Raw genomic sequence first — 114,984 nt, 5'->3', positions numbered from 1 at the left:
CCACGAGGATCCACTTCATGTCCTCGGGGCGGACGTTGTGGTAGTAGCGCGCGGCGTAGCGGGCCATGTCCTCCAGTTCGGCGAGCGCCTCCACGCCCGCGTAGCCGCCGCCGACGAAGACGAAGGTGAGGGCGGCGTCGCGGATCGCGGGGTCGCGGGTGGAGGAGGCGATGTCCATCTGCTCGATGACGTGGTTGCGCAGACCGATGGCCTCTTCGACGGTCTTGAAGCCGATGCCGTACTCGGCGAGGCCGGGGACGGGCAGCGTGCGGGAGACGGAGCCGGGGGCCAGCACCAGTTCGTCGTAGCCGAGGAGTTCGGCCGGTTTTCCCTCCTCGGCGGTGGCAAGGGTGGTGACGGCCGCGGTGCGCACCGCGTGGTCGATGGACGTGACCTCGCCGACGACGACATGGCACCGGTCCAGGACGCGCCGCAGCGGTACGACGACATGGCGGGGCGAGATCGAACCCGCGGCCGCTTCGGGAAGGAACGGCTGGTACGTCATGTAGGGGTCCGGGGTGACGACGGTGATCTCGGCCTCACCCCGCCTCAGCTCGCTCTTCAGCCTCCGCTGGAGCCGCAGTGCCGTGTACATCCCGACGTAGCCGCCGCCGACAACCAGAATGCGCGCACAGTCCTTCACCATCCCATGACGCACCCGGCGCAGTTGTTTGTCCACAGCCCCGGCAATTTGTGTGACCGGCGGCCGGGTGTGCGCGGGGCCGGCCGTGCCGCCGGAGCGGGACGAAACGGGGCAGGTCAGCGAGGGTGGGCGAGGATACGTGAAGGTGATCAAAGGGGATGTAGCGGACCCGTACTCCGATCGGGGGGCGCAGTGTGCGGAACCTGCCCCTTCTGAATTGACTTCCTCTCAACTATGTTCGTGTGTCTACGGGGTGTAGGGAATGTGGTCGAACGGGTTCCGCGACGGGCGGACCCGGTCGAGAACGACGTCAGTTCCACGCACTTCGCGACAGAGGCGGGGAGTCTCCGGGGGGAGACGTCATTACCGGGGGAAATACATGCATGTTCAGGACACGCATTGGTCATCCGCAGCCGCGCTCGCACCGGGCGGCGTGGCGATGAACGCGGCGGTGGGCAACGGGCGCGCGGACGGGTCGCGTACGGCTCCGCTGCGGGTGGACGCACAGCGCAATCTGGAGCACGTGCTGCGTGCGGCGCGTGAGGTGTTCGGCGAGCTGGGGTACGGCGCGCCGATGGAGGACGTGGCGCGGCGCGCCCGCGTGGGTGTCGGCACGGTGTACCGGCGCTTTCCCAGCAAGGACGTCCTGGTCCGGCGCATAGCCGAGGAGGAGACCGCGCGGCTGACCGAGCAGGCGCGGGCCGCGCTCGGGCAGGAGGACGAGCCGTGGTCGGCGCTGTCCCGGTTCCTGCGGACGTCCGTGGCGTCGGGGGCGGGGCGGCTGCTGCCGCCGCAGGTGCTGCGGGTCGGCTCCGCACCGGGCTCCGCCGCTGCGGCCGGGCCGGGTGCGCCGGTGGGCGCCGCCGAAGAGGCCCGGGTGCCCCAGCAGCGGGTGCAGCCGGGGGGCGGGGAGCTCCGGCTGGTGCCGGAGTCCGGCCAGGACGCCGAGGACAGCGGGGTCGGGGCGCTGCTCGACGTGGTCGGGCAGCTGGTGGAACGGGCCCGGGCGGCCGGTGAGCTGCGGGCGGACGTGTCGGTGGGGGACGTGCTGCTGGTGATCGCCACAGCGGCGCCGTCCCTGCCGGATGCCGCGCAGCAGGCGGCGGCGTCGGCGCGGCTGCTGGACATCCTGCTGGACGGGCTGCGGTCGCGTCCCGCGTAGCGGCCCCGCCGAGCGGGAGCGGGCAGGAGGGCGGACGGACCCGTGGTCCTCGGGCCGCGGGTCCGTCGTCGTTGGTTTGTCGCTGCTCCCCCACGTGTCCGGCTGCGCGCCAGGAGCCGTACGACCCCCATCACGCCGGAGCCGCGGATCGCACGCCTCTCAGCGGTGCGGTTCACCCGTTCGAGGAGCAGGCGAAAGTCTGTGGCGACCGCAGTCCTCGGATGAGTGGATGCCGTGAACATCGGGGCCTTGGCCGGAAGTCGCTGTGGCACCCTGTGCCGGTGATGGATCGGGCTGGTCGGGGGTCGGGGGCTTTCCGCGATGGGCGTTGACGGGTGGGACGAGTCACGCGGTGACGACGCGGAGGCCGCCGGGCCGGCGGGGCCGCAGGTGCCGAACCAGGGCGGACCGCCGGTTTCCGCGGGGCGCGGCGAGCCCAACGTGCCCGCCCAGCGTGAGGGCAGCGTGCTGCCGCCGCCCCGGGAGACGCCGCCCGACGACGGCGAGCTGATCGAGCGGATGCGCGGCGGCGACGACTCCGCGTACGAGGAGCTGTACCGGCGGCACGCGGAAGCCGTACGGCGCTATGCGCGCACCTGCTGCCGGGACGGGCACACCGCCGACGACCTGACGGCGGAGGTCTTCGCGCGGATGCTGCAGGCGGTGCGCGGGGGCTCCGGGCCCAGGCACGCCGTCCGTGCCTATCTGCTGACCTCCGTACGGCGCGTCGCCGCGCACTGGACGAAGTCCGCCCGGCGCGAGCAGCTCGTCGACGACTTCGCCGTCTTCGCCCAGCAGGCCACGCGCGTCCCCGAGGCGCCCGACGACAGCGCGTCCATGGGTTCCTTCGGAGCGGGTCTCGACCTGGGCGCCGATGTGCGGGCGATGCACGAGGCGGAGCAGTCCCTGGCCATGCAGGCTTTTCGCTCGCTGCCCGAGCGCTGGCAGGCCGTGCTGTGGCACACCGAAGTCGAGGACGAGTCCCCGAGCGAGGTGGCCGTCCTGTTCGGGCTGGACGCCAACGGCACGCGCGTGCTGGCGAGCCGCGCCCGCGAGGGGCTGAAGCAGGCCTATCTCCAGGCCCATGTCAGCGCCTCCCTCGCCGGTGACGAGGAGTGCGCCCGCTACGCCGACCAGCTCGGCAGCTACGCCCGCCGCAAACTGCGCGTCCGAGCGGAACGGGGCCTGCGCAAGCACCTCGAGGAGTGCGCCAAGTGCCGGCTCGCGGCCGCGCAGATCGAAGAGGTCGCCGGCGGTATCCCCGGCGTCGTCCCGGTCGCGGTCATCGGCTGGTTCGGGGCCGCCGGGTACGCCAAGGCGCTCGGGATCGTCGCGGGCAGCGCCGGGGCCGGTGCGGCGGGTGCGGCCGCGGCGGCCGGCGGGTCGTCCGGCGGGGCCGGTGGCACGGGCGGCGCCGCGGCGTCGGAGGGGCTCGGCGCCCCGGTGAAGGCGGGGATCGCTGCCGGTGTGGTCGCGGTGGCCGCCGCCGCGGTGGCGCTGGCCCTGGTGAACGACAGCCACCCACCGGCGAAGGAGGCCGCCAAGCCGGCCCCGTCCGCGCCCGTCGTACAGCCCCCGGCACCGACGCCGGCCCCGTCGGCGAAGAAGCCCTCGCCCCGGCCGGTGGTGCTCGCCCCGAAGCCGTCTCCCACCCCGTCTCCCACCCCGACGCCCACACCCACACCGAAGCCCACTCCCCGGCCCAGGCCGGCGCCCACCCCGACGCCGACGCCGACGCCCCCGGCGAGTCCCACGCCGACGCCCACTGCCCCTCCGGCGCCCACCGTGTACCAGGTCAGCGCCCTCGACTACGACGTCGCAGGCGACGGCACCAAGCCCGAGATCCGGCTCGGCGAGAGCAGCTGGGTGTGGCAGCGCTACGGCCTGTCGATCGACGGCAAGCAGTACGCGCACGGGGTGACCGTGCGCGGCGAGTCCTCCGTCACCATCGCCCTCAACCGCCAGTGCACCGCGTACGACGCACTGGCCGGCGTGGACGACATGACGCTCGGCCTGGGCAAGGTCTCCTTCTCCGTCTACGCCGACGGGGTGCGGCTGTGGCAGTCCGGCATGGTCAAGGGAAACGACCCTGCCGTGCCCGTCCATGTGAACCTGACCGGGCGCAGGACCGTACGGCTCGTGGTGCGGCCGCACAGCAACCTCTTCGACCGGGCGGCCCTCGCGGACTGGGCGGAGTCCCGGTTCACCTGCCGGTAGGCCCCCGCCGGCGTCACCGGCCGTGTCCGGCGGGGGCCGCCGCCGCGCCGATGTCGCGCAGCACACCGGCCACGTCGAGGCAGGCGCCCCGGGCGAGCTCGGCCTCGTACCGCTCGGGGGGCAGGGCCGCGCGGGCGTCGGCCTGCACCCGGGCGGCCTGGCCGGCCTCCGGCTCGGGGCGCGGGTTGCCCTCCCGCCAGTGGTCCGCGGCGGCGAACAGCCGTACCGCAGCGGCCAGATCGCCGCACCGGGCCCGCAGCCCGGCCGCGGTGTCCACCAGCACCGCCGTGATGACCTCGGAGCACCGCCGGTCCACGGCCTCGCGCAGCGCCTCGGCGAGGATCGGCAGCCCGTGCGCGGGACCCGACTCCTCGGCGGCGAGCAGCGCCTCGACGGTGCGCAGGGCCGCCTCGAACTGCGGAGGCGGGGTGCCGCCGCTCGCCACCGCACGGGTCTCCTCGTACAGCTCCCGGGCGCGGGCGGTCTGCCCGAAGTGCAGGGCGATGTGGGCGCGCATCAGCAGCACGAAGGCGCGCGACTCCGGCACCGCGTACCGGTCGGCGGCCTCGCCAGCCTCGTCCAGCGCGGCCAGCGCGGCCTCGGCGTCGCCGGAGCGGTAGGCGATCTCGGCGAGCCGCGCCTTCAGGAACGGCGACTCGGCGTGGGCCCCCACCTCGTAGGCGAGGCGCAGCGCCTCCTCGTACTCGGCGCGGGCCTCGGTGTACCTGCCGCGTGCCATGGCCGCCTCGCCGGCCGCGCTGCACACCTGGGCCCGCATCCAGCGGTCCCCGACACGCCGGCTGAGGGTGCGCAGCTCGGCCAGGTCCTCGTCCACGCCGCGCAGGTTGCCAGGGGAGTCGACGACCACATGGGTGCGGTACATCAGGGAGACGCCGATCTCCCAGTCGCCGCCGTGGGCGCGGCAGTTGGCGACGGCCGCGGCCATGTCCGGTCCGAGGTCCGCCGCGCCGCCCAGGTAGTAGGCGGTCAGCGGCCAGACGATGCCCGGGAGCCGGGCGGCCTGGGGGCCGCCGCGCTCGTAGGCGGCGCGGACGCGCGCCAGGTACCGCGGGGCGCGCGGGTCGGCCGCGAGCTGGTCGGCGCCCGACTCCGAGGTCAGGAACAGGTAGAGCATCCGCAGGTCCATCCGCAGCTCACGCAGCGGATGCCCGGCCTCGCCGTCGGGCTTGGCGAGGAAGGCGCCGACCGGGTCGGCCGACTCGACCAGGGACATGAGATCGCCCTGCGCGTCCGAGGCGTCGGGGACGTCCGAGGCCGCGAGGGTGTCCAGGGCCACGCCCAGGCGCAGGACCAGGTGGACCAGGGCGACCGCCTCCCGGCGGTGGTTGCGCAGCCACCAGAACCAGCCCATCGCCAGGGCGATCGCGCCCGCCTCCGGCTCGTCGCCGGCCCGCACCGAGCGGTCCAGGGCCGCCCGGATGTTGTCCAGCTCGGTCTCTAGGCGGGAGATCCACGGCAGTTGGTCGGCCGACCTGAGCCGCGGGTCGGCCTCCTCCACCAGCGCCCGCACCCACGCGCGGTGCCGGCGCTCGGCCGCCGCGCGCAGTCCGGGAACCTCGGCCGCGCGCTCGGTGGCGTACTCGTGGATGGTCTCCAGCATGCGGTAGCGCATGCCGCCGGAGCCGTCGGGGCCGCAGGGCGCGGCCACGACGAGGGACTTGTCCACCAGGGCGCCGATCAGGTCGGCCGCCGGTCCGGTGCAGACGGCCTCGGCGGCGGCGAGGTCCCAGCCGCCGGCGAACACGGACACCTCGCGCAGTACCGTGCGCTCGCGCTCGTCCAGCAGGTCCCAGGACCAGTCGACGACCGCGCGCAGGGTCTGCTGGCGGGGCAGGACCGTGCGGCTTCCGGAGGTGAGCAGGCGGAAGCGGTCGTCGAGCCGGTCGGCGATCTGCCGCGGGGTCAGCAGCCTGAGCCGGGCGGCGGCCAGCTCGATGGCGAGCGGCAACCCGTCCAGGCGGCGGCAGATCTCCGCCACGGCCGCGGTGTCGGCGAGCACCGCATCGGCGTCGGGACGGACGGCCTTCGCGCGCTCGGCGAACAGCCGGTGCGCCTGCTCCGGGACCAGGGGCTCGACCGGGCGCACCGACTCACCGGGGACGCCCAGGGGTTCACGGCTGGTCGCGAGGATCGTGAGCCCGGGGCAGTGGGTGAGGAGGGTCTCGGCGAGGGCGGCCGCCGCGCCGATGACGTGTTCGCAGTTGTCAAGGATCAGGAGCCGGCTGCGCGGGGCGCAGTACTCGATCAGCAGGGCGACGGGGTCGGCCTGCGGGGCCGCCAGCTCGTTGGTCAGCAGCACGGTCTCGCGCAGACCGAGGGCGCTGACCACCGCGCCGGGCACCGCCTCGGGATGGTCGAGCGGGGCCAGCTCGACCATCCACGCCTGGGGAAGCCCTGCGGCGGCCTCCTCGGCGAGGCGGGTCTTCCCCGAGCCGCCCGGTCCGGTGAGCGTGACCAGGCGGGCCCTGTGCAGATCGGAACGAATGGCTTCGAGTTCCGGTTCCCGCCCGACGAAGGAGGTCAGCCGGGGGCGGAGATTGCCGGTGCGCTCCGGCGGCCGGGCGGGTGCGGGCCGCGCCGCCGAGGGCGCCGGGGTCTGCTGCTTGAGCAACGACGCGTGCAGGCCCCTGAGTTCCGGGCCGGGGTCGGCGCCGAGGGTGCCGGCGAGGGTGCGGCGGACCGACTCGTACGCGGTGAGGGCGTCGGCGGGGCGGCCGGTGTCGCACAGGGCGCGGATGAGGAGCGCGTGCAGGGGCTCGTCCAGCGGGTGGGCCGCGGTGAGTTCCGTCAGCTCCGGTACGACGTCGCGGGCGCGGCCCAGGTCGAGGGCGGCGGCGGCGCGGGCACGGGCGGCCTCCAGGCGCAGGGCCTCCGGGCGGGCGGCGGCGGTGCGGTCGGGGAGGTCGGCGAGGGCGGGGCCGTGCCAGAGGGCGAGGGCCTCGGTGAAGGCGCGGTGGGCGGTGGCGGGGTCGGCTGCGGCGAGGGCCTGGGTGCCGGAGTGGACGAGGCGCTCGAAGACGTACAGGTCGACGTCGTCCGCGGTCGCCTCCAGGCGGTAGCCGCCCGGGGCCGAGGTGACGGCGTGGCGGCCGAGGGTGCGGCGCAGCCGGCCGACGAGGGCCTGGAGGGCGGCGGGGGCGTCCTGGGGCGGCTCGTCCGGCCAGATCTCGTCGATCAGGGTGCCGGCGGCGGTGGGGCGGCCGGGGCGGAGGGCCAGGGCGGTGAGCAGCGTGCGCAGGCGTGGGCCGCCGACCGGCAGGGGGGCGCCCCGCTCGTCCGCCGCTTGGGCCACGCCCAGGATCCGGTACCGCACCCGGCCATTGTCCCGGCGGGCCGGGAGTGGGGCGACGGGGTTTCACCGAGCGGCGCTGGATGATGCCCGGTGCTGGACCGGGCCGGTAGGGCCGCTGCTCGCTGAGAGACGCCCCTGAGGGGCGCGGGGAACTGCACGACCGGCCACGGCGGACCCGCACCCGGCGACGGACGGACAGCCCGACGGCGTAACCCTCTTACGCGCCGGAGGCCAGCGCTCCCCTCCTCGGCTGGATCCCGGAGGGCACCGCACGCGCGCGTGCCGGTGTCCCCGTCCAGCAGGTGCCCCGGCGGGCCAGCAGGCGGTGGAGCCAGAGTTCCAGGGAGACGAGGTCGGCGAGGCCGTCGAGGGGCAGGGGCTCGCCGTCGGCCGCCGAGCGCAGCGCCTTGCGGACGACGCGCGCCTCCACCAGGCCGGCGTCGGCCAGCAGCGGGCTGGCGAACAGGTCCTGGAGCGGTTCGGCGGCGACGCGCAGTCCTGCGCGGGCGGCCGCCGCCGAGGAGGCGTGGGAGGGGGCGCCCCAGCCGGGCGGCAGGCCGGTGACGCCGGCGCCGTCCAGGACCGTACGGAGGATCGAGGCGCGGGCGCCGGGCTGGACGCGCAGGGCCTCCGGGAGGGCGCGGCAGGCGCGGACGACCTGGTTGTCGAGGAACGGCGCGTGCAGGCGCTGGGAGCGGATCTCGGCGGCCTGTTCGAGGACGCGCAGGTCGGCGGCGTGGCGGGCGAGGGCGGCACGCGCGCGGTACTCGCCGGGACGCTGGACGCCGGTCGCCGAGCGGTCCGCCTCCCCCTGCAGCAGAACCGATACTTCGGCCAGTGCCTCGCCCGTCAGCCAGCGGGCGGCCGGTCCCGGTCTGGCCCAGCTCAGCGCGGCGAGGGAGGCGCCGACCGCTCCTCCCGGCTCGTCGAAGCGGCGCCGCATCAGCCGCTCGGCCAGCCCCTCCAGGCCGGCGCGGTAGGGGGTGCGGGCGAGCCGGCGGGCGGCGCCGTACACGCGCGCGGGGACCATCACCGAGCCGTCGGCCTTGGCGAGCGCGGCGACCGGGCGGACCAGATGGCGCCGTTTGCGGTCCATCAGGAGGTCGGCCAGGCGCGCGGGGTGGGCGTCCAGGACCTGCCGGGCGCCGTGGCCGGTGAAGTGGTCGGCGCTGCCGGCGGCGAGCCGGGCGCGGTGCCGTGCGGCGGTGACCAGCGAGGGCCCGGGTTCGTCGGTGAGCGGGCCGTCGAGCTCGGCGTACGGCAGGGTCTCCTCGGCGCCGGTGACGACGACGTGGTGCAGGCGCGGGCCCGCGGCGAGGGCGCCGGCGCGCTCCAGTTCCGCCTCCCGGCCGCCGACGGCCAGGTCGTTGAAGGTCACGGCGAGGAGCCGCTCGCCGGCACCGGTGCCGTGGCCGAGGAGCGTGCCGGGTCTGCCGGGCAGCCCGGCGGCGAGCAGCGCGAGCGTGCCGGAGGCGGGGCCGCCGGAGAGGTCGGCGCCGATGCCGGGCACGGGCATCCCGCGCCGGGCCCGCCGCTCGGCCGGGCCCATGCCGGGCACCGGCCCGGGGTCGAGGTCGGGCACGTGCCGGGGCGCCGACAGACGCGCGCGCACCGCCTCCACGAGGGCGTCCCGTACGGCGTCCACGGCGCTGTCGGGGTCGGCGGGGGGCGCGGCCACGGCGAGGGAGGCGACGGGCTCGTACCCGGCGATCTCGCGCGAGCCCGCGCGCAGCACCAGCGCGTGCCCCGGCGGGACGCGCCGTACGCCCTCGTACGGGGTGGTGTCGCGCAGCGCGGCCGGTACGTCCGGGGCGGCGAGCAGGGCGGCCAGGTGGCCGAAGTCGAGGTTGGCCTCGATGAGGTCGGCCAGGGGCAGCGCGGCGGTGGCGTAGGCGGTGCCGCCTGCCCAGGGGGTGTGGAACACCGGGCGGGCGCCCGCGAGATCGCCGCAGACGGTGATGCGGCGACCGACCTTGACGACGGCCGTGTAGCTGCCCGGCCAGGTGGTCAGATGGCGCAGGGCGCCGCCGCGCGCGGTGAACAGGCCGCGGCGCAGCTCGTCGTCGGAGGCGCCGCAGATGCCGAGGACGGCGATGCGGTTGTCCGCGTCGGCCTTGACCACGCGCACCTCGTCCGGGCGCCAGTCGCCGACGGCCCACAGCGGGTCGGGGTCGCCCCACAGCAGCTGGGAGCCGACCGGGTGCAGGGTCTCGCCGTCGTAGCCGGTGGCGCCCGCGGAGCCGACTCCGGCGAAGCTCGCGGCGGTGCTGCTCCAACCCACCAACCACCGCATCGACGCCTCCACAGCCTGTGGACAACACTGCACCGCATGAACCGGACCCCCATGCTGCCACGAAGGGAGCGCTGTGGAGGGTCGGCGGCACCGGCTTCGATCGAGGGAACTGCGGGGTGGGAGCCCGGCCGACACGACGCGAATGCGCCCCCTGTACGCTCCCCCAAAACGCCCTTCGCGCCCCGAAGTTGCATGGTCGGAGCGGATGTTCACTGCGACAGGCAGGGGCGATTTTCAGCCAAATCTGCTGAACCAAAAGGAAGATGAGCACGCTCCGTACAGGCCCTCGGGGCGTGCGGCGGCGCGGACACGCGCACAGTCCGGGAGGCGGGCATCGCCTCCCGGACCGGTCCGCCACCCGCGGGGATGAAGGTGGCGGTGTCCCCCAGCCCACTGGATCCAGTACAGCGGGCCGACCCACGCAGGACCCATGGAACCGCTCCCGAGATGGCCGGAGAAGAGCGCACGGACGGGCGCACGGCCACACGCACCGGGGCACGCGGCGAACGGCCGTGCACGGTGCGTACAGGACCGCACTTCCGTACGGACCACAATCCCGCCATCCGGAACAATGCCCCTTAACGCTTGGGATGCGGCGAACTACGCTGGGTTTACGAATGCCGCATGGTTATGCCAGCGCGGCAGCCGTCTGTGTCGAGGGGTGGCGCATGTCCAGGGAGCAACGCGGGCCGAACGAAAAACTCGGCGCCGTTCTCGCCCTCGCGGGAATCAGCAACGCCGGACTCGCGCGGCGCGTCAACGACCTTGGCGCCCAACGCGGTCTGACTCTTCGCTACGACAAGACCTCGGTGGCGCGCTGGGTGTCGAAGGGGATGGTGCCGCAGGGAGCGGCGCCACACCTCATCGCGGCCGCCATCGCCCAGAAGCTCGGCCGCCCGGTGCCGCTCCACGAGATCGGCCTGGCGGACGCGGATCCCGCGCCCGAAGTGGGCCTCGCCTTCCCCAGAGACGTCGGCCAGGCGGTGAAGTCGGCGACGGAGCTGTACCGCCTCGACCTCGCGGGCCGCCGGGCCGGCTCCGGCGGCATCTGGCAGTCGCTCGCCGGATCGTTCGCGGTGAGCGCGTACGCAACGCCCGCCTCACGCTGGCTGATAACCCCCGCCGACAGCTCGGTCGCGCGGGAGGCCGGCTCCGCCGACGGCTCCGGCGCACCGATCAAAGTCGGCCACAGCGATGTGCAGAAGCTGCGGGAGGCCGCCGAGGACGCCCGGCGCTGGGACTCCAAGTACGGCGGCGGCGACTGGCGTTCGTCGATGGTGCCGGAGTGCCTGCGGGTGGAGGCGGCGCCGCTGCTGCTCGGCTCCTACTCCGACGAGGTGGGCCGCGCGCTCTTCGGGGCCTCCGCCGAACTGACCCGGCTCGCCGGGTGGATGGCCTTCGACACCGGGCAGCAGGAGGCGGCGCAGCGGTACTACATCCAGGCGCTGCGGCTCGCGCGCGCGGCGGCGGACGTTCCGCTGGGCGGCTATGTGCTGGCCTCCATGTCGCTGCAGGCGACCTATCGCGGCTTCGGCGACGAGGGGGTCGACCTGGCGCAGGCCGCGCTCGAGCGCAACCGCGGGCTGGCCACCGCGCGGACGATGAGTTTCTTCCGGCTGGTGGAGGCGCGGGCACACGCGCGTGCGGGCGACGCACAGGCCGCCGGGGCCGCGCTGAAGGCGGCGGAGGGATGGCTGGAGCGGTCACGCGAGGGGGACAACGACCCGTCCTGGCTTGGTTTTTATGGCTATGACCGGTTCGCGGCGGACGCGGCCGAGTGCTACCGCGATCTGAAGGCGCCCCGTCAGGTGCGGCGGTTCACGGAACAGGCGCTGTCGAAGCCGACCGAGGAGTTCGTGCGGTCGCACGGGCTGCGCCTGGTGGTCTCGGCGGTGGCCGAGCTGGAGTCCGGGAATCTGGACGCCGCCTGCGAGCAGGGGGTGCGGGCCGTGGAGGTGGCCGGGCGGATCTCCTCGGCCCGGACGACGGAGTACGTGAAGGACCTGCTGCACCGCCTGGAGCCGTACGGGGACGAGCCGAGGGTGGTGGAGCTGCGGGAGCGGGCCCGGCCGCTGCTCATGGCCCCGGCCTGACGGCCACCGGCATGACAAGCCTCACCGCCCGCGTTTGAAGGCGTTGTCAGTGGCGCAGTGCACTATCGAGGTGGGAGGTGGTGCAGGTGCCGGTCGGGGCGTACGACTGTGACGTGCTCGTGGTCGGTGGGGGGATCGTCGGGCTGTCCACGGCGTATGCGATCACCCGGGCCGCGCCGGGCACGGCGGTCACCGTGCTGGAGAAGGAGCCGGGCCCGGCCCGGCACCAGACGGGGCGCAACAGCGGCGTGATCCACAGCGGGATCTACTACCGCCCGGGCTCGCTCAAGGCGCGGTACGCGGTGCGGGGCGCCGCCGAGATGGTGAAGTTCTGTGCCGAGTACGGCATCGCGCACGCCGTCACCGGCAAGCTGATCGTCGCCACCGAGCGCGAGGAGCTGCCCCGGCTGCACGCGCTCGTGCAGCGCGGCAGGGAGAACGGCATCCCGGTCCGCGAGCTGGGCCCCGCGCAGATCGGGGAGTACGAACCCGAGGTCCGCGGCCTCGCCGCCATACACGTCGGCACCACGGGCGTGTGCGACTTCGCCGGAGTGGCCCGCCAGCTGGCGCGGGCCTCCGGCGCCGAGATCCGCTACGGCTCCCGGGTGGTCCGGATCGACCGCCGCCCGGAGCGCGGCGTGGCCGTCCTCACCGCGGGCGGAGACGTCGTCCGGGCCCGGGTGCTGGTCAACTGCGCCGGCCTGCACTGCGACGAGGTGGCCCGGCTGACCGGGGACGAGCCAGGGGTGCGGATCGTGCCGTTCCGCGGGGAGTACTACGAGCTGGCGCGGCCGGAGCTGGTGCGCGGGCTGGTCTATCCGGTGCCGGACCCGGCCTTCCCCTTCCTCGGGGTCCATCTGACCCGGGGCATCGACGGCGGCGTGCACATCGGGCCCAACGCGGTGCCGGCCCTGGCCCGTGAGGGGTACGGCTGGGGGGTCGTACGCCCCCGGGAGCTGGCCGGGACCCTGGCCTGGCCCGGGTCGTGGGCGATCGCCCGGCGGCACTGGAGATACGGCGCGGGTGAGCTGCACCGCTCGCTGTCCAAGGGGGCGTTCCTCCAGGCGGTGCGCCGGCTGCTGCCCGCGGTCGGGGCGGACGACCTGGTGCGGGCCCCCGCCGGGGTGCGGGCCCAGGCGGTGCTGCGGGACGGCACGCTGGTCGACGACTTCCTCATCCGCGAGGGAGCGCGGGCCGTCCACGTGCTCAACGCGCCGTCCCCGGCCGCCACCGCCTCCCTGCCGATCGGGCGGGAGATCGGGCGCCGGGTGCTGGACATGCTCGGGACGGCGTCCGCGTAGTGCCCCGTAAAATCGGAAGCACTGTGTCTGACTCCCTGAACGCGCCCGAAGCCCCCACGCCCGCCCCCCGCACCGCCGGCGTGCCCGTCCGGCACACCCGGGCCAAGGGCGAGCCCCGGTTCCCGGACGGTCCCAAGGCCGATCCCGCCGGGTCGCACTTCGAGCGGCGGATCCGCAGCTTCCAGCCGCGGCGCAGCCGGGTGACCGCCGGGCAGGCGGACGCGCTGCAGCGGCTGTGGCCGAAGTGGGGCCTGGACATCGACGGGCAGCGGGTCATCGACCTGGCCGCGCTGTTCGGCAACGAACGACCGGTCGTGCTGGAGATCGGGTTCGGGATGGGCGAGGCCACCGCGCAGATGGCCGCCGCCGACCCGGACACCAACATCCTCGCCGTCGACGTCCACACCCCGGGCCAGGGCAACCTGCTGGCGCTCGCCGACCGAGGCGGCCTGTCCAACGTACGCGTGGCCAACGGGGACGCGATCATCCTGCTCAGGGAGATGCTCGTCCCCGACGCCCTCGACGGGCTGCGGGTGTACTTCCCGGACCCCTGGCCCAAGAAGCGGCACCACAAGCGGCGGCTCATCCAGCCCGCGTTCCTCGACCTCGCCGCGGCCCGGCTCAGGCCCGGCGCGATCGTGCACTGCGCGACCGACTGGGAGCCGTACGCCGAGCAGATGCTCGAGGTGCTCACCGCGCACCCCGGCTTCGAGAACACGCAGGCGGACGGCGGTTTCGCGCCGCGCCCCGGGTTCCGGCCGCTGACCCGTTTCGAGGGCCAGGGTCTTGAGAAGGGACACGTGGTGAACGATCTGCTCTTCCGCCGCGTACCGCACCGGGACGGCGGTCCCCGCGACCGGCAGGACCGCGATCAGTCCGGTCAGCGGGGCTGACAAAAACTCCAGCCCTTCGTCCCGCCACCGTTAGGGTCGATGCCGTGGCCACCAGTCCTTGCTTCCCGACCTATCCCCCGGGCCCGCACGGCCCCGTGCTGCGCCATCCGCACTGGTGGCAGCGCCCGTGGGTGCGGTACGGGGCGCTGATCACCCTGCTGGCCATGTCCGGTCTGGTCATCCTGGCGCTGGTGCGCCGGCAGACCGGCACCGAGGGGTTCCTGGTCGGGCTCGGCCTAGCCGTGCTGCCCGTGCCCTGGCTGCTGGCCGCCTTCCGGTGGCTGGACCGGGTGGAGCCGGGCCCCTGGCGGAACCTGGTGTTCGCCTTCGCCTGGGGAGCGTGCGCGGCGGCGCTGATAGCCATCGTCGCCAACAGCTTCGCGACGAAGTGGATAGCCACCGCCACCGCCGATCCGGCCGGTGCCGACACCCTGGGCGCCACCGTGATAGCGCCCATCGTGGAGGAGTCCGCCAAGGCCGCCGCCGTGCTGCTGGTCTTCCTCTTCCGCAGACGGGACTTCACCGGGATCGTCGACGGGGTGGTGATAGCGGGCATCACCGCCACCGGGTTCGCGTTCACCGAGAACATCCTCTACCTGGGCACGGCCTTCGGGGCCGACCAGGTCAGCGGCGGCAGCGGCATCGCCTCCGTCACCGCCGCCACCTTCTTCGTGCGCATCGTGATGTCGCCGTTCGCGCACCCGCTGTTCACCACCCTCACCGGCCTCGGCTTCGGCGTCTCGGCGCTCTCCGCCGAGCGGCAGCGGGCCCGGCGGGTGCTGCTGCCGCTCGGCGGTCTGCTGCTGGCGATGAGCATGCACGCCTTCTGGAACGGCTCCTCCACCTTCGGCGAGTTCGGGTTCTTCGCCGTCTACGGCGGATTCATGGTGCCCGTGTTCGCGCTGCTGACCTGGCTCGCGATCTTCACGCGGCAGCGGGAGCTGCGCACCGTGCGGGAGGAGCTGCCGGCGTATGTGCTGGCCGGGTGGCTGGGGCCGGCCGAGCCGTTCGCGCTCGGGTCGATGCGGGCGCGGCGCACGGCCCGGGACTACGCCCGGCACCACGGCGGCCGGCCGGCGGCGCAGGCCGTGGCCCGGTACGAGGCGTACGCCACCTCCCTCGCGTTCCTGCGGCACCGGGGGCGCCGCGGCAAGGCCGGGGCCGACTTCGTCGTACGGGAGCGGGAGCTGCTGGACGAGCTGTGGAAGCGGCGGGAGGCGGCCCGGCCGGCACTGGAGTACGCGGCCCGCGTGGCCCCGCAGCCGCGTCCGGTGCACACACCGCCGGCCCCCACGCCGTACTGGCCGGCCTACGGCGGTCCGGTGGCGCCCTACTCCGCCTACAACCCGTACCGGACGTAGCGGGCGGGCGCGGGGCCTCGGCCCCTCCCCCACTGCCGCGAGTGCTGAGCGCCGTCGCGGCGCGAACGGCGCTCAGCGGCGGTGAGGGATCAGGCGGACGCCTCCGTCAGCTGGGCCAGCTCCTTCTCCGTCAGCCGCAGGCCGACCACGCCGAGCAGGGCCGGGAGCTGCTCCACCGTGCGGGCCGAGGCGATCGGGGCGGTGACGGTGGGCTGGGCGGCGAGCCAGGCGAGGGCGACCGTGGCGACGGGGGCGTCGTGGGCGGCGGCGACCTCGTCCAGGGCCGCCAGCACCTTCTGGCCGCGCTCGGAGTCGGCGTACTCCCGGGCCCGGCCGGCGCGGGCGCTGTCGACCTTGGTGCCGGGGCGGTACTTGCCGGTCAGGAAGCCCGCGGCGAGGGAGAAGTACGGCACCGCGGCCAGGCCCTCCTCGGCGACCAGGTCCTGCAGCGGGCCCTCGTAGGTGTCGCGGGAGACCAGGTTGTAGTGGGGCTGGAGGGCGACGTACCGGGCCAGGCCTTCGCGGTCGGAGAAGTCCAGCGAGGCCTTCAGGCGCTCGGGGCTGATGTTGGAGGCGGCGATGTGCCGGACCTTGCCGGCCCGGACCAGCTCGTCGAGCGCGCCGATGATCTCCTCGACGGGGGTCTCGGGCTTGTCGAAGTGGGTGTAGTACAGGTCGATGTAGTCGGTGTCCAGGCGGCGCAGGGAGGCGTCGGCGGCGGCCTTGATGTTGGCGGCGGACAGCCCCTGGTACTCGGGGTGCTGGCTGACCTTGGTGGCGACGACGACGCGGTCGCGGTTGCCGCGGGACTTGATCCATTTGCCGAGGACCGTCTCGGACTCGCCGCCCTTGTGGCCCTCGATCCAGGCCGTGTAGGAGTCGGCGGTGTCGATGAAGTTGCCGCCGGCCTCCGCGTAGGCGTCGAGGACGGCGAAGGAGGTCGCCTCGTCCGCGGTCCAGCCGAAGACGTTGCCGCCCAGGCAGAGCGGGAAGACCTCGAGGCCGGAGGAACCGAGTGTGCGCAGAGAAGTCATGCTCCAAGTCAACGCCGGCGGCGGATGATCGCATTCCGCCGCCGGCGCGGGAATCCCGCGGAAAGAGCGGTGCGGCTCAGGGGTTGAGGCCCTTGTCGCGCAGCCAGGGCGCCGGGTCTATGGCGGTGGCCTGCCCGTTCGGGTGGACCTCCAGGTGCAGGTGCGGACCGGTGACGTTGCCGGTGGCGCCGACGCGGCCGATGACCTGGCCGGTGGAGACCTTCTGGCCGACGGAGACGTTGATCGAGGACTGGTGGCAGAACCACAGCTCGGTGCCGTCGTCCAGGGTCAGGACGGTGCGGTAGCCGTAGGCGCCGGCCCAGCCGGCCTCGGTGACCGTGCCGCTGTGGACGGCCTTGATGAGGGTGCCGGTGGGGGCGGCGAAGTCGAGACCGGTGTGGTAGCCGGACGACCACATCGCGCCGGGCTGCCCGAAGGTGCCGGTGATCGTGTACGACACGACCGGCAGCGTGTACTCCTTGGCCAGCTCCGCCAGCCGCTTGGCCTCGGCGGCCTTCTTGGCGTCGGCCTCCGCCTTGTCCTTGGCGGCGGCGGCCTTGGCGGCGGCCTCCTTCTCCGCCTTGGCGGCCGCGTCGGCGGTCTGCTTCTCGGCGGCGGCGAGCGCGGCGGCGGTGGCCTTGCTGTCGGCCTGGCCCCGCTGCTGCTCGGCCTGGGCCATGATCCGGTTGCGCAGCGCCTCGCCCGCGTTGCCGCTCTCGGCGCTGTCGGTGGTGGTGCCGACCTTGCTGAGCCCGGCGGCGGTGGCCTCGGGCGTGTGGGAGGAGCCGCCGAAGATGTGCTCGACGGAGTCCAGGTCCGGCAGGGAGATGGAGACCGGCGGCTTGCCGGTGTTGGCGCTGGCCATGCCGCCCGCGCCGACCGCGGCCATCACACCGACGCCGAGGACGGTGGAGCTGCGCGCGAAGCCGCCGCGCTGCTTGGCGACGCGGTGCCGGCCGCGGACCGGGGCGACGGAGTCCTCGGTGGGGTTCCACTCCTCCCAGGGGCCCTCCTCGGCGCGGTAGGCGCCGTAGCCGAAGGTCTCCGGCTCGGCCTGCTGGGGGATGAAGGGGGCTTCTGGGGCGGGCCGGTTGGACGCCACTCGGGCGTGCTCCTTTCCTTCCTCCGCCTACCGGGTTAGCTGACGGGTTCGGAGCAGGAAGGTCTCCTACGCGCGTATACCGGTCGTGGACTCTGCGAGTTCACGACGGCATCCGCGTGATTCACCCCAAGGTGGTGGTTCCCCGGTTCCCTCGCGGGATTCGGCGCGTGCGCACGGAGCCGCCTCTTGTGACGGCTGGGACGACCGCGCTGCGTTATCGAACGTTAATAGACCTGACAGTCACTTTCCAAGCCGTTCGGCTTGATCATTAAGGTTTCCGGCGGGGGACTTACCAGCCAAGAGTGCGGCAAAAACGGGCGAGTTGACCGGCGTACAGCAGCGTCGGCGTTTATGATGGCGTCTCAGATGTTATGCGCACGGCGCTCGCCCGCTCACTCTTGGTGAGGACCGGCCGGGAGCGGCGTCGGGCGGCCTTCGGACTGGTGTATGCTGGAGTCACAACGACGCGGGGTGGAGCAGCTCGGTAGCTCGCTGGGCTCATAACCCAGAGGTCGCAGGTTCAAATCCTGTCCCCGCTACTGAAGGCCCAGGGCCCGGAAACCAGCTGGTTTCCGGGCCCTGGGTGTTTACCCCAGCAGGTGGGCGTTCGGCGTCTTGGCGAGGTCCTCCAGCTCCGGCAGGACGACCACCTGCGCGCCCCCGGCGGCCAGGACCCCGGTCCCGTCGGCCCCCGGCACGAAGGTGTCCGGCTCCCGCCACGCCGTGACCACCCGCCGTACTCCCGCGCGAAGGATCAGCTCGGCGCAGGGCTCGGGCCGCGAGGCGCGCCGGGCGCAGGGCTCCAGGCTGCTGTAGACCGTGGCGCCGGCCAGGCGCGGGTCGGCCGGATCGATCTTCGCCAGCGCGGCCTCCTCGGCGTGGACCACCGCGTCGCCGCCCTCCCGCGAATGGCCGCGGGCCAGCTCCGTGCCGTCGGCGCCGACCACCACCGCGCCGACGCTGAACGCCGTCTTCGAGGGCGGGCACAGTGCGGCCAGCTCGCAGGCGGTACGCAGCCAGTGCCGGTCGGCGGCGGTGGGCAGCGGGCCGCTGCCGGGGGCCGTCGGCTCGTACCGCATGAGGACCACGTCCTCGATACGGCGGGTCTCGGTGAGCCGCAGCCGGCCGGCCTGGTAGCCGCCCGGCCCGAAGAGGCGGGGCGCGGCCGGGTCGCCGACGAACAGCGGCGCGAGGACCAGCTGCAGCTCGTCGGCGAGGCCCTGGCGCAGCAGCTGGGTGTGGACCGTGCCACCGCCCTCGACCATCAGCCGCCGCACCCCGCGCACGTCGTGCAGATGCGACAGCAGCGCCCGCCAGTCGAGGCCGGGGCCGAGCGGGACGACGTCGGCCACGCCGCCGACCCGGCCGACGGCCCGCTCGGCCCCCTCGTCGGTGGTGTAGACGAGCTTGTCGCCGCCGGTGTGCCAGAACCGCGCGCCGGGGTCGAGGTCGCCGGTGGCGGTGACGGTCACCTTCAGCGGATACTCCGGCCGGCCCGCCCGGAGCCGGGCCGCGCGCCGCTCGGCGGAGTTGACCAGCAGCCTCGGGTTGTCGGCGCGGATCGTGCCGGCGCCGACGAGGATGGCGTCGACGGAGGCCCGCACCGCGTCGACCCGGTCGAAGTCGGCCGGGCTGGACAGCAGCAGCCGGTCGGGACCGGTGTCGTCCAGGTAGCCGTCGAGGGAGACGGCGGCGGACAGCAGCACGTACGGGTACGACATCGGCGCGGTCTCCCTGGGGGCGGCGTGCTTGGTTCAAGTTTGAAACAAACTTACACTGGCGGCATGACGACCCGCTGGCTCAGCCCCGAGGAGCAGCGCGCCTGGCGCGCGTACCTGGCCGCGACGCACCTCCTGGAGGACGCGATCGACCGACAGCTCCAGCAGGACGCCGGCATGCCCCACCTGTTCTACTCCGTGCTGGCCAACCTCTCCGACGCGCCCGACCGGCGGCTGCGCATGACCGACCTCGCCGAGACGCTGAAGATCACGCGCAGCAGGCTGACCTACGCGGTGAGCCGGCTCGAGCGGGACGGGCTGGTGCGCCGGGAGGACTGCCGCTGGGACAAGCGCAGCAGCATCGCCGTCCTGACGGACGAGGGCATGGCCGTACTGGAACGTACGGCGCCCGGGCACGTCGAGACGGTGCGCGCCACCCTCTTCGACCGGCTCACGCCGGAGCAGGTGGGGCAGCTGGAGGAGATCTGCACCGGGATCGCGCGCGGCCTCCAGGGTGAGGGCGCCGCGCCCCGGGCGGAGGACGTGCCCTGGCGGCGCCGATCGTCCTGTTCCGGCCCGGGTTCCGCGACCGGTTCCCCGGCCGGCGGAAACTGATTGCTTTAAGTTTTAAGCATGCGGTAGGGTCCCCGCGTATCGCTGCTTCAAATCTGAAGCAAGCAGCCTACGGAGGGATCCGCATGCCCGACACTCCCGCCGCCACGCAGCGCGCCCGCGTCCGGGTGCCGCTGCGCTTCCACGACGGCTACGGCGTCGACGCCGAGCTCGTCACCTTCCACGGCCTGGCCGACGGGCAGGAGCACGTCGCCGTCGTCCTCGGCGACCCGGCGCCGGGCACGGTCCCGCTGGTGCGGCTGCACTCCGAGTGCCTGACCGGCGACGTCTTCGGCTCGGCCCGCTGCGACTGCGGACCCCAGCTGCGCGAGGCGGTGGAGCGCATCGCCGGCCGCGGCGGCGTCCTGCTCTACCTGCGCCAGGAGGGCCGCGGCATCGGCCTCTACAACAAGCTCGACGCGTACGCCCTCCAGGACCAGGGCCTCGACACCTACGAGGCGAACGCCGCGCTCGGCCTGCCGGAGGACGCCCGCGACTACACGGCCGCCGCGCAGATGCTGGCCGCCCTCGGCATCGGCGAACTGGACCTGCTGTCCAACAACCCCGACAAGGCCGGCCAGCTGCGCACCCTGGGCGTCACCGTCCGGGACCGCATCCCGACCGGCGTCTTCACCACGCCCCACAACGTCCGCTACCTCCGCGCGAAGGTCCTCCAGACCCACCACACGCTCCCGCTGACGGAGCTGGGGGTGGGGTGAGCCCGGCAGGGTTCACGCGGGACGCCCGGTGACGTGCCGCGAGCACCGGCGAGCGACCCGGGCGGGACCGGGCGGCGCGCCCGGCGGGACGCCGCGAGCACCGGCGAGTGACCTGAGCGGCGCGCCCGGCGGGACGCCGCGAGCACCGGCAGGCCGGTTACGGGCATCCGGCTCGGCCTGCCCGCGGCCGCGCATGGTCTGCCGGCAGCGCCTCTCGCCTTCACAGCCCGCCCGCGGGCGCTCACGATCGGCCCGCGGGAGCTCACAGTCGGAGTCGGCCCGCGGCATCTCAAGGTCCCCCCGCGGCCCCTCACGCTCGGCCCGCGGCATCTCACCGTCTCCCCGCGCCCCCTCACGCTCGGCCCGCGGTATCTCACGGTCCCCCCGTGCCGCCCCTCACGCTCGGCCCGCGGTATCTCACGGTCCCCCCGTGCCGCCCCTCACGCTCGGCCCGCGGCATCTCACGTCTCCCCGCGACGTCTCACCGTCTGCCCGCGGCATCTCACCTGCGTGGTATCTCGCGGCCCACCCGCCCCCCTCACGCCTTGCCCCCGTCCCTCACCCCGCTCGCCGGCGTCCCGGGAGGGCCAGGGCGGGCAGGGCTGACAGGGCCAGCAGGGTGGCGGCGACCGTGTAGGCCGTGCGGAAGCCGGACGGGTGCGGGCCCGCCGCGGCCAGGACCACCGACAGCACGGCCGTGCCGACGGAGGCGCCCAGCTGGGAGTTGATGCTCAGCGCGGTGCTCGCGGCGGGCAGCCGGTCCTGGGGCAGGCCACGGCTCGCGGTGGTCATCGTCGGCATCAGCACCGTGCCGACGCCGATCCCCATCACCATGGCCGACCCGGCCATCCGCCAGGGCGCGACCCCGGGCACCCCCGCCTGCCAGGCCAGCAGCGCCATGCCGAGGGCGGCCACCGCGACACCGGCCGGGATGAGCCGGCGGGGCGCCACGCGGTCGATCCACCGCGCCGCGACCTGCATGGTCGTACCGACGACGAGACCCGTCGGCGCGCCCAGCAGGCCGGCCGCCGTGGCGCTCAGGCCGCGCTGCTGCTGCCAGTACAGCGGGCCGAGCAGCATCGAGCCGAAGTAGCCGCAGGTGAACAGGGCGAGCGTGGCTGCGCCGGCGGCGAAGGTACGGTCGCGCAGCAGACGCAGGTCCAGCAGCGGGGCGGGGACGGTGAGCGCCCGGCGCACGAAGCCCGCCGCGAGGGCCGCGCCGGTGAGCGCCGGGACGAGGGCACCGGGCGTGGCGAAGTCACCGCGTTCGCCGCCCCGGGCGAGGCCGTACAGGAGCAGGGCGAGTCCGGGGGAGAGCATCAGCAGGCCGGGGATGTCCAGGCGGGCGGGTGGATTCCCGGAGGACCGCACCGAGGTCCCGCGGGGAGCGCTCACGGCGGTTGCGGGCGCCGGCGGGTGCGCCGGCAGCAGGAGCGCGGCGAGCGCCAGGGCCACGGCGCCCACGGGCAGGTTGACCAGGAAGATCCAGTGCCAGGAGGCGGTGTCGACCAGCCAGCCGCCGAGCACCGGACCGGCGACCGGCCCGACGAGGACGGGCAGCCCGCCCACGGCCATCGCGCGGCCGAGCCGGGACCTGTCGGCGGCGCCCATCACCATCGCCATCCCGACCGGTTGCAGCAGCCCGCCGCCGAGCCCCTGCACCGCGCGGAAGACGATGAGGCTGCCCGCGTCCCAGGCGCACGCGGCGAGCAGGGAGCCGAGGGTGAAGAGCGTGAGCGCGGTCAGATAGGTGCGCTTGGCGCCGAACCGGGCCATGGCCCAGGCCGCGGTCGGGATGACGGCGGCCAGCGCGAGCGTGTACGCCGTGGTGGTCCACTGGATGGTCGCCAGCGAGGCGCCGAAGGACTGCGAGAGCCGGCGCAGCGCCACGTTGACGATCGTCATGTCGAGCACCGCCATCACCGTGCCGATGACGGTGACGGCCAGGGTGCGGTTCAGGACCGTGGCCGGATCCGGGCCCGGGCGGGCCGGCGCCTCGGCCGGCGTGGACATGCGCATCTCCATCGCCTCTCCCCCCGCCCCGCCGTCAGCCCGCGTACGGGCGCTCGGCCCGCGCGGCCCGCAACGCCCGCCCCCACCAGCCGAGTTGGCCGAGCATGCCCTTGGCGGCACCGGCGCACACGGCCGCGTCCCGGGGGCTGCCGTCCTCGCCGAGGCCGGACCAGGGGCCGTGCAGGCTGACGGAGTCCCGGACGGTCGTCGCGTGCAGTTCGGCGAAGACCAGCCGGAGTTGCTCGACCGCGCGCAGACCGCCGCCGAGCCCGCCGTACGAGACGAAGCCGACCGGCTTGGCCCGCCACTCGGCGTGGTGCCAGTCGATGAAGTTCTTCAGGGACGCCGGGAAGCTGTGGTTGTACTCGGGCGTGACGACGACGAACGCGTCGGCGGCGGCGAGCCGCGGCGAGACCTCCCGCAGCGCGGCCACGGCCTCGGGGCTCGGCGTGCCGCCCCATTCGGGCAGCACCAGCGGCAGTTCGGTCCCGGCGAGGTCGATGACGTCGAGGTCGAGGCCGGTGTCGCCGGCGGCGGTGGCGAGGAACCAGTCGGCGACGGCCCGGCCCTGCCGGCCCTCCCTGACACTGCCCACGATGACGGCGACGCGCAGCGGGGCTTCGGCGGCGGCAGCGGCCGATACGGCGTTCTCGCTGGTGACAGACACAGGTGTCCCCCTTCGTCGTGGTGGGGCGGCCGTCCGGTGCGCCCCTCGCCCAGCAAAGTACAACGCTCGTTGTAAAAAGTGCAACGCTCGTTGTAAGTCGGTAGGGTGACCGATCGAAGGACCAGGCAGGGAGGCGGGGCGTGGGCGAGACGAACGAGGCCCGGACGGCGCGGGCGCGCGGCGAGGTCTCACCGCGCAGGCTGGAGAAGCAGATGGCGATCGCGAGCGCGTCCTGCACGGTCTTCGGCCGCGAGGGCTACGCCCGCGCCTCGGTCGACGCGCTGGCCGCCGAGGCCGGCGTCTCCACGCGCACCCTCTACAACCACTTCCCCGGCGGCAAGGCACAGCTCTTCCAGACCGTGGTGACGTGGACGTCCAGCGAGGTCCGGGACGCCCAACTCGCCTGCCTGCGCTCGGTGCTGCATCCCGAGCGGCCGCCGCGCGCCGAGGACCTGGAGCGCGATCTGGTGGCCCTGGCCCGCGGGTTCGCGGGGCTCATGACGGACTATCCGAGCCACTTCGCCCTCGTCCGGCACATCCACGCCGAGGCCGACCACGTGCCGCCCGAGGTCCTCAAGGCGTGGTACGCGGCGGGCCCCGAGCCGGTCGGCCGGGCCGTCGCCGAGGCGATGGCCCGCCTCGAGGACGCCGGACTGCTCGACACGCACGGCGACGCGGCCATGACCGCCGCCCACTTCATGGCCCTGACGACCCACACCATCGTCCAGTTCACCCACTACGGCGTCGTACCGCTCCCCCGGTCGGAGACGGACCGCCTGATCACGACCGGGGTGGCGGCGTTCCTGCGGGCCTACGGGCGCCGGCCCGCCCTCTGACCGGTATCTGCCCGGCGGACGCGGCGGCCGGCGGGCTGGTCTGTCCGGCCTGGGCCGGGAGGGGCCCCCATCGCCCCGGCTCACCCGCGCCGCTGAGGCGCCGTCACTGTCCCGGGACCGGGTCCGCCGCACGGGCCGGAGGCGCTGTGGCCTCGGCTCCCGTCCCTGCGGCCGCCGTCTCCGTGGCCTTCGCGGTTCCCCGTTCCCGGTCCGCCACCGACCGCCCCCACGCCGTGCCGGCGAGCACCAGGACCGCGCCGAGCAGGCCGGGCCAGCCGGGCCGGTCCCCGGCGACGGCGATGCCGACCGCCGCCGCCCACACCGGCTCCGTGCCGAGCAGCAGGCTCACCCGGGACGGGGAGGTACGGCGCACCGCCCACATCTGCACGAAGAACGCGAACAGGGTGCAGAACGCGGACAGGTAGAGCAGCCCGAGCCAGTCCCCGGCGCCGAAGCCGGCCGCGGCCGCCCGGGGCGAGGCACCGGTGCCCGGCAGCGCCACCAGCACGGCGAACACGACGACCGCCCCGCCCAGCTGAACGGTGGTCAGCGACAGCGCGTCCGCTCCGCGTACCGACTCCATGCGGGACATGGCCAGGACATGCACGGTACGGGCGACGGCGGCCCCCAGCATCAGCAGGTCGCCGCCGGTCGGGGCGCTGAAACCGGCGCCCTGGGTCAGCAGCGCCACGCCGAGCACCGACAGCCCGGCGGCCGCCAGGAAGGAGCCCGGCAGCCCGGTGCCGCGCACCCGGCTCTCGGCCAGCGGGGTGAACACCATGGTGAGGCTGATGATCAGCCCGGCGTTGGTCGCCGAGGTGTGCACCACGCCGTACGTCTCCAGCAGGAAGATCCCCGCGAGGATCAGCCCCAGCAGCCCGGCGCCGCGCAGCTGCACGGCGCTCAGGCCGCGCAGCCGCCGCCAGCCCGCGGCCACCAGCACCGGCAGCACCACGGCGAACCGCAGCACCAGCACGGCCGGCACGGTCCGTTCCGTGGTGACGCCCTTGGCGGCCAGATAGCTGGAACCCCACACCGCCGCGACCAGCAGGACGGGAAGATCGGTCAGCCGGCCGCTGCGGGCCGCGGTGACGGTCATGGGCACTCCTCTGCGGAACCGGGGACGACGGTGCGAGGTGACCGCGTCGGGGCGCCGGCCCTCGGGAGCGGCGGATCCGCTCGGTGCCGCCGTTGAGCGCATCGCCCGCACTCGGGCCCGGACACGAGTCAGCGCCCGAGCCGGCCGAAGCCGACCCGAGCGCTGCGTGGCAGGTCGGAGGGGGTGACCCCTCCCCCGCGGCCGTAGGCCCTGTGGGACTCGAACCCACAACCAATGGATTAAAAGTCCACTGCTCTGCCAATTGAGCTAAGGGCCCGGGCGATGTTGCCTGTCCGAGCATAGCCGGACGAGGCCGCGTCTCCGATCGGGTATCGGTGACGCGGCCGCGTCGGGAGGGGACCAAGGCTCCGGATGGTCACTTTTCGACCAGGTTCGGGGCGGGGGCCCGGTCGGCGGTGAGGAACCAGTGGCGGGCCGAGGCCAGCCACCAGGTCGCGGCGAAGCCGAGGACGACCAGGACGGCGACGGGGGCGTAGTTGAAGGTCTCCCAGGTGACCGGGGAGACCTGGGGGAGCATGAAGAGGATCGTGATGACGGCCACCCACGTCACCGAGACGACCCCGATCAGGCCCGACCAGCGGCCCAGGTGCCACGGCCCGCGCTCGAAGGCGGCGCCCTTGCGGACCCGCAGGAAGGTCGGGACGACGTACGCGATGTAGAGGCCGATGACGGCGATCGACGTCACGGCGGCGTACGCCGTCGAGTTGATCAGGTACGGAAGACCGAGGGCCAGGGCGGCGAGCGCGGCCAGCCAGACCGCCGCCACCGGGGTGCGGGTGCGCGGGCTGACCGTGTGCCAGACGCGGGAGAAGGGCAGCGCGCCGTCGCGGGAAAAGGCGTAGATCATGCGGCTGTTGGCGGTCACCGACGCCATGCCGCAGAACAGCTGGGCGCCGATCACGACCAGGAGCAGCAGCTTGCCCGAGGTCGCTCCCAGCGCGTCCAGGAGGATCTGGGCCGGGGGTGCGCCGGTCGGCGAGGCCAGTTCCTTGTCGTACGACTGGATGGCGAACGTGAAGCCCAGCAGCAGCACGAACCCGGCGATCCACGACGTCCAGATGGAGCGGACGATGCCCTTCGGGCCCGCCGTGGACGCGTCGTGGGTCTCCTCGGTCATGTGGGCGGAGGCGTCGTAGCCGGTGAAGGTGTACTGGGCCATCAGCAGGCCGAGGAGGACGACGTAGGCGCCGCTGTGCCAGCCCGTCTCGTTGACGAACCTGGTGAACACGAACGCCGCCGACTGGTGGCGGTCGGGGACGAGGGCCAGCGCGCCGACGATCACCGCCACGCCGAGCACGTGCCACCACACGCTCACGTCGTTGAGGAACGCGACGATCCGGACGCCGAAGGTGTTCAGCAGGCCGTGCAGGACCAGGATCGCCGCGAAGAGGAGCACCGTGCGACCCGGGGTCACCTCGAAGCCGAACTGCAGGTTCAGGTACGCGCCGAGGAAGGAGGCCGCGCCGAAGTCGATGCCGGCGGTCACCGCGACCTGGCCCAGCACGTTGAACCAGCCGGTGAACCAGGCCCAGGCCGCCGCCGAGCGCGGGGGCGCCAGGCGGTGGGCCCAGAAGTACAGGCCCGCCGAGGTGGGGTACGCCGAGCAGATCTCGGCCATCGACAGCCCGACGAACAGGGTCATCAGGCCGACCGCCACCCAGCCCCAGGTGATCACGGCCGGGCCGCCGGTGGTCATGCCGAAGAGGTAGAGGGTGAGACAGCCGGACAGCACCGAGATGATCGTGAAGGAGACGGCGTAGTTCGAGAACGCCGACATCCGGCGGGCGAGGACCTGGGTGTAGCCGAGCTGGGCCAGCCGTTCCTCGTCCGACAGGCCACTCACTCGCGCGTCATCATCTGTCATGCCCCCAGCAATTCCCCCGCCGGTGGCGTGACATGCGTCACCCCGGTGGCGAAAAAGGGCCCGTACGACCGGAGTCGTACGGGCCCTTGCCGGGTCACTCGGAGGTCACTCGGCGTCAGCCGTTGCGCTTCCAGCGCGGCTTGTCCTCGCGGCGGCCGAAGGAGCCGCCGCCCCGGTGGTCGTCACGGCGGCCGTAGGGGCGCTCGTGGCCGCCGGTGGGGCTGCCCCCGTTCGACGGACGGCGGGAGTGCGGGAGGAAGCCCGGGCGGTCGTCGCGGCGGTCGCGGTTGAACGGCCGGTCGCTGCCCCGGTGACCACCGCGCTCGTCCCGGCGGAAGCCGCCGCGCTCGCCACGGTCACGGTCGAAGGAACGGCCACCACGGTCGTCCCGCCGGTCACGGTCGAACGGACGGCGCTCTTCCCGGCGCTCGAAGCCGCGGTCGCCCCGGTCCTCACGGCGCTCGAAGCCACGGCCACCGCGGTCGTCACGGCGGTCGCGGTCGAACGGACGGCGGTCGTCCCGGCGGTCGCCCCGGTCGTCCCGGCGCTCGAAGCCACGGCCGCCACGGTCGTCACGGCGCTCGAAGCCGCCGCGCTCGCCACGGTCACGGTCGAAGGAACGGCCACCACGGTCGTCCCGGCGGTCACGGTCGAACGGGCGACGGTCGTCACGGCGCTCGAAGCCGCGGCCACCGCGCTCGTCGCGACGGTCACCCCGGTCCTCACGACGCTCGAACCCCCGCTCACCGCGCTCGCCGCGGTCACGGTCGAAGCCGCGCCGCTCCCGGCGCTCGTACGGCGCCGAAGCCGCCGGACGCTCCTCGCGCGCGGTCTCCCGCTCGGCCGCCTGCTCGGCGACCGCCAGCTCCTCGGCGGCCGTCGCCTGCGCCTCGGCCACCGCGGCCTCCGGGTCCTCGCCGCGCTCGCGGGCGACCCGGGCGACCAGCCGGTCGGCCTCCTCGCGCAGTTCGGCGGCACGGCGCTGGGCGCGCTCCAGCTGCTTGGCGAGCTGGGCGACCTCGCGCTCGGCCTGCTGGGCGGCGTTGGCGGCGGACTCGGCCTGGACCTCGGTCATGGAGCGGGCGCCGGTGATCTCGGCGACCTCCGGGTCGAAGGCGGCGCCGCCCTGGATGATGTGGCGGGCCGCGTCGACGCCGGCGTCCTCCATCAGGCGGAAGATCTGGCGCCGCTGGTGCGGCAGGGACAGCGAGACGACGGTGCCGGTGCGGCCCGCACGGGCGGTACGGCCGGCGCGGTGCAGGTAGTCCTTGTGGTCGCCGGCCGGGTCCACGTTCAGGACCAGGTCGATGCCGTCGACGTGGATGCCGCGGGCGGCGACGTCGGTGGCGACCAGGACGTTGACGTACCCGTCCTTGAAGTCGGCCAGGGTGCGGGTGCGGGCGCCCTGGGTCATGCCGCCGTGCAGCGCGTCGGCCTTCACGCCGGCCTCGCGCAGCTGCTCGGCGACGCGGTCGGCGCCCAGCTGGGTGCGGACGAAGATGATCGTGCGGCCCTTGCGGGAGGCGATCGCGGCGGTGACCGGCGCCTTGTCCTTGGGCTTCACGATGAGGATGTGGTGCGACATGGTCGTCACCGCGCCCTGGGCCGCGTCCACCTCGTGCGAGACCGGCTCGTTCAGGTAGCGGTCGACCAGGGTCTTGATCTCGTTCTCCATGGTGGCGGAGAAGAGCATGCGCTGGCCGTCGGCCGGGACCTGGTCGAGCAGCTCGGTGACCTCGGGCAGGAAGCCCAGGTCGGACATCTGGTCGGCCTCGTCGAGCACGGCGATCTGCACGTCCTCGAGCGAGCAGGCGCCGCGGTTGATGATGTCGCGCAGCCGGCCCGGGGTGGCGACGAGGATGTCGACGCCGCGCTCCAGGGCGTAGATCTGGTTGCCCATGGAGGTGCCGCCGCAGACGACCTTCATCTTCAGGCCGACGACGTCGCCGTACGGCTGGAGGGCGTCGGCGACCTGCATGGCCAGCTCGCGGGTCGGGGTGAGGATGACGGCGCGGGGCCGCTTCTTCTCGGTGCGGCCGCCGGCCAGCAGGGCCAGGGTCGGCAGACCGAAGGAGAGGGTCTTGCCGGAGCCGGTGCGGCCGCGGCCGAGGATGTCCTTGCCGGCCAGGGCGTCCGGGATGGTCGCGGCCTGGATCGGGAAGGGGGTGGTCACCCCGTTCTGCGCGAGCTTGCGCACGACGCCCTCGGGCAGGCCGAGGTCGGCGAAGGTGATCTGGGGGGTCTGGTTCTGGGGGGTGTCAGCGGCCTCGGGGGCCTCGGTGATCTCGGTCGTCGCGTCGGCGAGGTCGCCCTCGAACTCGGCGAACTCGTTCTCGGACACGACGAACTGATCAGTACTGGACACGGACATGCGAATGCGAAACCTTCCGGAGTCTCTTCGGCACGCGCCCGTCAACTCCGTGATTCGCTCACGACCGCCTCAATGCGGTCCGCCACGGCAAAGGAGAGTACGCGCCACACGGCGCGCTCTGCGTTGGCGCCGGGCAAATGGGATCAAACGATCTACCACCATACGCACTCCCCACCCCTGAACGCAAACCGCTGTCGTCCCCGCAGGTCAGCTCCGGTCCCCGACACCGTTCCCCGCGCTCACACCGCCGCCCCCGCCGCGGGTTCCGGCGCCGGTTCGCGCTGGACGAGCTGCGAACCCGGCCCCTCGTGCGCCGACGAGGACGGCTCGGCCGACGGCGGCGCGGACGTCACCGGTGGCGGGGTCGAGGCCGGCGGCGCGGGCGGGGCGGAGGTGACCGGCGGGGGCGGCGGCGCCTTGGTCGGCGCGGGGTCGCCGGGCCGGACGGTCGTGCCCGGCTTCGCCGGTGCCGCGGGGTCGCTCTTCTCGCCGGACGGGGTGGCCGAGGGCGAGGCCGAGTCCTCGTCCCGCTTCGCCTTGCCGCCGTGCCCGTGCTTGTCGTCGCCCGCCTTGCCCGGGTGCCCGCCGAAGCCGCCGGCGCCTTCCACCGGGCCGCCGTCGGGCGCCTCGCCGCCGTGCCGGCCGGCCGAGTGCGCGGGCCTGGCCCGGCCCGCGTCGTCACCCACGTTCACACAGCCGGCGGCCGCGGCGAGGGTCAGCGCCGTGACGGTGAGCCGGACGGGTACGGACAAGGGGCGCACGGCGGCCACCTCCGGAGGCGAGAGGAGAAGTCAACCTCCCCAACTCCCGCCGCCCGCAAGAGGACACGCGCCGCGCCGTATCGGGCTCATCCGTAGCCGAGGGTGTGCAGCCGGGCGTCGTCGATGCCGAAGTGGTGGGCGATCTCGTGCACGACCGTCACCTCGGTCTCCGCGACGACGTCCTCCCTGCTGTCGCACATCCGCAGCGTCGGCCCGCGATAGATGGTGATCCGGTCCGGCAGCACCCCCGCGTACCACTCGCCCCGGTCGGTCAGGGGCGTGCCCTCGTACAGTCCGAGCAGCTCGGGATCGTCGGCGGGCGGTTCGTCCTCCACGAACACCGCCACGTTGTCCATGAGCCGTGTCAGCTCCGGCGGGATCCGGTCGAGCGCCTCGGCGACCAGTTCCTCGAACTCCTCGCGCGTCATCTCCAGCACATGGTCATTGTCCGGTACGAGGGGCCGTACGAGACCGGTGCGGCACCGCATATCCGCCCCCGCACCCGGGCATACGGCACCAATGGTCCGCGTCCCCGTCGCAGTGTTCCGCAGGATGACGACCCGGCTGCGCCACCTCACGGCGATCCGCCTGCTCCCCGCCCTCCGCCGCGCCCACCGCCCCCACCGCGCCCGCCCGCTCCCCGCCCTGGAGCTCGCCGCGCGTCCCCACCCGTGGCTGCGCGCCCTCGGGCTGACGGTCGTCGTCCTGGTCGGCGCCTGGCTTGGGCTGCTGATCGTCGGGAACGTACGGGCCCCGGTCGGTCCCATGAACACGACGATGGCGCTGCGCCCGTCCCTGACCGGCGGCACGAAGATCAACGTCTCCCCGCTGGGCGCGCTCAGCCTGGACACCCATGTGGCGCCCGTCCGCCTGGACGTGAACGTGGACCAGCTCGACCCGCTGCGCTCCCAGGCCCTGGTCGACCACCCTGAGCGGATCTCCGGCCTCCAGGACGAGATCGCCCAGGACGTCGAGCACGGCACGCTGGACCTGGCGGTGCGCTCCTGTGCCGCGGTGGTCGTCGGAGCCACCGCCCTGGGCCTCGCCGTCTACCGCAGGCCCCGCCCGGCCCTGGCCGCCGGCGGCCTGGCGCTGACCCTGCTGGCCGCGTCGGGGGCGAGCGCGTACGCCACCTGGAACCCGAAGTCGGTACTGGAGCCGAGGTTCTCCGGGCTGCTCAGCTCGGCGCCGGCGGTGGTCGGCAACGCGCGCAGCATCGTCACCGAGTTCGACGTCTACCAGAAGGAGCTGGCCCGCCTGGTGACGAACGTGACGAAGCTCTACGACGTCACCTCCACGCTCCCGGCCTACCAGCCGGACCCCTCCACCATCCGGGTCCTGCACGTGTCCGACATCCACCTCAACCCGGCGAGCTGGAAGATCATCGCCTCGCTGGTGGAGCAGTACAAGGTGAACGTGATCGTCGACTCCGGCGACACGATGGACCACGGCACGGCGGCGGAGAACGGCTTCCTGGACCCGATCCGGAACCTGGGCGCGCCGTACGTATGGGTGCGGGGCAATCACGACTCCCGGACCACCCAGCGCTATCTGGAGCGGATGAAGAACGTGCACGTCCTGGACGACGGCCGGGCGGAAACCGTCGCCGGCCTGCGGTTCGCGGGAATCGGCGACCCCCAGTTCACCCCGGACCGCTCGGTGGCGCCCGGCGGGAACGCGGCCGAGCAGCTGGCGGGCGACCGGCTGGCCAGCGCCCTGCGCGACCAGCGGGCGGCCGGCACCCCGGTCGACGTCGCGATCGCCCACGAGCCGTCCGCGGCCCGTGAGACGGACGGCGAGGTGCCGCTGGTGCTGTGCGGCCATCTGCACCACGAAGGGGACGAGATGCTGCGGTACGGCACCCGGCTGCGCATGGAGGGCTCCACGGGCGGCAGCGGGCTGCGGGCGGTGGAGCACCAGTACCCGGCTCCCGTCGAGGCCTCGATCCTCTACTTCGACCGCGACAGCCACCGTCTGCAGGCCTGGGACGCGATCAAACTGGGCGGGCTCGGAGAGACGACGGCCGAGGTCAGCCGCCATCTGGCGGACGAGAGCCGCCCGAAGGCCGGATCGTCCCCGGGCACCCCGTCCCCCTCCTCCCCCACGTCGCCGACCCCCTCGCCGTAAACCGTTTTGGCGATACTCCCCGCCATCCCATATGCTTCTCACGTCCCCGACGCGCTGATGAAGCGCCCAGGCGGGCCGATAGCCCTCATCGTCTAGCGGCCTAGGACGCCGCCCTTTCAAGGCGGTAGCACGGGTTCGAATCCCGTTGGGGGCACGCAATACCGTGTGCGACACTGTTGCATGCACGCTTGGTCCTGTGGAGCAGTTTGGAGTGCTCGCCACCCTGTCAAGGTGGAGGCCGCGGGTTCAAATCCCGTCAGGACCGCTGGTGTTTCACGTGAAACACCATGGCTGGGTAGCTCAGTTGGTACGAGCGTCCGCCTGAAAAGCGGAAGGTCGCCGGTTCGACCCCGGCCCCAGCCACAGCCAGAAGGTCCCGTTCAGCGAACGGGGCCTTCGTCGTACAGCAGGGGTCACGCTGGCCTGTGGGGGGATCCGTGACAGACGACTTCCGGGGTTTCGACATCGCTCGGCGTGGTTACGACCGGGCCCAGGTGGACGCCTATCTGGCGTGCCTGTCCGCGGGCACGGCACCGCAGGCGCCACCTTCTTTCGACATCGTCCGGCGCGGGTATGACCGTGCTCAGGTGGACGCACGGGTCGCGCAGCTGCTGAACGGGGGTAGCGGGAGATGAGCCAGGACCAGGCCAGAGCGGTGTCGGACACCGACGTGGAGAAGACGCGGGCGCGGTACGGGCTGCTCGCCGTCATCGTCAGCAATCTCGCGATCGCCGGTGTCGCGGTCTTCGGTGTGTGGCGGCTCGACGGGGACAAGTCGGTGATCGTCGGCATCCTGACCGCCGCGTTCACCGCCGTGAGCAGCATGACGACCGCCTATCTGGGCATCAAGGCCGTCGCCAACACGGCGAAGTCGATCGGCCTCAGGGACGCGGCGGCCTCTCGCCCCACCGGCCCGGCCCCGTCCGCGGCGCCCGCTCAGCACACCGGCCCGGCCCCCTCCGCGGCGCCCGCTCAGCGCGCCGGCTCCTAGGACGGCGCGGGCGGGTCCTCCGGGCGGCCGCCGGGGTGACGGTGCCGCCAGGTCAGGAACACCGCGCAGGAGACGACCGTCCAGCCCGCCAGCACCAGGAAGGGAAAGGCGTGCTGGTAGCCGCGGAAGTACACGGCGGTGTGCTGGGCGTTCACCGAGGCGCCGGGCGGCAGCCAGCGGCCGATGGTGCCGAGCACGGACGGCAGCAGCGGCCAGGAGACCGCGCCGCCGGACGACGGGTTGCCGAGCAGCACCATCAGCGCCCAGGTCGGCAGCATCGCCCAGCGCCCGACCAGGGTGTTGAACATCGTGAACACCATGCCCGCCGTGAGCATCGTCAGGGCGAGGATCGCCCACGACTCCACGAACGGCAGCTTCAGCGCCCCCAGCCACCAGTCGACCACCGCGGCGATCGTGAACCCGCCGAGCAGGGCGTAGGCGACGATGTAGGCGATGCGCTCCAGCGGGTTCAGCGCCCGGGCGTGCACGCTGAGCTGGATGGCGCCGACGAAGCCGACGATCCCGGCGGCGAGCGAGATGTAGAAGATCGCGAGACCTCTCGGGTCGCCCCGCTGCAGTGGCTTGAGGTCGTGGACCAGCACGGTGGTGCGGGTGGCCTTGCCCACCTTCGCCCCGGCCTCCGCGAGCACCTGCGCGACCGTCGCGCCGGACGCGCCGGAGACGTCCAGGACGATCGACCGGCCGCCGGCGGGGGCCTCGACGACCGCGAACACCTTCTGCTGGTCCACCGCGCGGACGGCGTCCCGCCTGCTGTCGTACGGGTGCAGCTTCAGGGAGGCGTCCAGGGCCTGCTCCATGCCCCCGATGAAGCGCCGGGCCGCCGGCGCGTCGTAGGCGCCGGTCACCGCCGCGGGGATGCTGTGCGGGGTCGGGTTGGCCATGGCGTAGGTGTACGAGCCCGCGAAGAGGCCCGCCGCGGCGGCGATGAGCAGGAGCAGGACCGTCGCGGGGAGGAAGGGGGACCGTGTGAAGGCCGTCCAGCGCGAATCGGACATAACGGCTACTTTGGCAGCTCGGCAGGCGACTGGCGCTCCGAGTCAAATGGTTCGCGTGTTTTTCGGCCGGGGTGAGATCCTGGACCGCGTATGTCTACGCACCCAGCCCCCGCTCTCGGCACCCTCGCCCCCCGTCTGACCGAGCTGTCGCTGCGCGACGCGCACCGGCTCGGCCGGCGGCTCGAGGGCGCGCGCAAGATCCGTAAGCCGGAGGCCCGCGCCGCCGTCCTCGCCGAGATCGAGGCGGAGGTCGGCAAGGCCGAGGCCCGCATGGCCGAGCGGCGCTCCCGCGTGCCCGCCGTCGGGTACCCGGAGCAGCTGCCGGTCAGCCAGAAGAAGGAAGCGATCGCGGCCGCCATCCGCGATCACCAGGTCGTCATCGTCGCCGGTGAGACCGGCTCCGGCAAGACCACGCAGATCCCGAAGATCTGCCTGGAGCTGGGCCGCGGCGTGCGCGGCATGATCGGGCACACCCAGCCCCGGCGCATCGCCGCCCGCACCGTCGCCGAGCGCGTGGCGGATGAGCTGAAGACGCCCCTCGGCGAGGCCGTCGGCTGGAAGGTGCGGTTCACCGACCAGGTGAACCCGGACGCCACCTTCATCAAGCTGATGACGGACGGCATCCTGCTCGCCGAGATCCAGACCGACCGCGAGCTGCGCGCCTACGACACGATCATCATCGACGAGGCCCACGAGCGGTCCCTCAACATCGACTTCCTGCTCGGCTACCTGGCCCAGCTGCTGCCGAAGCGGCCGGACCTGAAGGTCGTCATCACCTCGGCGACCATCGACCCCGAGCGGTTCTCCCGGCACTTCGGCGACGCCCCGATCATCGAGGTCAGCGGCCGGACCTACCCGGTGGAGGTGCGCTACCGGCCGCTGCTGGAGGAGGACTCCGAGGACGCCGACCGCGACCAGATCACCGCGATCTGCGACGCCGTCGAGGAGCTCCAGGCCGAGGGCCCCGGCGACATCCTCGTCTTCCTCTCCGGCGAGCGGGAGATCCGCGACACCGCGGACGCCCTGGAGAAGAAGAAGTACCGGTTCACCGAGGTGCTGCCCCTGTACGCCCGGCTCTCGCACGCCGAGCAGCACCGGGTGTTCCAGCCGCACACCGGGCGCAGGATCGTGCTGGCCACGAACGTCGCCGAGACGTCCCTCACGGTGCCCGGCATCAAGTACGTCATCGACCCCGGCTTCGCCCGGATCAGCCGCTACAGCCACCGCACCAAGGTCCAGCGGCTGCCCATCGAGCCGGTCTCGCAGGCCAGCGCCAACCAGCGCAAGGGCCGCTGCGGCCGTACGAGCGACGGCATCTGCATCCGGCTGTACTCCGAGGAGGACTTCCTCGCCCGCCCGGAGTTCACGGACGCCGAGATCCTGCGCACGAACCTGGCCTCCGTCATCCTGCAGATGACCGCGGCCGGCCTCGGCGACATCGAGAAGTTCCCCTTCATCGACCCACCGGACCACCGCAACATCCGCGACGGCGTGCAGCTCCTCCAGGAACTGGGCGCGCTGGACCCGGCGCAGAAGGACCCGCGCAAGCGCCTCACCGAGACCGGCCGCAAGCTGGCCCAGCTGCCCGTCGACCCGCGTCTGGCCCGGATGGTCCTGGAGGCCGACAAGAACGGCTGCGTCCGCGAGGTCATGGTCATCGCGGCGGCCCTGTCCATCCAGGACCCGCGCGAGCGCCCGGCCGACAAGCAGACCCAGGCCGACCAGCAGCACGCCCGCTTCAAGGACGAGACCAGCGACTTCCTCGCCTACCTCAATCTGTGGCGGTACATCCGCGAGCAGCAGAAGGAGCGGGGATCCAGCTCGTTCCGCCGGATGTGCAAGCAGGAGTACCTGAACTTCCTGCGCATTCGCGAATGGCAGGACATCTACACCCAGCTGCGCACGGTCGCCAAGCAGATGGGCATCCACCTCAACGAGGACGACGCCCCGGCCGACCGCATCCACACCTCCCTCCTCGCCGGCCTCCTGTCCCACATCGGGATGAAGGACGTACGCGACGGCAACAAGAACGAGTACCTGGGCGCCCGCAACGCCAAGTTCGCGATCTTCCCGGGTTCCGCGCTGTTCAAGAAGCAGCCGAAGTTCGTGATGTCGGCCGAGCTGGTGGAGACGAGCCGGCTCTGGGCGCGGGTCAACGCCAGGATCGAGCCGGAGTGGGTCGAGCCGCTCGCCGGACACCTGCTGAAGCGGACGTACAGCGAGCCGCACTGGGAGAAGGACCAGGCGGCCGTGATGGCGTACGAGAAGGTCACGCTGTACGGCGTCCCGATCGTCGCCCAGCGCAAGGTGAACTACGGCCGGATCGACCCCGAGGTCAGCCGGGAGCTGTTCATCCGCAACGCGCTGGTCGAGGGCGACTGGCGTACGCACCACAAGTTCTTCGCCGACAACCGCAGGCTGCTCAGCGAGGTCGAGGAGCTGGAGCACCGTGCCCGGCGCCGGGACATCGTGGTGGACGACGAGACGCTGTTCGACTTCTACGACCAGCGGGTGCCCGAACACGTCGTGTCCGGCGCGCACTTCGACTCCTGGTGGAAGCACAAGCGGCACGAGCAGCCGGACTTCCTGGACTTCGAGCGGGAGATGCTCATCCGGGAGTCGGCGGAGGCGGTCACCAAGGCCGACTATCCGGACACCTGGCGGCAGGGCAACCTGAAGTTCAAGGTCACCTACCAGTTCGAGCCGGGCGCGGACGCCGACGGCGTGACCGTCCACATCCCGCTCCAGGTGCTCAACCAGGTCACGGACGAGGGCTTCGACTGGCAGATCCCGGGCCTGCGCGAGGAGGTCGTCACGGAGCTGATCCGCACCCTCCCCAAGCCGATCCGCCGCAACTACGTCCCCGCGCCGAACTACGCAAAGGCGTTCCTGGAGAAGGCGGTGCCCCTCCAGGAGCCGCTGACGGTGACGATGGCCCGCGAGCTGAAGCGGATGGTCGGCGTGCCGTTCGAGGCCGACGACTTCGACTGGTCGAAGGTCCCCGACCACCTGAAGATCACCTTCCGGATCGTCGACGAGCGGCGCCGGAAGCTGGCCGAGGACAAGGACCTGGAGGCGCTGAAGCTGCGCCTGAAGCCGAAGGCGCGCAAGGCCCTCTCCCAGGCAGCGGCGGCGACCGCCGAACGCCGGGGCGGCGAGTCCCTGGAGCGCGCGGGCCTGACCGACTGGACGATCGGCCCGCTCACCCGCGTCTTCGAGACCCGCCGCGCCGGCCAGCCGGTCAAGGCCTACCCCGCCCTGGTCGACGACGGCGACACGGTCTCGGTCCGGCTCTTCGACACGGAGGCCGAGCAGGCCGAGGCCATGTGGAAGGGCACCCGGCGGCTGATCCTGCGCAACATCCCGGTGAACCCGGCGAAGTTCGCGTCCGAGAAGCTGACGAACGCCCAGAAGCTGGCGCTCTCCGCGAACCCGCACGGCTCGATCCAGGCCCTCTTCGACGACTGCGCGACGGCGGCGGCCGACAAGCTGATCGCGGACTTCGGGGAGCCGGCGTGGGACGAGGAGTCGTACCGCAAGCTGTACGACAGGGTGCGCGCGGAGATCGTCGACGCGACGGTCCGTACGGTCGCCCAGGTGCAGCAGGTGCTGGCCGCATGGCAGGCCTGTGAGCGCCGCCTGAAGGCCGTGAAGAGCCCGGCGCTGCTGGCGAACCTGACGGACGTCCGCAAGCAGCTGGACGCCCTGGTGAAGCCGGGGTTCGTCACGTGGGCGGGCATACGGAGGCTTCCCGACCTCATGCGCTACCTGGTGGCCGCGGACCGACGTCTGCAGCAGATGCCGACGAACGTCCAGCGGGACACCACGCGCATGGAGAAGGTCCACGAGATGCAGGACGAGTACGCCTGGCTCCTGGAACAGCTCCCCCAGGGCCGTCCGGTGCCGCAGCAGGTCCTGGACATCCGCTGGATGATCGAGGAGCTGAGGGTCAGTTACTTCGCCCACGCCCTCGGCACCGCGTACCCCGTCTCCGACAAGCGGATCGTGAAGGCGATCGACGCGGCGGCGCCGTGACCGCACACGCACAGGGAGTGAGTTCGACCAGGCGGCCCCACCTCCTGTAGAGTCTCTTCTCGCAGCGCAGTGCACAATCAAAGCGCCGCGAAACCTGGTCCTGTGGAGCAGTTTGGAGTGCTCGCCACCCTGTCAAGGTGGAGGCCGCGGGTTCAAATCCCGTCAGGACCGCAGAAATGGCTGAGGCCCGCATCCATCACGGATGCGGGCCTCACTCGTTTACCCACCCCGCTGCCGACCCGGAGGCCGCGCCCGCGGCGAAGCCGCAGTCGAACACAGCAAATCCCGTCAGGACCGCAGAGATGGCTGAGGCCCCTATCCACCACGGATGCCGGCCTCAATCGCATGCCCCCACCATGCCGCCGACCCGGAGGCCGCGCCCGCGGCGAAGCCGCCACCGAACACAGCAAATCCCGTCAAGACCACAGAGACCACCGAGGCCCGCACCCACCACGGATGCCGGCCTCAATCGCATGCCCCCACCATGCCGCCGACCCGGAGGCCGCGCCCGCGGCGAAGCCGCCACCGAACACAGCAAATCCCGTCAAGACCACAGAGACCACCGAGGCCCGCACCCACCACGGATGCCGGCCTCAGCCTCATGCCCCCACCACCCCGCCGACCCGGAAGCCGCGCGAGCGGACGCAGCGGGACCGCAGAGAGCAGGGTGCGCGGCCGTCAAGGGTGCCTGTAGCGCGCCACCAGCCCTCGGCGTCCCGGCACGGCGCTCCCCTGGCGTGGAGCCCTGCGGAACCCGGCCTGCGAAGCCGCCCTTCGCCTCCGTCGCAGGCGCTCGGCACCTTGACGGCGTCACATTCCGTCGGTACCCAGAAGACAGGGCCCGTTCCCCTGTGCGGTCCGCGGAGGTGGGGTATGGCGGCATCGGTCAGGCACGAGACGCGGGCGCTGCTCAGGGCGCATCTGTCGGCCGCGTCGTCCTACCGGCATCTCACCCGCCACTGTCCCATCTGCCATCACCTCCTGCGGCTGGCGATGGACGCCGGCTCGCGGGTCCCCGAGGCGAGCGACGAGGAAGCCGAGGACGAGCGTCCCCGCAGCGCGTGATCCCGTCTCGGCCCCAACACCCTTGCGAGCGTGGGACGCTGACACGGCACCGCTCCTCTAGCGCACTCATGCCGTCGGCAACAACAGCCGAGCCATGTGACGGGAGTCACCGCATGAGTTTCTGAAACGGCGGTACTTACCCGGCTCCTACAACGGGTCAATTTAATATGTGCAATTGCACCGCTCTCACGGCTGCCGCACAGCCGTTCCGACACCCCTGCCCAGACTCCGACAAGGCCGCGCACAAGCAGGCCACCCGCACCCGGACAGGCGCACAAAAAAGATCGCGCTGGACCCGGCGGAGTCCAGCGCGATCGACGACGCACCCTGTGTCGCTGCCTACAACGTTCTCTTCGGCTTGGGCGAGGGCCCTGTTGGGGCAGGTCCCGCGTCGCTTGGAGCTAGGGTTCCGGGCGCCTCGGCGAGTTGGGGGACCAGCCGTGTTGCCCGGTTATGCGGTTGTTCAGGCCTCGCTGCGCTGCTGCGGGATGCCCGCGAGCAGGGCGCGGACCTCGGCCTCGCGGTAGCGGCGGTGCCCGCCGAGCGTGCGGATGGACGTGAGCTTGCCGGCCTTCGCCCACCGCGTGACCGTCTTGGGGTCGACGCGGAACATCGTGGCGACCTCAGCCGGGGTCAGCAGCGGCTCGGCATCAGGGGTGCGAGCGGTCATGAGCGGCCTCCTCGGGAGAACCGAACCTTCTCGGTTCTTTCCTCTAAATTCTGCACCTTGACCCGCGTTGCCCGAAATGGCGGACGCGAGTCGAGTCGGTTATAGGACGAACGGCTTGTCCTCGGCACTACAACTACACCATCTGTCCAGCCGCGTCGGCCAAACCGATGGAATTGCCCTCCCAGGTGTTCATCAGCGACGGAAGCCGATGGACCATGCCATAGCGGACAGTCACGCCACTGTGACGATCAGTCACAGGACGATCAGGAGTCACGAGACCCCCCAAAGCGTGCAATGCTGAGAATCCGCCCACATTGGAGCACAGTTGGGCGAACGGAGCCCTCCCCGGACTCCTTGTCCTATTTTGGCATGAGGGGCGGCACTTAGGGCAAGGCTCTTGTAAGTGCTGTCCATCACCCTTGAGACAAAAGTCCAGATCGGGACCATCGTCCCGTGAGCGGGTCAAGTGGCCTAGACCGTACGCTGTTCGACGCCGTTCGAGCCGTGACGTACGTCACTCTCGCGGCGATTCCGGAACCTCAGTTCGCCGAGCGCCGGTCCCGCACCGCGCGCCACCGCTCCACGAGCCGCGCGTAGGCCTCCCCGGCCGCCGTCCCGTCGCCCCGGCGCAGCGCGTCGATGCCCTCGGCCACGTCCGCGGCCGAGTGGTCGCCCTCCAGCTCACCGGCCGGGAGCACATGCACCAGGCCGCCGTAGTCCAGCTCCACCAGTGAGCGCGGATGGAACTCCTCCAGCCAGCGCCCGACGTCCACGAGACCGTCGATCAGCGGCCCTTCCTCCACGGTGTCCCGCAGCGTGCGCAGCGCCCGCGCCACCCGGCGCCTGGCCTGCACCATCGGCGTGCGGTAGCGCAGCAGCGGCGGCACGTCGGCGGTGCCCTTCTCGTACTGCCGCTCCCCGTCGGAGACCAGCACGAACCAGTTCAGCGGCACCTGCCAGGTCGCCGTGCGGATCCACGGGCGGGCGTCGGGGTTGCGGGCCAGCCAGCGCTCGTAGTCCTGGGCGGCCTGGCGCCGTACGACCGGGGGCAGCACGGCGTCCAGGACCGGAGCCGGCAGCTCCTCGGCCAGCTCGCCGAGCGCCTGCCAGCCGCGCAGCCGGGTCCGCCAGGGGCACACGCAGACCACGCCGTCGACCTCCGCCACGAAGGCGTCGCCGCTCTCGCGCACGGGCACCGCGACCGGCGGTGTGGGCAGCAAGTCGGCGAGGGAGCGGCGCAGTTCGTCCTGGTAGGAGGGGCGGTCGGGGCGGCGGGCGTAGCGCGCCCAGTGGTCGCGCTCCGGCTCGGGGAAGGCGCCCAGCGGCTCGTACACGCGCAGGTACGCGGCATAGGGGACGACCACGGAGGACACCTTCGGCACGCCTGCTCCCTCCCCATCGGGCCCGCCTCGAAACACTGCAAATCGTCCCACGGTCATGCGTGCGCGAGCGGCACGGGAGAGTGATCCTGAACACTGCACGGATGGTGGTCGCGCAAAGGCTCTACGCTCATGCCAGGCCCCGCCACCCGTACGGGGTCCACCCCACAACGCCGCTCTTTACACAGGAGTCACCACAGTGACCGACGTAATTGGCGCACCTGCCGATGTCCTGCACACCCTGTTCCACTCGGACCAGGGCGGCCACGAGCAGGTCGTGCTCTGCCAGGACCGCGCCACCGGCCTGAAGGCCGTGATCGCCATCCACTCCACCGCCCTGGGCCCGGCCCTCGGCGGCACGCGCTTCTATCCGTACGCGAACGAGGCCGAGGCGGTCGCCGACGCCCTCAACCTCGCACGCGGCATGTCGTACAAGAACGCCATGGCCGGTCTCGACCACGGCGGCGGGAAGGCCGTGATCATCGGCGACCCGGAGCGCGACAAGACCGAGGAGCTGCTGCTCGCCTACGGCCGCATGGTCGCCTCGCTCGGCGGGCGCTACGTCACCGCCTGCGACGTCGGCACCTATGTCGCCGACATGGACGTCGTGGCCCGCGAGTGCCGCTGGACCACCGGCCGCTCCCCCGAGAACGGCGGCGCCGGCGACTCCTCCGTCCTCACCGCCTTCGGCGTCTACCAGGGCATGCGGGCCTCCGCCCAGCACCTGTGGGGCGACCCCTCGCTGCGCGGCCGCAAGGTCGGCATCGCCGGCGTCGGCAAGGTCGGCCGGCACCTGGTCGGGCACCTGCGCGCCGAGGGCGCCGAGGTGGTGATCACCGACGTGCGCGAGGACGCCGTCCAGCGGATCCTCGAGCAGTACCCCGCGGGCGTGACGGCGGTCGCCGGCACCGAGGACCTGATCCGGGTCGAGGGGCTCGACATCTACGCCCCGTGCGCGCTCGGCGGCGCCCTGAACGACGCCTCCGTCCCGGTGCTGACCGCCAGGGTGGTGTGCGGCGCGGCCAACAACCAGCTCGCCCACCCGGGCGTGGAGAAGGACCTCGCCGACCGGGGGATCCTCTACGCGCCGGACTACGTGGTGAACGCGGGCGGGGTCATCCAGGTCGCCGACGAGCTGCACGGGTTCGACTTCGACCGGTGCAAGGCGAAGGCAGCGAAGATCTTCGACACCACGCTTGCAATCTTCGCACGTGCGAAGGAAGACGGGATTCCGCCGGCCGCCGCGGCCGACCGGATCGCCGAGCAGCGGATGGCCGAGGCGCGCTCCGGGCACGCTGCGGAGTGATCCGGTCGCACAGGTGAGCGGTACCCGTCGGCGGAAACTTCGAGAGAACTCTCACTTCCACCGGCGGGTCGTTCCCCGATAAGTGGTTAAAATCGCCACTGACCAGCGAGGACAGGGCGCCTCGACGGTCCTGTGCACACGCGCGTGCTGCGGGCGACGTACCGTATGGGCGCGGGCTCAGGTACCGTGGAAGCCCTACGGACCGGCCTCTCCATGGAGAGTCCGTTCCAGATCATGAACGCGTGTCAGACTCTGGGGCCGTCGAGCCCCGTCGTTGAGGGGGTCGAGCCATGGGGCGCGGCCGGGCCAAGGCCAAGCAGACGAAGGTCGCCCGCCAGCTGAAGTACAACAGCGGTGGGACGGACCTCTCACGCCTGGCCGAGGAGCTGGGCGCATCGACGTCGCCGTCGAACGTGTCACCGAACGGTGACCACTTCGAGGACGCCGATGAGCATGACGACGACGACCTGTACCGTCGGTACGCCGACCTCTACGAGGACGACGACGAGGATGAGGACGAGAGTCCTCACCAGCACCGTCGCGGCGCTTGACCTTGCATTGACCAGTCCGGTCGGTGGCACTGCCACCGACCGGTTTCTGTGCTGTCGGCACGGTCGCCGGCCGCGGGATCAGGCGGCGTAGTCCCCGACCAGCTCCGCGCCGGTCTCCTTCGCGCCCCGGTCGGTGATCTCGCCGGCCACCCAGGCGTCGACTCCGCGGTCGGCCAGGGTCGCCAGGGCGACGTCGGCGGACTCCGCGGGGACGATCGCCATCATGCCGACGCCCATGTTCAGGGTCTTCTCCAGCTCCAGGCGCTCGACGTTCCCGGTCCTGCCGACCAGGTCGAAGACGGCGCCCGGGGTCCAGGTGGAGCGGTCGACGACGGCGTGCAGCGCGTCGGGGATCACGCGGGCCAGGTTGGCCGCGAGTCCGCCGCCGGTGATGTGGCTGAACGCGTGCACCTCGGTGGTGCGGGTCAGCGCCAGGCAGTCCAGCGAGTAGATCTTGGTGGGCTCCAGCAGCTCCTCGCCGAGGGTGCGGCCGAGTTCGGCGACCTCGGACTCCAGGTTGAGGCCCGCCGTGTTCAGCAGCACGTGGCGGACCAGGGAGTACCCGTTGGAGTGAAGCCCGGAGGACGCCATGGCGATCACCGCGTCGCCCGCGCGGATGCGGTCCGCACCGAGCAGCCGGTCGGCCTCCACGACGCCCGTACCGGCCCCGGCGACGTCGAAGTCGTCCTCGCCCAGCAGACCGGGGTGTTCGGCCGTCTCGCCGCCCACCAGGGCGCACCCGGCGAGCACACAGCCCTCCGCGATGCCCTTGACGATGGCCGCGACGCGCTCGGGGTGGACCTTGCCGACGCAGATGTAGTCGGTCATGAACAGCGGCTCGGCGCCGCACACCACGATGTCGTCCATGACCATGGCGACCAGGTCGTGGCCGATCGTGTCGTAGACGCCCATGCGGCGCGCGATGTCGACCTTCGTGCCGACGCCGTCGGTGGCGGAGGCGAGCAGCGGCCGCTCGTAGCGCTTGAGGGCGGAGGCGTCGAAGAGCCCGGCGAAACCGCCGAGGCCGCCGAGGACCTCGGGGCGCTGCGTCTTCTTCACCCACTCCTTCATCAGCTCGACGGCGCGGTCGCCCGCCTCGATGTCGACGCCCGCCGCTGCGTAGCTGGCACCAGTTGTCTCAGACATGACTGTGAGAGCTTTCGTGTCGTACTGCAGGGGTGTTACGGGCGACGGATCGCGTCGGCCGCGGCCGTGGCGGCGGGACCGGCCGCCAGCTCGGTCTCCAGCAGCTGCTTGCCGAGCAGCTCCGGGTCCGGCAGTTCCATCGGGTACTCGCCGTCGAAGCAGGCGCGGCACAGGTTCGGCTTGGCGATGGTGGTCGCCTCGATCATGCCGTCGATGGAGATGTAGGCGAGCGAGTCGGCGCCGAGCGAGGTGCCGATCTCCTCGATGGTCATGCCGTTGGCGATCAGTTCCGCGCGCGTGGCGAAGTCGATGCCGAAGAAGCAGGGCCACTTCACGGGCGGCGAGGAGATCCGGATGTGGACCTCGGCGGCGCCGGCCTCGCGCAGCATGCGGACCAGGGCCCGCTGGGTGTTGCCGCGCACGATCGAGTCGTCGACGACGACCAGGCGCTTGCCCTTGATGACTTCCTTCAGCGGGTTCAGCTTCAGGCGGATGCCGAGCTGGCGGATGGTCTGCGAGGGCTGGATGAAGGTCCGGCCGACGTAGGCGTTCTTCACCAGGCCCGCGCCGAAGGGGATGCCGGAGGCCTCCGCGTAGCCGATGGCGGCCGGGGTGCCCGACTCCGGGGTCGCTATGACCAGGTCGGCCTCGACCGGGGCCTCCTTGGCGAGCCGGCGGCCCATCTCCACGCGGGAGAGGTACACGTTCCGGCCGGCGATGTCGGTGTCCGGGCGGGCCAGGTACACGTACTCGAAGACACAGCCCTTGGGCTTCGCTTCTGCGAATCGGGAGCTGCGCAGGCCGTTCTCGTCGATGGCGACGAACTCGCCCGGCTCGATCTCGCGGACGAAGCTCGCGCCGCAGATGTCCAGGGCGGCGCTCTCGGAGGCGACGACCCAGCCGCGCTCCAGCCGGCCGAGCACCAGCGGGCGGATGCCCTGCGGGTCACGGGCGGTGTAGAGGGTGTGCTCGTCCATGAAGACGAGCGAGAAGGCGCCCCGCACCTTCGGCAGGACCTGGTGGGCCGCCTCCTCGATGGTGAGCGGCTTGCCGTCCTCGTCGACCTGGGCGGCGAGCAGTGCCGTCAGCAGGTCGGTGTCGTTGGTGGCCGCGACCCGGGTGGAGCGGCTGTTGTTGTCGTTCGGCAGGTCGGCGACCATCTCGGCGAGCTGCGCCGTGTTGACCAGGTTGCCGTTGTGGCCGAGCGCGATCGAGCCGTGCGCGGTGGCGCGGAACGTCGGCTGGGCGTTCTCCCACACGGAGGCGCCGGTGGTCGAGTAGCGGGCGTGACCGACCGCGATGTGACCCTGGAGCGAGCCGAGCGAGGTCTCGTCGAAGACCTGGGAGACCAGGCCCATGTCCTTGAAGACGAGGATCTGGGAGCCGTTGCTGACCGCGATTCCCGCGGATTCCTGACCCCGGTGCTGGAGGGCGTAGAGCCCGAAGTACGTGAGCTTTGCGACCTCTTCGCCCGGAGCCCAGACACCGAAGACGCCGCAAGCGTCCTGGGGGCCCTTCTCGCCGGGAAGCAGATCGTGATTGAGTCGACCGTCACCACGTGGCACGCCACCGAGTGTAGGCGAGGTCGACCACTGGTCCGAATTGGGGATCCGTGCCCGCGACGGCCCGCGCCCGCCGATCACCTTGTGGGTTTCCGTGTTTCGGCTGGTCAGCGAGGTGCGCTAGGCGCGGGCGGTGGACCCGCGAGCGGCGCAGGGCGACCCGGGCGCCGGATGCGCACGTGAGGTGTCGCACATCATCCGGGCGCGTTGCCGCTGAGGTGGACGCGGTCGCCGTCGCCGTCCGTGAGCGTGAGTGTCCCGTGGTCCGTGCTGGCTGTGAGCGTGCCGGTGGTGAGGGCGCGCGCGAGGGCGCGTTCGAAGTCCATCCGCTCCGGGCCGCAGGCCATCCTGGTGGTGCGCAGGTCGCCGAAGGTGATGCGGTCGCCGTGGACGGTGGCCCGCGCGCTGAACTGGTTGCAGCCGAGGTTGCCGGCCGCCGTGCCGTCCGCGTCGATGCGCAGGCGGGCGGAGGCGGGCGCGTGCCGGGTCGTACCGCCCACGGTGAGGCTGTCGACCCGCCAGTCGACGCCGGTCACGGGCTGCTGGACGGTCACCGCACCACTGTCCGCCTTCCCGCTGCCGCACGCCACCGTGAGCACGGCGAGCACGGTGGCCGCCGGCGCGTGGATCATGCGTTGCTTGTACCGGTTCATGGCGATTCGACGGCCGACCGGTCCCGCCGGTTCCGCTCACACCATGAGCGGCAGCAGCCCCCCGATGTCCGCGCGCTCCCCGCTCGCGCTCACCTTGGCCTCCTCCAGGGCGTCCTTCCAGCCCAGGCGGCCGGTGGCGAGCCGGATCCAGGTCAGCGGGTCGGTCTCGACGACGTTCGGCGGGGTTCCCCGGGTGTGCCGGGGCCCCTCGACGCACTGCACCACCGCGTACGGCGGCACCCGCACCTCGGTGGAGCCGCCGGGCGCCTTCACGGCGATCGCGTCGGCGAGCAGCCGGGTGGCGGCGGCCAGGGCCTGGCGGTCGTACGGCACCTCGAGGCCCGGCACGGCGGCGTTCAGGTCGTCGGTGTGGACGACCAGCTCGACGGTACGGGTGACCAGGTAGTCGTCCAGGGACATCGAACCGGCACTCGTGCGGAGGATCCGGGTGCCGGGATGCTCGTCGAGGAGGGCGCGCAGGGACTGCTCGACGTCCGCGAGGTAGGCGTCGAGGTCGGCGTGCTCGGCGGCGAGGTTCCGGGTGAACTCGTCGATGGCGGCGGAGTTGGCCGCGGTGGCGAACGGCCAGTCGAGCAGCACGGCGTCCGCCTTGGCCGGCTCCGGCAGGTCGAGCGCCCGGCGGACCGCGGTGAGCGCCATGCCGATGTGCACGACGAGATCGCGTACGGTCCACTCGCCGAGCCGCGTGGTCCGGGCGAGCTGCTCGGGACCGAGGCGCCGTACCGCCTCTCGCACGTGCAGGAACTGGGCGAAGACCGCTGCCCGGGTCCTGGCGGGGTCATAGCTGCGGGCGCGCTTGGTGGCCGGTGGCATGGGGGTGAGCCTATGCCTCCACGGCGCGGTCCTTCAGGGCCTTTTCGACCACGGCCAGCCGGGCGGTGCCGAAAGTGTTATGAAGGGTACGTGGAGGTGCCTTCCGGGCGCTCTCGTCAGCTCCCTCGCCTGATCAACCCCCGCAGCTCGGCCGGGCAGGTGTTCCTTCTCCAGGTCCTGATCGTGCTGCTCCTTGTCTCCGCCGCGGTCGCGGGGCTGGTGACGCAGGCGGCGAACGACGCCGTACGGCAGGGCCGCCGGGCGTCGGTGGTCGCGGCCGAGTCGTTCGCGAACGCCCCCGGCACGGCCCCGGCGCTGCGCAGCCCGCACCCCACGGCGGTGCTGCAGCCGCGGGCCGAGGCGGCACGCAAACGGGCGGGCGTGGACTTCGTCGTCGTCATGAACACCCAGGGCATCCGCTACACCTATCCCTACCCCCGGGAGATCGGGAAGAAGTTCGTCGGCACCATCGCACCGGCGCTGCACGGCCACACCGTCGTGGAGCAGGCCGGCGGGCCGCCCCTGCCGGCCGGCAAGGGCACGGACGTGCAGGCGGTGGTGCCGGTCACCGACGCCCACGGCACGGTCGTCGGACTGGTCTCCGCCGGCCTGACGGTGAAGAACGTGGCGCGCCTGTGGCTGCCGCAGCTGCTGATGGCCCTCGGCGCCGGCCTGGCCGCGCTGGTGCTGGCCGGGACGGGGACGACACTGGTGGCCCGGCGGCTGCTGCGGCAGACGGGCGGCCTGGCCCCGGCCCAGCTGGCGGGGATGTACGCGCACCACGACGCGGTCCTGCACGCCGTACGGGAAGGAGTGCTGATCACCGACGACGGCGGGCGGCTGGTCCTCGCCAACGACGAGGCGCGGCGCCTGCTGTGCCTGGCCGAGGGAGCACCGGGCACCGCGGTGCGGGACCTGGGCCTGCCCCAGCCGCTCACGGCCCTGCTCACCTCGCCCGACGAGGTCACCGACGAGGTGTGCCCCGTGCGGGACCGGCTGCTGGCGGTGAACAAGCGGCCCACGTTCCCGGGCGAGCGCCGGGGCGGCAGCGTCATCACCCTGCGCGACACCACCGAGCTGGCGACGGTGTCGGGCCGGGCCGAGCTGGCGCGGGAGCGGCTGCGGCTGCTGTACGAGGCCGGCATGCGGATCGGGACGACGCTGGACGTACGGCGTACGGCGCAGGAGCTGGCCGACGCGGCGGTGCCCCGGTTCGCCGACCTCGTCACGGTGGATCTGCTCGAACCGGTGCTGCACGGATGGGAACCGACGGCGGAGGGCTGGCGCTGTCTGCGGCGCACGGCGATCGGCGGCGTGTGGGAGACGATGCCGGTGTATCCGCTGGACGACGTCATCGCGCTCTCACCCGGTACTCCGCAGATGCTCGCGCTGCAGCGGGGCACGGGCGTGCTGGAGCCGGACCTGTGGCGGGCGCAGGGCTGGCGGGAGCACGCGCCCGAGCGCACGCGCACGGCCCTGGAGCGGGGGATGCTCTCCCTGGTGACCGTGCCGCTGCGGGCGCGGAACGTCACCCTGGGCGTGGCCAACTTCTACCGGACCCGCCGGTCCCCGGCGTTCGAGCCGGAGGATCTGTCCTTCGCGGAGGAGCTGACGGCACGCGCGGCGGTGGCCATCGACAACGCCCGCAGGTTCACCCGGGAGCACGCGACGGCCGTGACCCTGCAGCACAGCCTGCTGCCGCGCGGGCAGCCCGAGCAGGACGCGCTGGAGGTGGCCTGGCGGTACCTGCCGGCCGAGGCCGGGGTGGGCGGCGACTGGTTCGACGTCATCCCGCTGCCGGGCGCACGGGTGGCGCTGGCGATGGGCGACGTCGTCGGACACGGACTGCACGCGGCGGCCACGATGGGACGGCTGCGCACCGCGGTGCACAACTTCTCCTCCCTGGACCTCCCGGTGGACGAGGTGCTGGGCAACCTGGACGACCTGGTCGTCCGCATGGACAACGAGGACTCCACCGGCGACGGCCGCGAGGGGGAGGGGGTGACGGGGGCGACCTGCCTGTACGCGATCTACGACTCGGTGACGGGGACCTGCACCATGGCCCGCGCGGGGCACCCCGTCCCGGTGGTGGTCGCTCCGGACGGGACGGTGCGCTGCCCGGAGGTGCCGGTCTCGGCGCCGCTCGGCCTGGGCGGCTACCCCTTCGAGACCGCCGAGCTGCACCTGCCGGAAGGCGCACGGCTGGTGCTGTACACCAACGGCCTGGTGGAGGACCGTACCCGCGACCTCGACGCCGGGCTGGACGCGCTGCGCCAGGCGCTGGCCACGGCCACGGGGCGCACCCCGCACGAGACCTGCCAGGCGGTGATCGACGCCCTGAAACCCGCGCACCGCCGCGACGACGTCGCGCTGCTGGTGGCACGCACCCGGCTGGTCCCGCGCTCCCGCCTCGCCGAGTGGGAGGTGCCTTCCGACCCGGCGGTGGTGCCCTCGGTGCGGGCCCGGTGCAGGGAGAAGCTGGAGCAGTGGGGGCTGGAGGAGGACGCGTACACCACGGAACTGATCGTCAGTGAGCTGGTCACGAACGCGATCCGGTACGGCGCGCCACCGGTCACCGTGCGGCTGCTTCGCGGGCGCTGCCTGATGTGCGAGGTGTCGGACGCCAGCAGCACCTCACCGCGGCTGCGGCGGGCGGCGACCATGGACGAGGGCGGCCGGGGACTGTTCCTGGTGGCGCAGTTCGCGCAGCGGTGGGGGACGCGGTACACCCCTCGCGGCAAGGTCATCTGGGCGGAACGGACCCTGCACGACGGCGCGGCGCCCACCACGTCCCACACACCGGTCGACGTCCTGCTGGAGCAGTTCGGCGACCTGTGAGCCAGGACCCGTGGCGAACACGGCGGCGGCCCGCGCCACCCGCCGGGGGTGGTGCGGGCCGCCGCCCGGCACGCGGGCCGGTCAGGCCAGCAGCGCCGGGATGGTCTCCTCGTGGGCCCTGCGCAGCTCCTCCAGCGTGAGCGTGAACGCGCCCTGGACCTCGACCGTGTCTCCGTCCACGACACCGATCCGGGTGGCCGGCAGGCCCCGCGCACCGCACATGTCGTTGAAGCGGACCTCCTCCGAACGCGGCACCGCGACGATCGCGCGGCCGGCCGACTCGGAGAACAGGAAGGTGAAGGCGTCCAGGCCGTCCGGTACGACCAGACGGGCGCCCTTGCCGCCGAGCAGCGCGGACTCCACCACGGCCTGGACCAGACCGCCGTCGGACAGGTCGTGCGCGGAGTCGATCATGCCGTCGCGGGAGGCGGAGATCAGGATCTCGGCCAGCAGCCGCTCCCGCTCCAGGTCGACCTTCGGGGGCAGGCCGCCGAGGTGGTCGTGGACCACCTGGGACCAGGCCGAGCCGCCGAACTCCTCGCGGGTGTCGCCGAGGAGGTAGATCAGCTGGCCCTCCTCCTGGAAGGCGACCGGGGTGCGGCGGGCGACGTCGTCGATCACGCCCAGGACCGCGACCACCGGGGTCGGGTGGATCGCCGCCTCGCCGGTCTGGTTGTACAGCGAGACGTTGCCGCCGGTCACCGGCGTGCCGAGCTGCCGGCAGCCGTCGGCCAGGCCGCGCACGGCCTCCGCGAACTGCCACATCACGGCCGGGTCCTCGGGCGAGCCGAAGTTCAGGCAGTCGGAGACCGCGAGCGGCTTCGCGCCCGTCGTCGCCACGTTCCGGTACGCCTCGGCCAGCGCCAGCTGCGCGCCCGTGTACGGGTCGAGCTTGGCGTAGCGGCCGTTGCCGTCCGTGGCGATGGCGACGCCGAGGCCGGTCTTCTCGTCCACGCGGATCATGCCGGAGTCCTCCGGCTGGGCGAGGACGGTGTTGCCCTGCACGAGGTGGTCGTACTGCTGGGTGATCCACTTCTTGGAGGCCTGGTTCGGGGAGGCGACCAGCTTCAGGACCTGGTCCTTCAGCTCCTCTGCGGTCTCCGGCCGGGGCAGCTTGCCGGCGTCGTCGGCCTGGAGGGCGTCCTGCCAGTCCGGGCGGGCGTACGGCCGCTCGTAGGTCGGGCCCTCGTGGGCGACCGTGCGCGGGTCGACGTCCACGATCTTCTCGCCGTGCCAGAAGATCTCCAGGCGGTCGCCGTCGGTCACCTCGCCGATGACGGTGGCGATGACGTCCCACTTCTCGCAGATCTCCAGGAAGCGGCCGACCTTCTCCGGCTCCACGACCGCGCACATGCGCTCCTGCGACTCGCTCATGAGGATCTCCTCGGGCGAGAGCGTGGAGTCGCGCAGGGGCACGTCGTCCAGGGTGACGCGCATGCCGCCGGAACCGTTGGACGCCAGCTCGCTCGTCGCGCAGGACAGGCCGGCCGCGCCGAGGTCCTGGATGCCGACGACCAGCTTCTCCTTGAAGGCCTCCAGGGTGCACTCGATGAGGAGCTTCTCCTGGAAGGGGTCGCCGACCTGCACCGCGGGACGCTTGGACGGCTTGGCGTCGTCGAAGGTCTCCGAGGCCAGGATCGACGCGCCGCCGATGCCGTCGCCGCCGGTCCGGGCGCCGTACAGGATGACCTTGTTGCCGGCGCCGGACGCCTTGGCGAGGTGGATGTCCTCGTGCCGCATCACACCGATGGCACCGGCGTTGACCAGCGGGTTGCCCTGGTAGCAGGCGTCGAAGACGACCTCGCCGCCGATGTTGGGCAGGCCCAGGCAGTTGCCGTAGCCGCCGATGCCGGCGACGACGCCCGGCAGCACGCGCTTGGTGTCGGGGTGGTCGGCCGCGCCGAAGCGCAGCGGGTCCACCACGGCCACCGGGCGGGCGCCCATCGCGATGATGTCGCGGACGATGCCGCCGACACCCGTGGCCGCGCCCTGGTAGGGCTCGACGTACGACGGGTGGTTGTGCGACTCGACCTTGAAGGTCACGGCGTAACCCTGGCCGACGTCCACCACGCCCGCGTTCTCGCCGATGCCGACGAGCAGCGCGTCGCTCTGCGGGGCCTTCTCGCCGAACTGGCGCAGATGGACCTTGGAGGACTTGTACGAGCAGTGCTCGGACCACATGACCGAGTACATGGCGAGTTCGGCGCCGGTCGGGCGGCGGCCGAGGATCTCCACCACCCGCTCGTACTCGTCCTTCTTCAGGCCCAGTTCGGCCCAGGGCAGCTCGACGTCGGGGGTCGCGGCCGCGTGCTCGACCGTGTCCAGAGGCGTCCGGCTCATGCGTTGACCAGCTTCTTGAGGATCGAGGTGAAGAACGGCAGCCCGTCGGTACGGCCCGTACCGACCAGCGGCTCGACGGCGTGCTCCGGGTGCGGCATCAGGCCGACGACGTTGCCGGCCTCGTTGGTGATGCCGGCGATGTCGCGGAGCGAGCCGTTCGGGTTGAAGTCGAGGTACCGGAAGACCACGCGGCCCTCCGCCTCCAGCTTGTCGAGGGTGTACTCGTCGGCGACGTACCGGCCGTCCATGTTCTTCAGCGGGATGTGGATCTCCTGGCCCGCGCGGTAGTCGGCGGTCCAGGCGGTCTCCGCGTTCTCCACCCGCAGCTTCTGGTCGCGGCAGATGAAGTGGAGGTGGTCGTTGCCGAGCATGCCGCCCGGGAGGAGGTGGGCCTCGGTGAGGATCTGGAAGCCGTTGCAGATGCCGAGGACCGGAAGTCCGGCCTTCGCCTCCTCGATGACCGTCTCCATCACCGGCGAGAACCGGGAGATGGCACCGGCCCGCAGATAGTCGCCGTAGGAGAAACCGCCGGGCAGGACGACGGCGTCGACCTGCTTGAGGTCCTTGTCCTTGTGCCACAGGGCGACCGGTTCGGCGCCCGCGAGACGGATCGCGCGCTGGGCATCCTGATCGTCGAGGCTGCCCGGGAAAGTGACGACGCCAATACGAGCGGTCACTTCGCCGCCTCCGCCACTTCTTCGACCTTGACGGTGAAGTCCTCGATCACGGTGTTCGCGAGGAAGGATTCCGCAAGATCGTGGATGCGGGCGAGCGCGGCCTCGTCGACCGGCCCGTCAACTTCCAGTTCGAAACGCTTTCCCTGGCGGACGTCCGAGATCCCTTCGAAACCCAGGCGCGGCAGCGCACGCTGGACCGCCTGGCCCTGGGGGTCGAGGATCTCCGGCTTGAGCATGACGTCGACTACGACGCGTGCCACTGGCACTCCCGGTGTGTGGTGCTGAGCAGGTCCCTTCAGACTACCCGCACAAAATTTCTACGCGAGTAGAGTTGTAGGAAACTACGTGAGGCGCATCACGATCGGGTGTCGGAGCCGTGCGCCCGCGAAAAGTTCTGGGAAAGTTCCACAGTCCGCCCCGTTCACCTATTGTCTTCGGACACGCGGACGGATTTAGTCGGGCTTCACTTTGCAATGCCGGGCACTGTACAAATGAATTGGCAATAGCCGATACTCGGCACGTCATCGCCGTTGAGCTGTATCGACGTGCCGCACGAAGGGACCGATATTCGTGGCGCAAAAGGTCGTGGTCACGCTCTTTGACGACATCGACGGCTCGGAAGCGGCGGAAACGATCGCCTTCGGACTCGACGGCAAGTCGTACGAGATCGACCTGAACGAAACCAACGCCAAGAAACTGCGCAAGGCGCTCGCGCCCTACGTCGAGGCCGGCCGCAAGCGGTCGCGGTCCGGCAAGGCGTACAAGCAGACGGAGGTCGCGCCCGACCCGGCGGCCGTCCGCGCCTGGGCCCAGGCCAACAAGATGGACGTCCCGGCCCGCGGACGCATCCCGAAGAAGGTCTACGAGGCGTTCAGCGCCGCGCAGTGAACCCCGCCCAGGGGTGGCGAAGCCCGCGAAGGGGCAGTCCTCAGGGTCCGTCAGCGGACCCTGAGGGCCGCGCACTTGGGCATACCGGGCAGCAGGGGGAGCCGACTTGCGCGACCCCCCTGTTGATCAGCTAATGTCTGGGACACGCCGAGGGGCGAGGCCGAAAAGGCGAAACCCCGAGGAGCGTGCGGGTGTAGTTCAGTAGTAGAACATCCCCCTTCCAGGGGGAAGGCGCAGTGTGCGATTCCTGTCACCCGCTCCGGCACCGGTCGTCACGACCACTCCTGTGGATCAGGTAGGCTGGTGCTCGCACCGATCGGTGGGAGCCGGTCGGGAGCAGTGCGGACGTAGCTCAGTTGGTAGAGCGCAACCTTGCCAAGGTTGAGGTCGCGAGTTCGAGCCTCGTCGTCCGCTCGGAAAAAAAGACCCCGGTCCATCGGACCGGGGTCTTTTCATGCGCGCGGGTGTGTGCGGCGCGATGTGAAGGTCGCCACACCCCCAGGTGCGGAGCCCTCCGACTGCTGGGCGCCGGGCGTCATCGGACGCCAGTGGTCCGGCCGGCCGGTGCGGGGCGCCTACTGCGGGCGTGCGCGGGCTCACCCCCTCCCCGCCGACGCCGGTCGCCGACGCCGACGGCGCACTGGAACCCCGTGCGTGGAGCCGGAGTTGCCCTCGGGGCGCAAGGCCTCCGGGGCCGCCTCGCCGGGCGGCGGAGCCGCGCCGAGGATCGGCCGCGGAGATCGCCGAGCGTACGAACGTCATCGCCGGGCGGCTCCGGACGCGCCCTCCCCGGCCGGCGCGGAACCCGGCGCGCGGGATCGTCGTGCGGCGGTGTGTCTCACGGGGGTGCGGGGTTGGGTATAGTTGCTCTCGCGCCACGGCGCAAGGCGGACGTAGCTCAGTTGGTAGAGCGCAACCTTGCCAAGGTTGAGGTCGCGAGTTCGAGCCTCGTCGTCCGCTCGGGAAGAAGGCCCCGGTCCATCGGACCGGGGCCTTCTCGTTGTCGGGGGGCCTAGCTCCAGGCCATGCCCGTGAGCCGCTCGTACGCCTCGACGTACTTCCGCCGGGTCGCCTCCACGACCTGCGGCGGCAGCGGCGGCGGGGGCTGCTCGCCGCGGCGGTCCCAGCCGGACTCGGCCGAGGTGAGCCAGTCCCGGACGAACTGCTTGTCGTACGACGGCTGGGCTCGGCCCGGCTGCCACTGGTCGGCCGGCCAGAAGCGGGAGGAGTCCGGGGTGAGGACCTCGTCGGCGAGGACGAGCGTGTCCCCGTCGAAGCCGAACTCGAACTTGGTGTCCGCGAGGATGATCCCCCGGTCCCGGGCGATGTCCCGGGCGCGGGAGTACACGGCGAGCGTCATCTGACGCAGCTGGGCGGCGGTGTCGGCGCCGACCTGCCGGGCCACCTCCTCGTAGGAGACGTTCTCGTCGTGCTCGCCGACCTCGGCCTTGGTGGCCGGGGTGAAGATCGGGGCGGGGAGTTCCGAGCCGTCGACGAGGCCTTCGGGGAGGGCGAGGCCGCAGACCGTACGCGACTCGTTGTACTCCAGCAGGCCCGAGCCGGTCAGGTAGCCGCGGGCCACGCACTCGACCGGGACCATCCGCAGCGACCTGCAGACCAGCGTGCGGCCCGCCCAGTCCGCGGGGGCGCCCTCGGGCAGCTCGGTGCTGATCACATGGTTGGGGGCCAGGTCGCGCAGCTGGTCGAACCACCACAGGGAGAGCTGGGTGAGGACACGGCCCTTGTCGGGGATCTCCGTGGGCAGCACCCAGTCGTACGCGGACATGCGGTCGCTGGCGACCATCACGAGGTCGCCCGCCTCGTTCTGGTACAGCTCGCGCACCTTTCCGGTGTGCAGGTGCACCAGGCCCGGAACCTGGATCGGCTCGGGCTTTTCTACGAATCCGGACACGGTTCCTCCCCGTGGGTCTGTCCAAGTGCCTCGATTCTCCCTTATGGGGGCGATGGGTTCCGGCCAGGGGGTCTCGGGCGGGCGTCCAAGGCGGCTCGGGCGGGCGGCCACGGCGGCTCGGGACGGTGGGCCGGAGGGCCGCCGTCGTCGATGGTGGTCGTCAGTCGCGCTTGCAGATGCGGTCCAGGAGGTTGGCCGTGGCGCGCTGGATACGGGGGTCCACATGGCCGGGGCGGTCCAGGGCCGGAGACCAGGCGAAGGTTCCCGAGGCGAAGACCCAGGCGCCGGAAGGGGCGCGGTACAGGGAGGTCTCCTGGTGGCGCGCGACACCGTCGCTGTCGGTGTAGGGAGAGTGGGCGAGCAGGATGCGCTCCTCGTGCACGGGCAGCGGGGCGCGCGGGAAGTACCGGTCGGCCTCGCCCGCGACCAGGCCGGGGATCTCGTCGCCCTCGCGCGCGCCGGTCGCCTCCCACAGCCAGTGGTCGGCGTTGCGGACGATCAGCGGATGCGGCTCGGGCACCCGGCCCGCGTACTGGATGCCGATCAGCTGCTGCTCGGGCCGGTCGATCTCGCGCCACAGCACCGGCTTTCCGGGGCCCTTGCGCTTGCGGCAGGTCAGCAGCCGGTCCGGGACACCGGACGGGGACGGCCCCAGCTCCACCTGCCAGTACATGGTGTTCGCGGAGAGGAAGACCAGCGAGGTCCCCCGGTCGCGTGCCTCCTCCGCGGCCCGGCGCATCGGCACCGACCAGTACTCGTCGTGCCCGGGGAAGACCAGGCCCCGGTAGCGGCCGGGATCGACACGGCCGGCGTGCAGATCGCGGGCCTCGGCGTAGGCGAGGTCGTAGCCGTAGCGCTCGGCCCAGCGGATGAAGTCGTAGGCGTGCCCCACGTGCAGCGGCAGGCCCGCGCCCGCGTACGGGCGGTCGAAGGAGACCGTCGTCGCCGCGTCGGCCTCCCCGAGCAGCCGGCCCTTCTCGTCCCACGCGTGGTACAGGCTGGCGCCCGTACGGCCGTCCTCCGGGTACAGGTTGTACGCCTGCCAGGTGATGTCCGGCAGCAGCAGGAGCAGGTCGGCCGGGTGGTCGTCGCGGATGGTGAACGGCACGTGGGAGCGGTAGCCGTCGGCGGTGGTCAGGACGGCCACATAGGCGCCGATGAGCCAGTGCGAGGGCACCTGGAGGCGCCAGGACAGCCACCAGTGGTGGCAGGAGACCGTGCGGTCGGCGGTCAGCGGCGGGGGCTGGACGATGCCGGACAGCCGCGGGCTGGTGGTGATCTTCGCGGCGCCGTCGCCGCCGTAGTGGCCGATCCGGTAGATGTCGACGCTGAACTCCTGCGGCGGGTCGACCGTGATGTGGAAGTCGATCGCCTCGCCGGGCGCGACCGCGCCGGTGGAGGTGAAGCCCTTGACCTGGCGGTGCACGTCGTCGGCCGAGCGGGGGCCGGGTACGCGCGGCGCGGGACGGGCGGGGCCGACGCCGGTGAGCGGCTGCGGGCTCGGGTCGACGTACCAGGGCACGACGTGGCCGGTGTCGTCGAAGTAGGTCTCGCTGCCGCGCAGCCAGGGCACCGGGCCCTGGCCGAAGGGGTCCGTGACGGCGTGCGCGAGTGCTCCGGACTCCCAGCGGCGGATGTGGTCCGAGGCCATGATCGCTCCCCTCCCTCGTCCCCCGTGTGGTCCTGTCTCGGTGGTGGTCGCCGTGCTCGTCGTGCTCGGTGGTGCGCACACTGCTCGGACGTGCTGTCGTATGTCGCTCGCTCTTGCCAAGTGCGTGGTCGCTCCCAGCACATCACATAACGCACGGGCTCGGTCACTAGTCGTTGCGAATTGACCTGAACTGGAAGACGGGGATCCCCTTCGCAGGTGCTTGCCGGAGTGCGGGAGGCCTGTCGCCTCAGACGAGCCGTACGGGCTTCTCGGGGCGTATTCCGGACGCGGCCAGCCAGTCGCGCAGCGGGCCCGGATCTCCCTCCTCGATCAGGCTGAGCACCTTGGGCGTGAGGTCGGCGGCCCGCTCGCCGCCGACCAGCAGCGAGGGGCCGTCCAGCCAGTCCAGCGCGGGGACCGCGCCGGCGGTGTCGACGGCCGCGCAGCACACCATCGCGGTGACGTGTTCGGTGAGCAACTCACGGGCGGTGCGCGGGGGTTGCAGCGGGAAGAGCGGCAGGCCGCCGTCGTCGTCCCACAGGGCGCGCTCGGTGCTCTGGCCGACGGCGGCCGCACCGCTTCCGCACGTGCCGGCCTCCTCCCGGGCCAGCTCGGCGCTCAGCCCGGCAGCGAGGGTGGCGCTGCGCTCGGTACCGGCGGGTTCATCGGCCACGGGGTCCGGTTCGGCTTCGGGTGCCGGGGCCGGTTCGACGCCGGGTGCCAGGGCCGGTTCAGCTTCGGCGGCCGGGGCCGGCTCGACGTCGGCTGCCCGGTCCGGTTCGACGCCGGGTGCCGGGGCTAGTTCGGCTTCGGGTGCCGGGGCCGGTTCGAGGTCGGCCGACGGGCCCGGCTCGGCATCGGCTGCCCGGTCCGGTTCGGCTTCGAGTGCCGGGGCCGGTTCGGCGTCGAGTCCCTCGGGGAGTCCGGCGTGGGTGGCGTCCGGCTCCGGGGCGCCGGGTGCCTGCCCGGGTTCGGTGTGGGCGGGGGCCGGCTCGGGGTCGCCGGGCGCCTGCGGCGGTTCCGCGGGGGCAGGGGACGGCTGGGGGTCGTCCGGCGCCTGCGGTGATTGAGCGTGGGAGGCGTGCTGGGCTCGGGACTGCGAGGGGCTCGCCGGGGAGGTGGGCCGGGTGGGGGCCGGGGGCTTCGGTATCGCCGTGTTCCTGCCCGGCTCGGTGAGGTGGTCCAGGACGCGGGCCAGGGTGGGGCCACCGGGGTCGGGGTCGGCGGGGTCGAGGGAGGGGCGGACGCCGAGGGAATCCAGAACGCGGTGCAGTCGGGCCGCGTTCGCACGCCATGTGCGGTCCACGACCTCCTCCGGATACGTCTGCCAGTCCACCGGCGCCCAGTCCGGGCCGGGCTCCGCCGGGCCGCCGTGGAAGAGGCGGGCGGCCAGCAGGGACGCGGCCTCGTCCACCGCGCCCGGCTCCTCCAGCAGGTCGCACGCGGGACGCTCGCCGAGCCGGGAGGTGAAACCCTCGGCCAGGCGGTCGCGCCGTGACAGCTCGGTGAGCGCCGCCACCACGCCCGCGTCGAGCCCCGACGGCCAGCGGCCCATCCGCCAGGCGGGCAGCGCCACCCGGGTCAGCAGCCGGTCCCAGCCGGCGTAGGCGAGGCCGACCTGCTCCTGGGCGACGATCCGCAGGCCGTAGTCCACGGCCTGGGCGCGCTCGGCCGCCGCCGCAGCGACCCCGCGCTCCATCTGCGTCGCGTGTTCGCGGCAGCCGCGCAGCAGCAGCCGGGCCACCCAGCCGAGGGCCGCGCACAGGCCGCGGGTCAGCGGGCAGCGGCCCGGCGTCGCGGCGACCGCGACCGCCGCGTCCAGACCGCGCACGAAGCGCCGGGCGGCCGCTATGTCGGGGTGCGCCGACGGGCCCGTACCGGCGATGACCGGGGCGAGGACCGCGCGCAGCTCGCCGACCCGCATCCACCACAGGAACGGGGAGCCGATGACCAGCACCGGGGCGGCCGGAGCGCGGCGGCGGCCCGGGCCCGCCGTCTCGTCCTCGTCGGACGCGGGGCGCGCGGGCGGGCCGTGGGCCGAGTGCGTACGGTCCTCCAGCCAGCTGTCGCAGTCCGGGGTGAGCGCTATGGCCGAGGGCACCGGCACGTCCAGCCGGTCGGCCAGGTCGCGCACCATCCGGTACAGGTCCGGGGCGGACTCCTCCGGGATCGGCACCGTCGGGCTGACGGCGGGGCGGGCCCGGGAGACGACCAGGGCGAAACCGGCGGCGGCCAGCAGCACCAGCACGGCGAGCACGCCCACGACCAGCCGGGCCGTGTCCCAGCCCCGGCCGACGAGGTGGCCGGTGGCACCGCCCGCAAGCAGGATCACCGCGACGGCTGCGGGCAGCACGGCCGCGGCCAGCGCCCGGCCACGGACCCGCAGGACGGCCAGGGCCCTGGAACGCGCGGCCTGCGCGCCCATCTCCGCACCGATTCCGGTCACGTCCGGCCCTCACCCCCTCGCTGCCGATGCCGGGCTTTCCTGGTGATGCTCACTCCCCCACTGTGGCACCCGCCACTGACATCGCAATGCCGGTGGGCCAAGTGCCGGAAAGCTTGCGCGGCACCCTAGTTGGGGCCCCGGCCCCCGTCATCCGTATGGGCGGCCGCTCACTCGATGGAATGGCTTTGGTCAGAGGTGCGTGACAGACAGCAAAGATCAGGCCCCGGATCGGGGATCCGGGGCCTGGGTACGGCTGTCGCGTGGGCAACCGGCACGGCAAGCGCAGGTCAGGCGGCTGGGCGCCTGACCGCGGCGCGCATGGGTCAGGTCGTCGGCGCCTGGTCCGCCTGGGTGGCCTGTGCCGCCTTCGCGGCGATGTCGGTGCGGTGCTGGGAGCCGTCCAGACGGATCCGGCCCACCGCCCGGTACGCCCGCTCTCGGGCCTCGGTCAGGTCCGCGCCGGTGGCGGTGACGGACAGCACGCGCCCGCCCGCGCTGACGACGCGGTCGCCGTCCCGCTTGGTGCCGGCGTGCAGCACGTACGCGTGCGGGGCGTCCTCGGCGGCCACCTCGTCCAGGCCGGCGATCGGGTCGCCGGTGCGCGGGGTACCGGGGTAGTTGTGCGAGGCGACGACGACCGTGACGGCCGCGTCCTCGTTCCAGCGCAGCGGCTCCAGATCGGCGAGGTGGCCGGTGGCGGCGGCCATGAGCAGGCCGGCCAGCGGGGTCTTCAGCCGGGCCAGCACGACCTGGGTCTCCGGGTCGCCGAAGCGGGCGTTGAACTCGATCACCCGGACACCGCGGCTGGTGATGGCCAGGCCCGCGTAGAGCAGCCCGGAGAAGGGGGTGCCGCGGCGGTGCAGTTCGTCGACGGTCGGCTGCAGGACCGTCTGGAGCACCTCGTCGACCAGCTTCGGGTCCGCCCAGGGCAACGGGGAGTAGGCGCCCATGCCGCCGGTGTTCGGGCCCTGGTCGCCGTCGAGGGCGCGCTTGAAGTCCTGGGCGGGCTGGAGCGGTACGACCGTCTCGCCGTCGGTGACCGCGAAGAGGGACACCTCGGGGCCGTCGAGGAACTCCTCGATGACGACCCGGTCGCAGGCGGCGGCGTGCGCCTTGGCGGCGTCCAGGTCGTCGGTGACGACGACGCCCTTGCCGGCGGCGAGGCCGTCGTCCTTGACGACGTAGGGGGCGCCGAAGGCGTCGAGGGCCTCGGCGACCTCCTCGGCGGTGGTGCAGACGTACGACCGGGCGGTCGGCACTCCCGCCGCCGCCATCACGTCCTTGGCGAAGGCCTTGGAGCCCTCCAGCTGCGCGGCCTCCTTGGAGGGGCCGAACACCGGGATGCCCGCCGCGCGCACGGCGTCGGCCACGCCGGCGACCAGCGGGGCCTCCGGGCCGACGACGACCAGGTCGGCGCCGAGGCCTGCGGCCAGCTCGGCGACCGCCGTGCCGTCGAGCGCGTCGACGGGGTGCAGCTCGGCCACCTCCGCGATGCCGGCGTTGCCGGGGGCGCAGTGCAGCGCGGTGACGTCGGGGTCGAGGGACAGGGAGCGGCACAGGGCGTGTTCGCGGGCGCCGCCGCCGATGACGAGGACCTTCACGGGGTCAGCCTAATGGCAAGGTTGCCGAAGGCCGGGGGCCGGGATTGTTGGGCTTTCCTCCAAAGCGGCCCCGGTGCCGGCCGCTCGTCTACTCGTTCGAGAACTCCTCCACCACCGTCGCCCCCAGCTCGCGGACGATCAGTTCGTGCCCGGAGAGGGCCGACTCGTCCAGGTCGGGGTCGTCGTCCTCGGGGATGTCGTCCTCGGGGGCGACCGGCGGGGGCTCGGGGGCGGGGGCAGGCGCCGGCGGGGCGCTCGTGGGACCGGGCTGCGAGGGCGCCGGCGCCTGCGGTGCCGGCTGGGGGGCGGCTTGGCGGGGTGCGGCCGGGGCGCCGTAGCCGCCGGAGCCCCCGGCGGGCGCGCCGCCGTAGCCGCCTCCGCCGCCGAAGCCGGAGCCTCCGGCGGGCAGAGGTGCGGAACCGCCGCCGGACGGGTCGACGATCGCCTCGATCTTCCACTGCACGTTGAACTGCTCGGCCAGCGCCGCCCGCAGCACGTCCTCGCTGCCGCTGCCGGCGAAGTTGTCACGCGCACCGGCGTTCACGAAGCCGAGCTGGAGGGTGGTGCCGTCGAATCCGGTCACCTGGGCGTTCTGGCTGAGCAGGATCCAGGTGAAGCGGCGGCGGTTCTTGACCGCCTCCAGGATGTTCGGCCACAGCATGCGGGGGTCGAGGCCGCCGGCGGGGGCGGCGGCGGGCGCGGCCGGGGATGCCGGGCCGGAAGCGGGCGCCGAGGACTGCTGCGGGGCTGCCTGGGCGCGGCCCGGTGCCTGACCCTGCGGCGCGCCGCCCGCCGGCGCCGCGGCCGTGGGCCAGCCGCCGGGGCGCCGGCCGCTACCGGCGGCAGCGGGCGTCGGCCACGCACCCGGAGCGGACGCACCGCCGGCCGCCGCCGGTGCCTGGGCACCGGAGGCGGGAACAGGAGCAGGGGCGGCGGGGCTGGCCGGGGCAGCCTCCGCCGGAGACTGGGCCGGAGCCGGCACCGGCGCCGCTGGACCCGCGGGCGCGGGAGCGGGAGCGGGAGCGACCGGAGCCGGGCCACCGGCACCAGGGCCTCCCGCCCCGGGACCACCGGCACCAGGGCCCCCGGCACCAGGACCAGCCACACCAGGACCGCCCACTCCAGGACCACCGGCACCCGGACCAGCCACGCCAGGACCGCCCGCTCCAGGACCACCGGCACCAGGACCGCCAACTCCCGAACCAACGGCACCAGGTCCCGCGCCTCCGGGCCCGCCCCCCGGTCCCCCGGCCGCTCGTACTGCCGCGCGGGCAGCCGCCGGGCCGGTGCCGGGGGGTACGGAGGGCATGGGGGCGCCGCCGTGGGCGTCCGGGCCGGGGGCGTAGCCCATGGCGGGGGCGCCGGTGCCGGACGAGAACTGGACGCCGCGTTCGAGGCGGTCGAGGCGGGCCATCACCGAGCGCTCGTCGCCGTAGGCGGCGGGGAGCAGCACGCGGGCGCAGATCAGTTCCAGCTGGAGGCGGGGCGAGGTGGCGCCGCGCATCTCGGTCAGGCCGGCGTTGACGAGGTCGGCGGCGCGGCTCAGCTCGGCGGCGCCGAACGTGGAGGCCTGGGCCTGCATGCGCTCCAGGACATCGGCCGGTGCGTCCAGCAGTCCCTTCTCCACGGCGTCCGGGACGGCGGCGAGGATCACCAGGTCGCGGAGCCGCTCGAGCAGGTCGGCGACGAAGCGGCGCGGGTCGTTGCCGCCCTCGATGACACGGTCGACGACCTCGAAGGCGGCGGCGCCGTCACCGGTGGCGAAGGCCTCGACGACGGAGTCGAGGAGGGAGCCGTCGGTGTAGCCGAGCAGGGAGGTGGCCATGGCATACGTCACACCCTGCTCACCGGCGCCGGCGAGGAGCTGGTCCATGACGGACATGGAGTCACGCACGGACCCGGCGCCCGCGCGCACGACCAGCGGCAGGACGCCGTCCTCGACCGGGATGGCCTCCTTCTGGCACACCTCGGCGAGGTAGTCCCGCAGGGTGCCCGGCGGGACGAGCCGGAAGGGGTAGTGATGCGTACGCGACCGGATGGTGCCGATGACCTTCTCGGGCTCGGTGGTCGCGAAGATGAACTTCAGATGCTCCGGCGGCTCCTCGACGACCTTCAGCAGCGCGTTGAAGCCGGCCGACGTGACCATGTGGGCCTCGTCGATGATGTAGATCTTGTACCGGCTGCTCGCGGGGCCGAAGAACGCCTTCTCGCGCAGCTCACGGGCGTCGTCCACACCACCGTGAGAGGCCGCGTCGATCTCGATGACGTCGATCGAGCCGGGTCCGTTGCGCGCGAGGTCGCGGCAGGACTGGCACTCGCCGCAGGGGGTCGGGGTGGGACCCTTCTCACAGTTCAGGCAGCGGGCCAGGATCCGTGCGCTGGTCGTCTTGCCGCAGCCGCGCGGCCCGCTGAACAGGTACGCGTGATTGACCCGGTTGTTCCGCAGCGCCTGCTGCAGCGGGTCGGTGACATGCTCCTGCCCGATGACCTCGGCAAAGGTCTCCGGGCGATAGCGGCGGTACAGCGCGAGAGACGACACGCATACGAGGTTATAGGCGGCCACTGACAACCGGTCCCGGCCGCGGGCCCCGGGAACGCGAGCGCCCCCCACGCACCCGCCAGAGCCAACCTACCCTTGCTGCCTTCCGGCCCTGGGGGAGTTCAGTCAGATAGCGCCGCGTGAGGGGCTGCGCCCAGAGTACCCGATCGCGGCCTGCGGACCGCAATCGACGGGGGCCTGCGGGAACGGGTTCGCAAGCACTCCCCTCGGTCATGTAATGTTTCCGGCGGAGGATTCGCCTAGAGGCCTAGGGCGCACGCTTGGAAAGCGTGTTGGGGGCAACCCCTCACGAGTTCGAATCTCGTATCCTCCGCCAGCCCAGAGGGCCGGACCGCGAAAGTGGTCCGGCCCTCTGGCGTTGCGGCTTCGAAGTCGGGGCCCGCTCCGGCCGTCCCACTCCCCTGCGCCGCCCACTCCCCTGCGCCGCCCGCGCCCACCCCGCCTACCGCGTCACCCGCACCGGCGCCGACACCGTCACCTGGTCCAGTTCCGACAGCCGGACCGTGACCTTCAGTGTCCAGGTGCCCGGGAGGGGGAGATCGAAGGAGTCGGCGCCCCAGTAGCCGCCCCGGTCGGTGACCCTGGTGTCGAGGGGGCCGATCCGCTGGGCTCGGAGGCTGAGGGTGACCCGGAGTTCGGGGACCGTGGACAGGCCGCCGTCGGGGCCGTAGACCACCGCCTGCACGGAGGTGCGGCCGACCCGGCCCGGGTCCAGGGTGACCTGGACGCTGCCGTGGCCGCCGGCGCCGGCGTCGAAGGGGATCGTGGTGACGGAGGCCGTCGGGATGCCGGCCGCCGGAGTCGCGGCCGCCGCGGTCTCCCCGGCCGCCCTGCCGGGGGCCGTGCTGGTCAGGAGGGTCGTCAGGGCCAGGACCACCGCCGCGACGGCCGCCTCGGCCAGCACCGAGCGGCGCAGGATGTCCAAGGGCGGCGGCGGGGGCGGGGCCGGGGGTTCCGCCGGGAGCGGGGGGCCTGTCGCCGGTTCGGGGACGCGGGCCGCGGCGGCTCGGGGTACGTGGGCCGCGCGGGTCGTCCAGGCCCGGGAGCAGGCCGCCGCCAGGAGGAGCGCGGTGACCGCCGCCAGCTTGGCCAGCAGGGTCCGGCCGTACGTCGTGCCGCTGAGCGCCTGCCAGGAACCGAGGCCCCGCCAGGACTGGTAGACGCCGGTCACGACCAGGACCGTCACCGAGGCGAAGGCCAGGCGGGAGAAACGGGCCAGGGTGGTGAGGGAGGTGCGCCGCAGGGTGCGCAGGACGGCCGCCAGACCGCCCACCCACGCCGCCATGGCCAGCAGGTGCAGGGTGGCGGAGGCGATGGCCAGGGGCACCTGGACGCCCGCCGAGGCGTGGTCGGACGCCGTCCAGGTCAGGGCGAGCGGGACGGACACGGCGGCCGCCACGGCGAGCGTCGTACGGCGCGGGAGTCTTCTGCGCCGGGCACGCAGGAGCGCGATGACGGTCCCGGCCAGGGTCAGCAGCGCAAGCCGGAGGAGCAGGAGCGCGCCGGGGCGGGTGCCGGCCGTGTGGGTGAGCGCGCCGAGGGAGACGGCGGGCGACGTGCCCTCCTCGTACGGGGCGCGCAGGACGTACAGCGCGGTCGTCGTGCCGAGCAGGGTCCAGGCGGCGGCCAGCACGGGGGTGCGCAGCGGGGCCGCCGTCGGCGGGCGGCAGTACCCCACGAACGCCGTCGTGCCGAGGAGGACGGCCACGGCGAGGTAGGCGAGGTAGCGGGCGATGTTGTACAGGGCGGCGGTGGCGGGGTTCTCGGTGCGGTCGGGGACCGGGCTGGCCGTGGTCGCCGTGCGCTTGCCGACCGAGAAGGTGAACGCGCCGGACACCGGGTGGCTGTCCGCCGACACCACCCGCCAGGCCACCGTGTACGTGCCGCCGGTGAGCCGGGCGGGCAGGGCGGCGCGGACCGTGTCCGAGCCGTCGGCGTGCCCGGCGGGGCCCGTGCGCAGCCGGTGGTTGGCGGGGTCGTAGACGCGCAGGGAGTCGGTGAGCAGGCCGACCGACTCGGTGAAGGTCAGGGTGATGTGCCGGGGGGCCGTGCGCAGGACGGTTCCGTCGGCCGGGTCGGTCGCCCGCAGGGCCGCGTGGGCGGACGCGGGGGCCGCCGTACCGATCAGGAGGAGCAGCAGGCCCGTGCAGAGCAGGGTGAACCGTCGTGCCCATCGCCGTCGCCGGTCGCGCACCCGCACGTCGTCGCCTCCTTCACCGCGTGCCCCGTATGAGTACGCAGGCACCGGCCGCAGTGCTCAGCGTGCCGTCCGCTCCAGGAAGGCCAGTTGGGCGTGCTTCTCCGGCAGGTACACGTCCGGGAGGTCCACCTCGGGCAGCACGACCCGCGGGCCGCGTACGAAGCCCTGGCGTTCGAAGCGGGCGATCGCTCCGGTGTTGCGCACGTCCGGGTCGACCACGATTCTGCGCCGGTCCAGGACCCGCAGCGCGTACGTCGTCAGCACCGTCAGCAGCGCCGAACTCCAGCCGGGGAGCGGGCCGTCGGGGCCGGGCGGGGCGAGGAGGACGTGGACGCCGAGGTCGCCGGGGAGGACGTCGTAGCACTCGCCGACCCGGTCGGCGGCCGGCTCGTACGTCTGGAACAGGGCCGCCGGTACGCCGTCCTTGGTGACGAGGTGGGCGTGGTGGGTGTCGAGGCCGGCCATGTGGGCGTAGAGCTCGGCGACCTGGTCCCGGGTGAGGCCGTTCATGCCCCAGAAGACGGCGCGTTCCTCGCTCACCCAGGCGTGGACGACGTCCGCGTCGGACGCCGGGTCGAGGGGGCGGATGCGGACGGTGCCGAAACCGTCGACGTGCCGTTCGTGCAGGGCGGTCATCGGGTCCCCTCGGTGTCGTTGTCAGCGGTGTCTGTGTCAGCGGTGTCTGTGTCGGGGTCGCGGGTGAGCAGGGTCCAGTCGGTGCTGACGTGGACCAGTTCTGCCCTGAGCCACAAGGGGAGTTGGTCGCGGTGGTGCGGGCTGCCGGGGACGCCGTCCGCGCCGAAGGGGACGATCCAGCGGCTGGCCGCGCGGTCGGCGAGGTCCCAGACGTAGCGGGCGGCGGGACCGCGGGCGGCGCCGTCGGTCAGGCCGGGGACGGCGGAGGTGGACAGCACGCAGTCGTGGTCGCCGGCGAGACCGGGCTCCCGGTCGTCCCCCGCTGCGTCCGGGAGCGCCCGCCAGGGGGTGAGGCGGTGCCTGTCGGCCCATGTGCCGGCCGGTGGCCCGGCGGCCACCTCCTCGAGGGCCGCGCGGACCGCGGCCGGGCGGTCGATGCCGTACAACTCCTCGGCGCGCAGCAGGTGTTCGAGGGCGAGGCCGATGCGCGGCACGAGCGCCAGCCAGGGGAGCAGGACCTCCGGGTAAGCCGGGGGTTCGGCCAGCGGCGCGAACACGGGGTGGGCGGCGAGCCGGCGTACGACGGCGCCGCGGACCGCCGCGTAGAGGGCCGCGTCGGTGCTGCCGGCGTCCATGCGGCGGTCCCAGGCGAGCAGGCGGTCGCGCAGGCGGGCCGCGGCGGAGGTGAGGCCGTCGAGGGCGGCGAGGTGGTCGAGGAGGGGGGCGGCGGAGGCGAGGTGGGTGTCGGTGTGGACGGCCGGCATGGCGTCGGCGGTCCAGGCGGGGCGCCGGCTCAGGAGGGCGCGGATGCGGTCGGCGCGGTGCGGCGGGGCGAACTCGACGCCGAGGGGGGCGGCGAGGCCGCGCTCGTTCGCCATCACCGCGATGCCGTCCTCGACGGGGGCGTACGGCGTCTCGTGCCGGCCCTGCCAGTCGTGGCCTGGCCGCCAGGCGGGGACCGGGTGCAGGAGGTTGGCCCGTGCGCGGACCGGTACCCGGCCGGCGACGCGGTGCAGGGTGCCGCCCCGGGTGTCGGCGGCCTGGACGACGTTGACGGGCTCGGCCCAGGAGTCCAGGGCGCGGTCCACGTCCTGGACCGTGCGGGCGCGCAGCAGGGGGAGGAGGGCGCTGAAGCCGAGGTCGTCCGTGACGCGGGGCGGGTAGCGGAGTGCGAGCGCCTCGGCTTCGCCGTCGTCCCGGCCGGTGTCCCCACCGGCACCGCCCGCGCCGCTTCCGACTCCGGGTGCGGGTGGCCCCGGTGGGACGTCCTCGCCGCCGGCGGGCTGCGGGCCGTACGACGACTCGGCGCCGGAGTCCGCCGCCGGACCGTCCCCGCCGACGCCGGCGCACCACGCCTCCAGGCCCTCCGGGCCGCCGGCGATCACCGGGCCCCTGTCCGTCTCGATCACCTCGATCTCGATCGGCGGCTCTCCGGCGATCTCCACCGTCTCCGTGTGCCGTGGGGCGCGGTGCCAGTGGCCGTCGGGACCGAGGGCCTGGACGCCGGCGCCGGTGCGGCGCAGGCGCTCGCGGTAGAGGTCCTGGTAGTCGGCCATGGCGTTGGTGATGGCCCAGGCGACGGTGCCGGTGTGTCCGAAGTGGGCGATGCCGGGGACACCGGGCACGGCGAGGCCGACGACGTCGAACTCGGGGCAGGACAGGTGGATCTGCTGGTAGACGCCGGGGTCCTCGATGAAGCGGTGCGGGTCGCCCGCGATCAGGGCGTGGCCGGTGGCGGTACGCGCGCCGGTGACGAGCCAGCCGTTGCTGCCCGCGGTGCCGCGGCCGTCGGCGGCGAACAGGGGTACGGCGTCGGGGCCGAGGTGCCGTATCGCCTGCTCGCGCCAGAGCTTGGCCGGGAACCCCGCGAACAGCAGATGCGTGGCGAGCCAGACGCCGAGCGGGGTCCAGGGCCGCCAGCGCCCGGGGGTGAGGCCGGTGCGGGCGAACTCGGGCGCCCGGGCGGCGCCGGCGGGCAGGCCCTCGTTGACGCCGTCGACGTAACAGCGCACCCAGCCGGCCGTCTCGGGGTCCCGGTGTTCCAGTGCGGTGAAGCAGCGGCGGGCGGTGTCGTCGAGGCGGGCCCGGCGGGCGAGGACGTCCCAGGAGAGGGCGCCGGCGCCGAGGAAGGCGGCCGAGGTGCCCTGCGAGCGGTGCCGTTCGACCTCCAGCTGCCAGGCGCGGTCCCGTGCGGTCACCCGGCCCTGGGCGCGGGCGAGTTCGCGGGCGCCGGACGCCCGTAGATGGGGAATGCCCCAGGCGTCGCGGTACGTCTCGATGGCCACCGGGAGCTCCTCCGAACCGTCTTTTGGACTACTTATTAGGTAAGCCTTCCCTAACTCCTCTGTGAAGGGATCGTACGCGAGAGCGGTCCGACGCGCGCCGCCGCCTCGCGCGCGGGATCATCGGCGCATGGACGTCACCCTGCATCTCGCCCAGGAACCGGAGGCCGACGCGCTGCTCGGACGGTCCCCGTTGGCCGCGCTCACCGGGATGCTGCTGGACCAGCAGGTGCCGATGGAGTGGGCGTTCAAGGGCCCCCGGACCATCGCCGACCGGCTCGGCGCCGGACCCTCCGGAGACCTCGACGCGCACGACATCGCCGCGATGGACCCGGAGGCCTTCGCCGCGCTGCTCGCCGAGAAGCCGGCCGTGCACCGCTACCCCGGCTCGATGGCCAAGCGCATCCAGCAGCTGTGCCAGTACCTCGTGGAGCACTACGACGGTGACGCGGAGGCCATCTGGCGGGACGTGCCCAGCGGCTCCGAGCTGCTGAAGCGACTGGAGGACCTCCCCGGCTTCGGCAAGCAGAAGGCCCAGATCTTCCTCGCCCTGCTCGGCAAGCAACTCGGGGTCACCCCCGAGGGCTGGCGCGAGGCGGCGGGGGCGTACGGCGAACGCGGCTCCTTCAGATCGGTCGCCGACATCACCGGGCCGGAGTCCCTGACCAAGGTCAGGGCACACAAACAGGAACTGAAGGCGGCAGCCAAGGCAGCGAAGGCCTCCGGCGGCTAGCCGCCCGGGCCGGCGAGACCGGGTGCAACGGGGCGGGGCGACGATGGCCTGCCTCGGGTTGAGCCGAGCCGGGCGGTGAAGACCTGCCACGGTTAGCGCGGGGCCGGGCAGCGGAGGCCTCATCCGGGGCGGTTGAAGCCGGGCAGCGACGGCCTGCCGCGGGTAGGGCCAGGCCGAGCGACGAAGACCTCGGCCGGGGCGGCGAACCGGTGAACCCGGCCGGTGAAGCCCTACCCGAGCAGAGCGGAGCCGGGCGGCGGACGCTTTTTTTTGGGGGCGGTGGCGCTCCAGGATGCGGAGACCATTCGCGGGGAGGACCGCGGGCACGGCAGGCCGTGCCCCCTGCGGCCGGCGGAGCCGGTATGTCGGCGGGGCCCCTGCGGGCGGGCTCGGTGGCGGCGTTCACCCGTTCGGCCCGCCCCCGATCGCAGGGACGCTCTCGGCGCTCACAGCATGGACCATGACCGAGGCACCGAACAGCGGTCCGAACTGGGGCCGCGAGTATGACGACCGGAACGTCCACGCGGCCACCCCGCCGACCGGTGAACGCCGGGAGCCCGAGCCGCCGTTCGAGGGGCCCCTGCACGCCCTGTCCCGGGCCGCCTGGCAGGTGGTCCTGGTCACCGGGATCGCCTCGCTGATCCTCGGCGTGCTGATCCTCGTCTGGCCCGGCCCCTCCCTCTTCGCCGCCGGAATCCTCTTCGGCGTCTATCTCGTCGTCAGCGGCATCTTCCAGCTGGCGTCCGCCTTCGGTACGCACATGACGACCTCGCTGCGCGTCCTCGCGTTCATCAGCGGCGCCCTGTCGATCCTCCTCGGCCTGTTCTGCTTCCGCGGGCCCATGCAGTCGATCCTGCTGCTCGCCCTGTGGATCGGCATCGGCTGGCTGATCCGCGGCATCACCCAGACCCTGGCCGCCCTGCACGACTCCCGGATGCCGGGCCGGGGCTGGCAGGTCTTCCTCGGCGTGATCACCTTCATCGCCGGGATCGTGCTCATCGACTCGCCGTTCCACTCGGTCGCCGTGCTCACCCTCGTCGCCGGCATCTGGCTGGTCGTCGTCGGGATCGGGGAGATCGTCACCGCGTTCGGCATCCGCGGCCGCGCCAAGGCCGTACCGCACACCGTGTGAGTCCCGTGCCGGAGCGCCGGCTCACGGTCCACAGCCTGTGCACCGCACTCCCGGTGCACCGGGTCTGCGCCCCGGCCCCGCTTCCCCGGTTCCCGGCATCCGGACCGGAAGATCCCGTTAGTCACCCGTATGCACGTCTTCGCGGCATCTTTTCAATCACCGCACTCCGCCGCCATGGCTGCGCCCGGAAGGTCTTGACCGGTAGGCTTTCCGTGTGATCTTCAAGCGCATCGGAAACGGCCGGCCGTACCCCGACCACGGCCGGGAAAGCACCCGGCAGTGGGCGGACGTCGCGCCGCGCCCGGTCCGCCTCGATCAGCTCGTGACCACCAAGCAGCAGCTCGACCTGGAGACCCTGCTGGCGGAGGACTCGACGTTCTACGGCGACCTCTTCGCCCACGTCGTCAAGTGGCAGGGCGACCTCTACCTGGAGGACGGCCTGCACCGCGCGGTCCGCGCCGCCCTCCAGCAGCGCCAGGTGCTGCACGCGCGCGTGCTCGAACTCGACTGACCCGGCGCGACACGGCCACCGGCCCAAGGCCCTTGACCCTTTCGGGTTCCGCTGAGCGGCATCGACTGATCATCTAATAGGCAGCGCCGCTCGGGCGCACTACGCTGCGCTCATGAGCATGCTCACACCCCCTGGCATGGGCGGTCAGTACCGGATCACGGGGGACAAATACCCTCGGATGCGCCCGCCGCGCCGACGCGCCCGGCTGGTGGCCGCCGTGGTGGCGTCCGCGTGCGCGCTCGGCCTGATCGGCTGGGGCACCCTGCAGCTCATCGACGTCTTCACCGGCGGCGGCAAGAAGACCGCGGCGGCCGGCGCGAAGACCCGCTGCCATCCCGGGACCGATACGGCCGCACAGGTGAAATCCCTGCCCAAGCCCGCCGAGATCACCGTGAACGTCTACAACGCCACCGATCGCACCGGGCTGGCCAAGGACACCGCGGACGCGCTGAAGAAGCGCGGCTTCAAGATCGGCGACGTGGGGAACGCGAGCAAGCAGTTCGACAAGAAGGTCAAGAGCGCCGGCATCCTGCTCGGCCCCGCCTCCGCCCGCAACTCCTCCCTGCCGGTGCTCGGCACCCAGCTGGCCGGCGCCGAGCAGCGCACGGACGGCCGCAAGGGGACCGACCTCGACCTGGTCATCGGCGACGGCTTCAAGGGCCTGGCCCAGCCGGCGGCGGCGCGGCAGGCGCTGACGGCCCTGGCCGCCCCGAAGCCGGCGGCCACCGCGAAGAAGAGCTGCTGACCAGCGGCACGCAAGGGGCGCGGGGCCGGGACGCGGCGGCTGCGGCCGGTCCGCGCCGGTATCTCAGACGCAAGCGCCCCCGCCCCCGCATCCGGCACAGGGCGCCCACCGGCCCCTGTGGCCCTCCCGTCAGGCCGGGAACCTACTCCGCCGCCCCGTAAAGCCGGTCCCCCGCGTCCCCGAGTCCCGGCACGATGTAGCCGTGCTCGTTGAGGTGGTCGTCCACGGCGGCCGTGACGACCGTCACCGGCGTCCCCGCGAGGTCCCGTTCCATCACCGCGACGCCCTCGGGAGCGGCAAGGAGGACGACCGCGGTGACGTCGTCGGCGCCCCGCTTGATCAGTTCCTGGATCGCCGCGACCAGCGTGCCGCCCGTGGCCAGCATCGGGTCCAGGACGTACACCTGGCGGCCCGACAGGTCCTCCGGCATGCGTGTGGCGTACGTGGAGGCCTGCAGCGTCTCCTCGTTGCGGATCATGCCCAGGAAGCCCACCTCGGCGGTCGGCAGCAGCCGCATCATGCCGTCCAGCATGCCGAGGCCGGCCCGCAGGATCGGCACGACCAGCGGGCGGGGCCGGGCGAGCTTGACGCCCGTGGTCTGCGCGACCGGCGTCCGGATGTCGACGGCCTCGGTCCGCACGTCCCGCGTGGCCTCGTAGGCGAGCAGGGTGACCAGTTCGTCGGCCAGCCGGCGGAAGGTCGCGGAGTCGGTGCGCTGGTCGCGCAGCGTGGTGAGCTTGTGGGCGACCAAGGGGTGGTCGACGACATGGAGACGCATGCCCCTAACGGTACCTGCGAACGAAACCCCGCCGACCCTGGCGTCGAACCGGCCGTACGGGGGAAAGTGGGAGGGACGGACTGGGGTGGTGAGACGTGCCTGACCTGCCTGACCTTCCTGACGGCGCGCCGGGGGACGCCGGTGGTTCCACGACACGCGGCGGTTCCGTCCCCGAGACGGACGCGGAGCGCCGGCGCCGCCGCGCCCAGTTCCTGCGCGACCTCGCCGAGGCCCGTGAGCTGCGCGCCCGGGTCCAGCCGCGACGCGCCAAAGCCGCCCGGTTGCGCCACGCGATGCGCATGCGGACGTTCCGCTGGTAGACCGAATGCGGGGAGGAACACGCTTGGGAATCCTCTTGTGCAAGAACCGGTAAGGAAGTTCTGGGACAAGGAAGATCCGCGCCCGCACTGGGCGTTTGCGAGGCGGGCGTGCGTGTGTGCCCGGAAAAGCCGCGTACGATCCGCAGGTGGCTGCAAGACACAGGGCGCCGAAGACGTCCCCTGAACGCCTTGTTTCTGCCACGATTCCGAGTGGGTGGGGCTCGGAGCCCAGCTCTCTCCGCCCAAGTACCTCCGCCGGGGGGACCCCCAACCGGCACGCCTATGACCAGTGGGAGAGTCACGGTGTACTTCGCCGCACTGCTCGCGCGCACCGAAGACGGGTGGGAAGCGAGCGACACAGAGCTCGACGATGTGGAGACCCTGTCGGATCTGGCCGACCTGGCCCGGGAAGCCTCTCCCGACGAGGACACGGTGCTCGTGCTGATCGAGCAGGAGGACGCCTGGTTCGGCGTCGTCCGCGTGGACGGCGAGGACGACCCTCGTATCTACGTCTCGGACGCCGCCGCCGCCCAGCGCAGCGCGTACGGCGAGCTGCTGCTCACCGACGAGCTGCTCGGCCGGGAGCCGGGCGCCGACGACGGCCCGGACCTGGACTCCCTGGACCTCGACGGCACGGAGGACGGCGAGTCCGAGTCCGACGAGGACGACGAGGAACCGGCCGCCGCCGCCGACGCGGTCCCGCACAGCCCCGTCGGCGACAGCCAGATCCTCGACGACCTCGGCATCAGCGAGAAGGAGCTGCGCTCGCTGGACGCCGAGGACGCGCTCGGCACGATCGCCGAGGCCCTGGGCGCCTCGGAGGTGCTGGAGACCGTCCGCTGACCGCCGGCACCCCGGCCGCCGTGCCGGATCCGGTGCGCGACCGCTGGCGTCCCGCGATGCGACTCGCCCTGGCCGAGGCCGAACGGGCCGTCCAGGGCGGGGACGTCCCCGTCGGCGCCGTCGTGCTGTCCGCGGACGGTGCGACGGTGCTCGCCGCCGGGCACAACGAGCGCGAGGTCACGGGCGATCCCACGGCCCACGCGGAGGTCCTCGCGATCCGGCGGGCGGCCGCCCTGCTCGGCGAGTGGCGGCTGACCGGCTGCACGCTCGTGGTCACCCTGGAGCCGTGCACGATGTGCGCGGGCGCGATCGTCCAGTCCCGCGTCGACCGGGTCGTCTACGGCGCCCGGGACGACAAGGCGGGCGCGGCGGGCTCGCTGTGGGACGTGATCCGCGACCGCCGGCTCAATCACCGCCCGGAGGTCGTGGAGGGCGTGCTCGCGGCACAGTGCGCCCAGGTCCTCACGGACTTCTTCCGGGACCGCTGACAGGAGCGGCCGCGGGGGCTCCGGAATCCGATTTCAGGGCACGCCCCACCTTGCTGTAAGGTCTCCCTCGGTAGCGTGTCCGAGCGGCCGAAGGAGCTCGCCTCGAAAGCGAGTGTGGCGCAAGTCACCGAGGGTTCAAATCCCTCCGCTACCGCTCGAAGAAGGGCCCCGTCCAAAGACGGGGCCCTTTCGCGTCGCACCTGTCGTCGCGCTCCTCGCCGTACTTCTCCTCATATCTTCTCCCCCTCCTTCTCGTCGCACTTCTCCCCGTACGGGACGCTCGCGCACAGGACGGGGCAAAGAGCCCCCGGCGGCGGACCGTTGGCCCCTGGAAAAGGTCCGAAGGTTACACTCGCCGCCGGCAACAGGGGCGCACGGACAGGGGAGGCCGCGGTGGCGGTGAACGCCAAGAAGATCGCCGTATACGTGCTCGTGGTCTTCGCGCTGTACGTGATCATCACCGACCCGGCCAAGGCGGCGGACTACGTCCAGATAGGCTTCGAGGGCATATCGGACGCGGCCAAGGCCATCGGGCAGTTCATGACCTGGGTCGCCAACGGAGGAAAGAACTGAGGTACGCCCCATGATCCGCCACCTGGTCCTCTTCAGACTCAACGAGGGCGTCGAGCGCGACGATCCGCGGGTCGTGGCGGGAGTGGAGGCCTTCCGGGCCCTCGGCGGGCAGATCGAGGAGCTGCGCTTCTGGGAGTGCGGCTGGAACGTCAGCGACCGGCCGATCGCCTACGACTTCGCGATCAACTCGGCCGTCGAGGACGCCGACGCCCTCAAGCGCTACCTGGAGCACCCGGCCCATCAGGCGGGCGTCGCGATGTGGCGCGAGTTCGCCACGTGGGTGATCGCCGACTACGAGTTCTGAGCCCGGCACGCCCGGAGCCCCCCGCTGGAGAGGCGGGGGGCTTTCGTGTGTCCGGGGCCCCCTCGCACAGGCCCAACTTGTCGAAGTTTGAACACAACACGAAGTGAGGGGGTGCTTGCGCAGCGTGCGCATGTCTTGTGATGCTATGACCGCTTTTGACCGATGATTGAGTGATGAAGAGGTGGCGTTGACCGTGTCGGCCAGTACTGCGCCGCCCCAGGAGGAGGCCCCCGCTCCTGCCCCTGCCCCTGCCCCTGTGCCCCCCGAGAAACGGCGCGGGGCCGACACCCGCGCCCTCACCCAGGTGCTCTTCGCCGAGCTGAAGGAGCTCACCCCGGGCACGCCGGAGCACGACCGGGTGCGGGGAGCGCTCATCGAGGCGAACCTCCCGCTCGTGCGCTACGCCGCCGCCCGCTTCCGCTCCCGCAACGAGCCCATGGAGGACGTGGTCCAGGTCGGCACCATCGGTCTGATCAACGCCATCGACCGGTTCGACCCGGACCGGGGCGTGCAGTTCCCGACGTTCGCGATGCCGACCGTCGTCGGCGAGATCAAGCGGTACTTCCGGGACAACGTCCGCACCGTGCACGTGCCGCGCCGGCTGCACGAGCTGTGGGTCCAGGTGAACAGCGCCACCGAGGACCTCACCACCCTGCACGGCCGGTCCCCCTCCACCGCCGAGATCGCCGACCGGCTCAGGATCAGCGAGGAGGAGGTGCTCAGCTGCATCGAGGCGGGGCGGTCGTATCACGCCACCTCGCTGGAGGCCGCCCAGGAGGGCGACGGGCTGCCCGGCCTGCTGGACCGCATCGGCTACGAGGACCCGGCCCTGGACGGCGTGGAACACCGCGACCTGGTCCGGCATCTGCTCGTCCAGCTGCCCGAACGCGAACAGCGCATCCTTCTGCTGCGCTACTACAGCAATCTCACCCAGTCGCAGATCAGCGCGGAACTCGGCGTGTCCCAGATGCATGTCTCGCGCCTCCTCGCCCGCAGCTTCCAGCGGCTGCGCTCGGCGAATCGCATCGACGCATAGAACGGCACGGGACGCACAGGCCGTACAAAGGGAATCGGGGCGGAGCACAGCGGGCGCACGGAAGCACATTCGGGATCACCCCCTGCATCGCAAACCCGATCGAGCGCTCACCGCCGAGAGCGAATCGCTCACCAGCGCAGATGCCGACAGTTCGCACCCGACAAGGCGTCAGACCCCCTCTTTCCAGGGCCGATTCGCATCTCGCATGTCGACATGTCACTACAGCGCGTTGCCGACATGTGACATTCTGCGGGAGACGCGTTTGCCGGGCCTTCCGCGCCGGTATTCAGGTGAAGGCTGCGTTGTCCGAAAGACAGCGCCGCCCCGACCGTCCCGCGACCCAAAGGGGGTGGCATGTCCGCAGACCAGGGCAGCTCGAAGGTGCTGACGCCCGCGAAGAGCGAGGCAGCGCCCAAGGAGCTCGACGCGCTCGACGTCCTCGACGGCATCGAGGGCGTCACGGCCCTCGCCGCCGTGCCGGCCCCGCCCGCCCCGGCGGCCGCCGACCTCCCGGCCCCGCCGGCCTCCGGGGACATCGACACCCGGACCCTGTCCCGCTCCCTGTTCCTGCGGCTGGCCGCACTCGACGAGAACAGCCCCGAACGGGCCTACGTCCGGGACACCCTGATCGAGCTCAACCTGCCGCTGGTCCGCTACGCGGCCGCGCGCTTCCGCTCCCGCAACGAGCCGATGGAGGACATCGTCCAGGTCGGCACCATCGGCCTGATCAAGGCGATCGACCGCTTCGACTGCGAACGGGGCGTGGAGTTCCCGACGTTCGCGATGCCGACCGTGGTCGGCGAGATCAAGCGCTTCTTCCGCGACACGTCCTGGTCGGTGCGCGTCCCGCGCCGCCTGCAGGAGCTGCGCCTGGCCCTCACCAAGGCCAGCGACGAGCTGTCGCAGAAGCTGGACCGCTCCCCGACGGTCACCGAGCTGGCCGCCGTGCTCGGCGTCTCCGAGGAGGACGTGGTCGACGGCCTCGCGGTCGGCAACGCCTACACCGCCTCCTCCCTCGACTCCCCGGCCCCCGAGGACGACGGCGGCGAGGGCTCCCTGGCCGACCGGCTCGGCTACGAGGACGCGGCGCTGGAGGGCGTGGAGTACCGCGAGTCGCTCAAGCCGCTGCTGGCCAAGCTGCCGCCCCGGGAGCGCCGGATCATCATGCTGCGCTTCTTCGCCAACATGACCCAGTCCCAGATCGGCGAGGAGGTCGGCATCTCCCAGATGCACGTCTCCCGTCTGCTGACCCGCACGCTGGCGCAGCTGCGGGAGGGCCTGATCTCCGACTAGCGCCCCGCCGCGACGAGCGCGCCGGGCCGGCCGGCCGCGTACGGCTCCGCCGTGCACGCCACCGGCCACGGCGGAGCCGTACGCGCTGCCGCCGGGGCGCCCTCGTGGCAGCGCCGGCGGCGCACGTCGTCCTCGGCCGGGCTCTCGGTGCGTGTGCCGGGGCGGCGAGCCGGGCGGCGATCACCTGACGGCCGGCAACTCCCGCAGCGGCACGCCCCGTTCACCCCCCGCCGGGAAGCGCACCCGTCACCCCGGCCGGGAAGCGCACCCGTCATCCCGCCCGGGAAGCACACCGGCACCACTTACCCGCACCGCCGGTCCCGTCGTCGAGACCGCCAAGCGGTGTGTCCTACTTCAGCGCCAGCCAGGCGACGCCGGCCACCACCGCGATGGCCACGATGACTCCGATGATCACGCCGACGCGGGGGCCGGAGGAGGTGGCCGCCTGCTGCTGCCGGCCCTGGGGAGCCTCTTCGACGAACGCGCGGAACATCTGGGTGCTGCCGGCGGGGTCGTAATTGCCCTGGGGGCCCTGGGTGTTAGCCATGGCCCGAGACACTAGCGAATCCAGGTGACCGACCCAAGTGCGGGGCCACCCGGACAGACAGGGGCACCTCACCCGCACCCACCTGGGTGTTTACGATCGCAATACTTTCCTTTGCCAAGTTTTTGCTCGGCCGGATCCCGTTTTATTTGCCTGTAGCAACCAATCGGATTATGGTTGCCCCAAGCAACGAATACGGGAGGTGTGATGGCCGAGCAGGCGCAGTTCGAAGAGCTGGCGCGTCAGCTCAGCGCCGTCGGAGCCGTGAAACGGGACATGGGGCGGATCCTGCCCCCCGACTGTCCGGCCGGCTCGGCGGCCGTGCTGAATCTGCTCGGCCGCCACGGAGACATGCGCATGAGCAAGCTCGCCGAGCTGCTCGCCGTGGACATGTCGGTCACCAGCCGGCATGTCGCGCACGTCGCCGCGCGCGGCTGGATCGAGCGGCACCCGGACCCCGCGGACAAGCGCTCGCGCATCCTGCACCTGACCCCCTCGGGTCTGGAGCAGCTGCAGGAGCTGTCCCGGCGGACCACGCATCTGCTGGCCGAGCGGCTCGCCGACTGGAGCGACGAGGACGTGACCCAGCTGATCCGGCTGATGTCCCGGCTGCGCGAGTCCTTCGGCGACTGCCGGGCCACCGCGTTCCGGCTCCCGGCCCCCGTACTCGAACAGACCACCCGTACACCCGCAAGCACGTAAAGAAAAGGAAGCCCATGGCAACGACCACACCAGCCGGTGTGCGGGCTCACGCCAAGCACGGGGGAGGCCCAGGCCACGCCCCGATGACGCACCGGCAGATCATGGAGGCCCTGTCCGGGCTGCTGCTCGGCATGTTCGTGGCGATCCTGTCGTCCACGATCGTCTCCAACGCGCTGCCGCACATCATCGGGGACCTCGGCGGCGGCCAGTCCGCCTACACCTGGGTGGTCACCGCCGCCCTGCTGTCGATGACCGCGGCCACTCCCCTGTGGGGCAAGCTCGCCGACCTGTACAGCAAGAAGGCTCTCGTCCAGATAGCCCTGATCATCTATGTGGTCGCCTCGATGGCGGCCGGCCTGTCCCAGAACCCGGGCATGCTGATCGTCTGCCGTGTGGTGCAGGGCATCGGCGTCGGCGGTCTGTCCGCACTGGCGCAGATCGTCATGGCGGCGATGATCTCCCCGCGCGAGCGCGGCCGTTACTCCGGCTACCTGGGTGCCACGTTCGCCGTCGCCACCGTCGGCGGCCCGCTGCTCGGCGGTGTCATCACCGACACCTCCTGGCTCGGCTGGCGCTGGTGCTTCTACGTCGGTGTCCCCTTCGCGGTCATCGCGCTGATCGTGCTGCAGAAGACCCTGCACCTGCCCGTGGTCAAGCGGGAGGTCAAGGTCGACTGGGGCGGCGCCACCCTCATCTCCGCCGCCGTCTCCCTGCTGCTGATCTGGGTCACCTTCGCCGGTGACAAGTACGACTGGATCTCCTGGCAGACCTACGCGATGGTCGGCGGTTCGATCGTCCTCGGCGCGCTCTTCGTCCTCGTCGAGGCCAAGGCCAGCGAGCCGATCATCCCGCTGCGCCTGTTCCGGAACCGCACCATCACGCTGGCGTCGCTGGCCTCGCTGTTCGTCGGCATCGCGATGTTCACCGGCACGGTGTTCTTCAGCCAGTACTTCCAGCTGGCCCGCGACAAGTCCCCGACCATGTCGGGCGTCATGACCATCCCGATGATCGGCGGCCTGTTCGTCTCCTCCACCGTCTCGGGTCAGTTCATCACCCGCACCGGCCGCTGGAAGGCCTGGCTGGTCAGCGGTGGCGTGCTGGTCACGGCCGGCCTGGTGCTGCTCGGCGGCATCCGGTACGACACCGACTACTGGAAGATGGCCATCTTCATGGCGCTGCTGGGTCTCGGCATCGGCATGATGATGCAGAACCTGGTGCTCGCCACGCAGAACCAGGTGGCGCCCTCCGACCTCGGCTCGGCCAGCTCCACGGTCACCTTCTTCCGCTCCCTCGGCGGTGCGGTCGGCGTCTCCGCCCTCGGCGCGGTGATGTCCCGCCGGATCACGCACTACGTGCAGGACGGCGTCTCCGCCCTGAGCCCCAAGTACCAGGCGGCCCTGGATGGCAGCTCCGGCTCGACCGACAGCATCCCGGACATGAACAAGCTCCCGGCGCCCATCCGGACGCTGCTGGAGAGCGCCTACGGCCACGGCATCGCGGACGTCTTCTTCATCGCCGGCTGCCTCGCCGCCGTCGCCTTCCTGATCACCCTCTTCATCAAGGAGGTCCCGTTGAAGACCAAGGGCGCCCTCGCGCAGGCCGCCGAAGGCACCGCTCCGGCCGAGGTCCCGGCCGAGGCCGTCCCCGCCACCGAGACCCCCGCCGAGGCCGCCGAGGCTCCGGCCCGGGAACGGGTGCCCAGCTGGGCCACGCCCGTCGTGTCGGACACCCCCGGCGCCACGGCCACGGCCGCCCAGCCGGCGGCGACCGCCGTCGCCACCATCGCCGAGCCCGGCAGCGGGGGCGGCACCCCGGTGCACGGCTTCGTGCGCGGCGCCGAGAGCGCCCCGGTCCCGCAGGCGGCGGTCACCCTGATCTCGCTGTCCGGCCGCCAGCTGGGCCGCGCGGTCGCCCAGGCCGACGGGTCCTACTCCGTCGACGCCCCGGGCGCCGGGTCGTACGTCCTGATCGCGTCCGCCGACGGCTACCAGCCGCAGGCCTCCACCGTCGTGGTGGGCGAGGAGCCGCTGTCGTACGACATCCTGCTCAGCGGCACCAGCGGGCTGACCGGTGTGGTCCGGGCCGCCGGCAGCGCGCTGCCGGTCAAGGACGCCATGGTGATCGTCACCGACGTCCGCGGCGACCTGCTGGCCACCGCCGCCACCGGTGCGCAGGGCGACTTCGCCCTGACCGACCTGGTGCCGGGCACGGTGACCCTGGCGGTCAACGCGAGCGGCTTCCGGCCGCGTGCGCTGCCGGTCGAGGTCGGCGCCACCGGGCTCACCCGGATCGAGATCGACCTGGACGCCGGCGCCCAGCTCCAGGGCGTCGTCCGGGCCCCGCACGGTCCGCTGGCCGACGCCCGGGTGACGCTCGTCGACCAGGCGGGCAACGTGGTCGGCACCGCCACCACCGGGACGGACGGGGCGTACGCCTTCACCGACCTGGACAGCGGCGAGTACACCGTCATCGCGACGGGTTACCCGCCGGTGGCGACGGCCCTGACCGTCGCCGGCAGCGGTGTCGACGGCCACGACATCGAACTCGCCCACCCGGGCGAGTAGTTCCGCCGCGGCCCGTGGCGCGCATGTGACCTGCCGGTTTCCGGCGCGCGCCACGGGCCGGTGTGTTAAGACCGATTTGCAAGGCTTCGAAGGCCTTCACAGGCTTGCAGGGAGAAAACGGGATGGGACTGACCGCGAAGATCCGTACGCGGGACGGGTGGGCCGTGTCGCACGCGGTCGTCACGGTGACCGACATGACCGGTACGCAGGTGCTGCGCGCCGATGCGGACGCCGAGGGAGCCGTACGGGACACCACCGAGCTGGCGCCGGGGGCGTACACCGTGATCGTGACGGCCGTCGGCTACGCGCCCGTGGCCTCCTCGGCGATCGTCACCGCGAGCGGCCGGGCCGAGATCGGCACGGTCACGCTGGCCCGGCAGGGCGGCACCGAGCTGCCGCCGCCCGGCCCCTGGACCATCGACCCGGTGCACTCCTCCGTCGCCGCGGTCGCCCAGCACCTGGGGATCTCCAGCGTGCACGGCCGGTTCACCGAGTTCGGCGGCACCATCGAGATCGCGCCGGACGACGTCACCAAGTCCCGCGTGGAGGCGGTGATCAAGGCCGCGTCGATCGACACGGGCAACGGCATGCGCGACACGCACCTGCGGTCCGGGGACTTCCTGGACGTCGAGCAGCACCCGGAGATCACATACCGCTCCACGGGTCTGACCGTCGCGGGCTCCGACCGCTGGACGGTGCACGGCGAGCTGTCCATGCACGGCGTCGTACGGCCGGTGGACCTCGACCTCGCCTACCTCGGCACCGGCGCCGACCCGTGGGGCGGCACGCGCGCCGCGTTCCGCGCGACGGCCGAGCTGCACCGCGAGGACTTCGCCATGAACTACAACCAGGTCCTGCAGGCCGGCATCGCCGCGATCGGCACGACGCTGCGGGTGGAGCTGGACATCCAGGCGGTGCAGGGCGACTCGCTGCCGCAGGCGTAGGCACAGCAGGGTCAGCCACGGGGGCGGCTTCTGCCCCTAGGCTGGCTTGCCATGGCACCGAACATCGCTACCAACACCCGAGTGTCGCTGGACGAGCTGCTGGACTTCGTACGGCCCCGGCACCGCGCCCTGCTGATCACCCGCCGCGCCGACGGCGGGGCGCAGGCGTCCCCGCTGACCTGCGGTGTCGACGACTCCGGACGGATCGTCGTCTCCACGTACCCGGAGCGGGCCAAGACCCGCAACGCCAGGCGCGACCCGCGGGTCAGCCTGGTCGTGCTGAGCGACGAGTGGAACGGCCCCTGGGTGCAGATCGACGGCACGGCCGAGGTCGTCGACGCGCCCGACTCGGTGGAGCCGCTGGTGGAGTACTACCGGAACATCGCCGGTGAGCATCCCGACTGGGACGAGTACCGGCAGGCCATGGTCAAGCAGGGCAAGTCCATCATCCGGGTGACCCCGGAGCGGTGGGGGCCGGTGGCGACGGGAGGCTTCCCGGCGCGGCTCGTGTCCGACGGGGAGTGACCTGCCGGGGCCGCGTGGAGGTGTGCGCCTCCACGCGGCCCCGTCGGCCACCCGGCTAGCCCGCCTTGCGCGTGAGGTCGTAGAAGGTGGCCGAACCGGCCGTGACCTTCTTGAAGGTGCTCTGCACCCACGAGCTGATCTGCGCGGCGGTACCGCTGCCGCTGCCGCCCGTGCCGCCGCCCATTCCGCCGCCGGCGATGAAGTAGTGGATCCTTCCTTCCGCCACGTACTTCTTGAACTGGGCCAGTGTCGGGGACGGGTCGGTGCCGTTGAAGCCGCCGATCGCCATCACCGGGTCGCCGGTGGCGAGCTGGTAACTGGCCGCGTTCTGCGAACCGATGGACGCGGCCACCCAGGTGTACTTCGCGGCGTCCGTCTCCAGCAGCTTCTTGGCGGCCGAGGACACGTTCGCGCCGTTCAGCAGGCCGCCGGCCCCGCCCATGCCGCCGCCGTCGCCCGTCCCGCCGGGGAAACCGCCGCCGGTCCGCCCCTGGCCCTGTGCGTTCCCGGTGCCGTTCTGCCGGTTCTGGCCCGGCATGCCTCCGCCGGGGAAGCCGCCGGTGCCACCGGGGCCGCCGCCCGGGAAGCCGTTGCCGTTCCGCTGCCCCTGCTGACCCTGGCCGTTCTGGCCCTGCTGTCCCTGGCCCTGGCCGCCCGGCGTGCCCCCGCCGCCGAAGCCGCCGCGCATGCCGCCGGGGCCCTGGCCGCCGCCGAAGCCCATCATGCTCGCGCCCGCCGGACCCGCCGTGGGAATGGAGCCGGTGTGCGCGGAGTCCACCGTGCTGAGCGTGTACGCCGTGGGACCGGCGAGCGCGGCCACCAGGCCCACCGCCGCCGCACCGAGGGCCAGCGAACGGGAGATCCGGCCGGCGAAGACCAGACCGAGCGCGGCCACGAGGCCGCCGACCAGCACCAGCCACTTCAGCCACGGCAGATAACCGGAGGTGCGGTTGAGCAGGGCGTAGCCCCAGGCGGCCGCCGCGGCCACGGCAGCGGCCAGGGTGATGGACGCCCACAGCTCCCGCCGCTTCTCCCACAGCAGCCCGGCGCCCATGCCGGCGACGGCCGCGAGGTAGGGCGCGAGGGCCACCGTGTAGTACTGGTGGAAGATGCCCGCCATGTAGCTGAAGACCGCCGTGGTCATCAGCAGCGAGCCGCCCCAGACGAGGAACGAGGCGCGCCTGACGGACGTGCGCGGCAGCTTCCGCGTCGCCCACAGGCCCGCGACCAGCAGGATCAGCGCGGCCGGTAGCAGCCAGGAGATCTGGCCGCCGATCTCGGAGTTGAACATCCGGTCCCACCCGGTGGCGCCCCAGCGGCCGGAGCCGCCCGCGCCGCCCCCGCCGCCGACGCTGCCGGTCTCGTCGCCGTTGATGCGGCCGAGGCCGTTGTAGCCGAAGGTCAGCTCCAGGAAGCTGTTGTTCTGCGAGCCGCCGATGTAGGGGCGGGAGGAGGCCGGCCACAGCTCGACGATCGCGACCCACCAGCCGCCGGAGACGACCAGGGCGAGGGTGGCGAGCGCCAGTTGGCCCAGCCGCTTGCGCAGCCGCACCGGCCCGCAGACCGCGTACACGAGCGCCAGCGGCGGCAGGACCAGGAAGGCCTGCAGGGTCTTGGCGAGAAAGGCGAAGCCGATCGCGGTGCCCGCCCACACCAGCCACCCGGTCCGCCCGTCCTCCACGGCCCGTACGACGAAGTAGCAGGCCAGCGCCGTCAGCAGGGCCAGCATCGCGTCCGGGTTGTCGAACCGGAACATCAGCGCGGCGACCGGGGTGAGCGCGAGCACCGCGCCCGCGATCAGACCGGCGGCCGGGCTGAAGCGGCGGCGCACCGCCGCGTACACGACCGCCACCGCGCCGACGCCCATCAGCACCTCGGGCGTGAGGATCGCCCAGGAGCCGAGCCCGAAGATCCGCACCGACAGTTCCATCGGCCACAGGAAGGCCGACGGCTTGTCGACGGTGATGGCGTTGCCCGCGTCGAGCGAGCCGAAGAAGAACGCCTTCCACGACCTGCTGCCGGCCTGTACGGCCGCCGAGTAGAAGGAGTTGGCGTAGCCGGAGGCGCCGAGGTTGCAGAGGTAGAGGAGCAGGGTGGCGGCCAGCAGGCCGAGGAAGGCGGGGCGCGCCCAGCGCGGGTCCTCGGGCCGGCCGCGCCACAGTCTGCGGGCGACCGGCTGCCTGGGCTCACCGGCCTCGGGGGCCCGCGGCGGGGCGGTCGGCGGCGGCCCCCAGACGGTCGTACGGCTGTGTTCCTGGTGGACGGTCATCGGGAATCCCCCGGATCGGTGTCGTGCGGGCGCACGGGCTGCAGTCGCATCGTGGCGTCCTTCCAGCGGCCGTCCGCGGCTTCACCGGCGCGGACCTGGGTGGTCTGGGGCGGCTGCCCGTACTGCTGCGGGTACGGCGCCGGTCGCTGGGGCAGCGGGGCGTACGGCACGGTCGTCGTGCCGTGCGGCGGGGTGGACCCGTGCGGCGGGGTGGACCCGTGCGGCGGGGCCGGGACCGGGTTCGTGCCGTAGGCCGGCGAGGAGACGGCGGGGGCGGTGACGGCCGGGGAGCCGGTGTCGGACTCGCCGGGGTCCGGGAAGACCCAGGCGCGGAAGAGCAGGAAGCGCAGCACGGTCGCTGCGAGGTTGGCGGCGATGAGCACCGCCAGCTCGGTGGAGTGCGCCGGGTGGCCGCCGGCCGCCTGCAGGGCGGCGAGAGAACCGCTGGTCAGGACCAGTCCGATGCCGAACACGACCAGGCCCTGCGCCTGGTGCCGCACGGCGCCGCCCCGGCCGCGCACCCCGAAGGTGAGCCGGCGGTTGGCGGCCGTGTTGGCGACCGCCGAGACCAGCAGCGCGAGGGCGTTGGCGATCTGGGCGCCGGAGAACTGCCGGAAGACGCTGTAGAGCAGGAGGTAGAACAGGGTGGACAGGCCGCCCACCACGCAGAATCCGACGAGCTGGCGGGCAAGTCCCTTGGGGACGTTGGTCAGTTCGCGGTCGCGCGGGTCGTCGCCGAAGGGCCGGGCGAGCCGGTCCAGCGGCAGCGAACCGGTGGCCAGCGCCTTGCCGACCCGCCAGACGCCCTTGAGGTCGTCGGTCGCGGTCCGCACGATGTGCACGGTGGAGTCCGGGTCGTCGACCCAGTCGACCGGCACCTCGTGGATCCTGAGCCCCGCGCGCTCGGCGAGCACCAGCATCTCGGTGTCGAAGAACCAGCCGGTGTCCTCCACCAGCGGCAGCAGCACCTGCGCCACGTCGCGGCGGATCGCCTTGAAGCCGCACTGCGCGTCGGAGAAGCGGGCCTGGAGCGAGCCGCGCAGGATCAGGTTGTAGGCCCGGCTGATGAACTCCCGCTTGGGGCCGCGCACGACCCGGGAGCTGCGGGCGAGCCGGGAGCCGATCGCGAGGTCCGAGTGGCCGGAGATCAACGGCGCCACCAGCGGCAGCAGGGCGTTGAGGTCGGTGGACAGGTCGACGTCCATGTAGGCGAGGATCGGCGCCTCGGAGGCGGACCACACGGTCCGCAGGGCCCGGCCCCGCCCCTTCTGCTCCAGGCGGAAGTTGACGACCTCGGGGATCTCCGCCTCCAGCCGCGCCGCCACCTGCGGGGTGGTGTCCGTGGACGCGTTGTCCGCGACGGTGATGCGGAAGGCGTACGGGAAGGTGCGGGTGAGGTGCTCGTGCAGTCTGCGGACGCACGGCCGGAGGTCCTTCTCCTCGTTGTAGACGGGGATCACTACGTCCAGGACAGGCGTACCGGCGTCTCCGGCCGGGAGGTGCTCCCGCGCCGGCAGGGTGCCGGGAGAAGAGTCGGTTCGCATGGAACCGACTCAACTCAGGCCCCCTGTCGCACCCATGTGGTGGCACTGTGCTGTGCCTGTGAGTGCGATCGCCAGTCCGTTTCGGGCGCGGGCCGGGGAACGGCCGGGGTGAGCGCGGGCAGATGGACGGTGAACACCGTCCGGCCCGGAACGCTGTCGACGGTCACCGCACCGCCGTGCGCGGCGGCGACGGCCTGCACGATGGCGAGCCCGAGACCGGTGGACCCGGTGGCCCTGGACCGCGCGGAGTCCCCGCGGGCGAACCGCTCGAAGACGTGCGGCAGCAGCTCCGGCGGAATCCCCTGCCCGTTGTCCTCGACGTCCACGCACATCCACGCCCCGCGCCGCTGCACGCGCGCGATGACGGTCGTTCCCGGGGGCGTGTGCTTGCGGGCGTTGCCGAGCAGGTTGACGAGCACCTGCTGGATGCGTGCCGCGTCGGCGGACACGAGGGCGGGTTCGTCGGGCAGGTCGAGCCGCCAGTTGTGGTCCATGCCGGCCGCGCGGGAGTCGCTGACCGTGTCCACGACGAGCGGGACGAGGTCGGTCTGCTCGAACTGCAGCGGCCGCCCGGCGTCGAGCCGCGCGAGGAGAAGCAGATCCTCGACCAGCAGCGTCATCCGGCCGGCCTCGGACTCGATACGGCCCAGGGCGTGCCGGGTGTCGGGGCCGACCTGTTCGCGTCCGCGTCTGGTGAGTTCCGCGTACCCGCGTATGGAGGCCAGCGGGGTCCGCAGCTCGTGGCTGGCGTCGGCCACGAACTGCCGTACCCGCATCTCGCTCTGCTGCCGGGCGTGCAGGGCGCCGTGCACGTGGTCGAGCATCCGGTTCAGGGCGGCGCCGACCTGCCCGACCTCGGTGTGCGGATCGCACTCGGACTCCGGCACCCGCTCGCTGAGGTTCACCTCGCCGCTGTGCAGGGGGAGCTCGGAGACCCGGGTGGCGGTGGCGGCGACCTTGCGGAGGGGGCGGGTGGCCACGCCGACGAGCACGTATCCGGCGATACCGGCGGCGACGAGACCGGCGGCGGTGACGCTGATCTCGACGAGGATGAGGGTGTTGATCGTGTTGTCGACGGCGGAGGTGGGTATGGCGACGTAGAAGGAGCCGTTGTCACCCGTCCGGTACTCGACCCGGTACTCGCCCACACCGGGTATGTCGACGGTCTGCTGTCGCCCGTCCTCCTGCGGGACGGCCGCGAGCGCGGCGCGCTGCGCCGGGGTCAGCGACTTCGGGTTCATCTCCAGGTCGCTGGTGGACTTCACGCCTCGCTCGGCGCCGGTGACGACGCCGTTCACGACCTTGGCCGCGATGGTGCCCTGGGGCTGCGGGCCCTTGGTGACGAAGTCGGTGAGTTGCGTCGGGTGTGCCTTGAACTTCTGCCCGTCGGGCAGGACGTCGTCCCTCGGCTGCTGGCCCGGCGGCCCGAAGGCGCCCGAGGCGCGCGAGGCGACCTCGTTGAGCTGACCGTTCAGCTGCTCGTACAGATGAGACCGCAGCGCGAGGGTGGTGACCGTGCCGATCACCGCGCACACCACGGCGATCAGCATCACCGACGCGACGACGAGCCGGGTCCGCAGCGTGCGCGGCTGTCCCGGTCGTCGCCGCTGCCGCTTCTGCCGTCGCTGCGGACCCGGCCGCCGCCGTCCGCTCATGACGCGGCGGGCTTGATCAGGTAACCGGCCCCGCGCCGGGTGTGGATCATCGGCTCGCGGCCGGCGTCTATCTTCCGCCGCAGGTACGAGATGTACAGCTCGACGACGTTGGCCTGACCGCCGAAGTCGTACGACCACACCCGGTCCAGGATCTGCGCCTTGCTGAGCACGCGCCGCGGATTGCGCATGAGGAAGCGCAGCAGCTCGAACTCGGTGGCGGTGAGGTGGATGGAGTCGCCGCCCCGCGACACCTCGTGGCTGTCCTCGTCCAGGGTGAGGTCGCCGACGACGAGCACCGAGTCCGACCGCCGGTCGGCCGCGCCGGACCTGCGGATGAGCCCGCGCAGCCGCGCCACGACCTCCTCCAGGCTGAACGGCTTGGTGACGTAGTCGTCGCCGCCCGCGGTCAGCCCGGCGATACGGTCCTCGACGGCGTCCTTCGCGGTGAGGAAGAGGACGGGCACATCGGGCAGTTCCCGCCGCAGCCGGCCGAGAACGGTCAGCCCGTCCATGTCGGGCAGCATCATGTCGAGCACGACGGCGTCGGGCCGGAACTCACGGGCGGTCTGGATGGCGCCGTGCCCATCCCCCGCGCTCCTGATCTGCCAGCCCTCGTAACGAAGGGCCATGCTCAGCAGTTCGGTGATCGACAGCTCGTCGTCCACCACAAGCACTCGGACGGGGCTCCCGTCCGGCCTCAGCAGTTCGGTGCGCCCCTGGGGCGAGGTCGTGGTCATGGTGCACACCTTGTCGGGGCCCTCTGAGAGGAGGCTTTCCCCGATCTGTGAATTGCCTGAGAAACACACAGGCGGCTCTCAGGCGGCGCCTGGGCTGGGAGCCGTACCGCATCGGGGTCTGTGCCCCCGCCTCAGAACAGCCCCTCCTGCGGGCGGTCGAACTCCCGCACCGGAAAGGTGAGTCCACCGGCACCGGCACCGGCCGTCGGCACCAGCTCCCACCCGCTCATCAGACGCGTGTCGAGCACGACCACGCCGCGTCCGCCGACCGCCAGATGAAGATCGGGCCCCGCGGCCGCGACCAGTTCGCCGCTCACACCACCGCCGGGGACGAGTTCCACCACTTCCCCGAGGGCAGACGGCGCGCCGGCGAGCCCGAACACCTCGAAGTGATCGACGACTTCGCAGGGCTCGGGGGCCAGCGACTCCGGCCACCCGGGAAGCGCCACGGCCCGGGCGTGCAGCTCCCGCAGCGGTGCCGCGCGCTCCGCCTCGGCCCGCGGCAACGCCGACCGCACGGCCCGCTTCTCGGTGTACGGGATCCGGTCCGGCACCTGGAGCGCGGCCCGCAGCAGCTCCTCGGTGCGCCGGGCGGCCATCAGCGGGCCGGTGCCCAGCCAGCTGAAGCAGACGGCGCCCTGCTCCAGCAGCCGGGCGGAGCCCCGCTCGACCGCGGTGATCCCGACCTTCACCATCCCGGGCCCGAACCAGGCCAGATACACCCGGTACGGCCGCGGGTCGTCGGCGAGCGTGTCGGCGGCCACGGAGTGCGCCCGGTCCAGCCGTGCGCACTCCTCGCACCGGCCTCCCGTACTCCGCCCCGACACCACCGCCCGCACCGGGCACTCGTGCCCCCGCGCGCCCGCACACGTGCGCACGCCCCCTGCCGGCACGGCGAAACCGACCCGCTTCCCCCGGGGCAGCGCGCTGCGCCGCCCCCCGCCCCACACCAGCACGGGCCCGCCCGCCGACCAGCGGAGCCCCGAACACTTCCACACCCGTCCCATCACGTGTGAGGGTAAGGGCGGGGTCTGACAGTGAGGTGGGGATGCGCATGGCCACCCGCTGGGCTCCGCCGCCGAAGCCCCACGTCCACCGGGACACCAGGCAGTCCGGCCCCAACTTCCCCTTCCCGCCCGCGCCTTCACTCGGCGGGGGAGAGAGGCACCGGCTCGGTGGCCGCCGGCGTCCCCACCACCCCGGCCGGCGCCGCGGCCCGACGCCCCCGCCCCGCCAGCCGGCAGCTGACGCAGCCGGGATGGCCGTCCCGCGCCTGTGCGTCCCGGACCCGCATCCCCCAGCGCCCCCGCGGCCGCACCCCGGGCGGCTTGCCCCAGCCGGCCAGATGCAGCACCCACGTCACCACCACGCTCACGGCGACCACGGCCAGCCCGGCGACGACCACCGGCAGGGAGGCCGTGCACACTCCCGCCCCCACCACAGCGCTTCCCACCGTCGCGATGCCGAAGCCGGTCCAGCCGGCGATCGTGTGACCCTCGTCGTACAGACTCATACAGCCGCTCCAGTCCCCCGGGGGAAAGAATTCCCTCACGAACTAAGACATCCGCTCGACCGAATATCTCACGAACTAAGGAATCTCGAAAGATGCACGTCACGCCGCGACCGCCCGCCACTCCGGCCCAGGCGCTGTCGGCGATGGACCACCTCATCGCCGCCCACCTGATCGGACAGCAGGAGCTGGCCCGGCGACTGGGCCTCAACGTCACCGACCTGACGTGCTTCGCCTTCGTCCTGGAGGCCGGCGACGACCTGCTGACGGCCGGCGACCTCGCCGCCCGCGCCCATGTGACCACCGGCGCGGTGACCGGCATCCTCAACCGCCTCGAACGCGCCGGTTACGTCACCCGCCGCCCCGACCCCGCGGACCGCCGCAGGGTCCGGGTGGCCGCCGTGCCGGACGCCGTCACGCGCGTGGAGGCGGTGTACGCGGGCCACTACAAACGCCTGACGGCGCTGTTCTCCGACTACACCGCCGAGGAACTGTCGATCATCACCGACTGGTTCACGAGGGCGACGGCACTGGCCCACGAGTATCTGGAGAAGCTGAACCGCAACGACCCCGCCGAGGAGTGCTGACCCTCCCCGGCCTCCTCCGGCCCCGGCCACCGGAAACATCAGAGGCCCCGGATCTCTCCGGGGCCTCTGATCTGTGCGCACTCGGCAGGATTCGAACCTGCAACCTTCTGATCCGTAGTCAGATGCTCTATCCGTTAAGCTACGAGTGCTTGTTCTTTTGTTCTTGTCTCCGTCCCGATCCTTTCGGCCCGTCCCGGCGACAGGAAGAACATTACATGACTGCCGCCGTCATGTGAAATCCGATTCGCACACCCCTTGTGACCTGCGGAAACGTCTACAGGGTGGGATCGAGGGGGAGGACGGGAGAACGCCGAAGCCCCGGTCCTGGGGACCGGGGCTTCGGGATCGGTGCGGAGGCGGAGGGATTTGAACCCTCGATGGGCTTTAAGGCCCAAACCGCATTAGCAGTGCGGCGCCATAGACCGGACTAGGCGACGCCTCCAGCACAACCGCTCACGCGAGCGCGCGAGTGGTGCGTGCAGATGATGACACAGCCGAGCGGCCTGTCACCAATCGCCCCCCACGGTACTAGGCAGTCGGCCCGCAGGGCAAAGGCCTTCCGCCCGGCGAGGCGCGGACGCAACGTCCGGGGGGCCCGCGCGTTGGGCACGGCATGGTCTTTCTTCGTGAGTGGGGTCCCGGGCGGGCCGGCGCATGGCGGGGTCCTGGGCGGACGGTCCCCCAGCCGGGTCGTGTGCGCGGCCGCCGCACATCCGTCCTCGCCGCCGTGTCGGGCCTGGCCGGGCTCGCCGCCGCCCCCGCCGTCGCCGCCCCCGCCGTCGCCGTGCCGGCCGCCGGAGCCGCCCGCGCCGCCCCCGCCGTCGCCGTACCCGGCATGCCGCCGCCCGTGCGGCCCGAGGACCGGGCCGGTGATCACCTCACCGTGGTCGTGCGGCACGCGGGGGCCGGGCGGGACGGGAGGTACGAGTTGTCCTGTCACCCGGCCGGCGGAACCCACCCGGACGCGGTGGAGGCGTGCCGGGTGCTCGACGCGCGGACGAACTGGGGGCGGGACCTGTTCGCCCCCGTCGCTCCCGGCACCGTCTGCACCATGGTCTACGGCGGTCCGGCCACCGCCCGTGTGACCGGCACCTGGGCCGGGCGCAGGGTCGACGCCACCTACGACCGCGGCGACGGATGCCAGACCGGCCGGTGGGACCGGATGGTGCCCCTGCTGCCGAGGGTCGGCGCGGCGGAGACAGGGGAGTAGGGGCGGCCGGCCGGGGCCGTGAGCTTTTCCTGACGGAAACACCGGTGCCGTAAAGGTCCCGCGAAAGTCTCAGGGAGCCGCGGGGCGTGGCCGGCGGACAGGTGGCCGGTTCCGTGTCACTTCGTCGTGGGACCTCGCTCTCATCCGGCGTCGCGAGCGCAACGTGTGCGCTTAGACTCCCTCGCGTGACACGTCGCGGGCCGGTTGGCAAGATGGCCCGAGCGGTCGGCAAGGTGCGGTAACAGGGAGGAAGGCGTCTCGTGAGCAGCAGGCCATCCCGAGGCGCTGCTCGCCTCGCAGCCATACTCGACGCGCTGCCGGACGCGTTGGTCCTGGTCAACGCCAACGGAACCGTCGTCAACGCGAACACCATCGCGCTGGAGGCCTTCGAGGCGCCCGGCACCGCGCTCGTCGGACGCGGGCTGCTCGATCTGCTGCCCGAGTTCGACTCGCGGCTCATCCCCGGATCGATGCGGCGGCCCGATCACATGGACCCGCGGGGGCGCACCAAGCCCACGCGGATGGTCGCGCGGCGGACCGACGGGAGCGAGTTCCCGGTCGAGGTCACGAGCGCGAATCTGGAGAACGGGCAGCAGGCGTACGACGGTTACGGCTACACGGGCGACGAGCTGCTCATGCTCGTCGTACGGGACCTGTCCGGGACCGTCGACACCGAGGCCGAGCTGGCGCGCTCCCAGCGGCAGACCGAGATGATCCTGCGGGCCGCGGCGGAGGGTGTCGTCGGTACCGACACCGACGGGCGGATCGTGCTCGTCAACCCGGCCGCCGCCCAGATACTGGGATACCGGGCCGGTGAGCTGGGCGGCAAGGAGCTGCACACGCTGGTGCTGCACTCGCGGGCCGACGGCTCCCCCTTCCCGTACGACGAGTCGCCGCTCGCCGACACCCTGCGCTCCGGGCGCAAGCACCGGGTGCGCGGGCAGGTGCTGTGGTCCAAGGGGGACGAGAAGGTCTCCGTCGATCTGACCACCGCGCCGGTGCGCGACGGGGACCAGCTCGTCGGCGCCGTGATGACCTTCACCGACCGGCGCCCCCTCGACGCCCTCGCCGAGGAGAAGGCCGCGCTGGAGAAGGCGCACGCGGAAGAGCTCGAGCGGCTCTCCGAGGAGCACGCCTCCGACCTGACCGCGCTGCGCCAGCAGCACGTCACCGAGCTCGAGGAGCTGCGCGACAAGCATGCGGAGGAGGTCGCGGCCGGCGAGGAGCGGTACGCCGCGCTCGCCGAGCGGGAGAAGGACCGGTACGAGGCGCTCGCCGCGCGGCACGAGCAGCTGCTGACCCTGCTCGGGCAGTCGCTGCGCGGGCCCCTGGACGAGCTGCGGCGCGAGCTGGCCGCCCTGGCCGCCGACGACGCCGGGCAGCTGTGGCCCGAGGCCAACCAGGTGCTGCACCACCTGAGCGCCGGGTACTCCCGGATCACCACCCTCATCGACAACGTCCTCGGGTACCAGCGGCTGGACGCGGGCGCCGAGGACATCACGCGTACGAAGGTGATGCTGGACGCCGTCGTCGCCGCCGGCGTGGAGGGCGCCGTCGAGCTGATCGGCCCGGGGCGGGTGCAGTTCGCCGTGCACGCGCCGCCCATCGAGGCCGAGGTCGACCCGCAGCGGCTCGCCACCGCGCTGGCGCACCTGGTGGCGGACGTCGCCGGGGTCGACGCGACCGGCAACTCGCCCGTGTCCGCGGGCGGTTACCTGGACAACACCGTCGTCGTCGCGGCCGCGCAGCGCGGTGAGGTCGCCCGCATCGAGGTGCGCGGGCCGTACGCCGGCGGGGACGCGGTGCACGAGCCGATCGTGCGCGGGATCGTACGGGCCCACGGCGGCGTGCTGCAGACGCACGAGGTGCCGGGCATGAGCGGCAGCGCCTATGTGCTGGAGGTGCCGCTGGGCGGCGGCGCCGGGACGGTCGACGCCGCGACCGGCGGGCAGACGGCGCCCGCCGGGGAGCTTCCCGCCCTGCAGGGCGCACCGGACGCGAGCGGGCACGTCCCGGGCGGGCAGCTGGAGGCCGTGCCGGCGTCGGCCGGGCAGCTGGCCGGTGCCGGTGAGGTGGCCCTGGCCGCGGGCGGCGAGCAGACCGGCGGCGGTCGGCGGCGGGCCCGGCGGGCCTCCACCGACGCCTTCCTGGAGAGTGAGGTGCCCGGCGCGGCCCAGGCCGGTGAGGCCGGGGCGCCCGCGCCGACCGGGCGCCGCCGCAGGCGTGCCGGGGCGCCCGCCGAGGAGACGGGCGCGGTCCCGGCCGAGGCCGTGGAGCCCCCGTCCAGTGGGACCGGGCGGCGCCGTGGCCGGCCCGCCGAGGCCGGCGCGGGGGTGACCGAGGGCGCGGTGGTGACCGCGGCCGAGCATGCCGCCGGGGCCGCCGCCTCCGGTACGGGACTCGGCGCGGCCGTTCCCCCGCAGGGTGTGCCCGCGGGCCTGCCCGCCCGGCCCGACTCCGGCGCGGCGCAGGCCGCCCTGCCGCCCGCGCTGCCGGTGGCGGACGGCGAGCAGACACCGGGCGCGCAGGCCGTTCCGGCCGAGGGCGCGCAGCCGACCGGGCGGCGCCGGCGTGCGCTGGCCGCCGCGGCGGAACGGGCCGCGGCCCAGGAGGCGGCCGGTCCTCGTACGGTCTTCGCCCTTCCGCCCGCCGAGGCCGACCGCTCGCCCCAGTCCCCGGACGCGGCGAACGGGGTGGGCACGGTTCCGCCCGGCGGCGTACCGGGTGCGGGCGTGCCTGCCGGTGCCGGTACGCATGCACCGGCTGGTCCCGGCACGGGCGTGCCCGTCGGTCCGGGTGCGGGTGTACCGGCCAGTGGTCCCGGCGCTCCGGGCGTCGTCGAGGTGCAGCCGCCGTTCGTGGGGCAGGGGCCCGGGCAGGTGCAGGTGCCCGCTCAGCCGCCGCTGGCCGTCGGGGGCGTACCCGGAGACGCGGGCCGCCACGACGCCGTACCCCTCGACCAGGCCGCGGACCACACCCCGCCGCAGCCGCATCCGACCAGCGCGCCGACCGGCCGGCGCCGCCGTGCCGTGACCCAGCCCGCGGAAGCCGCTCCGGTGGCACCGGCGCAGGGCAGCGCGCCCGGCACCGCGCAACCGGCTTCGGCGCCGATGCCTCCGGCCGCTCCCGTGCACCCCGGCCAGGCGGCTCCGGTCCAGACGGCTGTTCAGGGCCGGGGTGTTCAGGGTCAGGCGACTCCGCCTCAGGGTGTGCCGGTGGCTCCCGGTCAGGGCATGCCGGTTCCTGGTGTTCCGGCGCCGGGTACGGCCGGACAGGGCTTCCCCGTCCAGAACGGTCCCGCGGCCCAGGCGATGCCCGCGGCTCCGGCGGGCCCGGCGGCTCCGGCCGCTGCCGGTCAGGCCGGGCCCACCCCGCAGCCCGCCCCCGCGGCGGCCGCGACACCGCCCGGCGGTACGCCGAGCGGCCAGCCGCTGCCCGCGGAGGCCGGTGCCGGACCGGTGCCGACGGCCGGCCAGGCGCCCGGTGCGCCCCAGCAGTGGCCCGGCGCCGACACCCCGGGGGCGGGTACGCCCGTACCCCCGGCCGGTGCCGGACCGGCCCCCGCCCAGGCACCCGGTGCGCCGCAGCAGTGGCCCGGCGCCGACGACACCTCCGGTGCGGGCACGCCCATGCCGCAGAACGGAGCGGCACCCGCCCCGGCCCCCGGTGTGCCGCAGACCGGTACGCCTGCCGCCGGTACCCCGCGGGCCGCGCAGCCGTTGCCGGCCGCCGGTGCGGCGCTCGACCCGAACTCCACGCAGGGGCGGGCGATCAGCGTCCGCACGCTCGGTCAGGGTGTGCCGTTCTCCCGGCAGGCGGCGCAGGTGCAGCAGCCGACGGCGACCCCGCCGCCGCACGCGCCGGGCGGTTCCGGCCGTCGCCGCAAACTGGGCACCCGCCCCGACCCGGCGCAGCAAGCGGAACAGCAGCCGGAGCAGGCGGCCCGGCCCCATCCGCAGGCCGGCCATGCGCCCGCGCATCCGTCGCCGGCCGAACCGACGCCCGCCCATCCGTCCTTGGCCGGGCAGGCGTCCGTCCACGCCCCCTCCCTGGCCGGGCAGCCCCGGCTCGCCCCGGGCACCGAGGGCGCCGGACGGTCGTACGCCATCGGCGCGCCGGACGCCGACGCCGCCGAGGGACCGGAGCCGCTGGACGGCCCCGGTGGTGCCGTGGAGGTCGCGGACACCCCGCGGCCGCAGCCGCTCGACGACGAGCTGCCGCCGGAGCCGCTGGACAACCCGCGCCGGCTGCTGGTGTGGCCCGCGCCGGACGCGACGACCCAGCAGGCGCTGAGCGACCGCGGCTACCGGCCGGTGATCGTGCACTCCCGTGAGGAGGTCGACGCCCAGATCGCGGCGTTCCCGGCCGCCCTGTTCGTGGACCCGCTGACGGGGCCCATCACGCGGACCGCGCTGCAGTCGCTGCGCCAGGCCGCCGTGGCCGCCGAGGTGCCGGTGCTGGTGACGGCCGGGCTCGGGCAGGCGACGCGCGAGGCGGCGTACGGCGCCGATCCGGCCGTCCTGCTGAAGGCGCTGGCGCCGCGCGACAGCGAGCAGCATCCGCCGCGGGTGCTGCTCATCGAGGAGCACGCGGAGATCGCGCTGGCGCTGACCTCGACGCTGGAGCGGCGCGGGATGCAGGTGGCGCGGGCCGCGAGCGACGCCGACGCGGTGACGCTGGCGGGGCAGTTCCGGCCGAACCTGGTGGTGATGGACCTGATGCAGGTGCAGCGACGGCAGGCGGGCCACACCGGGATCATCGACTGGCTGCGGGCCAACGGGCAGCTCAACCGGACCCCGCTGGTCGTCTACACCGCCGCGGTCGACCAGGCCGACCTGCCCCGGCTGGCCTCGGGCGAGACGGTCCTGTTCCTCGCCGAGCGGTCGACCAGCACCGAGGTGCAGAGCCGGATCGTGGACCTGCTGGCCCGGATCGGCACCAACTGACCCCTCTCAGGGTCAGTCGGTGCCGATGCCGGCGCTCACAGCCGGGTGACGTCCAGCCGCCCGTCCGCGTACTGCCTGCGCAGGACCTTCTTGTCGAACTTGCCGACGCTCGTCTTCGGCACCGACTCGACGATCGTCCACCGTTCGGGCAGCTGCCACCTGGCGATCTTCCCCTCCTCGGCGAGGAAGGCGCGCAGGGCCTCGAAGTCGGCGGCGGCCCCCTCGCGCAGGACGACCGTGGCCAGCGGGCGCTCGCCCCACTTCTCGTCGGGTACGGCGACCACCGCGGCCTCGGCGACGTCCGGGTGGGACATCAGCGCGTTCTCCAGCTCGACGGAGGAGATCCACTCGCCGCCGGACTTGATGACGTCCTTGGCGCGGTCGGTGAGGGTGAGGAAGCCTTCGGGGGAGATGGTGCCGACGTCACCGGTCTTCAGCCAGCCGTCCTCGCTGAACTTGTCGGCGGGGCGCAGGGGTTCGGCGCCGGGGCCGTTGTAGTAGGCGCCCGCGATCCAGGGGCCTCGCACCTCCAGTTCGCCCGCGGACTCGCCGTCCCAGGGGAGGCGTTCGCCGTCGGGGCCGGTGAGGCGCGCCTCCACGCCGGCCGGGAAACGGCCCTGGGTGAGGCGGTAGGCGAACTCCTCCTCCGTGCCGACCGCGTGGGCCGGCGGCCGGGCCACCGTGCCCAGCGGCGAGGTCTCCGTCATGCCCCAGGCGTGGCAGACGCGCATGCCGAGCCTGTCGAAGGCCTCCATGAGGGAGGGCGGACACGCGGCGCCGCCGATGGTGACCTGGGCGAGGGAGGAGACGTCGCGGGGCTTGGCGTTCAGCTCGGCGAGCAGGCCCTGCCAGATGGTGGGGACGGCCGCCGCGTGGGTCGGCCTCTCCTGCTCGATCATCTCGGCGAGCGGCGCGGGCTGCAGGAAGCGGTCCGGCATCAGCATGTTGATGCCGGTCAGGAAGGCGGCGTGCGGCAGGCCCCAGGCGTTGACGTGGAACTGGGGGACGACGACCAGCGAGGTGTCCTGGTCGGTCAGGCCCATGGACTGCGCCATGTTGAGCTGCATGGAGTGCAGGTAGACCGAACGGTGGCTGTAGACCACGCCCTTGGGGTCACCCGTCGTGCCGGAGGTGTAGCACATGGCGGCGGCCTGGCGTTCGTCCAGCTCCGGCCAGTCGTAGGCGGTGGGCCGGCCGGCGATCAGCTCCTCGTACTCGTGGACCCGGGCGTGCGTGCCCTGTAGCGGGGTGCGGTCGCCGGGGCCGGAGACGACGACATGCTCGACCGTGGGCAGCTTGGGCAGCAGCGGGGCGAGCAGCGGGATCAGGGAGCCGTTGACGATGACGACCTTGTCGGCCGCGTGGTTGACGATCCACGCCAACTGCTCGGCGGGCAGCCGGAGATTGAGCGTGTGCAGCACCGCGCCCATGGAGGGGATCGCGAAGTAGGCCTCGACGTGCTCGGCGTTGTTCCACATCAGGGTGGCCACCCGGTCGTCGCCGGTCACGCCCAGCTCGTCCCGCAGCGCGTGCGCCAGCTGGGCGGTGCGGGCGCCGGCCTCGGCGAAGGTGCGCCGGTGCGGCCCGGCCTCGCCGGTCCAGGTGGTCACCCGCGACGATCCGTGGACCGTGGACCCGTGGGTCAGGATCCTCGAGATCAGCAGCGGTACGTCCTGCATGGTGCTCAGCACGGAGTCCTCCCGGGGCGGCATTGCCTACGCGGTGGTAGAGGTGTGCGCTGATTCTGCGCACATACCGCGTGGTATGTCACTAGGGGGTGTGTCACTCGGGAGGAAAATCGGGGCCGGAGCGGAACGGAGTTGGCGGAAACCTGGTCAGCCGCAGCGGGGGTTGGCGGGACCGGGGTCGGCCGAAGCCGGGTCGGCCGAAGCGGGGGTCGGCGGATACCGGGGCCAGCCGAGGCCGGGGCCGACGGACACCAGAACCAGCCGCAGCCAGGGCCGCCGGACACCAGAACCAGCCGCAGCCAGGGCCGACGGACACCAGAACCAGCCGCAGCCAGGGCCGACGGATACCGGGGCCGGCAGACACGGGGGTCAGCGGCGACAGGCGTCAGCGGAAGTCCGGCATCAGCGGACCAGCCCCAGCTCGGGGTCCTCGCGGAGCTTGCCGAGCGCACGCGACACCGCCGACTTCACCGTGCCCACCGACACCCCGAGCACCGCGGCGGTCTGGGCCTCGCTGAGGTCCTCGTAGTAGCGCAGGACGACCATCGCCCGCTGCCGCGCGGGGAGCTTCGTGATCGCGCGCCACATGGCGTCGTGCAGCGCCTGCCGTTCGGCCGGGTCGTCGTCGCCCGGCACCGGCTCCGGCTCGGGCAGTTCGTCGCAGCTGAACTCGTCCACCCGGCGCTTGCGCCACTGCGAGGTCCGGGTGTTCAGCAGCGCGCGGCGCACATAGCCGTCCAGCGCCCGCTGGTCCTCGATCCGCTCCCAGGCCACGTACGTCTTCGCCAACGCGGTCTGCAGCAGGTCCTCGGCGTCGCTCAGGTTCGCGGTGAGCGAGCGGGCGGTACGCAGCAGGACCGGCTGACGGGCCCGTACGTACGACGCGAACGTCGGGTACGCGGGAGCCTGGCCGCTCGGCGGGCGCCGGGGGTGAGGGAGGGCCTGCCGCCTTGGTGCTGCGGCGGCCGAGGCACTGGTGCAGACGGGTGTGGTCATGGCTCCACGCTAGGAGCGGCGTACCCTCGGCGGATCGCCCGCAGGTCCCGAAGCGGAGTCCCCCTCAGGTTGTAGGGGTGGGGCTTTCCGCACCTCCTGAAGGTGGACGGCGCGATGACGCCTCCTACGGGTTCGACCCTGACTCCCCGGCGGACGCCCCTGTCGGTCCCACCGGAAAACCTGCCGGTCCCACCGGAAAGCGTCTGCGCGGCGGTACCGAAGCACCGCCGCGCGGACGCGTTACGACCCCGAAGCACACCCCGCGAGGACCCTCACCGGGAGGGGTCTCGCCCCGAGGTCACCACAGGTGGGTGAAGTGGATGGCCACGTTCTCGTTGCCCTGCTGGATCGCCGTCCAGACCGAGCCGTTGACCTGCGCGGTGTTGCTCTGGTTCGAGGCGCCGTTGCCGACCGCGTTCTGCTGCGTGGTGGACGAGTTGCCGTTGTTGTTGTGGCCGACTCCGCTGCCGATGACCCCCGCCACACCGGCGTTGGCGCTCGATCCGTTGTCCGCGACGGCGCCGTTGTCGGCGGCCGCCACGCCGCCGAAGAGGGCGGCTGCGAGCGGGAGCGCGGCGACAGCGGCGAGAACGCGGGCGGTACGGATGCTTGCCATGTGTTCCTCCAGAACCAAGCACTCGGGCCCGAGGGCCGGGAGTACGTGAACTCAGCTTGCGTCAGGGCAGTTGGCCGACCGCTCTGACTGTCGTGGACGACGTCGCGAGATCAGGGTTGCCCACCGAATCCCCGGCGAACCACCCCGGAAGGTCCGATTCGCACGCAAGCGTGATGACAAGTCGATAAACCCTTATCGCCATCTTTAGCCACCTCACTCCCGTAAGCACCCAGACAGCCCTTTCTTCCCTCCAAGCGACACAAGGGATGAATCGTTCCGCCACACATCCGCCGCATATCCACCCACGCCCCCCGCACCCGGCGCGCCGCGCCTACCCCCTCTTCCCTTTTTCGAACATACGTACGACCATGGATCCATGGCCACCACCGACCGGCAGGCCACGACGCTGGCCCTCGCACACGCGCTGTCAGCCGCCGAACGCGGCCTGGCCGTCATCCCCCTGTCCCGGACGAAGCTCCCGGCCCTGCGCTCCCCCCACCGCGACGACCCCGACCCGACCGGACCGCGCTGCCACGGCGAGTGCGGCCGCTTCGGACACGGCGTGTACGACGCCTCCACCGAGCCGGTCCGCATCCGCGAACTGTTCGCCGCCGCGCCCTGGGCCACCGGCTACGGCATCGCCTGCGGACTGCCGCCGTACCACCTGATCGGCGTCGACCTGGACACCAAGTCCGGCACGAACTCATCGACCGCGCTGCGCGAACTCGCTCTGCGGCATCTGTTCACCATCCCGGAGACGGTGGTCGTCCGCACCCCCAGCGGCGGGCGGCACCTGTGGCTCACCGGCCCGCCGGACGTCGTCGTCCCGAACTCCGCCGGCCGGCTCGCCCCCGGCATCGACATCCGCGGCGCCGGCGGCTATCTCGTGGGCCCCGGCTCCCGCACCGACCACGGCGTGTACACGACCGCCCCCGGCACCGCGCACCTGACCCCGGCCCCCTGCCCGCCCTCACTGCTGCGCCTGCTCACGCCCCCGCCCCGGCCCGCGCACCCGGCTCCGCCCGCCCCCGGCGACCACGGCCGGGGCCTGGTCCAGTTCGTGCTCTCCGCGCACGAGGGCCAGCGCAACACCCGCCTCTTCTGGGCGGCCTGCCGCGCCTACGAGAACGGCATCGGCCCCGCCCTCGCCGACCCCCTCACCGAGGCCGCCCTGAACACCGGCCTCACCGAACGCGAGGCCCGCGCGACGATCGCCTCGGCAGCACGCATGACGGGACACCGCCCCTGACGACGCCTCCGGCCCACCTCATTGCCAAACCTATCGAAAATCGATAGTTTCCCATCGAGATTCGATGGGAGGACGGGCCATGGGCAAGCTGTCAGTCGCTGCGCTGCGAGCCGTGCTGGTGGTGGTGCTCGCCGGCACCGTGTTCGTACAGGCAGGGATGGTGTGGGCGTTGGCCGGCGGGAACGACCCGGAGGACGGATCGCTCCCGCTGACCCCGCTGCGCGTGGTCACGATCCTGGGCATGGTGTCGGTCCAGGTCGCCGTCGTCTGCGTGTGGCGACTCGTGGCGATGGTGCGACGCGGAACCGTGTTCTCCCACGCCGCCTTCCGCTACGTGAACGGCGTGATCGGCGCGATCGTGGCGGCTGCCCTCGCCTGGTTCACGGTCACGGCCCTCAATGCGCCGGGGCAGCGGGACGACCCGGGCGTCACCGTCATCATGGGCGGGATCGGCCTGGCCATCCTGGGCGTCGCGCTCATCGTGCTCGTGCTGCGGATGCTGCTCGCCCAGGCCGTCGCGCGCGATGTCGAAGCGGCGCGGATGCAGGCCGAGTTGGACGAGGTGATCTGATGCCGATCGTCGTCGACATCGATGTGATGCTGGCCCGGCGGAAGATGTCCGTGGGGGAACTCGCGGACCGAGTGGGGATCACGCCCGCCAACCTGGCGGTCCTCAAGAACGGCCGCGCCAAGGCGGTGCGCTTCACGACGCTCGCCGCACTCTGCGAGGTACTCGAGTGCCAGCCGGGCGACCTCCTGCGCTGGGAGGCCGAGGACACCGCGGACGACTGAACCATGCGACGGCCGGACACGGCCCAAGGCAACGGCCCCCGACCATATCGCCTGGTCAGGGGCCGTCAACCTGCGCGGTGGGTGTGGGATTTGAACCCACGGTGGCTTGCGCCACGACGGTTTTCAAGACCTTTCGGCGGACGGGACGCCTCGCGGCTATGCAGCAGGTCAGGCGAGTGCAGGCCCCTCGGCGGAGCCGTTGTCTTCCCCTCCGTGCCCCTTACGTGCCCCCGGTCGCTACTCGTGCCCTTCTTCTGGGGCGAGGGGTTACCGCTTCAGCCGGTCATCACAGGAACGATCACCGCCGCGACCGCCGACAGCAGGCCACCGACCCCGAGGAAGGCGTTGAACTTCTCCTTGGCCGTCGGGAGCAAGGCGCGGCTGAGGTCACCTGCCTTGCTCCGCATGACGATCATCTTCATCTTCTGCCACCGGTGCTGGCGCCTCTTGCACCCCATCAGCACGGCGTAGGCATTGTCGCGGCAGTACGTCCGCCCGTCGCGATTCAACGCCCCGGCAGGTCCACAGACTGCCCGACGCGCCGGAAGCTTATGGGGTCATGATCACTCGCGCCAAAGCAGCTCCAGCCCAAAGCCGCTCCGCCGACCTCACTCTTCTTCGAACCAGCCACCCTGCTGCGCGACCCTTGACAGGGGAACTGTCTTTTCCGCCAGCGCCCTACGCATACTGGTCTCAGCCACCCGAACCAAAAAAACCGGATATGAGGCCGCGTTACTTGCAATCTTGCGAGCTACCTCTACGGGCATATTCTCGGACGGTCGAATGTATCCGAGGTGCGGCATTGAATTTCCAGTCACTCGATAAGCTCGTTTAATTCTGTCGATTTCCGCACCCCAATCCGCGGGCCCGGATTGAATTCTTTGAGTCGCGCACCCGAAGATAGCATCATGAACAAAAGGCTCGTCGCCGATGTAGCCCGATAGATATCTATCGACAATTTCTTGCCGCAGCATGCCACCCCCACACCAGATTGTAAGAATGGCAGCGAGTCGAGGGCTCAACACCTCAGGCAACAAATCGACGCGCACATCGCGGTATGCACCGAGCCATCCTCGGATTTGTTCGATGCCCCTAACCAGTCGCTCGCTCTCACGCGCATTTAGGCTTTCAACTACATCATCAAGCTCACTGCAAACCTTGGCGAGCGTCGCAGGGCCGCAGAAGGATAGAGCCACCAAGGCCCAAATCTGCCGCTTTTCTGGGTCCGCTACTTCCAGTTGCTTTTTCCACCATGCAGCATTTCCTGCTTGCAATCGCGCATACCTGACTCGGTCAACCACGCTGACGGATTCATCAAACAGGCCACTGCTTGGCACTTCACCTCTCTTGCCACGCTTAGCCGCAAGCGAAAGCGCACAAGCCATGCCCCACACGGGCCATTTTGGCCCCAGAATGAACTCCACTTTTCTGACATAGTCAGCGAATGCACCGTTCGATGCGGGAGATCCTTCTTGCTGAGGAGCACTCAAAAGATTCTGGAATGACCTAACGACCGCATCAACTTTGGCGTCCTGGACAGGAGCTACTTCGTTCTGCGGCATAGTGAATCCCACCCCGCGGGCTAGGTTTTCACCGTATGTACGCCGCATATCGGAATAGTTCCTCAAGAGAGGCATAGGGTTGAGTGCTACGCAGAGCAGATCCACAGTAGATTTACTTCTACGGGGAGGACGAAACCCTGCAATGAAGCCATCGAATAGAGTATCTCGGAAATACTCAAGAAGATCGAGCCGCTGAGTAAAGTAGCTGGCCCTACCAGCAGCAAGGATCGCCCCGATCACTTCGTCGTGAACGGGAACTTCGAACTCCCTGAAGACCCTAAGCAGGACATCGTCGGCCTGGAAATTGAGAACCCCTAGGAAGTAACCAGACCATACCCAAGAGATCTTCTCGTCACTTGAGGAGAGGAGAGGAAATCCATCAAGCCACAAATTATAGAGTTCTTCACGAGTGCCGTTTTTCTGCGCGAGTGCTGTGATCGAGATCTGTATGTCCCGTGGCGGTGCTCCGCTTAGAACGCTTAGACAGCGCACAAGGAGTTCGGTGCGCCCGCAGCCGTCTGGCAGAGTAATGGGCTCACCACCACTTGTGCTGTAGCGGTCATCACCAAGAAGGGAGCGATATCCGTCCTTATCTAGAATGAGTTCGATTACCTTCTTAAGGCTTCGCGGGTTTTGGCTGAAGACCCAGTCAGCCACAAGAGTTGCAGCAAGCGACCGAGGGTGAGACGTAAGACCTAGGTCGCCATCAGCACAGAGGACCTCGAGTCTGTCGACAAGTGACGGCAACTCACCCTTGCTGAAGCAGCCCGCGTAGAATCGCGTCACGTTGAGCCAATGGGTGTTACGCGCTACGGCGTCGAAGCGCTCATCCTTTGTACCCCGTCTTGGGCTTCCCACTGGGCTGTAAGGTGCGGTTTCGTATAGAAACCGACCGGCGAAGTATTCTCGCAGCGGTTGAACTTCAAACTCAAAGAGACCCTCAACTGCACCTACGAGAAAAACGACACGCTGCGCGAGGCCAGTAAACAGGTCCTTTGTCCAGGCCGGGTCCCTTCCCTCTGCGATGAGGTAATCTTTGATCACTTCCCGAAGGCGACTGGCTTCGATTTTTCCGAGGGCTCTACCCGTCTCAGCTTCGCTATGTAGGAGCCAAGCAAGATACCGGTGCAGGTCAATTAGCACCTCTTGATGCTTCTTTACAATTTCACTTTTTTCGGCTTCGCGAGCTAGGAATAGCTCAACGTAGATGTCGTACAGCGCCGTCCGCTTATCCGGAAGGCTGCCTCCTCGTGTATGAATTACCGTGAGCAAGATGGCGAGCTGCATAGGGTTACGTGCAAGGTCCCGCATGTGCGGCTGATCTAGTTTCTCGCCCAGCGTTTTGCGAAGATTGGCCGTTTCTTTCGGACTCAGGCGACGAGACTTCGCCCACCGCTCAGAGTATTCTTCGATCAAAGGCCGGCCAAGTCGTGTCAAGGTCCACCGCTGAAACAGTGCAGACGGGAACTCAGACACCTCGGCCAATGCTGAAGGTCTTGTCGTGACCAGCATTTGAAGCGCAGCTGCTGACTCTTTCATCCTCCTGGCCGCGGAGCCAATTTCCTTCACCATGTCATTACGAAGGCGGACTTCAGCAACTTCGTCTAGGCCGTCAAGGACGATAAGTAGCGAGCTGGAACGCGCGACAGCAGACAGATCATCTACGGTAAAGGTCCGGCCACCGGACTGCTCACTAATCAAGGCACTGATGAACGATTCAAGAGACTTAGACGAGTGCACCGGCCTCTGAGATTCAGCTTCTGGGCCGAACGGATTCTTACCGGAAAGCCAAGTTGCATATTCCCGCAAGTCCACTCTAATTGGGAAGCGAACAGACTTGGCCTGATGCACCTTGGGAAGATCGGTGAACTCTGCCTTTCCTAGAACGCGCATTCTATGCACTTGGCACACATACTGCGCCAGCGTTGATTTTCCCTGTCCCGGACCTCCTTCTAGCACGACAAGGTCGGAGAGTTTCGCTATGTCGTCATGGAGGAGCAACCTAGCTGCACCAATGGGCTCGTCTCGATCGTTGGATGACCCATCGCGTTGGACAATCTGTTGAACAGTCTCGCGAATCAGTAGCGCACGTTTCTCTTCCTTTCGGCGTCCCTCTTCATGACTCATAGGAATGACCGCGGGGACATCGACGAAGAGATTAAGGATCTCGTTGCTTAGTTCGACCTGCTTGAAGCGGACTTCGTTGTCCATGTCGAACTGTTCCACAGCAAAGCTTCTCAAGACATCCAGGCGGTTACCCAAAAGGTCGCCACCGATGGATTCCGCCAAGGCTTGCAGTAGGTCGGTGCCCCGGAGCATGTCCGGATAGGCCCACTTGACATCAGCATGACCGTCACATCTCCGGTCTAGATCGTCCCTCCACCAAGCACGAATGGGAACGGGAGAATCCGTGTTTAGTAGCTCATTTAGAGTGTCAATAGAACCCGAACCCGGAAAAGCTGTTCCAGGAACGTTGGATACTAGGATGTATTCAATCACACCCTTTCTGCGTTTCACGATTTCCAGGATCTTAGGGAGTTCACCCTTCATTGTGTCGACCAGCCACTTATGGGCGTCATCGATAGTGAAAGGATTTCGGACAAACTTGACTTGGAATACTCGATAGTTTCCCTGCCTGTTTGCGAACATCTGGACGGCATCTCGACCTCCGTCCCTTTGCCCAACGGGGAAGCACTGCGTGCCGGGGTACTCAAGTGAGATGAGCGCCTGGCAAAGTTGCTGAAACCGCTCAGGGTCCAGTTGCTCGTAGAGATATGTCAACTGAGTCCAACCTTCCCAACTGGCCGAGAGCAGGTGGGCCTTGACGGCCTGGAAGGTGCCAGGCTACCGCTGTCAGTGCCAGGAGGGGCGAAGCCTGGAGGTATCCAACCCGACCGATCTCGCCGAGACCCTTGCCAATGCCTCACCCCGTAGAGTCCGCGGCAGGCACATGGGCTGCCTCGCTGAGACGACGCCAGCAGATCAGGCTGCAGGTCAACGGGACGATTGGCCGGCAGCAGCATCGTCACCTCAGGCACCTTTGTCGTGGCCGTGTCTGTGGGATGAGGCCGGATCTGCAGCTCGCTCATGTTCCGCTGACATCCAACGCTGCCATCACGACCCCGGACGGCGACGACACACAGCAGCCACGCTTGGCGCCGGCGCACGAGACGGGCACCGATCCGACCAAGGGGAGATCGAACTCCTAAAGCGATGGTCACTCCCCATCGAGCTCACGCCCCGGCGAGCCGGAGCCGTGCCAGACGTGTGCCGGATCAAGCGCTACCCCGGGGAACAATCGACACCGGACTCGCAATCGAGGGACTCACTTCTCGGCCCGCTGAGTGATGGCCGCCTCGGTGCGGTCTCCCAGGAACTCGTACCAGCGGCGTTCGAGACAGACGTAGCGCACGTCTGCCTCGACGAGGCTGAGGAAACCCGACACCGTCTCGGTGAGACGCTGTTGCAGCCCGGGGTCGGCCAGCGTTCCGTCTTCGGTGAAGGCCTGGTAGCTGTTGGCCACGCTGAACATGTACGGGTAGACGCGGGTGCCCAGGTGTTCCAGGGGAATCCTCAGAGCCCACAATCCGCGGTTGCCTCCGACCAACGACGGCGAGGCGGAGACGAGCAGCGCGTGCTTGGTCTTGAACGGCTGCGGCCTGACACGCGAGACCCAGTCGATCGCGTTCTTCAGTACTCCCGGCACGGAGGCGTTGTACTCCGGCGAGGAAATGACGAAGGCGTCGCTCTGCTCAAGCCGGTCGCGCAGGGCGAGAGCACCGCGCGGCAGCCCTGCGCCGGCCTCCATGTCGCCGTCGTACAAGGGCATCTCGAAGTCGCGCATGGTGGCGAGGTCGACGACGGCACCGGTGTCGGAGATGAGCCGGGCCACGAGGGAGGCGAGGCGGGCGTTCGTAGAATCGGCCCGCAGGGCCGCGCCGAAGACCAGGAACCGCAGCGGGCCGGGAAGCGAGTCCGTGGGCATGGATCCGTCCTTCCGTCGCGGGCCAGCCCCTCCAGGAGGGCGCCCCACCGACAAGTGTGGTTCCTCAGCTGGCGTCACGCGACAGGGCCAGGAACCGACAGGTCCGAGCCAGTCAGGACAATAGCTCGGCCACTGCGAGAGGTGGTGCGCGGTCGGTCCTCCTTACCATCGATGGAGCCACGTACGCCCACGTCGGGTGATCAGCACCTTGGGTCACTCGCCGGTGCCGTACCTCATCTAAGGACGGGCAGCTGGGCCGTCCTGAGGCCGTACGAGGCCAACCGAAGCCAACCAACAACGACAGAAGCCCACGGCATCCGACGAAGTCAGAGCCATGGGCTTCTTCTGTCCCGCTGGCCAGCGGAACCGGTGATCAGTAGACCGGCTCCTGATGACCGCTACCCAGGCAGGCCGCCAAGGGGTCCGTGCCCCACCCGTGCCCGATCGAGCGGGAAACCACGGGGAACCACGGAGACGAGCGGGCACAGTACAACGCAACAGCCCCCGACCGTTTCGCCTGGTCAGGGGCCGTCAATCTGCGCGGTGGGTGTGGGATTTGAACCCACGGTGGCTTGCGCCACGACGGTTTTCAAGACCGTTCCCTTAGGCCGCTCGGGCAACCCACCTCGCTTCCGCCCACCTGGGGCGGAGCGGGTACAGCGTACCGGGATCGACGGTCCGGCGGGCGGCGTGGTCCGCACCGGGGCGGTCCCGGGAGCCGGGACGGGACGCGTCAGGCGGCCGGCGCCCGTGCGTGCCCGGTGGGTCAGTTGTCGCCGACTCGTGAGCCCAGGGTCAGTTGGGTGGTGTGTTCCTGGCCGCCGCGCTTGTAGGTGATCGTGACCTTGTCGCCGGGCTGGTGGGTCCAGATCTCGCCGATCAGGGTGGGGCCGCTGTCGATCACCATGTCGTCCAGCTTGGTGATGACGTCGCCGGGCTTGAGGCCCGCCTTGTCGGCCGGGCCGCCCGGCTCGACCGCGGAGGAACCCGCCGTGCCCTGGTCGGTGATCTTCGCGCCGTCGCTGGAGTCCTCCAGCGAGACGGAAGCGCCGATCTTGGCGTACACCGGCTTGCCGGTCTTGATCAGCTGCTGGGCGACGTATTTGGCCTGGTTGATCGGGATGGCGAAGCCCAGGCCGATCGAACCGGACTGGCCGGAGCCGAAGCCGCCGCTGCTGGTCGACTGGATCGCGGAGTTGATGCCGATGACCGCGCCGGAGGCGTCCAGCAGCGGGCCGCCGGAGTTGCCCGGGTTGATCGAGGCGTCGGTCTGCAGGGCGCTCATGTAGGACGCCTTGCTGGTGGCGCTGCCGTCGCTGGAGGCCACCGGGCGGTTCTTGGCGCTGATGATGCCGGTCGTCACCGTGTTGGACAGGCCGAAGGGGGCGCCGATGGCGATCGTCTCGTCGCCGACCGCCACCTTGTCGGAGTCGCCCAGCGGCAGCGGCTTCAGGTCGGAGGGCGGGTTCTTGAGCTTGATGACCGCGACGTCGTAGCCCTGGGCGTGCCCGACGACCTGGGCGTCGTACTTGCGGCCGTTGGGGAACGTGGCCGTCAGCTTGCCGCCGTCGAGGGCGTCGGCGACGACGTGGTTGTTGGTGATGATGTGGCCCTGGGTGTCGAAGACGAAGCCCGTGCCGGTGCCGCCGTCGCCGTTGGTGCCCTCGGCCTCGATGGTGACCGTGCTGGGCAGCGCCTTGGCGGCCACGTGCGCGATCGTGCCGGGGGCGCGCTTGACCTGGGTGGCGCCGTTGTCGGAGGCGGAGACGGTGGTGGAACCGTTGCTGTCGTTGTCCTTGGCCAGGGTGTAGCCGAGGCCGCCGCCCAGGCCGCCCGCGACCAGCGCGGCCACCAGGACCGCGGCGACCAGGCCGCCGCGACCGCTGCGCGGCTTGGGCGCGGGCTGCTGGTACGACGCTCCCCAGCCGCCGGCGCCGCCCGCACCGTCCGCGCCGAAGCCACCGGGTGCGCCGGCCGGACCGGCGCCGTAGGCCTGGCCCTCGCCGTACGGCGCGTTGGCGGGCGGCGGGGGCGGCCAGGAGCCGTCGGGGGCCGAGCCGGGCGCCTGCGGGGCGGAGGCGTGCGCGGCGGGGCCGCCCGGGTGGGGCCCGGTGGCGTTCGGAGCGTTCTGCGGTACGGGCGGAAGAGGTGCCGTCGGCTCCGTTCCCGCGGCGGTAGGGCCCTGCGAAGAGGCGGCGGGAGAGTCCACCGGCACGGGAGGTGCGGACGGGGCCTCGGGTACCTCGTTGCCCTCGTTCTCGGTGCTCACAGCTCTTCTCCTCGGTCCACGGCTGTTGTTCTCGGTCGCACTCGGTCACGCTCGGCAGCTGTGCATGGTGATGGCGCAGCGGTCGGTCTCCACTGTTCCATTTGTATGCAGTCAGCTTTTCCCACGGGCCGTCAGAGCACCATAAGCGGTGGCTGTGGGTCCATGGCCATTCTTTACATAGGGCTTTTTCCACAAAAGTTACATATACGGCCACTCGGTGCGCCCGAGCCGCTCCACGCGCCCCCGGACGGTGGCACCATGACGCGGTGACCCACGCATCACTGCGCTCCATCCAGGTGGTCGCTCACCGGGGCGCCTCCGAAGACGCGCCCGAGCACACCCTGGCCGCCTACAAGAAGGCCATCGAGGACGGCGCCGACGCCCTCGAGTGCGACGTACGGCTGACCGCCGACGGCCATCTGGTCTGCGTCCACGACCGGCGGGTGAACCGTACCTCCAACGGCCGCGGCGCCGTCTCCGCCCTGGAGCTGGCCGATCTCGCCGCCCTGGACTTCGGCTCCCGGAAGACGCGCGACAGCTGGCGCGGACGGGACGAGGAGCCGGACTGGGTGGCCCGGCCGGAGGACCCGGCGGACACCTCCGTCCTCACCCTGGAGCGGCTGCTGGAGCTGGTCGCCGACGCCGGACGGCGGGTCGAGCTGGCCATCGAGACCAAGCACCCCACGCGCTGGGCCGGCCAGGTCGAGGAGCGGCTGCTGACGCTCCTGAAGCGGTTCGGGCTGGACGCGCCCGCCTCCGCCGCCGAGTCCCAGGTCCGGATCATGAGCTTCTCCGCCCGTTCGCTGCACCGCGTGCGTGCCGCGGCGCCGACGCTGCCGACGGTCTATCTGGTGCAGTTCCTCACCCCGCGGCTGCGCGACGGCCGGCTGCCCGCCGGGGTCCGGATCGCCGGGCCCTCGATCCGCATCCTGCGCAACCAGCCCGCCTATGTGGAGCGGCTGAAACGCGCCGGTCACCAGGTGCATGTGTGGACCGTGAACGAGCCCGAGGACGTCGATCTGTGCGTCCGCCTCGGTGTCGACGCGATCATCACCAACCGCCCGCGCGCGGTGCTGCGACAGCTGGGGCGGCTGTGACCGGCCGTGTGATCTCAAGAGGGCGGTAAAGAAGCCGTGCGCGAGGCTTGACCCCGGCTGTGCGGCTGCTGAATCCTCCACTTCGGCCACACCACTGAAATCCAGCCATACGGCGACCAGAGGAAAAAGCTCCGTCACAGGGAGTGCTCCGGCGCGTTCGCTGCGTCCAGGACCGTGTCGAATGCGTCACCGGAAGGGGATTGGCCGGTTTCCGGTACAGGCCAATGGGGCATCCACACCGTGGCGTGGGGCGAAGGAGGTCTCGGGGGTGGCGTTGGTGGTGGCACAGGAGGTGCCCACGTCGTCGAGCATGGCCGTTCCCCATGGCCCTGCGGGCGTGGGGATGGCGAGGCGCCGGATGCGTGCGCAGCTGCGCAGCGGGGGCGTCTCCGAATCGGTCATCGACGATGCCGTACTCATCCTTTCCGAGCTGCTGAGCAACGCCTGCAAGCACGGGCGGCCGCTGGGCAACGCGATGGCCGGCGACGGCGACGTGCGCGCCGCGTGGCGGGTCGACGCGCGCGGCCGGCTCGTCGTCGAGGTGACGGACGGCGGCGGCCCCACCCGCCCGGCGCCTGCCACGCCGTCGGTGACCGCGCACGGCGGCCGGGGGCTGAACATCATCACCGCGCTCGCCGACGACTGGGGCGTCCGGGACGACGTACACGGCGAGGTGACGGTCTGGGTGGTCGTCCACGAGGACGTCCACGATCCCGACGCGGGGTGCCGGCACGGCGGTTTCCCCGCCCGCGTCCCCTCTCCCGCGCTCCCGGACATGTCCGGCCTCGACTTCGCGGACGCCTTCGAGGAACTGGACCGGCCCGCGGGCTGACGCACACGGCGATGACCGGACCGGCGACCGGGAGCGGTCCGGACGCGGGCCGGGATTTTCCACAGGTTCACACCGACGGAGTCGAGCGGGCGTGCGTTGTCCACAGGTCCCCGACGGTCAAGGCGTGAACGGCTAGGCTCCCGCCGTACAGGAAAAGCCCTAACCGGGAGACCCCACGATGGCCAAGAAGCGACCCCAGACGAAGGCCGAGCGGCCGCAGCTCAGCGATGCGGAGATCCCGGTGGTCGGCGCCCGCGAGCCCTGCCCCTGCGGCAGCGGCCGGCGCTACAAGGCGTGCCATGGGCGGGCCGCGGCGCACGCGGTCACCGAGCTGGTGCACCGCCCGTTCGAGGGCCTGCCCGGTGAGTGCGACTGGGTGGCGCTGCGCGAGCTGGTGCCGGCCGCGACGGCCGAGCTGACCCTGAAGGACGGCCTGCCCGCGGACGTCCCCTCGGTCACGCTCGCCACGGTGCTGCCGATGGCCTGGCCCGCGCTGCGCCGCGACGACGGCTCGGTCCTGCTCGGCCTGCAGAACGACACGGCCTCCGGCGACCTCAGCCGCGATCTCGCCGACACTCTCCAGCGCGCCCTGGAGGCCGAGCCCGGCACCCCGGTGCAGAGCCGCCGCACCCCCGCCGACGGTCCGCGGCTGCAGGATCTGCTCGACCTCTCCACACCGCTCGAGCCGGTCGTGCACGGCGGCTTCGAGTTCTGGGTGCCGGACGCGGAGAACGCCACGCCCGAGGTGACCGCCTCCCTGGAGCGGGCCAACGCCGCCGCCATCCCGACCGCGAGGCTGACGGGAGTGGACGCCGCGTACTGGTGCGAGACCCCGGAGAAGAACCACCTGCGCTGGGTGATGCCGCATCCGGAGGAGCAGCTTCTGGACGCTCTCGCCCGGCTGCACGCGGCGGGCCGTTCCCACCTGGGCGAGGGCACCCGGCTGGTGGGCTCCTTCCGTGCCCACGGCGTCATCGTGCCGGTCTGGGACCTGCCGAGCGGGGTCACGGCGGACGACGTGGAGAAGCCGGCCGCCGAGTTCGCCGAGCGCCTCGCCGCCGCCCTGGCCGTCACCGAGCCGCTCACGGTGGACGAGCGCCGGGCCCGCGGGGGACTGACCAACCGGCAGGTCACGCTCAGCTGACGCCGCGGCGCGCGCCCGGCGGCCGAACGGCCGGTGCGGCGCGCGCGGCCGGTGCGGCGCGCACCGGCCCGCAACGGGTGAATCCCGTCACAACTCCCCTTGGTGACAGGGAAATCGGTGGCCGAATGACCGACGCGGAATTTGCGAACCGCCGATCTCTTGTTACCGTTCCAGTAGCCCGGTTGCTGGTGCATCCCCCGTCGCCAGCAACCGGGTCTTTCCATGTCCGCCTCCGCTGCACGGCGCCTCGCGGAGCGTCAACCCGCCTGCAGCGAGCCGGAGTTGCCGTCTTCGTCGGCCGTGTCGCTGCCCGAGCGCAGCAGCAGCGCACCGTCCTTGCCGTGCGCGGAGAACTCGGTGACGGCCGTGTAGGCGTCCATGCCGCCCCGGCTGTGCTCACGCGGCGTCTCACAGGTGGCGGGTTCGTCGTCGGCGCTCGTGACGCAGCGCGTCTGCACGCTGCCGTCGTCCGGTCCCATCAGGCTGAGCGAGGAGTCCAGCGACTCGCCGGTGGAGTTGCGGTAGTAGGTGCGGGCCCAGGTGTCGGCGCCCTGGGTCAGCACACAGGTCTGCGCCTCGATGCCGTCGGGTGAGGTGAGCTGGGGGCCGCAGCGCGCGGCGGTGTCCAGACCGGTCCCGAGCAGCCCGGGGCCTCGGCCGTGCGAGGGCGCCTGGGCGTCCCCGGCGCGCCCGGCCCCGGCGTCACCCGCGGAACCAGTGGCGCCGCCGCTTCCGGAAACACCGGACCGCCCCGACGCCCGTACGGCGTCCCCCGCCTTGCGGCCTCCCGGCCTGCCGCCTC

The 114,984-nt window shown here is 72.1% G+C and carries 88 protein-coding genes, 14 tRNA genes, 1 other RNA gene and 1 riboswitch (2 of these 104 only partly in view); of the genes, 51 read left to right on the top strand and 52 right to left on the bottom strand.

Going from position 1 to position 114,984, the window contains the following annotated elements; all coding sequences use genetic code 11:
- A protein-coding gene (locus tag ACGFZN_RS10790) for an NAD(P)/FAD-dependent oxidoreductase (RefSeq protein WP_393858099.1) crosses the window boundary here: on the bottom strand, positions 1-646 show its 5' end (the start). The gene continues 734 nt to the left of window position 1, outside the view; the window shows 646 of its 1,380 coding nt (coding positions 1-646); its start codon is at positions 644-646; its stop codon lies beyond the left edge, outside the window.
- A gap of 376 nt (positions 647-1,022) precedes the next feature.
- Here ACGFZN_RS10790 and ACGFZN_RS10785 point away from each other — a divergent pair, with 376 nt between their 5' ends.
- Together ACGFZN_RS10785 and ACGFZN_RS10780 are read left to right on the top strand one after the other, a co-directional pair.
- Entirely contained in the window at positions 1,023-1,805 is a 783-nt protein-coding gene (locus ACGFZN_RS10785) for a TetR/AcrR family transcriptional regulator (protein WP_393858098.1), read from the top strand.
- A 321-nt stretch (positions 1,806-2,126) separates the two neighbouring features.
- The gene (locus ACGFZN_RS10780; RefSeq protein WP_393858097.1) at positions 2,127-4,022 is read left to right on the top strand and encodes a sigma-70 family RNA polymerase sigma factor; all 1,896 of its coding nucleotides are present in this window, start codon (positions 2,127-2,129) and stop codon (positions 4,020-4,022) included.
- A 13-nt stretch (positions 4,023-4,035) separates the two neighbouring features.
- Here the strand turns inward: ACGFZN_RS10780 and ACGFZN_RS10775 are convergent, their stop codons facing one another.
- Both ACGFZN_RS10775 and ACGFZN_RS10770 read right to left on the bottom strand, forming a co-directional pair.
- Entirely contained in the window at positions 4,036-7,356 is a 3,321-nt protein-coding gene (locus ACGFZN_RS10775; protein ID WP_393858096.1) for an ATP-binding protein, read from the bottom strand.
- Between the two features lie 196 nt (positions 7,357-7,552).
- On the bottom strand, positions 7,553-9,628 hold the full coding sequence (locus ACGFZN_RS10770) for an asparagine synthase-related protein (RefSeq protein WP_393858095.1): 2,076 nt from the start codon (positions 9,626-9,628) through the stop codon (positions 7,553-7,555).
- 668 nt (positions 9,629-10,296) lie between these two features.
- Here ACGFZN_RS10770 and ACGFZN_RS10765 point away from each other — a divergent pair.
- The 4 genes from ACGFZN_RS10765 to ACGFZN_RS10750 all read left to right on the top strand — a co-directional run bounded on the left by ACGFZN_RS10765 (position 10,297) and on the right by ACGFZN_RS10750 (position 15,276).
- Entirely contained in the window at positions 10,297-11,721 is a 1,425-nt protein-coding gene (locus tag ACGFZN_RS10765; protein WP_393858094.1) for an MFS transporter, read from the top strand.
- 77 nt (positions 11,722-11,798) lie between these two features.
- Complete coding sequence (lhgO, locus tag ACGFZN_RS10760; RefSeq protein WP_393858093.1) at positions 11,799-13,022, top strand: L-2-hydroxyglutarate oxidase; 1,224 nt, start codon at positions 11,799-11,801, stop codon at positions 13,020-13,022.
- A gap of 23 nt (positions 13,023-13,045) precedes the next feature.
- Positions 13,046-13,915 (top strand): tRNA (guanosine(46)-N7)-methyltransferase TrmB, encoded by an 870-nt coding sequence (gene trmB, locus ACGFZN_RS10755; RefSeq protein WP_393858092.1) that lies wholly within the window; start codon positions 13,046-13,048, stop codon positions 13,913-13,915.
- A 44-nt stretch (positions 13,916-13,959) separates the two neighbouring features.
- A complete protein-coding gene (locus ACGFZN_RS10750) occupies positions 13,960-15,276 on the top strand; it encodes a PrsW family intramembrane metalloprotease (protein ID WP_393858091.1) in 1,317 nt (438 codons plus the stop codon).
- Positions 15,277-15,365: 89 nt separating this feature from the next.
- Here the strand turns inward: ACGFZN_RS10750 and ACGFZN_RS10745 are convergent, their stop codons facing one another.
- On the bottom strand, positions 15,366-16,310 hold the full coding sequence (locus ACGFZN_RS10745) for an aldo/keto reductase (protein WP_393858090.1): 945 nt from the start codon (positions 16,308-16,310) through the stop codon (positions 15,366-15,368).
- 76 nt (positions 16,311-16,386) lie between these two features.
- Complete coding sequence (locus tag ACGFZN_RS10740; protein ID WP_393858089.1) at positions 16,387-17,412, bottom strand: M23 family metallopeptidase; 1,026 nt, start codon at positions 17,410-17,412, stop codon at positions 16,387-16,389.
- Between the two features lie 7 nt (positions 17,413-17,419).
- Positions 17,420-17,588, bottom strand: a riboswitch (cyclic di-AMP (ydaO/yuaA leader).
- A gap of 289 nt (positions 17,589-17,877) precedes the next feature.
- On the opposite strand from ACGFZN_RS10740, the gene ACGFZN_RS10735 reads away from it, so the two are divergent.
- Positions 17,878-17,951 (top strand) — tRNA-Met (locus ACGFZN_RS10735).
- A gap of 48 nt (positions 17,952-17,999) precedes the next feature.
- Here the strand turns inward: ACGFZN_RS10735 and ACGFZN_RS10730 are convergent.
- Entirely contained in the window at positions 18,000-19,133 is a 1,134-nt protein-coding gene (locus ACGFZN_RS10730; RefSeq protein WP_393858088.1) for a dihydrofolate reductase family protein, read from the bottom strand.
- A gap of 63 nt (positions 19,134-19,196) precedes the next feature.
- Between ACGFZN_RS10730 and ACGFZN_RS10725 the strand changes: the two genes are divergently transcribed.
- Together ACGFZN_RS10725 and ribA are read left to right on the top strand one after the other, a co-directional pair.
- Positions 19,197-19,745 carry a MarR family winged helix-turn-helix transcriptional regulator gene (locus tag ACGFZN_RS10725; RefSeq protein ID WP_393858087.1) on the top strand — a complete coding sequence of 183 codons (549 nt, stop codon included), beginning with the start codon at positions 19,197-19,199 and terminating at the stop codon, positions 19,743-19,745.
- Positions 19,746-19,828: 83 nt separating this feature from the next.
- A complete protein-coding gene (gene ribA / locus ACGFZN_RS10720) occupies positions 19,829-20,461 on the top strand; it encodes a GTP cyclohydrolase II (RefSeq protein ID WP_393858086.1) in 633 nt (210 codons plus the stop codon).
- A 558-nt stretch (positions 20,462-21,019) separates the two neighbouring features.
- On the opposite strand, the gene ACGFZN_RS10715 is transcribed toward ribA, so the two are convergent.
- Positions 21,020-22,474 carry a DHA2 family efflux MFS transporter permease subunit gene (locus ACGFZN_RS10715; protein WP_393858085.1) on the bottom strand — a complete coding sequence of 485 codons (1,455 nt, stop codon included), beginning with the start codon at positions 22,472-22,474 and terminating at the stop codon, positions 21,020-21,022.
- Between the two features lie 34 nt (positions 22,475-22,508).
- Positions 22,509-23,141, bottom strand: coding sequence for an NADPH-dependent FMN reductase (locus tag ACGFZN_RS10710; protein WP_393858084.1), 633 nt, complete (start codon positions 23,139-23,141; stop codon positions 22,509-22,511).
- A 140-nt stretch (positions 23,142-23,281) separates the two neighbouring features.
- On the opposite strand from ACGFZN_RS10710, the gene ACGFZN_RS10705 reads away from it, so the two are divergent.
- On the top strand, positions 23,282-23,977 hold the full coding sequence (locus ACGFZN_RS10705) for a TetR/AcrR family transcriptional regulator (RefSeq protein WP_393858083.1): 696 nt from the start codon (positions 23,282-23,284) through the stop codon (positions 23,975-23,977).
- 103 nt (positions 23,978-24,080) lie between these two features.
- Here the strand turns inward: ACGFZN_RS10705 and ACGFZN_RS10700 are convergent, their stop codons facing one another.
- From ACGFZN_RS10700 to ACGFZN_RS10675, 6 genes are all read right to left on the bottom strand, one after another.
- A complete protein-coding gene (locus ACGFZN_RS10700) occupies positions 24,081-25,076 on the bottom strand; it encodes a DMT family transporter (RefSeq protein WP_393858082.1) in 996 nt (331 codons plus the stop codon).
- Positions 25,077-25,280: 204 nt separating this feature from the next.
- Positions 25,281-25,353: transfer RNA gene (locus ACGFZN_RS10695), tRNA-Lys, on the bottom strand.
- Between the two features lie 99 nt (positions 25,354-25,452).
- A complete protein-coding gene (locus ACGFZN_RS10690) occupies positions 25,453-26,961 on the bottom strand; it encodes an amino acid permease (protein ID WP_393858081.1) in 1,509 nt (502 codons plus the stop codon).
- A 115-nt stretch (positions 26,962-27,076) separates the two neighbouring features.
- Positions 27,077-29,332: a DEAD/DEAH box helicase gene (locus ACGFZN_RS10685; RefSeq protein WP_393858080.1), complete on the bottom strand. Its 2,256-nt coding sequence runs from the start codon at positions 29,330-29,332 to the stop codon at positions 27,077-27,079.
- Between the two features lie 239 nt (positions 29,333-29,571).
- Positions 29,572-30,093: a hypothetical protein gene (locus ACGFZN_RS10680; RefSeq protein WP_393858079.1), complete on the bottom strand. Its 522-nt coding sequence runs from the start codon at positions 30,091-30,093 to the stop codon at positions 29,572-29,574.
- An 86-nt stretch (positions 30,094-30,179) separates the two neighbouring features.
- Positions 30,180-30,530, bottom strand: coding sequence for a metallopeptidase family protein (locus tag ACGFZN_RS10675; protein ID WP_393858078.1), 351 nt, complete (start codon positions 30,528-30,530; stop codon positions 30,180-30,182).
- A gap of 82 nt (positions 30,531-30,612) precedes the next feature.
- Here ACGFZN_RS10675 and ACGFZN_RS10670 point away from each other — a divergent pair, with 82 nt between their 5' ends.
- The 5 genes from ACGFZN_RS10670 to ACGFZN_RS10650 all read left to right on the top strand — a co-directional run bounded on the left by ACGFZN_RS10670 (position 30,613) and on the right by ACGFZN_RS10650 (position 33,211).
- Positions 30,613-32,220 (top strand): metallophosphoesterase, encoded by a 1,608-nt coding sequence (locus tag ACGFZN_RS10670; RefSeq protein WP_393858077.1) that lies wholly within the window; start codon positions 30,613-30,615, stop codon positions 32,218-32,220.
- An 81-nt stretch (positions 32,221-32,301) separates the two neighbouring features.
- Positions 32,302-32,374 (top strand) — tRNA-Glu (locus ACGFZN_RS10665).
- Between the two features lie 36 nt (positions 32,375-32,410).
- Positions 32,411-32,485: transfer RNA gene (locus tag ACGFZN_RS10660), tRNA-Asp, on the top strand.
- A gap of 24 nt (positions 32,486-32,509) precedes the next feature.
- A tRNA-Phe gene (locus tag ACGFZN_RS10655) sits at positions 32,510-32,583 on the top strand.
- 268 nt (positions 32,584-32,851) lie between these two features.
- Positions 32,852-33,211 carry a hypothetical protein gene (locus tag ACGFZN_RS10650; protein WP_393858076.1) on the top strand — a complete coding sequence of 120 codons (360 nt, stop codon included), beginning with the start codon at positions 32,852-32,854 and terminating at the stop codon, positions 33,209-33,211.
- Here the strand turns inward: ACGFZN_RS10650 and ACGFZN_RS10645 are convergent.
- A complete protein-coding gene (locus tag ACGFZN_RS10645; RefSeq protein WP_393858075.1) occupies positions 33,208-34,227 on the bottom strand; it encodes an ABC transporter permease in 1,020 nt (339 codons plus the stop codon). The genes ACGFZN_RS10650 and ACGFZN_RS10645 overlap by 4 nt on opposite strands.
- A gap of 90 nt (positions 34,228-34,317) precedes the next feature.
- On the opposite strand from ACGFZN_RS10645, the gene hrpA reads away from it, so the two are divergent.
- The 3 genes from hrpA to ACGFZN_RS10630 all read left to right on the top strand — a co-directional run bounded on the left by hrpA (position 34,318) and on the right by ACGFZN_RS10630 (position 39,327).
- Positions 34,318-38,262, top strand: a complete 3,945-nt coding sequence (hrpA, locus tag ACGFZN_RS10640) for an ATP-dependent RNA helicase HrpA (protein WP_393858074.1) — start codon at positions 34,318-34,320, stop codon at positions 38,260-38,262.
- Positions 38,263-38,358: 96 nt separating this feature from the next.
- Positions 38,359-38,433, top strand: a tRNA-Asp gene (locus tag ACGFZN_RS10635).
- Positions 38,434-39,135: 702 nt separating this feature from the next.
- Complete coding sequence (locus ACGFZN_RS10630) at positions 39,136-39,327, top strand: DUF6274 family protein (RefSeq protein ID WP_393858073.1); 192 nt, start codon at positions 39,136-39,138, stop codon at positions 39,325-39,327.
- A 463-nt stretch (positions 39,328-39,790) separates the two neighbouring features.
- Here the strand turns inward: ACGFZN_RS10630 and bldC are convergent, their stop codons facing one another.
- Both bldC and ACGFZN_RS10620 read right to left on the bottom strand, forming a co-directional pair.
- Positions 39,791-39,997 (bottom strand): developmental transcriptional regulator BldC, encoded by a 207-nt coding sequence (gene bldC / locus ACGFZN_RS10625; RefSeq protein WP_003949541.1) that lies wholly within the window; start codon positions 39,995-39,997, stop codon positions 39,791-39,793.
- Between the two features lie 539 nt (positions 39,998-40,536).
- Positions 40,537-41,379: a hypothetical protein gene (locus tag ACGFZN_RS10620; RefSeq protein WP_393858072.1), complete on the bottom strand. Its 843-nt coding sequence runs from the start codon at positions 41,377-41,379 to the stop codon at positions 40,537-40,539.
- 196 nt (positions 41,380-41,575) lie between these two features.
- Here ACGFZN_RS10620 and ACGFZN_RS10615 point away from each other — a divergent pair, with 196 nt between their 5' ends.
- Both ACGFZN_RS10615 and ACGFZN_RS10610 read left to right on the top strand, forming a co-directional pair.
- Positions 41,576-42,682, top strand: coding sequence for a Leu/Phe/Val dehydrogenase (locus ACGFZN_RS10615; RefSeq protein ID WP_393858071.1), 1,107 nt, complete (start codon positions 41,576-41,578; stop codon positions 42,680-42,682).
- 290 nt (positions 42,683-42,972) lie between these two features.
- Positions 42,973-43,233, top strand: a complete 261-nt coding sequence (locus ACGFZN_RS10610; RefSeq protein WP_393858070.1) for a DUF3073 domain-containing protein — start codon at positions 42,973-42,975, stop codon at positions 43,231-43,233.
- Positions 43,234-43,311: 78 nt separating this feature from the next.
- Here ACGFZN_RS10610 and purM read toward each other — a convergent pair whose 3' ends face one another.
- The 4 genes from purM to ACGFZN_RS10590 all read right to left on the bottom strand — a co-directional run bounded on the left by purM (position 43,312) and on the right by ACGFZN_RS10590 (position 47,428).
- Positions 43,312-44,379 (bottom strand): phosphoribosylformylglycinamidine cyclo-ligase, encoded by a 1,068-nt coding sequence (gene purM / locus ACGFZN_RS10605; protein WP_393858069.1) that lies wholly within the window; start codon positions 44,377-44,379, stop codon positions 43,312-43,314.
- A gap of 35 nt (positions 44,380-44,414) precedes the next feature.
- Positions 44,415-45,944, bottom strand: a complete 1,530-nt coding sequence (gene purF / locus ACGFZN_RS10600) for an amidophosphoribosyltransferase (RefSeq protein WP_393858068.1) — start codon at positions 45,942-45,944, stop codon at positions 44,415-44,417.
- Between the two features lie 191 nt (positions 45,945-46,135).
- Positions 46,136-46,573 carry an META domain-containing protein gene (locus ACGFZN_RS10595; protein WP_393858067.1) on the bottom strand — a complete coding sequence of 146 codons (438 nt, stop codon included), beginning with the start codon at positions 46,571-46,573 and terminating at the stop codon, positions 46,136-46,138.
- Between the two features lie 57 nt (positions 46,574-46,630).
- On the bottom strand, positions 46,631-47,428 hold the full coding sequence (locus ACGFZN_RS10590; RefSeq protein ID WP_393858066.1) for a sterol carrier family protein: 798 nt from the start codon (positions 47,426-47,428) through the stop codon (positions 46,631-46,633).
- Between the two features lie 12 nt (positions 47,429-47,440).
- Between ACGFZN_RS10590 and ACGFZN_RS10585 the strand changes: the two genes are divergently transcribed.
- Positions 47,441-50,266 carry a SpoIIE family protein phosphatase gene (locus ACGFZN_RS10585; protein ID WP_393858065.1) on the top strand — a complete coding sequence of 942 codons (2,826 nt, stop codon included), beginning with the start codon at positions 47,441-47,443 and terminating at the stop codon, positions 50,264-50,266.
- An 81-nt stretch (positions 50,267-50,347) separates the two neighbouring features.
- Here the strand turns inward: ACGFZN_RS10585 and purL are convergent, their stop codons facing one another.
- The 3 genes from purL to purS are packed head-to-tail and all read right to left on the bottom strand — an operon-like array spanning position 50,348 to position 53,543.
- Entirely contained in the window at positions 50,348-52,606 is a 2,259-nt protein-coding gene (gene purL, locus ACGFZN_RS10580) for a phosphoribosylformylglycinamidine synthase subunit PurL (RefSeq protein ID WP_393858064.1), read from the bottom strand.
- The gene (gene purQ, locus ACGFZN_RS10575) at positions 52,603-53,283 is read right to left on the bottom strand and encodes a phosphoribosylformylglycinamidine synthase subunit PurQ (RefSeq protein ID WP_393858063.1); all 681 of its coding nucleotides are present in this window, start codon (positions 53,281-53,283) and stop codon (positions 52,603-52,605) included. Before purQ ends, purL begins: the two co-directional genes overlap by 4 nt.
- Positions 53,280-53,543, bottom strand: coding sequence for a phosphoribosylformylglycinamidine synthase subunit PurS (purS, locus tag ACGFZN_RS10570; RefSeq protein WP_015659417.1), 264 nt, complete (start codon positions 53,541-53,543; stop codon positions 53,280-53,282). Before purS ends, purQ begins: the two co-directional genes overlap by 4 nt.
- Positions 53,544-53,853: 310 nt before the next feature.
- Here purS and ACGFZN_RS10565 point away from each other — a divergent pair, with 310 nt between their 5' ends.
- From ACGFZN_RS10565 to ACGFZN_RS10550, 4 genes are all read left to right on the top strand, one after another.
- Positions 53,854-54,171 (top strand): Lsr2 family protein, encoded by a 318-nt coding sequence (locus ACGFZN_RS10565; RefSeq protein ID WP_031164632.1) that lies wholly within the window; start codon positions 53,854-53,856, stop codon positions 54,169-54,171.
- Positions 54,172-54,358: 187 nt separating this feature from the next.
- Positions 54,359-54,430, top strand: a tRNA-Gly gene (locus ACGFZN_RS10560).
- Positions 54,431-54,512: 82 nt separating this feature from the next.
- Positions 54,513-54,585 (top strand) — tRNA-Gly (locus ACGFZN_RS10555).
- Between the two features lie 473 nt (positions 54,586-55,058).
- A tRNA-Gly gene (locus ACGFZN_RS10550) sits at positions 55,059-55,131 on the top strand.
- 52 nt (positions 55,132-55,183) lie between these two features.
- Here the strand turns inward: ACGFZN_RS10550 and ACGFZN_RS10545 are convergent.
- The 6 genes from ACGFZN_RS10545 to ffs all read right to left on the bottom strand — a co-directional run bounded on the left by ACGFZN_RS10545 (position 55,184) and on the right by ffs (position 64,473).
- Positions 55,184-56,083, bottom strand: coding sequence for a phosphoribosylaminoimidazolesuccinocarboxamide synthase (locus ACGFZN_RS10545; RefSeq protein ID WP_393858062.1), 900 nt, complete (start codon positions 56,081-56,083; stop codon positions 55,184-55,186).
- 160 nt (positions 56,084-56,243) lie between these two features.
- Entirely contained in the window at positions 56,244-57,734 is a 1,491-nt protein-coding gene (locus ACGFZN_RS10540) for a N,N-dimethylformamidase beta subunit family domain-containing protein (RefSeq protein WP_393858061.1), read from the bottom strand.
- A 247-nt stretch (positions 57,735-57,981) separates the two neighbouring features.
- Complete coding sequence (locus ACGFZN_RS10535) at positions 57,982-60,180, bottom strand: hypothetical protein (RefSeq protein ID WP_393858060.1); 2,199 nt, start codon at positions 60,178-60,180, stop codon at positions 57,982-57,984.
- 323 nt (positions 60,181-60,503) lie between these two features.
- A complete protein-coding gene (gene purD / locus ACGFZN_RS10530) occupies positions 60,504-61,781 on the bottom strand; it encodes a phosphoribosylamine--glycine ligase (RefSeq protein WP_393858059.1) in 1,278 nt (425 codons plus the stop codon).
- Positions 61,782-61,869: 88 nt separating this feature from the next.
- Positions 61,870-64,320 carry a DNA polymerase III subunit gamma and tau gene (locus ACGFZN_RS10525; RefSeq protein ID WP_393858058.1) on the bottom strand — a complete coding sequence of 817 codons (2,451 nt, stop codon included), beginning with the start codon at positions 64,318-64,320 and terminating at the stop codon, positions 61,870-61,872.
- A 54-nt stretch (positions 64,321-64,374) separates the two neighbouring features.
- Positions 64,375-64,473: signal recognition particle sRNA small type (gene ffs, locus ACGFZN_RS10520), an RNA gene on the bottom strand.
- A 96-nt stretch (positions 64,474-64,569) separates the two neighbouring features.
- Between ffs and ACGFZN_RS10515 the strand changes: the two genes are divergently transcribed.
- Positions 64,570-64,657: transfer RNA gene (locus ACGFZN_RS10515), tRNA-Ser, on the top strand.
- A 126-nt stretch (positions 64,658-64,783) separates the two neighbouring features.
- Here ACGFZN_RS10515 and ACGFZN_RS10510 read toward each other — a convergent pair.
- Genes ACGFZN_RS10510 through ACGFZN_RS10500 form a run of 3 tightly spaced genes read right to left on the bottom strand, consistent with a single transcriptional unit; the run spans position 64,784 to position 69,462 of the window.
- On the bottom strand, positions 64,784-66,541 hold the full coding sequence (locus tag ACGFZN_RS10510) for a copper resistance protein CopC (RefSeq protein WP_393858057.1): 1,758 nt from the start codon (positions 66,539-66,541) through the stop codon (positions 64,784-64,786).
- A 57-nt stretch (positions 66,542-66,598) separates the two neighbouring features.
- On the bottom strand, positions 66,599-67,177 hold the full coding sequence (locus ACGFZN_RS10505; protein WP_393858056.1) for a GNAT family N-acetyltransferase: 579 nt from the start codon (positions 67,175-67,177) through the stop codon (positions 66,599-66,601).
- Entirely contained in the window at positions 67,174-69,462 is a 2,289-nt protein-coding gene (locus ACGFZN_RS10500) for a penicillin acylase family protein (protein ID WP_393858055.1), read from the bottom strand. Before ACGFZN_RS10500 ends, ACGFZN_RS10505 begins: the two co-directional genes overlap by 4 nt.
- A 127-nt stretch (positions 69,463-69,589) precedes the next feature.
- Between ACGFZN_RS10500 and ACGFZN_RS10495 the strand changes: the two genes are divergently transcribed.
- From ACGFZN_RS10495 to ACGFZN_RS10480, 4 genes are all read left to right on the top strand, one after another.
- Positions 69,590-70,192, top strand: coding sequence for an HhH-GPD-type base excision DNA repair protein (locus tag ACGFZN_RS10495; protein WP_393858054.1), 603 nt, complete (start codon positions 69,590-69,592; stop codon positions 70,190-70,192).
- A gap of 460 nt (positions 70,193-70,652) precedes the next feature.
- On the top strand, positions 70,653-71,324 hold the full coding sequence (locus tag ACGFZN_RS10490) for an HdeD family acid-resistance protein (RefSeq protein WP_393858053.1): 672 nt from the start codon (positions 70,653-70,655) through the stop codon (positions 71,322-71,324).
- A gap of 214 nt (positions 71,325-71,538) precedes the next feature.
- The gene (locus ACGFZN_RS10485) at positions 71,539-71,835 is read left to right on the top strand and encodes a type II toxin-antitoxin system VapB family antitoxin (protein ID WP_004943146.1); all 297 of its coding nucleotides are present in this window, start codon (positions 71,539-71,541) and stop codon (positions 71,833-71,835) included.
- Positions 71,836-71,947: 112 nt separating this feature from the next.
- Complete coding sequence (locus ACGFZN_RS10480) at positions 71,948-72,580, top strand: LytR C-terminal domain-containing protein (RefSeq protein WP_393858052.1); 633 nt, start codon at positions 71,948-71,950, stop codon at positions 72,578-72,580.
- 142 nt (positions 72,581-72,722) lie between these two features.
- Here ACGFZN_RS10480 and upp read toward each other — a convergent pair whose 3' ends face one another.
- Positions 72,723-73,358 carry a uracil phosphoribosyltransferase gene (gene upp, locus ACGFZN_RS10475; protein ID WP_393858051.1) on the bottom strand — a complete coding sequence of 212 codons (636 nt, stop codon included), beginning with the start codon at positions 73,356-73,358 and terminating at the stop codon, positions 72,723-72,725.
- 104 nt (positions 73,359-73,462) lie between these two features.
- Between upp and ACGFZN_RS10470 the strand changes: the two genes are divergently transcribed.
- From ACGFZN_RS10470 to ACGFZN_RS10435, 8 genes are all read left to right on the top strand, one after another.
- Positions 73,463-73,678, top strand: coding sequence for a hypothetical protein (locus ACGFZN_RS10470; RefSeq protein ID WP_393858121.1), 216 nt, complete (start codon positions 73,463-73,465; stop codon positions 73,676-73,678).
- Between the two features lie 303 nt (positions 73,679-73,981).
- Positions 73,982-74,521, top strand: a complete 540-nt coding sequence (locus ACGFZN_RS10465; RefSeq protein ID WP_393858120.1) for a hypothetical protein — start codon at positions 73,982-73,984, stop codon at positions 74,519-74,521.
- A gap of 56 nt (positions 74,522-74,577) precedes the next feature.
- Positions 74,578-75,009, top strand: a complete 432-nt coding sequence (tadA, locus tag ACGFZN_RS10460; protein ID WP_393858050.1) for a tRNA adenosine(34) deaminase TadA — start codon at positions 74,578-74,580, stop codon at positions 75,007-75,009.
- 69 nt (positions 75,010-75,078) lie between these two features.
- A tRNA-Ser gene (locus tag ACGFZN_RS10455) sits at positions 75,079-75,163 on the top strand.
- A 239-nt stretch (positions 75,164-75,402) separates the two neighbouring features.
- Positions 75,403-75,582 (top strand): hypothetical protein, encoded by a 180-nt coding sequence (locus ACGFZN_RS10450; protein ID WP_393858049.1) that lies wholly within the window; start codon positions 75,403-75,405, stop codon positions 75,580-75,582.
- 10 nt (positions 75,583-75,592) lie between these two features.
- Positions 75,593-75,886: a Dabb family protein gene (locus ACGFZN_RS10445; RefSeq protein ID WP_393858048.1), complete on the top strand. Its 294-nt coding sequence runs from the start codon at positions 75,593-75,595 to the stop codon at positions 75,884-75,886.
- A 187-nt stretch (positions 75,887-76,073) separates the two neighbouring features.
- On the top strand, positions 76,074-76,922 hold the full coding sequence (locus ACGFZN_RS10440) for an RNA polymerase sigma factor SigF (RefSeq protein WP_393858047.1): 849 nt from the start codon (positions 76,074-76,076) through the stop codon (positions 76,920-76,922).
- A 354-nt stretch (positions 76,923-77,276) separates the two neighbouring features.
- A complete protein-coding gene (locus ACGFZN_RS10435) occupies positions 77,277-78,215 on the top strand; it encodes an RNA polymerase sigma factor SigF (protein WP_393858046.1) in 939 nt (312 codons plus the stop codon).
- Positions 78,216-78,564: 349 nt separating this feature from the next.
- Here the strand turns inward: ACGFZN_RS10435 and ACGFZN_RS10430 are convergent, their stop codons facing one another.
- Positions 78,565-78,762, bottom strand: a complete 198-nt coding sequence (locus ACGFZN_RS10430) for a hypothetical protein (RefSeq protein ID WP_393858045.1) — start codon at positions 78,760-78,762, stop codon at positions 78,565-78,567.
- Positions 78,763-78,966: 204 nt separating this feature from the next.
- Here ACGFZN_RS10430 and ACGFZN_RS10425 point away from each other — a divergent pair, with 204 nt between their 5' ends.
- The 4 genes from ACGFZN_RS10425 to ACGFZN_RS10410 all read left to right on the top strand — a co-directional run bounded on the left by ACGFZN_RS10425 (position 78,967) and on the right by ACGFZN_RS10410 (position 83,494).
- Positions 78,967-79,461 carry a MarR family winged helix-turn-helix transcriptional regulator gene (locus tag ACGFZN_RS10425; protein WP_393858044.1) on the top strand — a complete coding sequence of 165 codons (495 nt, stop codon included), beginning with the start codon at positions 78,967-78,969 and terminating at the stop codon, positions 79,459-79,461.
- A gap of 14 nt (positions 79,462-79,475) precedes the next feature.
- Complete coding sequence (locus ACGFZN_RS10420) at positions 79,476-82,025, top strand: MFS transporter (RefSeq protein ID WP_393858043.1); 2,550 nt, start codon at positions 79,476-79,478, stop codon at positions 82,023-82,025.
- Positions 82,026-82,147: 122 nt separating this feature from the next.
- Positions 82,148-82,969: a YceI family protein gene (locus ACGFZN_RS10415; protein WP_393858042.1), complete on the top strand. Its 822-nt coding sequence runs from the start codon at positions 82,148-82,150 to the stop codon at positions 82,967-82,969.
- Between the two features lie 51 nt (positions 82,970-83,020).
- On the top strand, positions 83,021-83,494 hold the full coding sequence (locus ACGFZN_RS10410; RefSeq protein ID WP_393858041.1) for a PPOX class F420-dependent oxidoreductase: 474 nt from the start codon (positions 83,021-83,023) through the stop codon (positions 83,492-83,494).
- Positions 83,495-83,549: 55 nt separating this feature from the next.
- Here the strand turns inward: ACGFZN_RS10410 and ACGFZN_RS10405 are convergent, their stop codons facing one another.
- From ACGFZN_RS10405 to ACGFZN_RS10380, 6 genes are all read right to left on the bottom strand, one after another.
- The gene (locus tag ACGFZN_RS10405) at positions 83,550-85,763 is read right to left on the bottom strand and encodes an ArnT family glycosyltransferase (RefSeq protein WP_393858040.1); all 2,214 of its coding nucleotides are present in this window, start codon (positions 85,761-85,763) and stop codon (positions 83,550-83,552) included.
- A complete protein-coding gene (locus ACGFZN_RS10400) occupies positions 85,760-87,307 on the bottom strand; it encodes a glycosyltransferase (RefSeq protein WP_393858039.1) in 1,548 nt (515 codons plus the stop codon). Before ACGFZN_RS10400 ends, ACGFZN_RS10405 begins: the two co-directional genes overlap by 4 nt.
- Before the next feature lie 14 nt (positions 87,308-87,321).
- On the bottom strand, positions 87,322-88,962 hold the full coding sequence (locus tag ACGFZN_RS10395) for an ATP-binding protein (protein ID WP_393858038.1): 1,641 nt from the start codon (positions 88,960-88,962) through the stop codon (positions 87,322-87,324).
- Positions 88,959-89,699 (bottom strand): response regulator transcription factor, encoded by a 741-nt coding sequence (locus ACGFZN_RS10390; RefSeq protein WP_393858037.1) that lies wholly within the window; start codon positions 89,697-89,699, stop codon positions 88,959-88,961. Before ACGFZN_RS10390 ends, ACGFZN_RS10395 begins: the two co-directional genes overlap by 4 nt.
- Positions 89,700-89,830: 131 nt before the next feature.
- Positions 89,831-90,706 (bottom strand): DUF2797 domain-containing protein, encoded by an 876-nt coding sequence (locus ACGFZN_RS10385; RefSeq protein WP_393858036.1) that lies wholly within the window; start codon positions 90,704-90,706, stop codon positions 89,831-89,833.
- A gap of 137 nt (positions 90,707-90,843) precedes the next feature.
- Positions 90,844-91,212, bottom strand: coding sequence for an HGxxPAAW family protein (locus tag ACGFZN_RS10380; RefSeq protein ID WP_393858035.1), 369 nt, complete (start codon positions 91,210-91,212; stop codon positions 90,844-90,846).
- 92 nt (positions 91,213-91,304) lie between these two features.
- On the opposite strand from ACGFZN_RS10380, the gene ACGFZN_RS10375 reads away from it, so the two are divergent.
- Positions 91,305-91,796, top strand: coding sequence for a MarR family winged helix-turn-helix transcriptional regulator (locus ACGFZN_RS10375; RefSeq protein WP_393858034.1), 492 nt, complete (start codon positions 91,305-91,307; stop codon positions 91,794-91,796).
- Positions 91,797-91,872: 76 nt separating this feature from the next.
- On the opposite strand, the gene ACGFZN_RS10370 is transcribed toward ACGFZN_RS10375, so the two are convergent.
- A tRNA-Arg gene (locus ACGFZN_RS10370) sits at positions 91,873-91,945 on the bottom strand.
- A gap of 202 nt (positions 91,946-92,147) precedes the next feature.
- Positions 92,148-92,238 (bottom strand) — tRNA-Ser (locus ACGFZN_RS10365).
- A gap of 252 nt (positions 92,239-92,490) precedes the next feature.
- Between ACGFZN_RS10365 and ACGFZN_RS10360 the strand changes: the two genes are divergently transcribed.
- Both ACGFZN_RS10360 and ACGFZN_RS10355 read left to right on the top strand, forming a co-directional pair.
- On the top strand, positions 92,491-93,006 hold the full coding sequence (locus ACGFZN_RS10360) for an SSI family serine proteinase inhibitor (protein WP_393858033.1): 516 nt from the start codon (positions 92,491-92,493) through the stop codon (positions 93,004-93,006).
- A 260-nt stretch (positions 93,007-93,266) separates the two neighbouring features.
- The gene (locus ACGFZN_RS10355) at positions 93,267-97,952 is read left to right on the top strand and encodes a PAS domain-containing protein (RefSeq protein ID WP_393858032.1); all 4,686 of its coding nucleotides are present in this window, start codon (positions 93,267-93,269) and stop codon (positions 97,950-97,952) included.
- Positions 97,953-97,987: 35 nt separating this feature from the next.
- Here the strand turns inward: ACGFZN_RS10355 and ACGFZN_RS10350 are convergent, their stop codons facing one another.
- The 3 genes from ACGFZN_RS10350 to ACGFZN_RS10340 form a co-directional block, all read right to left on the bottom strand.
- The gene (locus ACGFZN_RS10350) at positions 97,988-99,643 is read right to left on the bottom strand and encodes a long-chain fatty acid--CoA ligase (protein ID WP_393858031.1); all 1,656 of its coding nucleotides are present in this window, start codon (positions 99,641-99,643) and stop codon (positions 97,988-97,990) included.
- Positions 99,644-100,042: 399 nt separating this feature from the next.
- Positions 100,043-100,636, bottom strand: a complete 594-nt coding sequence (locus ACGFZN_RS10345; RefSeq protein WP_393858030.1) for a SigE family RNA polymerase sigma factor — start codon at positions 100,634-100,636, stop codon at positions 100,043-100,045.
- 298 nt (positions 100,637-100,934) lie between these two features.
- Positions 100,935-101,252, bottom strand: a complete 318-nt coding sequence (locus ACGFZN_RS10340; RefSeq protein WP_393858029.1) for a hypothetical protein — start codon at positions 101,250-101,252, stop codon at positions 100,935-100,937.
- A 376-nt stretch (positions 101,253-101,628) separates the two neighbouring features.
- Here ACGFZN_RS10340 and ACGFZN_RS10335 point away from each other — a divergent pair, with 376 nt between their 5' ends.
- The 3 genes from ACGFZN_RS10335 to ACGFZN_RS10325 all read left to right on the top strand — a co-directional run bounded on the left by ACGFZN_RS10335 (position 101,629) and on the right by ACGFZN_RS10325 (position 103,293).
- Positions 101,629-102,501, top strand: a complete 873-nt coding sequence (locus ACGFZN_RS10335; protein ID WP_393858028.1) for a bifunctional DNA primase/polymerase — start codon at positions 101,629-101,631, stop codon at positions 102,499-102,501.
- 79 nt (positions 102,502-102,580) lie between these two features.
- Positions 102,581-103,072, top strand: coding sequence for a DUF2975 domain-containing protein (locus tag ACGFZN_RS10330; RefSeq protein WP_393858027.1), 492 nt, complete (start codon positions 102,581-102,583; stop codon positions 103,070-103,072).
- Positions 103,072-103,293, top strand: coding sequence for a helix-turn-helix domain-containing protein (locus ACGFZN_RS10325; RefSeq protein WP_393858026.1), 222 nt, complete (start codon positions 103,072-103,074; stop codon positions 103,291-103,293). The genes ACGFZN_RS10330 and ACGFZN_RS10325 overlap by 1 nt, the downstream gene beginning before the upstream one ends.
- 275 nt (positions 103,294-103,568) lie before the next feature.
- On the opposite strand, the gene ACGFZN_RS10320 is transcribed toward ACGFZN_RS10325, so the two are convergent.
- The 5 genes from ACGFZN_RS10320 to ACGFZN_RS10300 all read right to left on the bottom strand — a co-directional run bounded on the left by ACGFZN_RS10320 (position 103,569) and on the right by ACGFZN_RS10300 (position 111,109).
- On the bottom strand, positions 103,569-103,715 hold the full coding sequence (locus ACGFZN_RS10320; protein ID WP_393858025.1) for a hypothetical protein: 147 nt from the start codon (positions 103,713-103,715) through the stop codon (positions 103,569-103,571).
- Between the two features lie 186 nt (positions 103,716-103,901).
- Positions 103,902-107,504, bottom strand: coding sequence for an NACHT domain-containing protein (locus tag ACGFZN_RS10315; protein ID WP_393858024.1), 3,603 nt, complete (start codon positions 107,502-107,504; stop codon positions 103,902-103,904).
- 676 nt (positions 107,505-108,180) lie between these two features.
- Complete coding sequence (locus ACGFZN_RS10310; protein WP_393858023.1) at positions 108,181-108,840, bottom strand: NADPH-dependent FMN reductase; 660 nt, start codon at positions 108,838-108,840, stop codon at positions 108,181-108,183.
- A gap of 541 nt (positions 108,841-109,381) precedes the next feature.
- Positions 109,382-109,466: transfer RNA gene (locus ACGFZN_RS10305), tRNA-Ser, on the bottom strand.
- 140 nt (positions 109,467-109,606) lie between these two features.
- Positions 109,607-111,109 carry a trypsin-like peptidase domain-containing protein gene (locus ACGFZN_RS10300; protein ID WP_393858022.1) on the bottom strand — a complete coding sequence of 501 codons (1,503 nt, stop codon included), beginning with the start codon at positions 111,107-111,109 and terminating at the stop codon, positions 109,607-109,609.
- Between the two features lie 266 nt (positions 111,110-111,375).
- Here ACGFZN_RS10300 and ACGFZN_RS10295 point away from each other — a divergent pair, with 266 nt between their 5' ends.
- From ACGFZN_RS10295 to ACGFZN_RS10285, 3 genes are all read left to right on the top strand, one after another.
- The gene (locus tag ACGFZN_RS10295; protein WP_393858021.1) at positions 111,376-112,206 is read left to right on the top strand and encodes a glycerophosphodiester phosphodiesterase; all 831 of its coding nucleotides are present in this window, start codon (positions 111,376-111,378) and stop codon (positions 112,204-112,206) included.
- Positions 112,207-112,387: 181 nt separating this feature from the next.
- On the top strand, positions 112,388-113,038 hold the full coding sequence (locus ACGFZN_RS10290) for an ATP-binding protein (RefSeq protein WP_393858020.1): 651 nt from the start codon (positions 112,388-112,390) through the stop codon (positions 113,036-113,038).
- 178 nt (positions 113,039-113,216) lie between these two features.
- Positions 113,217-114,182, top strand: coding sequence for a DUF5926 family protein (locus ACGFZN_RS10285; protein WP_393858019.1), 966 nt, complete (start codon positions 113,217-113,219; stop codon positions 114,180-114,182).
- 257 nt (positions 114,183-114,439) lie between these two features.
- On the opposite strand, the gene ACGFZN_RS10280 is transcribed toward ACGFZN_RS10285, so the two are convergent.
- Positions 114,440-114,984: the 3' portion of a hypothetical protein gene (locus ACGFZN_RS10280; protein WP_393858018.1), read on the bottom strand. It continues 142 nt past the right edge of the window; the window shows 545 of its 687 coding nt (coding positions 143-687); its start codon lies off the right edge, out of view; the stop codon is at positions 114,440-114,442.

The sequence above is a fragment of the Streptomyces sp. NPDC048192 genome (assembly GCF_043202415.1).
Lineage (GTDB): Bacteria > Actinomycetota > Actinomycetes > Streptomycetales > Streptomycetaceae > Streptomyces.
The sequence above is the reverse complement of the archived record's forward strand: the minus strand, read 5'-3'. Positions and strand labels throughout refer to the sequence as shown.

What these genes read in the sequence shown, in the direction of transcription:
- ACGFZN_RS10785 (WP_393858098.1), top strand. Translation starts at nt 1,023, where the DNA reads ATGCATGTTCAGGACACGCATTGGTCATCCGCAGCCGCGCTCGCACCG.
- ACGFZN_RS10780 (WP_393858097.1), top strand. Translation starts at nt 2,127, where the DNA reads ATGGGCGTTGACGGGTGGGACGAGTCACGCGGTGACGACGCGGAGGCC.
- ACGFZN_RS10770 (WP_393858095.1), bottom strand. Translation starts at nt 9,628, where the DNA reads ATGCGGTGGTTGGTGGGTTGGAGCAGCACCGCCGCGAGCTTCGCCGGA.
- ACGFZN_RS10765 (WP_393858094.1), top strand. Translation starts at nt 10,297, where the DNA reads ATGTCCAGGGAGCAACGCGGGCCGAACGAAAAACTCGGCGCCGTTCTC.
- ACGFZN_RS10745 (WP_393858090.1), bottom strand. Translation starts at nt 16,310, where the DNA reads ATGACTTCTCTGCGCACACTCGGTTCCTCCGGCCTCGAGGTCTTCCCG.
- ACGFZN_RS10730 (WP_393858088.1), bottom strand. Translation starts at nt 19,133, where the DNA reads ATGTCGTACCCGTACGTGCTGCTGTCCGCCGCCGTCTCCCTCGACGGC.
- ACGFZN_RS10725 (WP_393858087.1), top strand. Translation starts at nt 19,197, where the DNA reads ATGACGACCCGCTGGCTCAGCCCCGAGGAGCAGCGCGCCTGGCGCGCG.
- ribA (WP_393858086.1), top strand. Translation starts at nt 19,829, where the DNA reads ATGCCCGACACTCCCGCCGCCACGCAGCGCGCCCGCGTCCGGGTGCCG.
- ACGFZN_RS10715 (WP_393858085.1), bottom strand. Translation starts at nt 22,474, where the DNA reads ATGTCCACGCCGGCCGAGGCGCCGGCCCGCCCGGGCCCGGATCCGGCC.
- ACGFZN_RS10700 (WP_393858082.1), bottom strand. Translation starts at nt 25,076, where the DNA reads ATGACCGTCACCGCGGCCCGCAGCGGCCGGCTGACCGATCTTCCCGTC.
- ACGFZN_RS10690 (WP_393858081.1), bottom strand. Translation starts at nt 26,961, where the DNA reads ATGACAGATGATGACGCGCGAGTGAGTGGCCTGTCGGACGAGGAACGG.
- ACGFZN_RS10685 (WP_393858080.1), bottom strand. Translation starts at nt 29,332, where the DNA reads ATGTCCGTGTCCAGTACTGATCAGTTCGTCGTGTCCGAGAACGAGTTC.
- ACGFZN_RS10670 (WP_393858077.1), top strand. Translation starts at nt 30,613, where the DNA reads ATGGTCCGCGTCCCCGTCGCAGTGTTCCGCAGGATGACGACCCGGCTG.
- ACGFZN_RS10650 (WP_393858076.1), top strand. Translation starts at nt 32,852, where the DNA reads ATGAGCCAGGACCAGGCCAGAGCGGTGTCGGACACCGACGTGGAGAAG.
- ACGFZN_RS10645 (WP_393858075.1), bottom strand. Translation starts at nt 34,227, where the DNA reads ATGTCCGATTCGCGCTGGACGGCCTTCACACGGTCCCCCTTCCTCCCC.
- hrpA (WP_393858074.1), top strand. Translation starts at nt 34,318, where the DNA reads ATGTCTACGCACCCAGCCCCCGCTCTCGGCACCCTCGCCCCCCGTCTG.
- ACGFZN_RS10630 (WP_393858073.1), top strand. Translation starts at nt 39,136, where the DNA reads ATGGCGGCATCGGTCAGGCACGAGACGCGGGCGCTGCTCAGGGCGCAT.
- bldC (WP_003949541.1), bottom strand. Translation starts at nt 39,997, where the DNA reads ATGACCGCTCGCACCCCTGATGCCGAGCCGCTGCTGACCCCGGCTGAG.
- ACGFZN_RS10610 (WP_393858070.1), top strand. Translation starts at nt 42,973, where the DNA reads ATGGGGCGCGGCCGGGCCAAGGCCAAGCAGACGAAGGTCGCCCGCCAG.
- purM (WP_393858069.1), bottom strand. Translation starts at nt 44,379, where the DNA reads ATGTCTGAGACAACTGGTGCCAGCTACGCAGCGGCGGGCGTCGACATC.
- ACGFZN_RS10595 (WP_393858067.1), bottom strand. Translation starts at nt 46,573, where the DNA reads ATGATCCACGCGCCGGCGGCCACCGTGCTCGCCGTGCTCACGGTGGCG.
- ACGFZN_RS10590 (WP_393858066.1), bottom strand. Translation starts at nt 47,428, where the DNA reads ATGCCACCGGCCACCAAGCGCGCCCGCAGCTATGACCCCGCCAGGACC.
- ACGFZN_RS10585 (WP_393858065.1), top strand. Translation starts at nt 47,441, where the DNA reads ATGCCTCCACGGCGCGGTCCTTCAGGGCCTTTTCGACCACGGCCAGCC.
- purL (WP_393858064.1), bottom strand. Translation starts at nt 52,606, where the DNA reads ATGAGCCGGACGCCTCTGGACACGGTCGAGCACGCGGCCGCGACCCCC.
- ACGFZN_RS10540 (WP_393858061.1), bottom strand. Translation starts at nt 57,734, where the DNA reads ATGGCCTCGGACCACATCCGCCGCTGGGAGTCCGGAGCACTCGCGCAC.
- ACGFZN_RS10505 (WP_393858056.1), bottom strand. Translation starts at nt 67,177, where the DNA reads ATGACCGCCCTGCACGAACGGCACGTCGACGGTTTCGGCACCGTCCGC.
- ACGFZN_RS10495 (WP_393858054.1), top strand. Translation starts at nt 69,590, where the DNA reads ATGGACGTCACCCTGCATCTCGCCCAGGAACCGGAGGCCGACGCGCTG.
- ACGFZN_RS10490 (WP_393858053.1), top strand. Translation starts at nt 70,653, where the DNA reads ATGACCGAGGCACCGAACAGCGGTCCGAACTGGGGCCGCGAGTATGAC.
- ACGFZN_RS10480 (WP_393858052.1), top strand. Translation starts at nt 71,948, where the DNA reads ATGAGCATGCTCACACCCCCTGGCATGGGCGGTCAGTACCGGATCACG.
- upp (WP_393858051.1), bottom strand. Translation starts at nt 73,358, where the DNA reads ATGCGTCTCCATGTCGTCGACCACCCCTTGGTCGCCCACAAGCTCACC.
- tadA (WP_393858050.1), top strand. Translation starts at nt 74,578, where the DNA reads ATGCGACTCGCCCTGGCCGAGGCCGAACGGGCCGTCCAGGGCGGGGAC.
- ACGFZN_RS10445 (WP_393858048.1), top strand. Translation starts at nt 75,593, where the DNA reads ATGATCCGCCACCTGGTCCTCTTCAGACTCAACGAGGGCGTCGAGCGC.
- ACGFZN_RS10435 (WP_393858046.1), top strand. Translation starts at nt 77,277, where the DNA reads ATGTCCGCAGACCAGGGCAGCTCGAAGGTGCTGACGCCCGCGAAGAGC.
- ACGFZN_RS10430 (WP_393858045.1), bottom strand. Translation starts at nt 78,762, where the DNA reads ATGGCTAACACCCAGGGCCCCCAGGGCAATTACGACCCCGCCGGCAGC.
- ACGFZN_RS10425 (WP_393858044.1), top strand. Translation starts at nt 78,967, where the DNA reads ATGGCCGAGCAGGCGCAGTTCGAAGAGCTGGCGCGTCAGCTCAGCGCC.
- ACGFZN_RS10420 (WP_393858043.1), top strand. Translation starts at nt 79,476, where the DNA reads ATGGCAACGACCACACCAGCCGGTGTGCGGGCTCACGCCAAGCACGGG.
- ACGFZN_RS10415 (WP_393858042.1), top strand. Translation starts at nt 82,148, where the DNA reads ATGGGACTGACCGCGAAGATCCGTACGCGGGACGGGTGGGCCGTGTCG.
- ACGFZN_RS10410 (WP_393858041.1), top strand. Translation starts at nt 83,021, where the DNA reads ATGGCACCGAACATCGCTACCAACACCCGAGTGTCGCTGGACGAGCTG.
- ACGFZN_RS10405 (WP_393858040.1), bottom strand. Translation starts at nt 85,763, where the DNA reads ATGACCGTCCACCAGGAACACAGCCGTACGACCGTCTGGGGGCCGCCG.
- ACGFZN_RS10400 (WP_393858039.1), bottom strand. Translation starts at nt 87,307, where the DNA reads ATGCGAACCGACTCTTCTCCCGGCACCCTGCCGGCGCGGGAGCACCTC.
- ACGFZN_RS10395 (WP_393858038.1), bottom strand. Translation starts at nt 88,962, where the DNA reads ATGAGCGGACGGCGGCGGCCGGGTCCGCAGCGACGGCAGAAGCGGCAG.
- ACGFZN_RS10390 (WP_393858037.1), bottom strand. Translation starts at nt 89,699, where the DNA reads ATGACCACGACCTCGCCCCAGGGGCGCACCGAACTGCTGAGGCCGGAC.
- ACGFZN_RS10385 (WP_393858036.1), bottom strand. Translation starts at nt 90,706, where the DNA reads ATGGGACGGGTGTGGAAGTGTTCGGGGCTCCGCTGGTCGGCGGGCGGG.
- ACGFZN_RS10380 (WP_393858035.1), bottom strand. Translation starts at nt 91,212, where the DNA reads ATGAGTCTGTACGACGAGGGTCACACGATCGCCGGCTGGACCGGCTTC.
- ACGFZN_RS10375 (WP_393858034.1), top strand. Translation starts at nt 91,305, where the DNA reads ATGCACGTCACGCCGCGACCGCCCGCCACTCCGGCCCAGGCGCTGTCG.
- ACGFZN_RS10345 (WP_393858030.1), bottom strand. Translation starts at nt 100,636, where the DNA reads ATGACCACACCCGTCTGCACCAGTGCCTCGGCCGCCGCAGCACCAAGG.
- ACGFZN_RS10340 (WP_393858029.1), bottom strand. Translation starts at nt 101,252, where the DNA reads ATGGCAAGCATCCGTACCGCCCGCGTTCTCGCCGCTGTCGCCGCGCTC.
- ACGFZN_RS10335 (WP_393858028.1), top strand. Translation starts at nt 101,629, where the DNA reads ATGGCCACCACCGACCGGCAGGCCACGACGCTGGCCCTCGCACACGCG.
- ACGFZN_RS10330 (WP_393858027.1), top strand. Translation starts at nt 102,581, where the DNA reads ATGGGCAAGCTGTCAGTCGCTGCGCTGCGAGCCGTGCTGGTGGTGGTG.
- ACGFZN_RS10325 (WP_393858026.1), top strand. Translation starts at nt 103,072, where the DNA reads ATGCCGATCGTCGTCGACATCGATGTGATGCTGGCCCGGCGGAAGATG.
- ACGFZN_RS10320 (WP_393858025.1), bottom strand. Translation starts at nt 103,715, where the DNA reads ATGAAGATGATCGTCATGCGGAGCAAGGCAGGTGACCTCAGCCGCGCC.
- ACGFZN_RS10315 (WP_393858024.1), bottom strand. Translation starts at nt 107,504, where the DNA reads ATGTTCGCAAACAGGCAGGGAAACTATCGAGTATTCCAAGTCAAGTTT.
- ACGFZN_RS10310 (WP_393858023.1), bottom strand. Translation starts at nt 108,840, where the DNA reads ATGCCCACGGACTCGCTTCCCGGCCCGCTGCGGTTCCTGGTCTTCGGC.
- ACGFZN_RS10290 (WP_393858020.1), top strand. Translation starts at nt 112,388, where the DNA reads ATGCGTCACCGGAAGGGGATTGGCCGGTTTCCGGTACAGGCCAATGGG.
- ACGFZN_RS10285 (WP_393858019.1), top strand. Translation starts at nt 113,217, where the DNA reads ATGGCCAAGAAGCGACCCCAGACGAAGGCCGAGCGGCCGCAGCTCAGC.